Below are 108,430 nucleotides of genomic sequence, written 5' to 3' on the forward strand. Positions count from 1 at the left end.
ATGACCCGCGCCGCCCGGACGCAGATCAACGACCAGTTCGAACTCTTCCTCCCCTATATCGCGGACATGCCGCTGCGCGACCAGCGCGAGATGATGGAGCGCCCCTTCTTCAGCCTAGCCAAGACCAAGCGCGTCAAGCCGATCGACTACACCTCTCCCGACGGCAAGGCCTGGGTCCATGTCTCGGCCAATCCCGATTATGGCATGGCCACCATCTGGGACGCCGACATCCTCATCTATTGCGCCTCTGTCCTGGCCGACATGGCCCGCCGCGGCCTCAACGACGTCCCGCGCAAGTTGCACCTCATGCCCTATGACCTGCTGCGCGCCATCCACCGCCCGACCACCGGCCGCGCCTATGAACTGCTCGGCCAGTCGCTCGACCGGCTCGTCTCCACCACGATCAAGACCAATATCCGCGCCGAAAACCGCCGCGAAGCGACCTTCAGTTGGCTGGACGGCTGGACCCAGTTGGTCGACGAACGCACCGAACGCTCCCGCGGCATGACCATCGAACTCAGCAACTGGTTCTATGAAGGCGTGCTGATGCAGGGCGGCGTGCTCAGCATCGACCGCGCTTATTTCGACCTCACCGGCGGCCGCGAACGCTGGCTCTACAAGGTGGCGCGCAAACATGCCGGCGGGGCAGGGGAGGGGGGTTTCGCCATCTCCATGCCCACCCTGTTCGAAAAATCAGGGGCCGAGGGCGCCTATCGCCGCTTCAAGTTCGAGATCGCCAGGATCGCCGAACGCGATCCGCTGCCCGGCTATACGGTCGAGCTGGAACAGCCCGAAGGCAAGCGCGAACCCTCGCTCCGCATGCGCCGCCGTCCCCAATCCGATCCGCTTCCCCCGACGACGACTTCACGGCGGACGGCCGCGACGCCGCAGTCGGCCGCCGCCGCTACCCACAACAACGGCGCAGTCCGCCACCCTCCGGCCGATGCCGACATGCTGGTCGACGCGGGCGGCATGATCCGCAGAACCCTGGCCGGCATGTCCGCCAAAGCCAGCGCCGGCGAGATCACCGACGCGACCATGGCGACCCTGCGCGCCGAATATCCCGGCTGGGACTATCAGACGCTCCATCAGGAATTCCGCGACTGGCTCGACGCCGATCCCGCACGTACGCCCGTCAACTATCAAAAGGCGTTCATCGGCTTCGTCCGCCGCTTCCATGAGAAGAACCGGCACCGTCTCTAGGGTGTATCGACATTCAGCCCTGGCGGCCTGCAAATAGAGGTTTTCCGTGCTTCCGGTGCTCACCTACTTTGAGTAGGCTGCGCGCCGGGTCACGGAAAACCACCATTTTCGGCTCGCCATCTTCTGAATGTCGATACACCCTAGAGCGCGGTCCGCTTAGATTGCGATTGCAGCGGATCGCGCTCCGATTTCTCTTGTCTCCGCATTTTCCGATGCCGGACGAGAAAAATGTCTCATATCCGCCGCTCGATGTCAGACCCACCGTCCCTCTGCCTTGCCCCATGGCTAGAGCGTTCCCGAAGTGTCGGGTGGTACGGATATGGCGGACCCCGCTGTCGCGCACGACAGTTCAATGCACCCGATCCGCCGCCGAATTTGAACGTCCTTCCCGACACCCCCGCCCAATATGATTCAATCCGCCAAGCGCCCCCCACCGCAAATGGCGAGCCTCGACATTCCGGGAACGGTCTTCGCCTCTTCAGGAACGCTTCCCCGACATTTCGGGAACGCCAGCGTCGACATTACAGGAACGGACAATCGACCTTATGGGAACGCGGCGCAAAGGCCGACTCGTGCGATTCCGGCGATTCGGGCCGAAACTCTCAGCCGCTAACTCTTTAACTTTCCTAGAAACCTTATAACAGCAGCACGATGTTTTCTGGAAAATGAAGCAGGATGGACAAAGGCTCCATTTCCTAATGCCCTCCCGTCAGCCTCTCCACCTGCGCAACCAGCTTCGTCGCGCCCTGGTGCGAAATGCCCAGCAAACGGGCGACCGCCATCTTGCCAAGTCCGGGATAGGCCAGTTCCAGCCGCATGAGCAGCGGGGCCTTGCTTCGTCGCGTCACTCGCAATTCCTTCGGCAACCGTGCCAGCTTCGCCTCCAGCCGGTCCAGTTCGATCAATCCCTGCCCTGCCTGCCGGGCGATCATGGCCGCAATCGCTTTCGCCAATGAACCAGCATCGTCCGGCATGAAGCGCGGCAGCCCCACCAGCGAGGGCAAGCGGCGCAGGCTGAGACCCGCCGCCAGCAGCGCGCCTGGAAGATGGCAGGCGAGCACCCAGCCCATATCGAACCGCCGCGGATCGATGCGCCATTGCCGCCCGTCCGCCGTCGTCACCAGATGACCCTCGGTAACGGGCGCGTCGAGACTCCCTCTGGCATCTATCAGCCGCTGCGCGATCCCCAGCAAGGTGCCGGCAGGGTAGGGGGCCTCCAGCAGCATCTGGGCCATCCGCCATGACGGGCCGAAGCGGACCAGATCCTCGGGCGCCCACAGCCCAGCCTCCTTCCTGTCATCGAGCAGCGTGCGGGAGATATTGAGGGTCGCCCGCGCGATCGGATCCCGATCGTCGCTTGCCGACAGGGCAAAATGGAAGAGGGCGGCGACGGAGAGCGGATCGTTGAGACCCTCGCTATGGCGCGGCGGCGGCGTCCGCCCGCAAATCCAGTTCTGAAGCTCCGCGACCGACACCGGCACCCCGGCAAAGCCCGACAGCATGGAGGCGCCCTTCAGCCTTGCCCTGGCCAGCCAGATGTCGGCCGCCGGGCTGTTGCAGAGCCGCCCGTCCAGCCGCCCCAGGACAAGCAGGGCATGATCCGGCGAGGCTGAAAAATCGTGCATTTCCCGGTCATAGCGCAAGATGGACTACAACCAAATAATATGGTTGGTTGTACATGCTGGGATGGCGGTGGATAGATGGCGCCTGCCCGTTTTGAGGCGACCCTTTAGGCCATAGCTATATGCCATAGCAAGGCGATGCCCGCCAGCATCATTCGACATCCTCTCGCGCGATGGGAGGAAATGCGTTGCGCGACGACCGCGCTTATTTTGCAGGTGGCGTTGGCCTGCCGAGGCAAGAGGGAGTCCTTTACCACCTGGCAAAAGGGAACAGAACAGGAAATGCGCCTATTTCGCCCTCGGAGGCTCGTCAGGCGCCGCAGGGGAGTCCAGTATAGGTTGGCCCGTCAGCGGGGCGAATTTCTTTCCTGTGAGCTTCCCAGCCTGCCTGTATTTTGGGCAATGGCCGCTGGCGTAGCTGTGAACGCTAGATCGAGCGCCAGGGAAGATGAAGCCTGGCAATGGGAAAAAGCGCCAAGCGGCGGATAACTGCGAGACAGGATGGCATTGGCCTCAAGGCTGGGCATCACCGTCGAAGATCGGGTTGATATATTGAAGCCTAGGCAGCGTGGACAAATTCAAGACTTGCCGGACTGAGTGATTTGGGTGGGGAGGGGCCATTCCCCTATTCGTCACCTCTCCCCCTATTCGTCACCCCGGACTTGATCCGGGGTCCCGCTGCCTTGGGCTGGGCGCGGTGTAGAGGCAAAAGCGGGACCCCGGATCAAGTCCGGGGTGACGGTGGGGGTAATGACCGCTCATGGCCATTTCACGACATTTTCGAATTTGTCCATGCTGCCTGGTCATGAAGCGGATCAGATTAAATTCTAAAAGCCGTAAATCTTCATCCATAAATGGTCCCGAAGATAGGCTAGCGAGCAGCGAAAAATCCGTCAGAGACGTATAACAAAGCCCGTCACCCATCAGCACGCTGGGACGATGTCCTGAATGAGCCATTTATTTTCAATTGACGGTGAAGGTTCTCGGAAAAACCGAAACATGCCGCTGCAAGTTCTCGAGAAGGCGATGGGTCAATCCCGACAAAGAAAATAGATTAGCTGAACAGTCCTGCTACCCTCCGGGATTGCCTTGTTCCCGCCATCATTTTTTCGGCAACCGGCTTCTTTCGGCACAATCCGAAAGATGAACCTGACCCGATTGTCGGGCCATGGCCGAATATCTGTCCAATTGACATCAAGGAAAACGCCCGACCAACATTTGCGCTGGCCGGAGCGTGATCTTGATCGGCAACCGGACTGCCCGGCCCGGAAATGCGGCGTCAAAAGGCGGACGTGCTTTCATGATGAATGAAAGCACGTCCGCCAATCTGACGATCAGGCCTTTTCAGCTGCCGTCGCCTTGCTGGATTTGGCGGCAGGCTTTTTCTTGGGAGCGGGCTTGGCGGGCGCCTTGGCAGCCGGGGCGGGCTTGTTGCCTGCCGCCGCCTTTTCGGCGGGCTTGGCGGCAGGAGCGGCGTCTTTCTTCGGCGCGGGTGCAGACGGCGTTGCTATGGAGAGGCGCTTGCGCGATGCGGCAGGCTTTGCGGCAGGCGCCTTTGCGGCGGGCGCTTTGGCGACCGCCGGCTTGGCCTCCACGGGCTTTGCCGCGGGCGCCTTCGCTTCCGCGGGCTTGGCTGCCGGGGTCTTGGTTGCCTCAGTCTTGGGAGCGGGCGTCTTCGCCACGGCCGGCTTGGCAGGCGCCGCCTTTGCGGGCGCTGCCTTGGGAGCAGCGGCGGGCTTTGCAGCCGCCGGCGCGGCGACAGCCGGAGCAGGAGCCGCTTCGGCCGGCTTCTTGACGCTCACCGGCTTTTTGCCCAGGCCGAGCTTCGTGGCGACTGCACGCCGCGCTTCCGAATAGTTGGGCGCGACCAGCGGATAGGATTTCGGCAGCCCATAGCGTTCGCGATATTCATTGGGGGTCAGGCCATGGCTGGCAAGGTGGCGCTTCAGCGTCTTGTACGGCCTGCCGTCGATCATGCTGAGAATATGCTCCGGCGAAGACAGGCTTTTGCGAACCGACACCGCCGGCGTGTAAGTCGGCGCCGCCGCATCTTCGGGCTTTGCGGCAAGATCATCAGTCAAGGCCAGGCGGGTGGTCCGAATGAGATCGGCAAGACCTTCGCTCGCGACATTATTGTTGGAGACAAAGGCACTCACCAGCTGAACAGTGAGCGTCGTGATGTCAGGCTGGTTGTTTTCAGACATTGGCCCCGCTTCCCATCTTCGATTAATAGAGAGGGCCTTTTGAGCGGTTTTGCGTGAAATGTAAATCCGAAACAACTTGACAGCCCAGTCGCATGCTGTCGAACAGGAACAAACGAGCGCATTTTGTTTCGGGATGGCACAGCTTTATCGTGCGCTTCCGAGCCATGTAGCAGACCATCTTCGTCCATGGTCCGTCAGTTACATTGCGCAAGCATCACGCTCCATACAGCAAAGCCGGAATATTGATCTATATTCGTGCCGTGCCTACCAGTGTTCGGCCAGCGCAAGGCAATATTTGTCCGCCGCGAAACATGTTTCCGGTGGACCAAAAAAAAGGCCGGTCTTTCGACCGGCCCAATGAGTTAGGAGAGGATGCCTGAAAGGCACTCGCCAATTGGCGCGGCGGGCGTGCAATGGCAAATGCGAAACGCGGCGATGTGATTGCGTTTCACGCAATCCATCCGGTCGGTTTCATCCGGCAGCACAGCGGGAAGAACGGAAAAGGGCTTCCCGTCATCCCGGCAGAACACTCCATGACGATCGGTCTAAACCGCGCAAAGATCGCGGACCTGCATCAGATGGGGAGGGGGAGGGCAGGCATCGATCCTGCCAATATGGCGCACCCCGCCCGTTCGGCTGGGGCGCGCCATTCGATCAAGGGAGGGGTGCCGTCCCGTTCATCCGGGCCGATCCTTCCGATCATGTGTCGGCGGAGATTGGGACGGCGGCCAGGTGCGGCCGCCGGGGCCATTTTCAGCCGTTCAACTGGTCCTTCACGGCCTTGGCCGGGGTGAAGGTCAGCTTCTTCGAAGCGGCGATCTGGATCACGGCGCCGGTCGAGGGGTTGCGGCCTTCGCGAGCGGGCTGGTCCTTGACCTTGAACTTGCCAAATCCGTTCAGCGACACTTCCTCGCCCTTCGCGGCGGCGCCGGCGATGGCGGAAAAGACGCCGTCGACATATTTGCGCGCATCGGCCTTGGTCAGGCCATGATCGGCGGCCAATGCTTCGGCGAGTTCAGTATTGTTCATGGTGATCTCCCTTTCGTGGACGGATGGTCTTAACCTGTCTCTTCGCGCTCAACCAGCCCCTTTGCGATCGGCGAACAGCGAAAATCGGCAGCAAAATCGCGTTATTGGCGCTTTGCGATGCCGAAATCATGCCCGACCGGGAGCTTTGGGGGCATTTCCGCTCCGCCGCGACTCTGATCTCCCCGGCGCGAGGAGGCGTTCGGGCCGGGGCAAGGGCAGGGCGGGCGTCCGTTCCGCCAAAATGGTCGCAATTGCCGAGCGCAAGGCGATGCCGGCCTGGGCGGATCGGCCAAGGCGGGGCTTCGGCACTGCGCGGATATTTTACAAAGGCTTGCAGATATAACCGATCCGGTCCCGGTTGCAGATGAAGGTCGGGTCGTTTTCGCCCATCCTTCTGCGCAGCGGCCCATTGGCGGCCGGGATGGCGTGGGGGCAGGTGGCGGCGGATCATGGCGGGGATGGGGTGGCGCAGGGGCGCGGCATGGGCGGTTGCAACGGGTCTGGGGCTGATGCTGGCGGTCCCGGCGGCCGCGCAGGACGCAGCGCCCGGCCAGCAGAGCGCAGCCCCGATCATCGATCGCGACCGTACCGACCGGCTCGAGCCGCAGATCGCGTCGCCGCCCGTCGCCGCGCCGCGCCCTGCGCCGTCGGTCCAGGTCGCGCCTGCGGCCTCCTCCGCAGGCCAGACCCTGCTGACGCGGCTGCGCTATAGCGGAACGACGGTGCCCGCCGCCCTCCTCGATGCTGCCGTGTCTCCCTATATCGGACATCCGCTGACGGGCGAGACGCTCCAGGCCATCGCCAATGCGATCAGCGCGACCTATGCGCGGAGCGACATCGCCTTCTATTCCGTCTCCATCCCGCCCCAGGTGCCGAGCGGCGGCGTGCTGACCATCCGTCTGGTCGAGGGGCGGGTGACGGATTATCGCCTTGCGGGCATGTCGCCCAGCATGCCCGCCGGGCTGATCGCCGCGCATATGCGCCGGCTGATGCGGGACGCGCCGCTGCGCAAGAGCAGCCTGGAACGGACATTGGCGTTGTTGCGAGACATTCCGGGACAGACGGTCGATGCCCGTCTGCGGCAGTCGGGCGCGCCGGGCGACCTGCTGATCGACCTCATCGTCAAGCGCAAGCAGGTGCAGATCGGCCTGACGATCGACAATAGCGGGGTCAGCAATGTCGTGCAGGGCGTGCAGGCGCAGATGTCGGTCACGGTCAACGGCCTCGTCCGCGAAGGCGACAGCACGCGCATCGCCGGCTACCTGCCCTTCAATCCCGACCGCTATCAATATTATTCGCTCAGCCACGCCACCCCCATCGGCAGCAACGGCCTGACCCTGGCCGCGCAGGCCGCCCATGTCGAGACCCGTTCGCGCGACAGCAGGACGACGGGTGAGGCGACATTGGCCGGCCTGACGCTCAGCTATCCCGTGCTACGGTCGACAAAGTCCCAGCTGTCGGTCACGGCGTCCCTCGACGGCATCGACAGCGACAATTATTTCCTCGACATCCGTTTCGGCGATTATCGGTCGCGGGCGCTGCGCCTGGGCGCTTCCTGGTCCCGCGCCGACGCCCGGGACGGCTATGCGATTTCCACGGTCGTCAGCCAGGGGATCGACGCCCTGGGCGCCAGGCCCTTTGCCGGCTTTTCCGAAACCGGCTTCACCAAGGTCAATGTCCAGGCCGTCGCGGTGAAGGCGATCAGCGGCAAGCTCAGCCTCAGGACGTCGATCAAGGGCCAATATTCGAAGGACGATCTTCCGGTGACGGAGCGCTTTCCGCTGGGCGGCCGGGGCGCCGGCATGGCCTTCCGCACCGGAACGTTGACGGCGGAACAGGCCGTTGCCGGCAGCGCGGAACTTTCGTGGTCGCTGCCGGCCCGATCGCCCTTGCTGAAGGCGAGCGCGCTGTTCGTCGCGCTTGACGGGGCGCTGGCGCATGGCACGGCGCGGCCCGCCTACCGCCTTGCGGCGCGGAACTACAGCCTTGCATCGGCCGGGGGCGGAGTGCGGCTGGGCCTTGGCCCCAAATGGCGGGTCAGCGCTGAGGTGGCCGTGCCGGTCAAGCGGCCCGACCCGGGCCATAGCCGAAAGGCGCGATTCTTCTTCGGGGTAGGGCGGGCATTTTGATCCGTCCTTTTGCGGATACGCAAAAACAAAGAAGCGGGAAGCAAGACAATGAACAATGTGTGGGAGGTATGGCCCGCGGCCCTGACTGGGGCGGAATGCGACGCCATCGTCAAGCGCGCGGCGCTTTATCAGCCGGAAAGCGCGACCGTCGGCTTCGCGCAGGCAGTGCGCAGCGATCATGCCTATCGATCGTCCACCATAAGCTGGCTGGATGTCCATCGCGACAAGGACATTGTCGACCGGCTGATGCAGTTCGTCCATTCTTCCAACCGCACCAATTTCGGGATCGACATCGCCGGCCCCTTTGAGTTGCAATATACCGAATATCACGGCCGCGCGCAGGGCAAATATGACTGGCATCAGGATGTGTGGCTGGAATCCTCCCGTCCCTTCGATCGCAAGCTGTCGGTCGTGGTGCAACTGTCCGACCCGGATGAATATGAGGGCGGCGCCTTCGAATTTTTCGGCCTTCAGCAACCGGGCGTGAATTTCGCGTCGCGGGGCAGCATGCTGATCTTCCCCTCCTTCCTCCAGCATCGCGTACTGCCGGTGACCAAGGGCCTCCGCCGCAGCCTGGTGAGCTGGATCGAAGGGCCCAGATGGCGGTGAGCCGCACCTGACGGCACGATCCTCCATCCTCACCCTTGGCCAGGAACCGCGCCGATGGGGCGCGGGCAGGATGGATGCGTGCCGATCGCAGCGGCGACCGATGCCTTCGGTCGCGAAAATGAGCCATATCGGAAGAAATCCCGCCAAGGGCGACTTGCGCGGCCCTGACCCGGCTTTGCGGACAAGCAAGTGTCGGGAAGCCAGGTAAAAGCCGGTTGTTGCGGGGATTGCCTTATCTCTTGCGCGGCTTTGCGCGGGCCGCGACATGCTTTTGCGTGTCGAATTGTGACGAAGATGGGTGAAGTAAACCGTTCTGACCAGACTGGTTTCTTCTTGACGCGGCGATAAGCACTGCCCGGCTTAACGTGCTCCCGTTGCGATCTGCTCGCAGGAAAACAGGGAGTCTTGCAATGCCACTTCATGGATCGGTCCGGTCGGGACGGCGCTATCTGCTGTGCGCCACGGCGATACCTCTTCTTTTGCTCAGCGCCTGCGCCGACGGCGTGGGTTTCGACATAGGGGCAGGGGGCGGCCAGTCTCCTTCCGGTCCCAGCGGCCCGGCAGGTCCGACAAGCCCCACTGGCCCGACCAGCCCGACCGGACCGTCCGGTCCCACTGGCCCAAGCGGCCCCACGGGTCCGGGCGGCCCGGCCGGTCCCACCGGACCCGCTGGCCCGACAGGCCCCGGCGGACCCACCGGCCCGGGCGGTCCGACTGGTCCCACCGGCCCGACCGGCCCCACCAGCAGCGGATCGATCATCGGGGCGTCCATCGGCAATCAGCCGCTGGTCGGACCCACGGGGCCCGGATCGCTGATCGACGTCAACGTCCTGCCGGGCGACACCCCGGCGACCGGCAGCGTGGCCACCGTCGATCTGCTGACGGGCGACGGCACCGTCGCGCAGGTCGCCCTGCCGACCACGCCCCAGGGCGTGCAGCAGGGGCTGGCGCCGGTGGGCACGCTCGCCGGCAGCCTGCTCGGCGCACCGGCGGGGGAAGCGGTGACGCAGCTCACCGACGGTCTCTCCCCCACGGTGGCGGCCGTCACCTCGACGGTCGGCCAGCTCACCACGCCGCTGCTCGACACGGTCAACGGCGCGCTCTCGCCCGTCACCGGTCCGCTGGTGGGCGACAATGGCGTCCTCGCGCCCGTGACGGGGCTGGTCGAAAATGCGGTGGGCGGCCTGACCGGCGCTCTGGGCGGCGTCGGCGGCGATCCTTCCGCCGCACTGGGCGGACCGCTTGTCGGCGCGAATGTCGGCGGCAATGTCCTGACCGGCGCCTCCACGCCCGGCACGCTTGTCGGGGTCAACCTGCTGCCGTCGGACGGCGGCGCGGCTGCCGGACAATTGGCGACGGTCGATGTCCTGACGCAGGGCAATCTGGTCGACATCGCCGTGCCGACGACCGCGGCCGAGGTAGAGGCCGGATTGCAGCCGGTCGGCAACCTGGCCGGGGGTCTCCTTGGCCCGCAGGCCGAAGCGACCGTCACTCAGGTCACCAGCGCCGTCGCCCCCGTGGTCGCGGCCGCCACCAGCACGGTCGACAGCGTCGCCGCGCCCCTGCTCGACACCGTCAACAGCCTGGCCCCGACGCTGCCCGGAGGAGAAAGCGGTTCCCCGCTCGCGCCCGTGACCGGCCTGGCCGGTGGCCTGCTGGGAGCAGGGGAGGGGACCGGCGGCAATGCCCTGGCCCCGGTCACCGGCCTGCTGAACGGCGCGCTGGCCCCGGCGACCGGATCGGGTTCCGCCACGGCGCCCGTGACCGGCCTGCTCGGCGGGCTGCTCGGGGGCGGCAACTGACGCGGCGGCGCGGCCCGCCATGGTCCTCATGCATGGCGGACCGCACGCCGACGATGCTCTCCCCCTATAGCCCCCGGGGGAAGGGCGGGGGCGAGGAGGCAGTGGGCGCACTGCCTCCTCAAACCGATTCCGAACGCAGGCCGGCACGCTTTGCGTTCACGCAAAAATCTTCGCCAAAGGGGAATATCATCTTGCCGAACCGCCTTTTCTTCATCCGCCGCCTGATCGATGGCGCTGCGGCCCTGCTGCTGCTCAATGCCCAGCCCGCCATGGCCGGTCCCTACGCGCCCTATGCCGTAACCCCGGGCGAAACCGCGGTGGGAACGATGCTGGACGCCGCGACGGGCGCACCCGGCGGCGACCGCGCGGCCATGCTCGCATCGATCGACGCCCTGCCGACGGCCGCGGCGCGTGCCGATGCGCTGGGCCAGCTCTCGCCGCGCAGCTATTCCCTGCTGCCCCGCCTGTCGATCCAGTCGATGGACGCCGCCGACCGGGAAATCCGCTCCTGGCTGGCCGAACGGCGCAGCATCGCCATCGATGCGCCGGCCGATGTTCCGGCCAGCGGCGACCGCACCATCACCGTGATGCTGAGCGGAGGGATAAAGCAGGCGAGCTATAAGGCGCGCGTCGACCGCCCCGAAGCGGAATCCGACAGCCGGTCGCTGCGCTTCGCCGTCGATGTGAAGCCCGTGCCCGGCCTCATCGTCGGCGCGACCCTGGGCATCGACGGCATCGACGCCCGGCTCGACCCGGCGCGGCGCCCCCGCATCAGCCAGTTCAACAGCCAGATCGGTTCCTATGCCAGCTATAGCGACGGCCGCTTCTATGTCGACGCGACGGCGGCCTATACGCTCTCCGAATATAAGCTGCGGCGCCAAATCGGCTGGGCGGGCTTTACCGGGCGGCTGGTGGCGCCCGTGGACGGCGACGGCTGGGCCGCATCCGGCGAGGCGGGCGCGATGCTGCGCGCAGGCCCGGTCCGGATACAGCCCTTCGCCGGCCTGCACCATCGCTATGCCGATGTCAGCGGCTTCGTCGAAAATGGCGGACCCGCCGCGCTGGAGGTCGCCGCCTTCCGCACCAGATCGCTTCGCGGCGCGCTGGGCGCGCGCATCTCCGCCAATGCGACGCAAGGCGGCTGGACCCTCCGCCCCTCGGTCGAGGCGCAATGGCAGCGCGAACTGCGCAGCCGCCCCGACAGCCGAATGGAGGCCCGCTTCGCCACCCGCGACTTGCCCATCTTCACGCTGCGCCCCACCCGGCTGGCGCGTGACGCGGGCCTGGTGAATGCCGGGATCAGCGCGACCTGGAACAACCGCACCACCTTCCGCCTGGGCTATGCGGGCGAGTTCGGTTCCGACCGCCATGTCCACGCGGCGGCGCTGACGGTCGGACGGCGTTTCTAGGCAAAAGGGATTGCTCCGAAACGAACCGGATTCCGCGCCACAATCGTGCATATCCCGCTATTGCGTGGGCCTGCTCACGCAAAGGAAGTGATCCATGGCCCGCTTCATCCGCGACATATTGGCGACCCTTTCCCACGAACCCGCCGGCAGGGGCCCGGCCGATCAGCAGGCGCTCAGCCGCCTCGACCAGCGGCTCGCGCCTTTCGCGGACAAGGGGCCGGGATCGCGCGGCACGATTTCGATCCAGCCGGACGAATGTTCGGTCTGGGACGGCAATCCGCGCGACCAGCCGGGACTGACGGCGGACGGCTGCCGGTCGCTGATCGATTCCATCGCCAGCGAAGGCGGCAACCGCATCCCCGTCCTCGTGCGCCTCAATCCGCCGGGTTCGGACCGGCCCTACCAGCTTCTGGTCGGCAGCCGCCGCCGTTTCGCGGTGGACTGGCTCAACCATAATGGGCGGCCGGAAATGCGGCTGGCGGCCCTGGTCGTCGACCTGTCGGACGAGGAAGCCTTCCGCCTTGCCGACATCGAAAATCGCGAGCGGGCGGACATCAGCGAACTGGACCGGGCGCGCAGCTATCAGCATGCGGTCGAACGCTTCTACGGCGGGGTGCAATCGCGCATGGCCGAAGCGCTCACCCTTTCCAACAGCCAGCTAAGCCGCCTGCTCGCCTTGGCGCAATTGCCGGAGGAGGTGGTGAACGCCTTCGCCACTCCCGATGAATTGCGCGTGCGCTATTCCGAAATCCTGACCCCGCTGCTGCGCCGTCCGGACCAGCGGGCGCGCATGATTGTCGAAGCGCAGTCCATCGGGGAACAGCAACAGGCGCTCGCGCGGGATGGCGGCCGCATGCTTTCCCCCGCGACGGTGCTGGCCCGGCTGCGCGATGCCGCCACGCCGCAGCCTTTGGAGGAAGCGCGCGACATGGCGATCGTCGCGGGCGGCGCGCGCATCGGCCGCCCCCGACCCGGTCGAAGCGGCGGTCTGACCATCGACCTCAGCATATCGGAGGATGCCGATCTGGACGAACTGCTGGCGCGGCTGCGCGAAACCATCGTCGCGGCCCGCGCCGCGCCGGTCATGCAATAGGACCGCGATCGTTTCCGGAGCCTCAACAGGCGACTTTGCGTATACGCAAAAAGCCCGCGACCATTGATGCCGGCGCGTCTATGAAGGCCCGGCGGCCTCCTTCCGGCCGTAAGTGGCGGCCAGATAGGCGGCGATCCGCTCGGCATCGGCAGGCTCGATCGGCGCGCCATAGACCTTGATCATCTTGCCGACGCTATCCTGCCAGAATTGCGCCCCCTTGCCGCGTGGCTGGGTGGTGACATAATCCAGCGAATGGCAGGCGGAACAGGTCGCCGCCGTCAGTTCCGCGCCGTCGCCGGGCGGCAGGACAATGGGTCGTTCGTCGGGCAGGCGATAGCCCGCGGCAGCCGCACCGCTCGCGGCGAGAAGGGCGATGGGCAGCAGCGCTTTCACAGGGCGACGACCTCCACGGCTTCGACGACATTGCGCATATAGCCGGCGGGCTGCCAGAGCGGATCGAACGGCTGGACCTCTCCCGACCGGCCCGTCGCGCGGACGAGGATGCGATGGCGGCCGGGCGCCAGGCTCTGCGCCGACCGCCATGACCGGAAGCTGTAGCGGCCCAGATCCTTGCCCAGTTCGGCCTGCCGCCAGCTTGCGCCCCCGTCGGCGGAGATGTCGACCCGCGCGATTCCCGATCCGCCGTCGAACGCGATGCCGGACAGCGCCACCGGCTTGCCCGCGGCCACCTGCGCCCCGGACATATGGCTGGTGAGGAAGGACCGGATGTTGAGCCGGCCGATGGGCCGCGTCCTGTCCGGCTTGCCGCCGGGCGCGACGCAGGCGCAATCATTGTCGGGAATGCGATAGGCGGTCTTCATCCAATAGCCGTCATAGGCCGCGTCGACGACGTTGATCTCATGCAGATGCTTGATCCAATAGGTGCCGTAATGGCCGGGCACGACCAGACGCAACGGATAGCCGTTGAGAAAGGGCAGGTCCGCCCCGTTCATCGCCCAGGCGACCATCACCTCGCCGTCGCGGGCATGGTCGACGTCCAGCGCCTTGACGAAGTCGGGAATGCCGTCGGCCTGGGGATTGTCGAGTCCGTTGAACGTGACCTGCCGCGCCCCGGCGCGCACCCCCGCGCGGTCCAGCAGCGCGCGAAGCGGAACGCCGCGCCAGCGGGCATTGCCCATCGCGCCGTTGCCCAGCTGCCCGCCCCCGACACGCGGCTCGAAAAAGCCGCGCCCATTGCCGGAACATTGGTTGACCGCGACGATCTCCTGCACGGGAAAGTCGCGCTTCAGTTCCGCGAGCGAAAGGGAGAGCGGCCGCTCGACATGACCGCCCAGCGCCAGCCGGAACCGCCGCGCATCGATGTCGAGCGGCAGATCCGAAAGATGATAGCGCACGAAGAAGGCATCGTTGGGCGTGATCGGCCCGTCGAACAGGGCCAGCGGCGTTTCAAGCTGCGGCGGGCGCGTGGTGAGACCGATGAGCGCCCGCTTCTGAGGATAGCGGACCAGGGGCCGCTCGCCATTGTCGAAGGGCAGGGCGGCGTAGCCGCCACGGGTCCGCGCCCAGCCGGATACCGGCAACAGCGCCCCCGCCATGGCGGCGATAAGGCCGCGCCGATCCACCCCATTCATGGTCCGTCCGTCCGCCATGGCTGTCCTGCCTGCATCTTTCTGCACTCTGATGATCGGAATGGATGCGGCCGGTTGTCCGGTGCGCAGTCTGGCTGCCCCGGCCATCCCGGTGGGAATGCCGATCCGCTGTGGGTAGGACGTGGCGGCTGGCCAGTCAATCCGGCAGGTGCGGCGCTGCCCCGGCGGAAACCAAATCGGCGATGAGGAGAGCCGGCCTAGCTGAAAAAACGACCTTGAATGGATGCTTTCCCGCCCTTAATTTGGCGCGTGGCGGTCACCGCCGGAAGGAAGAGAGGATTGGAAGAAAGGAGGCAAGCCCATGTCCCTCTCCCATTTTCAAGGCCCCTTCGAAGTGGCCCATCATCCCCAGTTGGAACCTGAGGTGAAGCGCGCCATCCTTGCATCCTGGGCTTCGGACGCCAATGCCGTGGAGGGCAATCCCGCCGTCAGGCGCCCGCCCCGCCACAAGCGGCCGATCCCCATCGACGAGATACTGGACGCGCTGCGCAAAGTGGATCGGAACCCCGGCTAAATTTGACCTGTTCCTGCCCGCGCAGGAACAGGCTGCGCTTCGATGACGTTCCGTCGCGGGAAACACTTTGCCTCGGCGCGAGGCAGCATCGCCCCTCCACCCGGAGAAAATCCGTTCAGGCGGTCATTTCGTCCAGCCGGTTGATGAGCCGCAGGAAGGCCACTTCGCTTTCGTCATGCGGCGTGCCGTCCGCATCGAAAATATCGTGGAACCATTTTTCCTTCAGCCCCTCCAGATTGGGGTTTTCCCATTTGTCCCACGGCAGGTGGGTTTGCGTCTTCCCCTTCACCAGGCCCCAGCAGAAGGTGCCGACCTGCTCCTCCTTCGCGATGGGCAGGATCGCCTGGAAGGTGCTGCCCGCCGGGCGCGCCATATATTCGGTGCAGAGCAGCGGACGGCCCATGGTCTTCAGCCATTTGACGCGCTGCGCGAAATCTTCCGCAATGCCGTAATTGTGGAAGGAGATGACGTCGGAATGCGACGTCTGCGCCTGCTGGATCGGACTGAGCAGGTCGGGCGCCGACCAGTCGCCCAGCCAGATGCCGCTGGTCAGCGGCTGCATCGGCTGCATGGCCCGCGCCCAGCCGAACGCCTCGACCAGCAGCGGCACGACCAGATCGGCCTTCGCCTTGAGCGCCGCCGGGTCGCAGAGCGCGACCTCCGGCCCATTGTCAGGCTCGTTCCAGATGTCCCAGGCCAGCACGCGTCGGTCCTGTCCGAAGCGGCCGACCACGCCCCGCACATAATCCTCCAGCCGCGCATGCTCGTCCGGATTCCGGAGCACGGCGACGCCTGGAGACTGGACCCAGCCGCTATTGTGAACCCCCTCGCGCGGCTGGGGCTGTGGCCCCAGCGCCGGTTCGGGATGCCAGCAGGAATCGAACAGCACCAGCATGGTGCGGATGCCATGACGGTCCGCCACCGCCAGGAAGGCGTCGATGCGCGCCAGGAAGGCCGCCGCGTCGTCCAGCCACAGCAGGTCGTGCAGATAGACCCTGACGCTGTTCATCCCCACCGAGGCCGCCAGTTCCAGCTCGCGGTCGATGGTGGCAAGGTCGAAGCTGCCCGCCTGCCACATTTCCAATTGATTGATGGCGTTGGAGGGTGTGAAATTGCACCCGACCAGCCATGGTTGCCGCGCGAACCAGCGATGCGCCGCTTCCGGCGTCCAACGATTGCCCATATGCCCGCTCAAGACCCGCTTCTATTGCCGCCCTGAAGGCGGCCATTAACATCGCTCAGCTATAGGGCAAGAAGATTAATATGATCTGAGTAAGAGGAAATTTCGATCTTTTGAGAAGATGTTATAGCACTTCTTCATTACACTTACGTTATAGTACGCCAATCCGCCCTTTGGTTATGAAGTCGAAATAAATACCACGGCGAAACGAGCATAATCGCCAAGCCGGATATGGTCTTATGCCGCCTGCCGGATCATCTCCCCTGGCAGATGCGCCGCGAAATGATCGATGGCCATGGCAAGCGAATGCAGCGGCGCCCCCCGGCGACTGGCCAGCGCGGCATTGGCGGGCCGCTCCGCCGTCCAGCCCAGCGTCCGGTGGGGAACGCCCCGGATGCGCGAGGGGTCGCAGCCGCAGCTCATCGCGATCCGGCGCGCGAAATCGGCCCAGGACAGCGCCTCGCCATTGGTCAGGTGCCATGGCCCGGCCTCGCCGTCGATCAGCAGGTCCAGCGACGTCGCGACCAGATGCGGCACATAGGTGGGCGTCACGATCAGGTCCTCCGCCGCCAATATGGTCTCTCCGCGCCTCAGCGACCGCACCACGGCGACCGCGAAATTATGATCGTCATGGGGCGAGAAGAAGGCGGCGGTGCGGATGATCAGGTGGCGACCGGACGGGTGAGGGGCGCCCAGCGCGGCGATCCCTTCTTCCATCTCCGCCTTGCTGAGGCCATAGCAGTTGCGCGGCGCGACCGGATCGTCCTCGACATAGGGCGCGCCCTTCTTCCCGTCGAAGACGAGATCGCTGGAGAAGGAAAGCGACGCGACGCCGCGATCCCCGCACGCCTTCGCCAGCGCCACGGCTCCCCGCGCATTGGCGGTCAGGCAGGCGTCCCGCGCCGTTTCCGCCTCGTCCACCCGGACCCAGCCGGCGGCGTTGACGACCGCCCAGGGCGCAATGCGGTCGAGCGCGGCGGCGACCGTCTCCGGCGCCGTCAGGTCCAGTTCCGCCCGCGATGTCAGGATGAAGGGAATGTTCCGCAGCGCGCAGGCCCGCGCCATCGCCCGGCCCAACGTTCCCGTCGCGCCGCATATCAGCAGCGGGCGGACCGAAGAGAGATGGTCCGAACAAGGACTGGCCGCAGAGTTATGCGAACGCCCGGCCAGATGCGCCTTCATCGATGCGGGGCGGGCCACGCCCGGATGGACGATCCGCACGGCGCGCTGCCACCAGCCCGCGCCATCCGCCAGCATCGGGCGCTCACCCCCGCGGGCCAGCGCCCGCGCCAGCGGCAGCAGCGCCGTGGCGCGCGGCGTTCCGTTGCTGACGTCCCACAGGCCCGGCTCATAATGGCCCGGCTGCGTCAGCAGGCTGTTCCACCCCGAACTGCCCAGCAACGACCAGAGGGTGACGGCCTCGACCGGGATCGCTTCGGCGCATAGCCGACCGGCAATGTCCCAGGCCTGGGCGATCCAGCGCAACTGCTCCTCCCGCGTGCAGCCATTATGGACCTCGGTGACGGCCAGCGACCGCCCATAGCGGGTCCATGCCTCGCGCAGGGCGCCCTCCAGCCCCTGGGGCGGCGGCTCCAGCACGCGGATGGCCTCCACATCGGCATAGAGCTGCGTGTCGCTGCCGCCATGGCTATGCGCGGGATAGCGGTGGAGCCGGTGGTCGAGGAAGCGGTCGCTCGTCAGATAATGGTTGATGCCGATGATGTCCGGCGGACAGGGATCGTCGGCGATGGCGCGCAGCCTGTCCTGAAAGCCGAAGCCCGAAAGGCGCTCCCACAGCGGATGCTCGCGCGTCATCATGCCGCAGAGCAGATCCCAGCTCGCCCAGCGGCGCAGATTGTCGAACCCCGCCTGTTCGCGAAGGGATGCGGTGGCGTAGCTGCGGCCCAGATCGTCGGTCTGGATCAGCCGCGCGGCAGGATTGACCCGCCGGATCGCCCGCATCGACAGGCGAACGGCGTCGATCTGGTTCAGCAGCGCCAGCCAGAAGGACGGTTCGGACCGATGATGCGGATACCAATGGCCGTACAGGGCGGAAAAGCGGGCGGTGGTCAGCGGCTCGTTGACCGGCGTCCAGTCGGCGATCCATGGATAGCGCTCCGCCGCCGCCCCCGCATGACGCGCCAGCCCGGCTGCGAAACCCTCTTCCAGCAGGCCGCTATAGGCCGGGCCGCTGCCATGATGGACCAGCCCGGCGATGACGCGGATGTCAAGGTCGCGCAGCCGCCCCAGCCGTTCGTCGGTCCATTGCCAGTCGCGCTCGTCCGGATGGCGCGGGCTGACCCTCTCCCACAGGACGGGATAGCGGATCGCCCGGATGCCCAGCATCGCCAGCCGGTCCAGGTCTTCCGCCCGGTCCTGATGCCCGGTCGCCCGGACCTGGTCCTGGTAACGGTCGTGGACGCGGTTCACGGTGCATTCCAGACCACCCCATAGCTGCGGCTGCATGGTCATTCCGGTCCTCCGTTGCAATGGCGGGCGCGATGATCGGTCGATTATTTGGCTCGTTGAACTTCGATCAAGTGAAAAGCGGAGAATTGCGACATCCCAGCAACCTGGATCAATAGAGGACAAGGAACGGACCGTTCGCCGTCGTGGTTTGATCAATGTTCACACCGCAGAAAGGTTGCGTAATATGGTCCAGACCCAGTCTTCCCCTTGGCATGAATCTGGATCAATTCCGTCGAACGGCGCGCATACCATTCTCTGCTTCAGTCATTTGCGGTGGAAATTCGTCTTTCAGCGTCCCCAGCATCTGATGAGTCGCTTCGCCGCCCAATCCCGCGTCCTCTTCTGGGAAGAACCCTGCCTTGTCGAAGGCCTGCCGGAGCCGGACCTGCATATCGACGTCTGCGCCACCAGCGGCGTCATCGTCATCACGCCGCAACTGCCGGCCGACGGCGCGCGGGAAGAGGATGGCGAGAATTCGAAGCACCTGCTCGACCTGTTCCTGACGGGCGAATCCGGTCCGTTCGTGCGCTGGTACTACACCCCCATGATGCTGCCCTTTTCGGAACATGTCATGGCTGACTGCATCGTCTACGACTGCATGGACGAGCTGGCCAATTTCAAGGGCGCGCCGCCCGAACTGCTGCCGCTGGAACAGCGCCTGCTGTCCCAGGCCGACCTGGTGTTCACGGGCGGCTACAGCCTTTATGAGGCGAAGAAGGACCGGCATGGCCATGTCTATCCCTTTCCCTCCAGCGTCGATGCCGCGCATTTCGCCCAGGCCCGCTCTGCCCCGATCCGGCGTCCGGATGACGCCCGCCCGCGCCTGGGCTTCTACGGCGTCGTCGACGAGAGGATGGATGTCGAACTGCTGGCGGTGCTGGCCGATGCGCGCCCCGGCTGGGATCTGGAGATCGTCGGCCCGGTCGTGAAGATCGGAGAGGCGGACCTGCCGCGCCGGCCCAATCTCCATTTCCTGGGCGGCCGTTCCTATGACGACCTGCCCGGCTGCGTCGCGGACTGGGACGTGGCCCTGATGCCGTTCGCCATCAACGACGCGACGCGCTTCATCAGCCCGACGAAGACGCCCGAATATCTGGCGGCCGGAAAGCCGGTCGTGTCGACGCCCATCGCCGACGTCATCCGCCATTACGGACAGATCGAGGCGGTGCGGATCGCGGAGCGCGGCGAAGCCTTCATCCGCGCCTGCGATGCGGCGCTGGCCCTTTCCCGCTCCGGCGGCGACTGGCTGGCGGAGGCGGACAAGGTGCTGGCCGGCATGTCCTGGGACAAGAGTTTCCAGCAGATGAGCCGCCTTATCAGGGAAACGATCTCGCGCGGCGCTCATGCCCATCCCATCGTGTCGCCCACCAGTTGGAAAAGCGGCCCGTCGCGGCATTATGACGCGATGGTCGTCGGGGCGGGCTTCGCGGGCGCCGTCATGGCCGAAAGGCTGGCCGCCGACGGCGGCAGGAAGGTGCTGCTGGTCGACCGCCGCCCGCATGTCGGCGGCAATGCCTATGACGAGCTGGACGATGCCGGAGTCCTCATCCACCGCTATGGCCCGCACATCTTCCACACCAATTCGCAGGAAATATTCGACTATCTCTCCCGCTTCACCCGATGGCGGCCCTATGAACATCGCGTGCTGGCGGCGGTGGACGACCTGCTGGTGCCGATGCCGATCAACCGGACCACGCTCAACATGCTCTATGGCCTGGACCTGGCGACGGAGGAGGAGGCCGCCGCCTTCCTCGCTGCGCAGGCGGAGCCGGTGTCGGTCGTCCGCACTTCCGAAGATGTGGTGATCTCGGCAGTGGGACGGGAACTCTATGAAAAGTTCTTCCAGGGCTATACGCGCAAGCAATGGGGTCTCGATCCGTCGGAACTGGACAAGGCGGTGACCTCGCGCGTGCCGACGCGCACCAGCAAAGACGATCGCTATTTCACCGACAGGTTCCAGGCGATGCCGCTCGAAGGCTATACGCGCATGTTCGAGCGGATGCTGGATCATCCCAATATCGACATATTGCTGGGGGTCGACTATTGCGAGGCGCGCGACGCCTATCCACACGATCATCTGGTGTTCACCGGCCCGATCGACGAATATTTCGGCTATCGCTATGGCAAGCTGCCTTACCGCTCGCTTAGGTTCCGGCATGTCAGCCTGGATGTCGACCGATACCAGCCCGTGGCGGTCGTGAACTATCCGTCCCCCGACGTGCCGCACACCCGGATCACCGAATATAAGTACCTGACCGGGCAGCAGGTGCCGGGGACCAGCATCACCTATGAATTCCCGGCGGCGGAGGGCGACCCCTATTATCCGATCCCCCGCCCGGAAAACCAGCAACTCTTCAAACGCTATGAAGCGCTGGCGATGGCGCAGACCGACGTCACCTTCGTCGGGCGGCTCGCCACCTACCGCTATTATAATATGGACCAGGTGGTGGGACAGGCGCTGGCGACCTATCGCCGGATGACGAAGGCCCCCGCCATCCGCACCGTGCCCGCCCACCTCGCGGCCGCCGCGCAGCCCCGCCCCTCGGCGGGGTGACTCACCAAGCGGGAAAGGATCGACATTGAAGCGGCCGATCCGATGTAGTCGGATCGGCCGCTTCAGGCCTTTGTTTTACCACCTTTTCCGAGTCAGCCGATGATCCTGTCGGCTTGGAAACCTAAAGCCCGCTGTCGTAACGCGCCATCTCCTCCTGATAGCGCGTGGTCATCCGTTCCTGATCCGCCGGCGGGATTTCCTCCTTCAGGTGAAGGAAGCGGTCATTTTCCTCTTCATAGACATGATGGGCGACCGCGCCCTTGATATGCTCCAGCTTTTCGCCCCAATCGTCGCCCAGCGGATCGAGCGCTTCCAGCAGGGCGAGCTGGACCTTGGCGGCCTGCTGCTCCTCATAGGCCATCGCCATATGCGTCTTGTGGTCGTGCGAAAGCTGCGGGTAGATGACCGCTTCCTCCGCGCTGGAATGGGCCGTCAGCAGCGCGGCGAGCTTTCGCTGGGCGCGCGTGCGGCTGGACGCGTCCATCGCCGCCTCCGCTTCGCTGAAGGCCATTTCGATCTGCTGGTGATGCTGGAGGATCTGGTCGAGCCAGTCTCCCGCCCCGGCCGCCGCCCGCGCCTTCTCTCTTGCGCGGGCGCGGTCCTCTTCCGATTCCGGCGGCGTGACGGCTGCGACGAACCTGTCGATGACGGACATGGGATTCTCCTCTGCTCATGGGCGTGACTCCCATGCAAGCGCGGCACCGCGCTTCCGGTTCCTGAACGGCGGACCAAAGCGGAAGGCCGCTAACACAGGTTTAAGGGGCGTCCCCTTCAATAGCTCCCGTTCGTGACGACGATGCTGGCGCTCACCGTGGGGGAGGGCATGGGTATGAAGGCCGCATAACGCATCATCGGACTGCCGCTCATGTCATAGCTGACCCGCACCCGGAACGTCCCGGTCGCATCAGGCCCCGCCGTGACGACCGGCCCGCCGCCCGCCGCGAGCAGGGTGCCATAGCCGCCGATCACCGCCTGCGCCCGGCCCTGCGCCAGCGCCGTGCGTTCCGTGGTGGAAAGCCCCGCCACGGCGGCGCGAGCGCCCTCGACCGCGGCATGGCGCACGCCCATCAGCGCGGCGAAGTAGAAGGAATAGAGCACGACCGCGAAGACCAGCATCAGCAGCGCAGGCGCCAGCAGCGCGAATTCCAGCGCCGCCAGCCCCCGCTCGCATGTCCGCAGCCGCCGCGCCGGCATCGCGATCAGCCCGGATTGACGCTGTTGAACATCGTCGTGAAGGCGGTGCCGAGCTGCGTGCGGAAATTGGCGCCGACCGCGACGATGGCGGCGACCACCACCGCGCCCAGCACGGCATATTCCACCGCCGTCAGGCCTTTTTCATCCCGCGCCAGTTTCGCGATCAGCGAACCTAAAAACTTGTTCATCCTTGTCCTCCAATCCCCTCTGCAAAAGACCAACGGCGCACGATGAGGGGGGACCGCGCGCCGCCGTGAAAACTCACACCAGCACCGGCACCCCGCAGCGCGCGCCCGTCGCCCAGAGCGTCGCATGGCCAAGCTGGACGCCCAGCGCGGCGAGCAGGTCGGTGACCAGCGGATCGATGGTAGTGCCGACCAGCCCGGCGACCGGATTGACCACCGCGCTCGACAATTGCGACCGGGCGAGCGCCCTGGTCGCATCGCAGACGATCGGCAGGCATGATCCCAGCAACGTCACCTGCAACCCGTCCTGTCCGCCCAGGCTGCCCACCAGCGATGTCAGCAGCGGCCCGACCTGCGCCCCATTGCCAATGCTGGCGGGCGTGCCGGGCGATCCGGGACGGCCTATGCTGCCCTGCCCGCCGGGGCCGAAGACGAGGGCGCCGCTCGCGCCCATGACCGGCTGCGCCACCGCGCGGCTGTCCACCGTGACGACGCCCAGCACATTGACGATCCGGACCGAACGCACGTCGGCGGCGGACAAGGGCGGCATCGGCCGCGTCATGGCGCCGGCAGGCAAGGCGCCGATATAGGCGTTGACGAGGCCGCTGCCGGCCTGCACCGTCACCCGCGTGTCGCGCGCCTGTTCGGCCGTGTCGGGGCAATCGATGGCGCTGACCTGCCCCTGCGCCGCCGCAATGTCGATCGTGACCGGCAGGTTGACGACGATCAGCGGAACGCCCAGCAGGCTGACGTTCCTGATCCCGACGTCCAGTTGCAGCCGCAAGGCCGACGTGGAAACGCTGGTCTCCCCCGCCGGACCGAAGGAGAAGCGGGGCCGGTCCATCGGCCCGGTCGCCATCGCGGCCAGCAGGACGCTGCTGCCCGGCGCCACGGCGCCGATCGCGTCCGACAGGTCGACCGCGCCATTGCCCGCCTGCACGGCGTAGGAAAAGAGCTGATAGGCATTGATCCCGGCGCGCAGGGCCGGTTTCTCGTCCGCCCCGCCGACCGGCATGTTCTTCCACACGCCAAGGCCGAACAGGCCGTTGAGCGGCACGGCATAACCATTGCCGACCTGCCCGGCGAGCAGGCTCAGGGTCGCGGCGGTCGCGCTGTCGTCGGCCGCGCTGGCGGCGGCGGCGAGCAAGTCCCGAAGCCCCACGGTGCGGGCGGTGAGCGCGCCATAGGTGCCGCTCTCCCCGACCCGCTGCGCCAGCGCATCGAAGAACAGGCCCGCATCAACATTGCTCGCCATCAGCGCCTCGACATCGGCGGCGGAGAGGCGCAGCTCGATGCCCAGCAGTGCGCCCAGCAGGTCGTTGACGCTGTTCACCAGCGCATTTGTGACGGTCAGCACGCCGGAACTGATGCCGATCCCCGCCTCGTCGATACGGGCCGCCGTGGCGCTGGCCGACAGGTCGGGCAGGGGATTGGCCGGACCCAGCACGCGCATCAGGAACTGGCGCGCCGGCTTCCCGGTGCGGATGCGCACGGCATTGACCTGCCCATTGCCGGGACAAAGCGCCATGCTGGCGTCGAAGCGCTGCGCCGCGCCCAACCCCGCATCGGCGCAATAGCGGCCCAGTTCGACCGATCGGAGAATAGACGGATCATATCCGTTGCGGCTCAGGCTGTCCCGCGCCCGCGCCGCCGCCTGCGCCGGATTCTGCGCGGCGGCCAGCGCGGCCGCATCGGTCGCCGCCTGCAGATTGCGCAGGCTCACATAATAAAGCCCCCCGTCCAGCGCGAACCCCGCCGCGCCGATCAACACCGCCCCCAATGCCGCGATCATCGGCGCGACGGCGGCGGATCGGTCGCCAGCCAGCCGCCGAAGCCATGCCCGACGAAACGCGATGCGCCGCGCCCGGATCATCGCGCCCTGTCCACCGCCCGCTCGACCCGCCGGCCGATGGACTCCAGATAGCGCTGTCGAATGACCGCAGCCTCCTCCGCCGACAGTTCGGCATTCTCGCGCACCGGGGCCTTCAACTGCGCCTCCACCACCCGCCGCGCTTCGCCCACCGGCACCGGCACCGGCGCGGGCGCAGCCGCCATCAGCAACAGCACCACCATCTCAGCCTCCCTTGCCGATCCGCGCCGCTTCCGCCGCCAGCTTCTGCCGCAGCGCCCCGTCTCCCGCCCGGCGCAACCCGGCCTCCGCCTCGTCGCGCCGCCCGCCCATGATCAGCGCCAGCAGCAGGTTGTTGCGCACCACCGCCAGTTGGGGCGCCAGATCGCTAGCCCCGCGCAACGCCTCTATCGCCGCGCCGACCCGCCCGGCCCGCAACAGCGCATAGCCCAGCGCATTGCGCGGCAGCGGATCGGCCGGACTCGCCCGGCTCGCCCGCTCGTAACAGGCTGCCGCCTCGTCCCATCGCCCCCGCGCCGCCAGCAGATGCCCGCGCACCGCGCTGACCCCGCCGCTCGCCGTTTCGGGCGGCAGGGCCACCGCTTCCGCAGCGTCGATCTGCTTGAGGTCGATCAGGCTGTTGACCCGCAACAGCCGCGCCTCGGCATCGCCGGGATAGCGCCGTTCGAAATCGTCGAGATAGGCCAGCGCCGCCCGTGGCCGCCCATCGGCCCGCGCCTGGTGGATGAGTTGCAGATACAGCCCGCGCGTACCGGGCGCTTCCTCCGCTTGCCCCGGCGTTGCCGCCATCAGCATCGCCGCCAGCATCAACCGCCTCATTGCGACACCCCCCGCAAAGTATCGAAGATCGCCACCACCGGCGGCCCGCCCAGCACCACGAACAGGGCGGGCATGAAGAACAGGATCATCAGCACAACCATGCGCACGGTGATGCCGCCCATCGCCTCCCGCGCATTGGCGATGCGGCGCTGGGTGAACTCCCGCACGAATTCGCGCAGGGCAGGGGCCAACTCGACCCCCTGGAACAGCGCCTGGCGGAACAGCGCCGCCAGTTCCTTCGCCCCGTTCACCGCCACCCGCGCCGCCCAGCGGTCCAGCGCCTGCTCATAACGCATGCCCCGGTCGAGATCGGCGACCAGCATCGCGATCAGCCGCGCATGATGCGGCACCGCAATGGCCTCGTCCCGCGCAATCGAGCGGAAGCACTGGTCGAGCGAGATGCCGCTTTCCAGCATCATCAGCATCAGGTCCAGCAGGAAGGGAAATTCCGCCATGATCGCCCGCGCCCGCCGCGCTGCCAGCAGATGGATCGCCTGCTTCGCCCCGACATAGGTCAGGCCCGTGACGATGACGACCAACAAGGGCTGGGCAAGGAATCCGCCCCAGCCGATCCGCGAAACCAGCATCGCCGCCAGCCCCGCGCCGACCGTCGCCGCCATGCGCGCCCGGACGAACCTGTCTGCCGCCCGCGCATCCTGGAACCCCGCCAGCATCAGCTTGTCGGCAATTTCCGACCGATCCCGCCCCCGCGCCCCGAAGGCTGCGGGCAGGCGGAAGCCCGGCCGATCCCCGGCCATGCCCAGCCGCGCCTCCAGCCGCCGGTCGGCCAGCAGCATCCGCATGCCCATCGCGGCGCAGGCGACGCTCAGCGCTGCGCAAAGGAGGAACAGCGCCCCCATCAGAAGGCGAGCCTCATCACCCGCCGCATCACCAGCATGCCCATGCCCTGCAAGACCAGCGCGATCGCCGCCAGCCGATGCCCGCGCGGATCGCGCAGGAAGAAGTCGATATAATCCGGGTTCATCGCCACCAGCACGGCCATCGCCACCAGCGGCATGACGATCAGCACCCGGCCGCTGATCTTCGCTTCGGAAATGGCGGCCTTCAGCTCGCGCTTGATGCGGATGCGCTCGCGCAGGATGTTGGCCAGGTTCAGCAGCACCGCCGAAATCGACCCGCCATAGCGCATGTTCGTGCGGATCGCGGCGGCCAGCATCGATATTTCAGGAACGCGCAGCCGCTCCGCCAGCACCTGCATCGCATCGGCCACCGGCGCGCCCAGTTCCAGCCGCCTTGCGACCGGCGCGATATAGCTCCGCACCACGGCGGGCGCGTCGGCCAGCGCCCGGTCCAGCGCCTGCGCCAGCGAATTGCCGACCGCCTGCATCTGCCGCACCGCGTCGATATAATAGGGCAGCGCCTCGATCAGCGCCTCCACGCGCCGCTGCGCCCGCCGCCGCACCCAGCCGATCAGCGCCATCGGCACGCCCGCCGCCACTGCCAGCGCCGCCACCGGCCCCGCCGCCAGCAGGGCGAACAGCGCGATCAGCAGCAGCCCGCCGCCGACCATGCCCAGCGCCCGCGCCGTCACGTCGATCTGCGCCTGGGCCAGCAGCGGCGCCATCCTGTCCGGCGCCGCCAGCACCGCCGGGCGCGGCATGGCCGCGGTCAGGGCCAGTCCCAGCCGCCGGTCGATCACCGCCCGCTCCCGCGCCTGATCGGCCAGCAACTGCCAGCCGATCACCGCCACGATCATCAGCGACAGCATCATGAAGGCCGCCCCGCTCAGCACGGCCGATTGCCCCGATAATCGCGCAGCCGCCCCGCGAAAAAGGGCCGCGGCGACAACGTCCGAAACTCGCCAAGCCCCGACAGCGCAGGCTGCTCCTGAAAGGCGAACAGTTCGTTCAGCGAATAGGCCTCGCCCTCCAGCCCCGTCACCTCGCTGACCGACATCACCCGCCGGCTGCCGTTGGACAGCCGCTGCAACTGCACCACCACATGCACGCTGTTGGCGATGAAGCGCCGGATCGCCCGCACGTCGCTCTGCACCCCGGCAAAGCCCAGCAGCATCTCCAGCCGGGCAAAGGCATCCCTCGGACTATTGCCGTGCAGCGTCGCCATCGACCCGTCATGCCCGGTCGACATGGCCTGCAACATCTCCACGGCCTCGACGCCGCGCACCTCGCCCAAAATGATCCGGTCCGGCCGCATCCGCAGCGCGTTGCGCACCAGTTCGCGGCTGCTCACCTCGCGGCTGCCGTCCACCGTCGGCGGCCGCGTCTCCAGCCGCACGACATGGCTCTGCCGCAACTGCAGTTCGGCGGCGTCCTCGATGGTGATCAGCCGCTCGCGATCCCCGATGAAGGTCGACAGCATGTTGAGCAGGGTCGTCTTGCCCGCGCCCGTCCCGCCGCAGATCAGGATGTTGAGCCGCGACCGCACCGCCGCGCTCAGATAAGCCGCCATGTCCGCGCTCATCACATGGCCGGCGACGCAGTCCTCGATGGTCATGCTCTGCAACCGGAATTTGCGGATCGACAGCGTCGGCCCATCCAGAGCCACCGGCGGAATGACGATATTCACCCGCGACCCGTCCGCCAGCCGCGCATCGACATAGGGGCTGGCCTCATCCACGCGCCGTCCGATAGGCCCCACGATCCGCTGGATGATGTTCATGAGGTGCGCGTCGTCGCGAAAGCGCGTCTCGACCTTCTCCAGCAACCCGCCCCGCTCGGCATAGACATGCCCCGGCCCGTTGACGATGATGTCGTCCACTCCCGGATCGCGCAGCAGCGGCGCCAGCGGCCCCATGCCCGCCACCTCATCCTCGACATCCTCGATCAGCAGCAGCCGCTCCGCGCTGTTCAGCGCCATCTGCCCGCGACGGCTGCGGCTGGAGATGACCTGCTCTATCTCCTCGCGCAGCGCCCTTGGCCCCAGCGTCTCCGCCGTCTCGCCCCGCGCCTCCAGCTGCTCGATCAACTGGGCGCAGGTCTGCGCCTTGGCGAGCTGATAGATGTCGCTCATCCGCTGCGCGGCGGGCTGGGCGACGGGCGCGATCCGCACCTCCCGCGCCGGAATGAAGCCCTCTTCGCCGGTCAGCAGGCTCATGACGCACGCTGGACGACGCGCAGCATCGCCCCCCGCAGCCGGTCGATCCCGCCGGGCTTCGGCGCGATCCCGCAAACCCGCCGGATCGCGGCCATATAGGCCCCGCCATCCGCCTCCATCGCCATCGGCCGCCCGGCGTTCAGCGCATTGCGCATCCGCGCCCGGTCGATGGGCAGCGCCAGCGCCGCGCCGACGCCCAGCGCATCCGCCATCCGCCGCCCATCCAGCAGCACGCCGGGCAGATGATCCCACACCAGCAGCCGCATCGCCTCTATCCGCTCGCGCTCCGTCCCGATCCTGTCCAGCAAGCGGCGGCACGCCTCGATCTCGCGAATGGACTGGCCGCAGAGCAATTCCATCCGATCCGCCTCCGCCATCACCTCGCGCAGCAGCCCGCCATGGCGCAGGCTTCCCGCATTCAGCACCACATGCCCGCAACAGCCCCGCAGCAGCCGGATCAGCGCCGCCAGGTCGACTGGCGTCAGTCCCGCCGGCTCGGCCCCGGTCCCGCCGTCGAAAGTCAGCAGCATCACATCGCTCGGTTCATGCCGCGCCACCGTGCTGGCCAGCAGGCTGGCGTCCAGCCGGTCCATGTCGCCGATAGCGGAGGCCAGCCCATAATCGACGACCAGGTCCAGATAGCTCGCGGCCGCGCTCGTCGGCAGGGTGCAGTCGATCAGCAGCGTCGATCCCCGCGCCGCCGTGGCGACGGCCATGTCGGTCGCCACCATCGCGCAGGCATCGCGGTCCGCGCCCAGCAGCAGCGTCAGCCGTCCCCGGCTGCCCCGGTCCGCCACCGCCTCGTTCAACAGCCGCGCCAATATGGGGGCGATCTCCCCGCGCTGCCCGTCGCGCGGAACGACGTCATGCACGCCGGCGCGAATGGCGCGCAGCAACGGCCCGGCCTCCATCTCGTCGGTCGCCAGCAGGACGGGCCGGCCGCCCGCGCCCGCCACCACGGCGCCGATCGCGACCGACAGGGCGCGCTCGGGCGGAATGGCGGCGCGGTCGATGACGATCAGCGCCGGCTCGTCCAGCGCCTCACGCTCCACCGATTGCGCCAGTTCCACCGTGGCGCCGCCGCCCGTCGCTTCCTCGATGCGCTGCGCCAGCACCCGGTCGACCGACAGCAGAAGAATCTTCGCCATGCTCACCGCCGCACCACGCCGAAGGGCGCGCTGGACTGGTCCAGCCCGTCCGTGCCCAAAATCATGTCGCCTATGCCGGGGTCGATCCCCGCCGTCGCCGCGCCGGGCAAGGGCGGCACCTCCTCCGGTTTCATCGGCCCCACCAGCCGGGGCGTCGCGACGATGATCAGCTCCTGCTTCTCCTTCTGGTTCTGCTGCCGCTTGAAGAAGGCGCCCAGCACCGGAATATCGCCGAAAAGGGGCGTCTTCTCCTTCGTCACCGTCTGGCTGGAATAGCTCAGCCCCGCGATGACGAAGCTCTGCCCGCTGCCGAGTTCGACGGTCGTCTCCGCCGACCGCCGCCGCAGCCCCGGCACGACATAGCCCTGCAACTGCACGCCGTTATTATAGTCGAGTTCGCTGACCTCCGGCGCGATCTTCAGCACGATATGCTCCTTCGACAACACGAAGGGCGTCACCGATAACCGCACGCCGAATTCCTTATACTGGATGGACAGAGTATTGCCCGACCCCGAAACCTGCGGCACCGGCACCGGAAACTCGCCTCCCGCCAGGAAACTCGCCTGCTCGCCGGACCGCACCAGCAGGGTCGGCTGCGCCAATAGCTGCGACAGCCCGTTGGAGGACAGCGCGCTCAACACCGCCCCGATCCCCCGATTGGGCGCGGAAAGGAACAGGTTGAAGGCGTTTTGGATCGGCGCGCTCGCCTCCAGCGACAGTCCATCGGGATTGAAGGACGCGCTCCCCAGGCTGCTGGGCGAAACGATGGCCCCCTGAATATCGCCGCTGAGCTTGGAGAAGTTGAAGCCCAGCGCCTTGAGCGTCGTCGCGGAGACCGCCGCGAACTGCACGTCCACCGCCACCACCTGCTCGCCCGCCCTGACGATGGGCGCGCTCGCCGCCGCATCGGGCGCGACGCTGATCGGCTCCCGCGCCATCAGCCCGCCATCGCCGCCATAGACGCTGACGGTCGCCGCGCCTTCGCCAATCGCCGTCAGCCGCAGCGACCGGGCAGAAGGCGCGGCGATGGACAACACGCCCTCCCGGTCCACCTCGACCCGCCCGATGGCGCGGGGATAGGAAAGGGTGCGCTGCTCCTTCACCTGCAACGCCGTTTGCGCCACGGCGCCAAGGGGCAGGCCCATCGCGATCAGCCCCAATCCAAGACGCGCCCGCTGCCAACAGCCCGAAATCCTCACTTCGCGCTACTCCCCGAATAGATGGTTTCGCGCCGGCTCCCCACGACCAGTTCGATGGCATGGGGCGCAGGACGCGCCGTCGCGCGGGACGCGGGAGCCGTCGCCCCGGGCATCGGCGCGGGCGCCGCCACCGGCTCGACCCCCGCCGAAGCCGCCACGGCCACCGCGACCTGCGCGCTGTCCGCCGGATTGCGCAGCGACAAAGTCAGCGCCCCGATATTCTTCGCCAGCGACAGGATCGACACCTGCTCCGGCGTCAACGCCAGCGTCACTGTCCGCGCCGGCGGGGGAGGGGAGGAGAGCGCGCCTTCCACGCCGCCATTGGCTCCCGACGCCTGCTGCGTTCCCACCACCACCTCGCCCACGGCCAGCACCTGCACCATCTGGAGCAGGGCCTGCGCCCGGCTGCGTCCCGACCCGCGCGCCCCGCTGATCGCGTCGGCGCCGGGATAGACGACCTGCACGTCGACCCGGTCGCCCGGCCGGATCAGGCCGGCGACGGCGATCTCCGCCGTGGTGTCGATGCTGATTGCGCGCATCCCCATCGGCACGCGAATGGCAAGCTTGCTCTCCATCCCCACCGCATCGCGGGCGATCAACGCATGCAGGCCTATGTCCCGCGTCGCGACCTTGCCCACCACCTCGGCGGATGTCGCCGCATAGGGATAGCGCGTCGGATCGCCCGGCGCGTTGCGGATCATGGCGGCCGTGATCGTCTCCCCCGTGCGGATCGCGCGGGCCGCCCGCACCAGCAGGACAGGCGCGGCCACCCTGACGGGCGCGGCCTCGCCCTGCACCGTCGCGGCGGAAGCGTTGCGCAATTCGCGGACGCCCAGCGCCAGAAAAGCCGAAGCGGCGGTCAGCCCGACGGCGATCGTCAGCTTGGCTTTCGAACCCAGACGCATTGCTTTCCCCCAACGGCGCTTTGCGTGAACGCAAAAGCGCTTCAACCGGGGAAATTCATAACCTTGGCGCTGTTGTCAGGGCATGAAAGAAGCAACCGTTACGGTGCAAAGCGCTTGCACTGGCAAATGGTGGCTTTGCGCAGGAACGCCAGATGTTTTCACCGATTTCGCTCACGCAAAAGCCGCTGGAAGCGACGATGATTGATCCAAATCGGCGACAATTACCGCGGCCTCCCTCCCCACGCTGCGCGCGAGGAGGTCCGGCGTCCTTTCATGACCGTTCCCCGCCGGGCCTTGCGACCTCAGGCGTCGACCGAAATCACCCCGCGCCTGATCTGATCCAACTCGATGCTCTCGAACAAGGCCTGGAAATTCCCGTTCCCGAAGCCCTCATTGCCCTTGCGCTGGATGATCTCGAAGAAGATCGGCCCAAACATGGTCTCGGTGAAGATTTGCAGCAGGATTCCCTCGCCATTCTCCACCGATCCGTCGATCAATATCCGGTTCCGGCGCAATCTCTCCAAATCTTCTCCATGCCCAGGCACCCGCTTGTCGACCAGTTCATAATAGGTCTCGATGGTGTCCTGCAACCGCACGCCCCGCGCCCGCAACTTCTCCACCGTCTCGTAGATATTGTCGGTGGTCAGCGCCAGATGCTGGATGCCCTCGCCATGATATTGGCGGATGAACTCCTCGATCTGGCTCTTGTCGTCCTGGCTTTCGTTCAGGGGGATGCGGATCGCCCTGTCGGGCGCGATCATCGCCTGGCTGAACAGCCCGGTCGCCTGCCCCTTGATGTCGAAATATTTTTGCTCCTCGAACCCGAACAGCGTCCGATAGAACTGGCTCCACACGCGCATCTGCCCGCGCCGGACATTATGAGTCAGATGGTCGAGCAGGTCCAAGCCGACATTGTTCTCCGCCGCCGCCTCCCGCCAGCCGGGAAACTCCGCCCAATCGGCATAAAGGTCTTCGCCGTCCTTGATGAAATAGAGATAGGAACCGCCGATCCCCTGGATGACGGTATCGTCCTCGTCCGTCGGCCTGGCGCCGTGCTCCAGCGCCCATTGCATCGCCGCCTCCGGATCGGCCACGCGAAAGGCCATGGCGCTCGCCGACGGGCCATGCTCGCCCCGGAAGGCCGCCACCCGCCCGGCATCGTCGCGGTTCAGCATCAGGTTGATGCGCCCCTGCTTGTAGCGGGTGATGTTCTTGGTCGGATGCCGGTGGCTGGCCACGAAGCCCAGTTGTTCGAACTGCCGCCCCATGGCTTCGGGATCCGGCGATGTGAATTCGACGAATTCGAAACCGTTTAGGCCCAGCGGATTGATGATGTCGGCCATGAAGCCAATCCTCTCGATTATGGTTGGGGTTACCGCGTCAGCATGGCATTTTGGCGCGGGCGTGATCCTGGCTGCCGCGATGATAGACGCGATCCTGCGCCAGCACCACATCGGGCGCCACGTCGCTCTCCGTCTCCAATTCGCGATAGATCGGCCCGAAGTCCACATCGGACGTTTTGCGCAGAAGATCCTCGAAACTGTCGATGACGAAATAGCTCTGCTGATAATCGTCGATGCGATATTGGGTCCGCATCAACCGCTTCAGATCGAAACCGATCCGGTTGGGCGAAGCATCCTCCAGCGCGAACACCGACTCGCCGAAGGACGAAACGATCCCCGCCCCGTAAAGCCGCAAGTCGTCGCCATGCCGCATCAGCCCGAACTCCACCGTATACCAGTAAAGCCGCGCCAGATGATCGATCGACCCCAGCCCGTCGGCGCGCAGTCCGCCCTCGCCATAGGCCTGCATATAATCGGCAAAGGCCGGATGGGTCAGCAAAGGCACATGCCCGAACACGTCGTGAAACACGTCCGGCTCCTGCAGATAATCGATCTGTTCGGGCCTGCGGATGAACCGCCCCGCCACGAACCGCCGATTGGCGAGATGTGCGAAGAAAACCCGGTCCGGCACCAGTCCCGGCACCGCCACCACCTGCCAGCCCGTGCGCTTCATCAACCGTTCGGACAATTCGGCGAAGTCGGGAATCCCCGGCCGCGCCATCCGCAATATGTCCAGCCCCTCCAGGAATTCCGGCACCACCCGCCCTGGCAGCATCGCGGCCTGCCGTTCGAACAGCCGGTCCCACATGGCATGCTCGCCGGGCGTATAGGCAGACCAGTCCTGCGGAACCGTCCAGTCCGCAGCCGCGCCCTCGGGAGGTGTCATGTCCGCCTGTGCCATGTTCAGCCTTATCCCATGTTTGGACGGAAAAAGGGTTTCATTCTGACGCCCTCCATGGCCACCAATGAAATGGGGTCGTCACATATCGGCGGAATATGAAATCTCATTTCTGCGCCTTGAACGCCCAGCGCATCGTCCCCGCCAGCGCGAAAGCCGCCGCCCGGACCAGCGGCCGCGCCACGACGGGCATGGAAAAGCCATGCATCCGCCGCGCCCATCCGGGCAGCAGCGCCACCGCCGCCTGCATCGTCATCGCTTGGGCGGGCATCAGCCCCAGCGAGGGCGCGGGCTGCCGCAGCACGATCCGCGCCACCTCCCGCGTCCGCTCCGTCACGGCCAGCTCGCTGCGAAATCGCGCCATCAGCGCCATCGCCTCGGCCCGGCTCTCCGGCACCGGATCGGCCCCCAAAGCCCGCGCCACCAGCGCCGCTTCGGCAAAATAGCGGTCCTGCTCCGCCACCGGCATGAACGGCTCGCCATAGGCCATCCACGCGTCGAGAAAGCTCACCGCCTCGCAGACATGCACCCAGGCGAGCAGCCAGGGATCGCCCGCCGCATAGGCCGTCCCGTCCGCCAGCGTCCCGCGCACATGGTCATGCACCTGCCGCACCCGCGCGATCGCCGCCTCCGCCTCGGCCCGTTCGGCATAGGTGGTGACGGCGATGAACCGCGCCGTCCGCCGCAGCCGCCCCAGCATATCGTCCCGAAACCGGCTGTGGTCCCAGATTCCCGCCAAGGCCGCCGGATGCAGCATCTGGAGCAGCAATGCGCCGACCCCGCCGATCATCATGCTGGTGACGTCGCCATGCACGCGCCGGATCACCGACCCCGGCGGATAGAGCGCCCGGTCCGAAGCGACGACCGGCGCTTCTCCTCGGGCGCTGTCATGAAACACGCCCCGCACCTGGCGCACCAGCAACCGCCGCATCAGATGCGAAGGCCGTTCCACCGACACAAATCCTTCCCAAGCCTTTGGCGCAGGAAGGATCTGTCCTACCCGGCCGCCATCTGCGTCATGGACGCATAGTCCGTCTTCCCGGTTCCCAGCAGCGGCAGAGCATCCAGCACCCGGATTTCCCTGGGCAAGGCCAGTTCCGCCACGCCATTGGCCTTGCCCCAGGCCTGCAACGCCGCCGCCTTCGCATCCCGCGCGGTCGTGAACAGCACCAGTTGCTCCCCCTTGCGCGCGTCGGGCCGCGTCACCACGGCATGGTCCGCATCCGGCCAGACCGCGGAGGCATAGCCCTCCACCGCCGGCAGGGAGATCATCTCGCCCCCGATCTTCGCAAAGCGCTTCGCCCGCCCCCGGATCGTCACGAAGCCCTGATCGTCGATGGTCACGATGTCGCCGGTATCGTGCCCGCCCCCTTCCGGCGGTTGCAGCACGCCCGGCGCATCGGCCTTCATATAGCCGGCCATGATGTTCGGCCCCCGGATCGAAAGCCGCCCGCCTTCCTCGATCCCCGGCACATCGTCCAGCCGCGCCTCTATCCCCGGCAGCAGCCGTCCGACCGATCCGGCGCGGAAATGCATCGGGGTGTTGACCGCGATCACCGGCCCCGCTTCCGTCGCGCCATAGCCCTCCAGGATGCGCAGCCCGAATTTCTCGGCATAGATCTTCCGGGTCTCGTCCCGCACCCGCTCCGCGCCCGCGAAGATGTAGCGCAGCGAATAAAAGTCATAGCCATGCGCCATCCGCGCATAGCCCGACAGGAAGGTGTCGGTCCCGAACAGGATCGTCGCATTGGCGTCATAGGCGAGCGCCGGCACGATCCGGTAATGCAGCGGGCTGGGATAGAGCAGCGTCTTCACCCCGTGGAAGATCGGCAGCAAAGTGCCCCCGGTCAGGCCGAAACTATGGAACACCGGCAGGGCGTTCAGCACCACATCGGCCGAATTGAAGTCGATGCGCGCCGCCAATTGCCGGCAGTTGGACAGAAGGTTGCGATGCGTCAGCACCACGCCCTTGGGCAGCCCCTCCGACCCGCTGGTGAACAGGATCACCGCCGCATCGTCCGGCGAAACCTTGAGCCGCCGGTGCGCGCGCCCGGCAAAGCGGCTGGCGATCAGCCCGCGCAGCTTGGCGCCGGGGCCGATGCCCGCCGCCACATCCTCCAGCCAGAGGAAGGCGATGCCCTCCGCCTCCAGCCCCGCGACGACATCGCCGAGCTTGCCCTGCTCGACAAAGGCCCGCGCCGTCACCACCGTCCGGATTTCGGCCGCCATGCAGGCCGCCTTCAGGTTCGCCAGACCCGCCGTGAAGTTCAGCATCGCCGGCACCCGCCCGCCTGCCTGGAGCGCGAAGAAGGCCACCGCCACCCCGGCGACATTGGGCAGCAGCACGCCGACCGCCTCCCCCTGCCGGGTCGAACGCGCCAGCACGCGTCCCAGCACCAGCGATCCCGTCACCAGCCGCCCATAGGTCAGCGGTTCGCGCTTCACATCCTCGACGACGGCCGATCCGCGCCCATGGACATGGCTCGCCTCCAGCAGCGCTTCGAACAATGTCCTGTCCGTGTCGGAGGTCGCGAACATCATCTGGCTCATCTCGTCATAGAGCCGCCGCCCGGCGATAGCGCGCCGCGCCCGCGCCGTCATCTCCCCCTCGATGGCGAAGCGGCGGGGCGGCAGCACGGTGAGCGTGATCCGGGGAAAGCGCCGCAGCCGGACCTTCCCCCTGAGGCGGGAAAAGGGCGTGAACTGCGCGCCGTCGATCCGCACCGGAATGATCGGCGCGTCGGCCTTGTCCGCGACCATGCCGGGGCCGTCAAACACCTTCATCAAGGCGCCGGTGACGGTGATCCGGCCTTCGGGAAAGATCACCAGCGTCCGCCCTTCGCGCACCGCCTTCACCATCGCCTTGGCGGACAGCGGATTGGTCGGGTCGACCGGAAAGGCGTCGAACAGCGGCAGGAAGGGCTTGACCCACCAGGCCCTGGCAATGCGCGTATGCACCGCGAAGGTGGGCTTGCCCGGCAGGAAGGCCGCCAGCAGCAGGCCATCCAGGAACGACACATGGTTGACCACGACGACCGCCGGTTCGCCCGCGCCGGGCATATTTTCAGCGCCGATGACCTCCACCCGGTAGCAGAGCCGCAGCATCCCGCGCACGATGGCCTTGATCACCGTCTCCGGCAGCAGCCAGCAACTGATCAGCGCCACCGCCAGCGTCGCAAAGCCCATCGCCCCGATCACGCCGGGCACGCTCTCGCCGCGCGCCAGCATCGCCGTCACCACGGCGACGACCGCCACCGTGACCGCCGCATTGACGATGTTGTTGGCCGCAATGGTGCGCGACCGCTCCTGCCGCGGGCTGTGCGTCTGGAGGATCGCATAGAGCGGCACGATGAACATGCCGCCTGAAAAGGCGATGCCGAACAGGTCGACCATGATCCGCCAGCTCCCCGGCGACCCGACGAATTCCGCTATGCCCGCGCCCGAATGCATGGGCGCATAGGAGCCGGTCGACAGCCACAGGTCGATCATGAACCCGGCCAGCGCCAGCGCGGATACCGGCACGAAGCGGGCGGACACCTGCCCGCCCAGCAGCCGGTTGACCAGCATCGACCCCAGCGCCACGCTGACCGAGAAGATCAGCAGGAAGAAGGTCGCGACCTCCTGCTTCGCCTTCAGCACCCCGCTCACCAGCGGCGCGAACTCCGCCAGCAATACCGCGCCCACGGCGAAGAACCAGCTTATCCCCAGGATCGACAGCCACACGCCGCGCCCATGCCGCGCCGCCTTCAATATATGCCAGGTGCTCCTGAAGATGTTGGGTTCGATGCGCAGCCCCGGCACCACCGTCGGCGCGGACGGCACCGCCAGGCTGGCCAGGAAGCCCAGGATCGCCAGGCCCACCGCCACCAGCCCGGCTTCCCATGGCGGGATCACCCCGGCCAGCAACTGACCGCTCAATATGGCGAGGAAGGTGCCTGCCTCGATCAGGCCGGTGCCGCCCATGATCTCATCGGTGCGCAGATGCTGCGGCAGGATGGAAAATTTGACCGGCCCGAAGATGGTCGAATGCAGCCCCATCAGGAACAGGCAGGACAGCAGCAGCGGCACCGATTCCAGCCAGAATCCGGTGACGGCCAGGGTCATGATGACGATTTCCGCCGCCTTCACCGCCCGCACCAGCTTCGCCTTGTCCCAGGCGTCGGCCAGTTGCCCGGCCAGCGCGGAAAACAGGAAATAGGGCAGGATGAACAGGCCCGTGGCGACGGTCGCCAGCATCTCCGCCTTGTCGGGCTCGGCCCGATAGAGGCCGAAATTGGCGAGGAACAGCAGCGCGAACTTCAACAGATTGTCGTTGAACGCGCCCAGGAACTGCACCACGAACAAAGGCGCGAAACGGCGTTTACCCAGCAAAGACAGATCAGGTGCGGACATTTTCTTACCCCCGTCCTTCACGCATTATGCAGCAATAGTCGCGGAGTTGTTAATCGGCTCCCGCAACAGGCGATTATAGAGCCATCCGATGCCGATCAGGCTAAAGCCCAGGGCCAGGAAGGATGCGATCCGCAGCAGCCCGGTCAGCCCCGACGCATCCAACAGGAACACCTTGGCCACGGCGAGCAGCATCAGCAGCAGCGAAGCGATGCGCCAGTCTCTGGCGTTTTCGGCCTGCGCCTGCCCGCGGATGCCCCAGAGCAGGAAGCCGATGGCGAGCGCCAATGCGAGCACGGAACGGAGAATATCCTCCACCTGGCCCACTCCGCGCACGGTCAGCAGCGATCCGACGAAAAGCTGCCGCAGCATCGCCACGCCGAACAGCGCGATGATCGCCATGCGCACGCCATCGGCGATGCGCCGCGACCAGCCGTCCGCCACCTTCAGCGCCACGAAGGCAAGGGCCAGCACCACCGGCAGCAGATTGACGAAGGGCCAGCTCCCCACCGCCTGCGGGAACCAGAGCGGATTGTGCAGCACCACCGAATAAACCAGCAAATGCCCCAATCCCGCCGCGACGAGGCATGTCCCGACCACGCGCGCCCAATTCTCCCCGGCTTTCCGCGACGGGTGGAAATGAGCCGGCGCGATCCGGCCCCGCAACGCAACGAAACCCAGGCCCATCAGCACAGCTTCCCAAAGCGTGCGCTCCGCCAGGGCAAGGCGCGTCACCTCCGCCAGGCTGCCCAAAGCGAAAAGCTGCTTGAATGCGACATGCGCCGCCACCCCGCCAAGCACCGCCGCGACACAGCAGCCGATCCGTCGCCCGACCGCATCCACGGCCGCCCCGCCCCGCCACAAGGCAAGGCCCAGCGCCATCGCCGGCAAGGCGATCCGCCGCGCCACCTCGCTTATTCCGGGCAAGTCCCGCACCAACACGGGTTCACCCACCAGCGACAGCAACACCCGGCCCAGCCAGATCCCCAGGGGCCAGGCCGCCCAAAGCACCACCAGCGCCAAGGCCACGCCCAGGGCAGGCGCCATTCGCCCGACCGCCAGCTTCCGCGCTCCTTCCGCCAGCATGGCCAGCCCCAGCGCGGCGCCCACCGGCACCCAGGGCGCCGGCACTGCCTGCGCCACGGCCCCATAGGCGAGCAGCACAGCCACGCCCTGCGCGACCATCCGTCCCTCGGCGAAGCGCGCCCGCCAGGCGAACAGCGCCGCCATTGCCGCGCCCGCCGTCCAGCGCATCACGCCCTGCCAGCCCGGCCCATCCGCCGCATCTCCCCACAGCCGGGCGACATCGTCCGATCCGGCCAGAACCACCAGCGCGCCGAAGGCAAAGCCCCAGCCGCTCCATTCAACCCGACGGTCCTCCGCCAGCGCCGCCAGCTTCAGCAGCCCGGTCGCAACCGCGGCAATCACCATGGCCAGAGTCCACTCCGGCAGCCCCAGCCCGCCGGCCACCACCAGCAGCAGCGCCGCGGCGCTCGCCAGCGTCACGAAGCGCGCATCCTCCCGCCGCGTGCCGCATCGCCAGCCCATCGCCATGGCCGCGCCGGGCAATCCCGCGGCCGCCAGCGCCAGCAGGGCGAATTCCCCGTCCAGCCCGACCCGCCAGCACTGCCCCAGCGCCACGGCAAAGCCGCCCAGCGCCAGCCCCGCGATCTGCCCCGCCTCGACCAATCCGCCGCGCCAGACCCGCAGCAGGGCCGCGCCGCCATAAATCGCCGCCATGCCCAGCATCACCAGGGCGAAGCGACCCATTTCCGGCTGCGGCCACACCGCCGCCAGCAGCAGCGCGACACCGGCGCCGATCGCCGCCAGCGGCCGCAAGGCCGCCTCCCGCCCCAGCCACACCAGCATAAGCGACAGCAGCCCGAACAATCCCCATTGCAGCAGGCCGAAGCCGCCGGTCGCCACCAGCGCCGCCATCTGGCCCGCCGCCACCACGGCCGCGCCCATGCGCAGCAGCGCGGCCCGCGTTCCGGAAAAGGCCAGGACCGGCAACGCCATACCCAGCATCAGCACCAGCAACCCGACCGACAGCGACGATGCCCAATCCAGCGCGCCCATGGCCAGCATGACGACGCCCCAGCCGGCCCCGCCGACCAGCGCGCTCACCCCCAGCCACATCCAGCGCTGGGCACGCGACAGCACGCAAAGCCCACCGACCGCCAGGGCGAGATAACAGCTCAGCAGGGGCACATTGGGCTGCCCCGCCTCGACCAGGGCGGGCGCCGCCAGGCCGCCGACCAGCCCCAGCAGCGCACTCGGCGCGCCAAAGCGCAACGACAGCGCCATGGCCAGCCCGGTCACGCCCGCAAGCCCCGCAAAGGCGATGCCCGGCCCGACCAGCCCGTAGAGCATATGCGCCGCCAGGATCGCGGCATAGAGCGTCGCCAGCCCCGCGCCCGCCAGCGCCTGCCGCACCCGCGCATCGCGGACCCGATCCTCCAGCCGCAACGCCGCCTCCGCCCCGCCGATCAGCGCCCCGCCGAACAGCAGCCCCAGAACAACCCGCACCAGCGGCGAGAGCAGCCCCGCATCGATCGAATATTTGACCAGCAGCACGCCCGCGACCGCCAGCGTCACGCCGCCCGCCCAGATCGGCAGGCGTCGGCCGAACAGTTCCTCGAAGCTGAAGGAGGGGCGTGCAGGGCGCGCGACTTCGATGGCGATGCCTTTCGCCTCTTCCCCGCCCTTCCCGCCCTCTTTGAATTGACGGTCAACGATGACCGCGCTCGCGGGCGGCGGAGGCGCGGCGTCCATGACGACCCGCCGCTCCACGACGCTTGCGGGCGCCGCCGGCCTCGCCCGCGCATCGTCATCCCCGTCTTCTGGGACGGGGCGGTCGGGGAGGGAGGGCGTATTTCCAACACCCCCTTCCAGCTGCGCCAACCTTTGCTCGGCCGCCTTCAACCGCCCGCGCATGTCGAACAGCATCACCCCGAAAACCAGCAGAACCAGCGTCACAAGCATGAGTCGAACCCCTGCACCCAGCAATGCCCCATCGGCTACCGCAAAATTACACACTGTTCAATAAAATAATTAGACAGCGTTCAATTGATCTTCTATTCGCCTCTCCATGGGCAGACGATCCGACCATAGCCGCGAGGAGCTGGAGGCGCTCATCCTGGAGGAGGGCCACCGCCACATGGCCGAGTCCGGTTTCGCCAAATTCTCCTCGCGAGAGGTGGCCAAGCGCATCGGCTATTCGGTGGGCACGCTCTATAATGTCTTCGGCAGCTACGACCGGCTGGTCGCCGCCATCAACACGCGCACCTTCGACCTGTGGGCCGCCTTTCTGGAACGGCGCCTCGCCAGCCGGCCGCGCGACAGGATCGCCGCGCTGGTGGAGGGCTATTTCCGCTTCGCTTCGGAAAACACGAACATCTGGATGGCGATCTACGACCATCGCCTGCCGTCCGGCGTGCCCTTGCCGGAGGAATATGCCCGGCAGCGCGCCGGTCTCACCGATGTCGTCGTGCGCGAAGTCGCTGCCGTGCTGCCGCCGGAATCCCAGGATGTCGCTCCACGCCTCGCCCGCTCGCTGGTGGCGACGGTCCATGGCCATTGCACCTTCGCGCTCAACGGCAGCTTCGCCCTTTTGGGCGAGACGGACCCCCTCGAAATGGCCACGGCGCGGGTCAAGGAAAGCTTGAGGGCGGCAGGGGCGGAGCTTTAACATAGGCGGCAGGCACGGCGGGCGGCAAGCTGGAGACAAAAGGGGGACATATCATGGCAAACTGGTTCGATAGCCTGGAACGCGACCTGCAATCGCCGCTTGCCGTGCGGCGCCTCGGCAGCGGCTGGTTCTCGGGCTTCTTCGCGCTGCTGCTCAGCACCACCGGGCTTTGTCTGGTGATGGCGCTGCGCTGGCCCGACTGGTTCGCGACGCCCGAACTGGCCGCGCTGCACGCCTGGGGCGGGCTGCGTCCTCTGGTCCATGCGCTGTTGATCGGCGGCTATGCCCTGGCGTTGCTCAGCCTGCTTTTGCGCACACGCAAAGCCATCGGCGCCACCGCGCTCATCGTCGCGCTGCTCGCCACCCTGTTGGGCGGAGCGGAAGTCCAACCGCGTGAGACCCATGACTGGGGCGTGTTCTTCGGCGTCGATTTCTTCGCCGTCAACATGGTCGCCACCGGCCTGATGTTCGCGCCGATCGAGCGCCTGTTCCCCCACAGGGCGCAGCAACGGCTGTTCCGACAGGAATGGCGGGAAGACCTGTTCTATTATCTGATCAGTTCGATGATGGTGCAGCTCATCACCTTCCTCGCGCTGGCGCCGTCCAGCTTCATCAACGCCAACACCGCCGGCCTGGCGGGCGTCCGCGCCATGATCGCCGGCCAGCCCTGGCTGCTCCAGTTCCTGGAAGTGGTGCTGCTGACCGACTTCGTCCAATATTGGTTCCACCGCGCCTTCCACCGCGTCCCCTTCCTCTGGGGCTTCCACGCCGTGCACCATTCGGCCCGGTCGATGGACTGGCTCGCCGGCGCGCGCATGCATTTCTTCGAGATCATCGCCCTGCGCGGCGTGACGTCCCTGCCGCTGCTCACCTTCGGCTTCTCGCCATCGGTGATGCAGGCCTATATCGGCTTCGTCTATATCTACTCCTCGCTGCTCCACGCCAATCTGCGCGGCGATTTCAACCATCTCGGCCGCATCGTCGCGACGCCGCGCTTCCACCACTGGCATCATGCGATAGAGGAGGTCGCGGTCGACAAGAATTTCGCGATCCACTTCCCTTTTCTCGACCGCCTGTTCGGCACACATCATCTGCCCGACGGCGCATGGCCGACCGGCTATGGCGTGCCCGAACAGGTGCCCCAGGGCTATCGCGCGCAATTTCTCTACCCCTTCCGCCGAAAGCGCGACGCAGCCTTGTGAATCTGCTATGGTCTTCCGGCTGTCAGGGGAGTCGGACCATGGTCTACTGGATGCTCAAGGGCCGCGAATTCGCCAACTGCAACTGTGAATATGGCTGCAACTGCCAGTTCGGCGGCCTGCCCGACAAGGGGCATTGCCAGGCCGCCTTCGGCTTCGCCATCGATGAGGGGCGTCACGGCGACACCGACCTGTCGGGCCTCAACATCGCAGCCGTCTTCCGCTGGCCCGGCCCGATCCACGAAGGGCAGGGGGAATGCGCCGCCTTCGTCGACGAACGGGCGACGGAAGCGCAGCGCAACGCCCTGCTGACGATCATGACCGGCGGCGACACCGCCCCGATGGCGACGGTCTTCGCCGTCTTCGCCTCCACCATCACCACCATGCACGAACCCAGTTTCGTCCCCGTCGACTTCGAGGTCGACGTGGAAGGACGCAAGGGCCGCCTGCGCATAGCGGGGCATCTGGAAATGGACGGCGAACCCATCCGCAGCCCGGTGGACGGATCGGAAATCCGCGCCCGGATCGACCTGCCCGACGGCTTCGAATATGAAGTGGCGGAGATCGGCTCCGGCACCAGCCGCTCGATCGCGCCGATGCGGCTCGACCATGCGGCGAGCTATGGCCAGTTCGCCTATCTCCACCTCGACAGCCACGGCGTCGTCAGGGGCTGACGATGCCGATATGGGGCGTGGTGCTTGCCCGGCACCGCTTGATTTCGCTTGTCGCGCTCGCGGTGCTGATCCTGCTGGCCTGGGGCTGGCTGCTTTCGGGCGCGGGCATGGGGATGGCCCTCACCGCCTCCCTGTTTCCGGCCGGCCTGGCGGAAGACCCGATGGCGGCGATGATGATGCCCGGCGACATGCCATGGGCGCGGAGATCGGCTCCGGCACCAGCCGCTCGATCGCGCCGATGCGGCTCGACCATGCGGCGAGCTATGGCCAGTTCGCCTATCTCCACCTCGACAGCCACGGCGTCGTCAGGGGCTGACGATGCCGATATGGGGCGTGGTGCTTGCCCGGCACCGCTTGATTTCGCTTGTCGCGCTCGCGGTGCTGATCCTGCTGGCCTGGGGCTGGCTGCTTTCGGCGCGGGCATGGGGATGCCTCACCGCCTCCCTGTTTCCGGCCGGCCTGGCGGAAGACCCGATGGCGGCGATGATGATGCCCGGCGACATGCCATGGGCGATGGCGCGGTTCGTCATGACTTTCGCCATGTGGTGGGTGATGATGGTCGCGATGATGCTTCCCTCCGCGGCGCCGATGGTCCTGCTCTACGCTCGCGCCGCGCCCGCCTCCACGCGCCCGGCGACGGAGAGCTTCACCCTGGGCTATCTGCTGGTCTGGGGTTTCTTTTCCCTCATCGCCACCCTGGCGCAATGGCGCCTGGCCGCAATGGCGATGCTGTCCCCCATGGCGATGGCGACGTCCAGCCGCCCGCTGGCCGCCGCCCTGCTGATCGCGGCGGAACCTATCAGATCAGTCCGTGGAAGGATGCCTGCCTGCGCCAATGCCGCAATCCCGCGCAGTTCCTCAGCCGCCATTATCGGCCGGGCTGGGCCGGTGCGCTGCGCATGGGCGCTCTCCATGGCGCCTGGTGCGTCGGCTGTTGCTGGATGCTGATGGCGCTGCTGTTCGTGGCGGGATCATGAACCTCGCCTGGATCGCGTTGCTGACGCTGCTGGTGGGTCTGGAAAAACTGCTGCCATGGGGCCGCGTCGTCTCCGTGGCGGCGGGTATAGGCTGCATCCTGTCGGCGTGGGCGATATTGATGGGGTGACGGTTTTTCGCAGCCAGGGGTAGTTCCGCGCCTTCCGCTCTCGTTGAAGCGCTCCGTGCGCCTCATGGCCAGGTCTGGCCACGCCATCCCCACACACCCTAGGCCTTGTCCTTCTCCACGCCCGCGTGGAAGGCGATCCTGAGCGCTTCGGCTAGGCTTTTCACCTCCAGCTTCTGCATCAGGTTGGCGCGGTGGATTTCGACCGTGCGCGGGCTGATCGCCAGGTCGTAGGCGATGGTCTTGTTCGGCAACCCTTCGACCAGCCCGTGCAGCACCTCGCGCTCCCGCTCGGTCAGGATGTTGAGCCGCGCCCGCGCATCCTCCGCCCGCGCATTCGCGCCGCGATCCGCCACCGCCACCCGCCGCGCCGCCTCGACGCAGCCCAGCAGCGCCGCCTTTTCGAACGGCTTCTCGATAAAGTCGCTCGCCCCCGCCTTCATCGCCGTCACCGCCATGTCGATGTCGCCATGGCCGGTCATGATCACCACCGGCAGCATGACGCCCCCGCCCGCAGCTTCCCGCTGCACCGCCAGCCCGTCCATGTCCGGCATCCGCCGTCCAGCAGCACGCAGCCCGGCTCCAGACCGGCGGCCTCTTTCAAAAGGGCAAACCGCCCTCAACAGTTCACCATGAACCGCTGGTCTTCAGCATGAAGGACAGCGGACCGCCGGATCGCCTCGTCATCGTCCACGACATAGATGGGAAATGGCTCGCTCATGCTTAGTCCACCGCGTCCAATGTGAAGTGAAAGGCCGTGCCGCCCCATTGGGAGGGCCCGCCCAGATACGCCCGCCATGCCCCTCCACGATGGTCTGGCTGATCGACAGGCCGACGCCCATGCCGGACGCCTTGGTGGTGGTGAAGGGGTGAACAGCGTGCGCGACATCTCCGGCGCCAGCCCCGGCCCGCTGTCCGCGACGATCACCTCCACCCGGCATTTTCCCCCGGAACGGCGGACAGGCGCAGGATGCGCGCCGGGCTGTCGGCCATCGCCTCCACGGCGTTTTGGTCAGGTTGATGATGACCTGCTGCAACTGCACCCGGTTGACCAGCACCTTGTCGACGCGGGGGTCGACGCTGATGTCCATGTCCAGCCCCCGGCTGTCCACGCCGATGAAGGCCAGCGCCGCCCCCTCCGCCAGCAATCCACGCAGCGGCTCGGGCTGGCGCATCGTCTCGCCGCGCTGATGAATTCGCGCAGCGACCGGATGATCTCGCCTGCGCGCAGGGCCTGGTTCGCGCTTTCCGCATCGCTCGCGCAGCAGTTCCGGTCCACCGCCCCCGGCGTCCAGCATGTCGCGCCCGGCCTCCAGATAGTTGGCGATGGCGGTCAGCGGCTGGTTCAGTTCATGCGCCAGCGCCGATGCCAGCGTCCCCATCGCCGTCACCCGCGACGCATGGCCAGTTCGGCCTGAAGGTCGGCCACCCGCCGCTCGGCCTGCTGGCTTTCGGTCAGGTCGCGGATGAAGCCGGTGAACAGCCGCCGCCCTTCATCCTGCACCTCCCCACCGACAGTTCGATGGGGAATGTCGACCCGTCCCGCCGCCGCGCGCTGGTCAGGCGGCCGATGCCGATGATCCGCTTTTCCCCGGTCGTCAGATAATGGTGGATATAGCCGTCATGCCTCTCCCGGTCGGGGGAGGGCATCAGCATGGAGATATTCTCGCCCAGCACGTCGCTTTCGGCATATTGGAACATGCGCTGCGCGGCCGCGCTGAACGACACGATCGTGCCGCGCATGTCGATGACGATCAGCGGTCCGGGACGGTCGCCAGGATGGAGCCGAGCAATGCCTGTTCCAGGCTGTGCTCGCGCTGCGTCAGGCCATCGGTTTCATCGTCCGCTACCGCCATGCCGACACCATGCCGTGGCTTCAATGCGCCAGCAAGAGCGGAACATGCGCCTCGCGCAGCATGGCGCGCGTGACGCCGCCGAATATCATTTCGCGCAACCGGCTATGGCCAAAGGCGCCCATCGCCATCCAGTCCGGCTCCAGCACGCCGATGGCGGCCTTCAGCGACGCATCGATGGTGCGCCCGTCTGCGGCCATGTGTGCAACTGGCACTTGATGCCATGGCGGGCCAGATATTCCGGCGCGTCGGTCGCGGGGAAGGGATATTTGCCCGCTTCCTCGACTGTCACGACATGCACCTCCTCCGCCAGCTTCAGCAGCGGCACGGACAGGCGCAGCGCGGCGGATGCTTCCTGCGAACCTTCCCAGGCCACCATCGCGCGGCCCGTGACCGGAAAGGACTTCGCTTCCTGCGGCACGGCGATCACCGGAACCCGCCCGGCCAGCGCCAGGTCGGCGGCCAGGTGCAGCGGATCTGCGAATTCCCGGCGCGGCCCGGGCGGCAGGGTGACGATCATGCCGTCGGTCAGCGCCGCCGCGGACAGCAGGCCATGGACGACATCGCCTTCCACATGGCGCCAGTCCCAGCTCACATCCTCGCGGCGCAGCCGATCCTCCACGCGCATCCGGGCCTTTTCATCGATGTCGTAGAGTTCCGCCATCATCGCCGGGGCCATGGACGCGCCGCCGTACATGTCGGCCGCCACGAAATCCGGCATGGCCGTCACCTGCACGCAATGGATGTGCGCGCCCGATGCGCGGGCAAGATCGCAGGCCGCCTGCAAGCGGCTTTCCGCGCCACGATCTTCATGAATGTGCAGCAGGACCGATTTCATCGTCTGTCTCCCGGCAAGCGTCTCTTTCCCTTTTGGCTAGGACTCCCCGGCGCGGTCGCCATCAGGAATAATCCTTATATCCTTTTCGGCGCGGAATCCGATTGCATGGAATATGAGTTGGACGACCATACGCCTCGAACTTGCCCGGACGCCCGCCTTTCCCAACGGATCGGCGGCGCGAAGCTATGTGCTGCGCCTGCCGCTGGGCAGCGGCGGCCTGATCGACGAAAGGGAATATCGCATCCATCCCGAACTGGCGACGGCGCGCCGTTTCTGGCCGAACGAGCCGGACCGGCACGGCACGTTGCTGCACACCGGGAATGGTTGGGCCTTGTCCTATGAGCAGGGTGAGGCGGATGACGAGAAGATCTACCGGCTGGACGCCCACGCCATCCAGCCCGGCGCCTATCTGACGCTGACCGACCCGGACGGGGAATGCCTGCCCTTCGTGGTGAAGGGATGAGTCCGGCCTGATCGCGGCGGCCGCACTTCGCCCCGCAGTCGCTGCCGCGCGCCTGGCCGGGAGTCGATCTTCGGGAACAAGCGGGTTCGGCCCGATCCCAGGGCGTTGATGGCGCTGATCGAGTGACGGCGTCGGCAGAGCCGCCCGCGAAATGCAAATCTATACTGCTAATGACTTGCAACATCCTCTTATTTGGCTAGCGGGAGTGCAGCCTCATGGGGGAATGAATGCACATCCGACCGTCTTTCCTGCTCGTCACCACCATGCTCGCGCTGTCGAGCCGGCCTGCCCTGGCCCAGTCCGAACCCGCGGCCGATGCCGAGGGCGCAGGCCCGATCATCGTGACGGCGGCGCGCACGATCTTGCCCGCCAACGCCCTGCCGATGACCATCGACGTAATCGATCGGGAAACGCTCAACCAACAGGTCGCGATCGGCGGCTCCATCGTCGATGCGGTGTCGGCGCTGACCCCGTCCTTCTCGCCACGCGCCAGAAGCTGTCCGGCGCGGGAGAGACGCTGCGCGGCCGTTCGCCCCTCTATGCGATCAACGGCATCCCGCAAACCGCGCCGCTGCGCGACGGATCGCGGGACGGCTTCACCATCGACCCCTTCTTCATCGACCGGGTCGAACTGATCTACGGTTCCAACGCGTTGCAGGGGATCGGCGGTGCCGGCGGCATCGTCAACCAGGTGACGGTGGCGCCGCCCCAGAGCGACGGCCTGTCGGGCCGGATGTTGGTGCAGGGCAATGCCGACACCGGCTTTCACGGCGACGGCGTCGGCGGCAAGGTCGCGGGGCTGCTCGCCTGGCGCGCCGGGCGCTGGGACGCGACGGTGGGCGCGGCCTATGAAAAGCGCGGCGCATTCTACGACGGCCATGGCAATCGCGTCGGCACCGACCTGACCCAGGGCGAGACGCAGGACAGCCGAAGCTGGTCGCTGTTCGGCCGCTTCGGCTATGCGCTCAGCGACAGCGCCCGGCTGGACCTGACCATGAGCCGCTTCCATTTGAAGGGGGAGGGCGACTACGTCACGCTGGACGGCAATCCCGCCATCGACCTCCCGACGACCTCCGTGCGCGGCACTCCGCCGGGCGTCCCCGCCACCAACCGCACCGAAAGCGCGGCGCTGACGCTCACCGACGGCGACCTGTGGGGCGGCAACTTCATCGCGCAGCTTTTCTTCAACCGCTCGCGGGACACCTATGGCGGGGAGGTTGCGCCCATCGCCACCTTCCAGGATGCGGCCATCGCGCCGGTCAACACGCTGTTCGACCAGTCGCAGAACCGCAGCCGCAAATATGGCGGCAAGATCAGCTACGAACGCGCCATGCCGGGTTTCGAGGCGCTGACCGCCGTTCTGGGTTTCGATGCGCTTTACGATCTGACCGAACAGCGCCTGATCGCCACCGGCCGGACCTGGGTGCCGCCGACCGATTATCGCAGCCTGGCGCCCTTCGCCCAGCTCAACCTGGCGCTGTTCGACAAGAAGCTGCGCCTGGCGGGCGGCATCCGATATGAGGATGTGCGCATCCATATCGACGACTATCACACGTTGGCCTCCTATCGCGGCGGCTTCGACGTGGCGGGCGGGACGCCGACCTTTCACGACACCTTGTTCAATGGCGGCGCCATATTGGAGCCGTGGGACGGCATCCGCGCCTATGCCAGCTATGCCGAGGGCTACACCGTCCCCGACGTCGGACGCATCGCGCGCGCCATCGACCGGGCCGGGGTCGATATCGACAATTATGTGAACATCAGCCCTATCGTGTCGAACAATCGCGAGATCGGCGTTGAAGTGAAGCGCGGGCCCGTGGATGCCAGCGCGGCTTATTTCTGGTCGACCAGCAAGAATGGGTCGCTGCTGGTGGCGCAGTCGGTCGGCGCGCCGTTCGAGGTGCAACGCCAGCGGGTGGAGATACAGGGCCTGGAACTGAACCTGTCGGTCAGGACGCCGCTGCCGGGGCTGACCCTGTCCACCGGCTACGCCCATCTGATCGGACGTACCGACGGATCGGACAATGGCGTCGACAAGGTGGATCGCGACCTGGACGGCGCGAACATTTCGCCCGACCGCCTGAATGTCGCCGCCAGCTATGTGCATGGGCCGCTGTCGGCGCGCATCCAGACGCAATTCTTCCTCTCGCGCCAGTTCGAACGCGAACCGGGCAAATATCCCATGCTATACAGGTTCGACGGCTATGAGGTGACCGATGTGTCGCTCCGCTATCAGACGCGGTTCGGGGCGTTGACGCTGGCGGCGCAAAATATCTTCGACAGATTCACCATCGATTATTACACGCAAACCGTCCGGCCCACCGACAAGGCCCATTATTTCGCAGGGCGCGGGCGCAATTTCACCCTGTCCTGGGATTATCGGTTCTAGTGAAGCTGATCAACGCCCTTCACCGCTGGACCGGCGGACTGATCGGGCTGCTGCTCGCCCTTCTGGGCCTCAGCGGCGCGCTGCTGGTGCACAAGAATGCCTGGACGCTGGCGCCCCATGCCAGCGACCCGCGGGTGGAGGATGTGCGCCAACTGGCGCAGGTGACGCAGCGCATCATGGCCGATCCGGCGGCGCGGCCCCAATCGATCACCTATGCGTCCGACGATTTCGGGCTGCTTAAACTGCTGTTCGACGATGGCGGCGGCGCCTATGCCGATCAGCGCGGCGGCGTGGTGATGCGGTGGAACAGCCAGTGGGAGCGGCCTGAACTCTGGCTGTTCGACTTCCACCATCACCTCTTCTCCGGCGAGACGGGTGATTGGGCTATCGGCATCGCCGCGCTTTGCGGGCTGTTCTTCGTGTTCACCGGCCTCATCCTCTGGTGGCGCACGCGGCGGACCTTCGAATGGCGGCTATGGCCGGCGCGGATGAGCCGCCCGGCGATCGTGCGGCATCATCGCGATCTGGGCGTCGTCGTCGCGCCGCTGCTGCTGCTGTCGCTCGCGACGGGGGCCGTGCTGGTGTTCCGGCCGATGGCGGCGCTGCTGTTCGGGCCGGGCGCGCCCGCGCAGATCGACAAGGCCTTGGCCGCTCCGCCGCCCCGCGACGCCAGACTTGCCGACCGACTGGACTGGGCGGGCATGATCGTGACGGCCAAGGCCCGCTTTCCCGACGCGGAACTGCGCAGCCTCAGCCTGCCGCGCAAGAATAGCGGCCTGATCACCATCCGCATGCGCCGGCCGCAGGAATGGCTGCCCAATGGTCGCACCACCCTCTGGTTCGCGGCCGACAGCGGCGCGCTGGTCGCGGCGCGCGACGCCGCCACGCTGCCGACGGTGGTGAAGGGGTATAATCTGCTCTATCCCCTCCATGCGGCGAAGGTCGGCGGCCTGGCGTTCAGGCTGGTCATGACCCTGGCGGGGCTGGCGATGACGCTGCTCGGCACGCTCGCGGTCTGGACCTTCTGGTTCAGGCGTCCGGCAAGGGCGGCGCGCCCGCGTCAGATCGCGATCAGGGCATAGGGCCGGTCGAACCGTTCCGACAGCACGAACCGGGCGCAATTATAGACCGGAACGCCGCCGGGCGTCTTTCCTTCGAACGCGCCGCGATGGGCGTGGCCGTGCACGGCGAAGCGGACATTGTCGAACCTGTCGATGGCTTCGGCCAACCGGGAGGAACCCAGGAATGGGAAGATCTCCGGCGGCTCTCCCTGCACGGTATCGACCACCGGCGCATAGTGGAGCACGGCCACGGTCCGCTCCGTCCGCAGCGAACGCAGCGCGTTTTCCAGCTTGCGCGCCTCGTTGATCGATTCCTCGACGAAGCCCTTGATCGCGCTTTCCCCGAAGGCGCCCAGTTCCCCCCGGCCGAATCCGCCGACAAAGCCCTTCACCCCGGCGAAGCCCACGCCCCTTATCTCCACCGCCTGATCGTCCAGCACGGTGACGCCGGCGCCGTGCAGGATCTGCGCCACGATTTCGGGCTGGCCGCATTCATGGTCGTGATTGCCCAGCACCGCGACGGTCGGGATGGTGCAGCTTCGCAGGTCTTCGGCCAGGACTTCGGCCTCCCGCGTCTTGCCGAAATTGGTGAGGTCGCCGCACAGGGCCAATATGTCTGCCCGGGCGGAAATCTCCTCGAACATGGCGCGGTAGCGATGCTCGGACGAATCCGTGACGTGCAGGTCGCCGACGGCGGCCAGGACCAGGCTGTCCCTCGGCCGCGCCTCACTGGTTGCGGTCATGGCTCTCCTCCAGCCCCTTGCCCACCACGTCGGCAAAGCCCCAGTCGGTGATGTCGACCAGATAGTCGCGCGGCGAAAGCAGCCGGCCCCGGCACACGCGCAGATTGGGGACGGGCAGTTCGGCGCGGGTCTGCAACCGGCCCAGCAATTCCTCGAACAGCCAGAGCGGAATGCAATGCCGCTCGGTCGGATAGATGAAGCGGAAATTCAGCAGGTGGATGAGCAGCACTTCCCAATGCAGTTCCATCGCGTCCAGCAGCCGTTGCCAGTCGATGCGCTCATGCTGCCGCAGGATGATGTGCGCGACGTCCGCGCCGTCATAGCGGTATCGATCCTGGATGAAGACCTTGGACAGGATGAATTCGGTCGGCGGGGTGATCCGCACCGTCGTGCCATAGACTTCCGCATGGGATATGTCGCGGAACCATTCCTCGGTCACGGGCAGGCTGGCCGAGGAGATGTTGTATATGACGTCGAAGAAATTGCCGTCGCGCCAGACCTTGCCGATCCAGCGTTCGTCCTCGAATTCGACCCGATGTCCCAGCGCCTTGAAATAGGCCAGGATGCGGGGCGCATCGCCCGGCTTGCAGAAGACGTCCAGATCCTTGGTCGGCCGCGTTATGCCGGTATGGCATCCCAGCGCATAGGTGCCCGACAGCATGAAGGGGATGCCGGACTGGACCAGATGCGCAAGGCTTTCGGCATAGAATTCCGCCGCGTCCGGTGGAGGATCGAAGGTGGCGGGTTCGCGGTTCATCCCCAGGGGAACGGACAAGCCGGCGCTTCCGTTCCCCCTTCCGTTTCCGCGGGCTTATTTCATCGTCGGGATGACGAAGCTCTGGTCGATCACCGCGCCGCCGTCGGGCCAGCGCTGCGTGATCTTCTTGGTGCGGGTGTAGAAGCGCACGCCGTCCATGCCATATTGGTCGAGATCGCCGAAGCCCGACCGCTTCCAGCCGCCGAAGCTGTGATAGGCGACCGGCACCGGGATCGGCACGTTGATGCCGACCATGCCGACCTCGACATCGGCGGCGAACTTGCGGGCATAATCGCCGTTGCGGGTGAAGATGGCGACGCCGTTGCCATATTGATGCTTCGAGGGATAGCTCAGCGCCTCCTCGAAGCTCTGGGCGCGCAGGATCTGGAGCACGGGGCCGAAAATCTCGTCCTGATAGCTTTTCATTTCCGGCGTCACCCGGTCGATCAGCGTCGGGGCGAGGTAGAAGCCCTCCTCATAGCCCTGGAGCGAGAAGCCGCGACCGTCGACCACGATTTCCGCGCCTTCGTCGGCGGCCATCTGGATATAGCTTTCCACCCGCGCCTTGTGGACGCCGGTGACCAGCGGACCATATTGCGCGTCCGGATCGGTCGGGATGCCGGGGCGCAGCGTCTCGATGGCGTCCAGCAGCTTGGCGCGGAAGGCGTCGGCGGTCGCTTCGCCCACCGGCACGACGACCGGCAGCGCCATGCAGCGTTCGCCCGCAGAGCCATAGGCCGCGCCGACGATGTCGGCCACCGCCTGGTCCATGTCGGCGTCGGGCAGGATGATGCCGTGATTCTTCGCGCCGCCCATCGCCTGGACGCGCTTGCCGTTCTGGGCGCCGCGGGCATAGACGTAATTGGCGATGTCGGACGATCCGACGAAGCTGACCGCCTTGATGGCCGGATGGTCGAGGATGGCGTCGACCATTTCCTTGTCGCCGTGGACGACGTTCAGGATGCCCGCCGGAATGCCCGCCTGGATCGCCAGTTCAGCCAGGCGCACCGGGACGGAGGGATCGCGTTCCGAGGGTTTCAGGATGAAGGCGTTGCCGCAGGCGATGGCCATGGCGCTCATCCAGAGGGGGATCATCGCGGGGAAGTTGAAGGGGGTGATGCCCGCAGCGATGCCCAGCGGCTGGCGCATCGAATAGACGTCGATGCCGGGGCCTGCGCCCTGGGTATATTCGCCCTTCAGCAGATGGGGGATGCCGCAGGCGAATTCGACGACTTCCAGGCCGCGCTGGATGTCGCCCTTCGCGTCGGCCAGCACCTTGCCATGTTCGGAGGAGAGCAGCAGGGCCAGTTCGTCCATATTCTGTTCGATCAGTTCCTTGAAGCGGAACATGACGCGGGCGCGGCGCTGGGGGTTGGTCGCGGCCCATTCGGGCTGGGCGGAAAGGGCGGAGTCGACCGCCTTCTGAAGATGGGCGGCGGTGGCGAGTTCCACCTGGGCCTGGACCGCGCCGGTGGCGGGGTTGAGGATGTCGGACAGGCGGGCGCCGGGTTGGGGGGCGGATTGTCCATGAATGAAATGGTGAACTGAACGCATTTTTCCGGTTCCTCTCCTGCCGGTGGGATGGGGTGGATATAGACGGGCCGGCTTTGCAGATATACATGTATGTCGACACATTGGTTGTGCGGATTTGCCTATGCTGAACTCGGACGAACTGCGGCTGTTCCTGGCGGTGATGCGGGAGGGCAATATGCTGGCCGCGGCCCGGCGCGTTGGGGTGGATCATAGCACGGTCGCCCGCCGCCTGACCAATATGGAGGCGACATTGGGCGCGCGGCTGTTCGACCGCAGCCCGCGCGGGGTGACGCCGACGCCCGCCGCCTTCGCTCTGGTGTCCCATGCCGAGCGGATCGAGAGCGAATTGCTGGCCGCGCTGAGCAGCGTCGCCGGGCGCGACCGGGAGGTGGAGGGGACGGTGCGGCTCGCCACGCCGGAAGCCTTCGCCAGCCATCTGATCGCGCCCCGGGTGGCGGCGTTGCGGGAGCGGCATCCGCGCCTGACGCTGGAACTGGCGTCCGAAAGCAAGGCGGCCAGCCTGTCGCGGCGGGAGGCGGAGATCGCCGTGATGCTGAAACCGCCGCCCAAGGGGCGGTTCGTGACCCGCAAGCTGGCCGATTATCGGCTGGGCCTCTATGCGTCCAAGGCCTATCTGGAGCGGGAGGGGCGGCCCTCCCTGCGCGCCGACCTCAGCCGTCATGTCTTCGTTTCCTATATCGAGGAACTGGCCGGGTTCGCCGAGATGATCGCGCTGGACCAGTTGCTGCCCGGCGCGGCCATCGTCTTTCGCGCCAGTTCCAGCGCGGCGCAGCATGCGGCGGTGGCGGCGGGGATGGGGCTGGGCGTGCTGCATGTCTTCGCGGCGGCGGAGGATGAGCGGCTGGTGCAGATCTTCCCGGAGTCGATGGAAGTGTGGCGCAGCTATTGGCTGGTCATGCATGCGGATTTGCAGAGATTGCCGCGTGTGCGGGCGGCGGCGGATTTTCTGGATGAGGTGATGCGGGGGGTTCGGGAGCGGTTGTAGGTTGACGGGAGGGGGCTTTAGCGCCCTTTGGGCGCTCCCCTCCACCACCGCCTTTGGCGGCGGTCCCCCTCCCCATCTTTGATGGGGAGGATTGGGTTGCAGGAACCGGGCTTTGGTTCTGTGGGTTTGCCTTGCAGGACAATGGTGGAGAGGGAAGCAATCGTGGCGACATTGGTCGAAGACAGGACGGCGCTCGCCTTTCGGGAGTTTTTCCGGAATCCGCTGGCGGTCGGGTCCGCCTTTCCGGCGTCGCATTTTCTGGTCGACGCCATGCTGGGGCCGGTCGACTGGAGCCGGATGGAGCGGGTGATCGAATATGGGCCGGGCACCGGCATCTTCACCCGCGCCCTGCTGGACCGGCTGCCGGGGCATGCGCGGTTGCTGGCCATCGACACCAGCCAGGCCTTTATCGGTCATCTGCGCGGGGAGATGCGGGACAGGCGGCTGGTCGCGGTGACGGGGTCCGCCGACGGCGTGCTGGAGATCATGGCGGCGCAGGGGTGGTACAGGGCGGATTGCATCCTGTCCGGACTGCCCTTTTCGACGCTGGCGCCGGAGCGGGCGGAGCGGCTGATGGAGGCGAGCGCCTGCGCGTTGCGGCCGGAGGGGAAGTTCCTGGCCTATCAGATGCGCAGGGCGGTGAGGCCGTTGCTGGAGCGGCGTTTCGAAGAGGTCAGGGCGGGGTTCGAGTGGCGGAACTTGCCGCCTTGTCATCTTTATTGGGCTTCGGGGCCTGGGTGATTGGGGGCATTCCTCCCCATCGGGAGATGGGAAGGGGCGAAACCTGCGCAATTCCCCTCCACCACCGCCTTCGGCGGCGGTCCCCCTCCCCATCTGCGATGGGGAGGAATTTCAGGTTAGGTCCGCTATCAGGTGCAGCACTTTGTCGGCGTGGTCTTTGCGGCAGATGAGCAGGTCGGGGAGGTAGACGTCGCGCTGGTTGTAGATCAGCGGGGCGCCGTCGATGCGGGAGCAGTGGAGGCCGTGGGCCTGGGCCACGGCGACCGGGGCCAGGCTGTCCCATTCATATTGGCCGCCGCTGTGCAGGTAGATGTCGGCCTGGCCCAATATCACCGCCATCGCCTTGGCCCCCGCCGATCCCATCGGCATCAGTTCGGCGTCGAGGCGTTCGGCCACCGCGACCGCCTCCTTGGCGGGGCGGGTGCGGGATATGACCATGCGCAGCTTTTCCGGCGCGGGCGGGACGGGGACCGGGCGGTCCGAGCGCAGCAAGGTGCCTCCATTCAGGCCGGGCAGCGCGACCGCGCCCGCCGCCGGGACGCCGTCTATGGCGAGGCCGACATGCACGGCCCAGTCGGCCCGCGCCTCGCCATATTCGCGGGTGCCGTCGACCGGGTCGACGATCCAGACCCGGCCTTTGGTCAGGCGCGCCTCATCGTCCTTCTCCTCCTCCGACAGCAGGCCGTCTTCGGGCCGCGTTTCCCGCAGGGCGCGGCAGAGGAACTGGTTGGCGGTCTGGTCGCCCGCCTTGCCCAGCGCGGCGGGGCCGAACAGGCCGCTTTCCCGCACATTGACCAATATGCGTCCGGCCACCTCGGCCAGATGCGCGGCCAGTTCGGCGTCGGTCATGGTTTTGGCCGGTCCGCTCATGGAATGATCCGGGCGACGATGGCCTCTGCCGCCTGTTCGGCGGTCATGGCGGTGGTGTCGATGCGGATTTCCGGGTCTTCGGGCGCTTCATAGGGGCTGTCGATGCCGGTGAAATTCTTGAGTTCGCCGGAACGCGCCTTCTTGTAGAGGCCCTTGACGTCGCGGGCCTCCGCATCGGCGAGGGGGGTGTCGATATGCACTTCGATGAACTCGCCGGGCTGCATCATCTGGCGCACCATCTCCCGCTCGGCGCGGAAGGGGGAGATGAAGGCGGTGATGACGATCAGGCCCGCGTCGGTCATCAGCTTCGCCACCTCGCCCACGCGGCGGATATTTTCCACCCGGTCGGCGTCGGTGAAGCCCAGATCCTTGTTGAGGCCGTGGCGCACATTGTCGCCGTCCAGCAGGAAAGTGTGGCGGTTCATCCGCGCCAGCTTCTTTTCCACCAGATTGGCGATGGTCGACTTGCCCGCGCCCGACAGCCCGGTGAACCACAGCACGGCGGGCTTCTGGTTCTTCAAGGCCGCGTGGAAGTCGCGGCTGACGTCGGTCGCCTGCCAATGGACATTCTGCGCCCGGCGCAGGCTGAAATGCAGCATGCCCGCCGCGACCGTGGCGTTGCTGATCTTGTCGATCAGGATGAAGCCGCCCAGCGCGCGGTTCTGCGCATAGGGTTCGAACACGATCTGGCGGTCGGTCGACAGGTTGGCGACGCCGATGGCGTTCAGTTCCAGCGTCTTCGCCGCCAGATGCTCCATCGTGTTGACGTTGACCTGATATTTGGGCTGCTGCACCGTGGCGGTGACGGTCTGCGTGCCGATCTTCAGCCAATAGGGGCGGCCGGGCAGCATGTCCTCATCCGCCATCCAGACGATGGTCGCCTCGAACTGGTCGGCGGACTGGGGCGGATTGTCCGACGCGGCGATCACGTCGCCGCGCGAGCAGTCGACCTCGTCCGCGAAGCAGAGGGTGATCGACTGGCCCGCGACGGCCTGTTCCAGATCGCCGTCAAGCATGACTATGCGGCTGACCGTGCTGGTCTTGCCCGACGGCAGGACGCGGATCGGGTCGCCGACGCGGACCGTGCCGGTCGCGATCTGGCCGGAAAAGCCGCGAAAGTCGAGATTGGGGCGGTTGACCCACTGCACCGCCATGCGGAAGGGCTTTTCCCGGTCGGAGACCTGGTCGACCTCCACCGTCTCCAGATGCTCCATCAGCGCCGGCCCCTTGTACCAGGGGGTGTTGGCGCTGAGGCCGGTGATATTGTCGCCCCTGAACCCCGAAATCGGGATCGGGGTGAAGGCCTTTATGCCGATGCCGTTGGCGAATTCGGCATAATCCTTGACGATGCCGTCATAGACCGCCTGGTCATAGTCGACCAGGTCCATCTTGTTCACCGCCAGCACGATGTTGCGGATGCCGATCAGGTGGGCGAGATAGCTGTGGCGGCGGGTCTGGGTCAGCACGCCCTTGCGCGCGTCGATCAGGATGACGGCAAGGTCGGCGGTCGACGCGCCCGTCACCATGTTGCGCGTATATTGTTCGTGGCCGGGCGTGTCGGCGACGATGAACTTGCGCTTTTCCGTCGCGAAGAAGCGATAGGCGACGTCGATGGTGATGCCCTGTTCGCGTTCCGCGGCGAGGCCGTCGACGAGGAGGGCAAAGTCGATTTCCTGACCCTGGGTGCCGACGCGCCTGCTGTCGGCTTCGAGGGCGGCAAGCTGATCCTCGAAGATCATCTTGCTGTCGTAGAGCAGGCGGCCGATCAGCGTCGACTTGCCGTCGTCCACCGACCCGCAGGTGATGAAGCGCAGCATCGTCTTGTGCTGGTGCACCTCCAGATAGCGGTCAATGTCCTCCGCGATCAGGGCGTCGGTCTTGTAGATGGGGTCGTCGGTCTTGGTGAGCGTATCGGTCATGTCGCTACCTCGTCATCCCAGCGAAGGCTGGGATCTCGTTGATCTGGGTCGAAGGGTTCGGTCTGCGAGAGGGTCTGCCATGGGGCCTGAGATCCCAGCCTTCGCTGGGATGACGGCTGTGGGCGACGGCGCGTCAGAAATAGCCCTCCTGCTTCTTCTTCTCCATCCCCGCGCCGCCGGCATCCTTGTCGATGGCGCGGCCCTGGCGTTCCGACGTGGTGGTGAGCAGGGTTTCCTGGATGACCTCCGGCAGCGTCTTGGCCGCGCTTTCCACCGCGCCGGTCAGCGGGTAGCAGCCCAAGGTGCGGAAGCGGATGGAGCGCATCACCGGCTCCTCGCCCGGTTTCAGCGGGAAGCGTTCGTCGTCGACCATCAGCAGCATGCCGTCGCGCTCCACCGTCGGGCGTTCCTCCGCGAAATAGAGGGGGACGATGGGGACGTCGTTCAGGTGGATATATTGCCAGATGTCCAGTTCGGTCCAGTTGCTGATCGGGAAGACGCGGATGCTCTCCCCCTTGTTCTTGCGGGCATTGTAGAGGTTCCACAGTTCCGGGCGCTGGTTCTTGGGATCCCAGCCGTGGCTGGCGGTGCGGAAGGAGAAGATGCGCTCCTTCGCCCGGCTCTTTTCCTCGTCGCGGCGGGCGCCGCCGAAGGCCGCGTCGAAGCCGTAGAGGTTGAGCGCCTGCTTCAGCCCCTCCGTCTTCCACATGTCGGTGTGCAGCGGGCCGTGGTCGAACGGGTTGATGCCGCGTTCCTGCGCTTCGGGATTCCGGTAGACCAGCAGTTCCATGCCCGACTCCCGCGCCATGCGGTCGCGCAGGTCGTACATCGCCCGGAATTTCCAGGTGGTGTCGACATGCAGCAGCGGGAAGGGCGGGGGCGAGGGGTAGAAGGCCTTGCGCGCCAGATGCAGCATCACCGCCGAATCCTTGCCCACGCTGTAGAGCATGACGGGCTTTTCGGCCTCCGCCACGACTTCCCGCAGGATGTGGATGCTCTCCGCCTCCAGACGTTCCAGATGGGTCAGCCTTTTCGAATCGATCATCGTTCACCGCCTTGTTTCGTGGCGGCCTGATGGCAGAAGGCGGCGGGGGCTGGACCTCCCATATGGGAGGATATACATATTAGTCATGCGACTGGACGACGGCGGATTATTGGCGGCTCTCCATGAGGGTATGTTCGAGCAACCCCTTTGGCACGGGTTCCTGGAAAAGCTGCGGGCGCGGACCGGGGCGGCCTATGCCGGGCTGGCGTTCCGGCCCATCGATGAGGAAAGGATCGTGGAACTGCATGCCGGGCCGGCGGGGCCGCTGCATCCGGACCGGCTGTTCAACGAGAAGCAGGGGCGAGATCCGCCGCCCTACCGGCGGATGCGGGAGGCGCGGGTCTATACGCTGGACGAGCTGATCGAGCCGAAGGATGCGGCGCTGCAATCCTATCGCCGGGAATGGCTGGACCCGTTGCGCATCACCGCCTTCCGGTCGGTGCGCGTCGCGGAGGCGAGCGGCATGGACGCCTGGCTGAGTTGCGCGGGCGGGCGGGAGGTGGGACCGGCGGTCGGCGCGCTGCTGACCGCGCTGGTGCCGCATCTGCGCATCGCGCTGCGCAGCTTCGTCGCGTTCGAGCGGGAGAAATTCCGGTCGTCGGTGACTTCGGAGGCGTTCGGGCGGCTCAATTCGGGCTGGCTGACGCTGGATGCGCGGTGCCGCATCGTCGACATGACGGCGCATCTGGAGCCGCTCTTCCAGCGGTCGAGCGTGTTGCGGCGGGGGCGGTACGACCGGCTGATGCCCGCTTCCCCGGCGGTGGACCGGGAACTGACCGCGCTGGTCAAGCGCTTCGCCGAGGATGCGGAGGCGCGGCCCAAGGCGATCAACCTCAGCCGCGATCCGATGATCGACATGCTGGTGCGGCCGATCCAGGACCGATCCCCCTCGGTCCAGTCGCCGCCCGTCGCCATCGCCTATATCAGCGGCGACCGATGGTCGCAGGCGGACAGGTGCGGGCAGTTGGTCGACCTGTTCGGCCTGCTGCCCAGCGAGGCGCGGCTGGCATGGGCCATCGCGCAGGGCATGTCCATCGGGGAGGCGGCGGACGATCTGGGGCTGACGGTGGAGACGGCGCGGAATTATTCGAAGAAGATCTACGCCAAGACCGGGGCGCGGGGGCAGGCGGAACTGGTGCGGAATATTCTGACGAGCGTGCTGGCTTTGGCTTGATGAGGTTTGGCTATGGCCATGGAACGATATGTGCTCCTGCCTTCGCAGGAGCACGTAGGTTCTTTACCGGCAGGTTTCGCTGCGGATCTTCTTCCGGTCGCAGGGGATGAAATGGCAGGGGGCGTTCTTGTCGTCCGGGGCGGGCTTGCGTTGCCAGGGGGGCGTCCAGCCGGGAGGGACGGAGCCGCAATACCAGGGGCTTTGGGCGGCGGCTGCCGGTGGCTGGACGGCGGTCAGCGGGATGATGGCGAGCAATGCCAGCGCGCTAGACCGCATGGCTGAAGCGCCTTTCCGCCGGTTCCATATAGGCGTCGAAGCAGGCGGCGATGCTGCGGGAATAGGGCAGGGCGTCCCGCGTCAGGGCGACGCGGCCTTCGCTCAGGCGGACGAGGCCTAGGCGTTCGAAGCGGCTGAGGTCGGGTAGGGGGTGCGCCGTGCCGACATGCGCCTCTCCCTGGCAGAGCAGGGCTTCGATGATGCGGCTGCGGCGGCGATCCTCCGGCGTGCGGAGCGTGCCGCGGGCGGCGGTCAATCGCCCGGCGTCGGCCAGGGCGCGCCAGGGGCCTGCCTGTTTCTCATTCTGGACGATGAGGTCGGGGAACTGGCTGATCGCGCTGGCGCCAAGGCCCAGCAATATGTCCGCCGGATCGTCGGTGAAGCCCTGGAAATTGCGGCGCAGGCGGCCTTCGCGGGCGGCGCGGGCCATGGCGTCTTCGGGCAGGGCGAAATGGTCGAAGCCGATGGCTTCATAGCCCGCGCCGGTCAGCGTTTCATGACCCTGCGCCGCCATGGCGAAGCGGGCGGCGAGATCGGGCAAATCGCCGGCGTCGATGCGGCGCTGGCGGGGCAGCAGGCGCGGCATATGGGCATAGCCGAACAGGGCGATGCGGGCGGGGTGCATGGCGATGGTCGCCTCCAGCGTGGCGGCGAGGTCGTCCTGCGTCTGGCCGGGCAGGCCGTACATCAGGTCGAAGCCGGTCGCGATCCCGGCGGCGCGCAACTGGCCGACGGCGCGCTCCACCATGTCGAGCGGCTGGATGCGGCCGATCCGCGCTTGGACATGGGGGGTGAAGGTCTGGACGCCCAGGTTCACGCGGTCGACGCCCATCGCGGCCATGGTCGAAATCCATTGGCCGTCGAGGCGGCGGGGATCGAGTTCGACCGACAATTCGGCATGATGCGCCTCGAAGCAGAGCAGCAATTGCTGGAGCAGGCGGACGAAATCGACCAGCGGCAGGCTGTTGGGACTGCCGCCGCCAAAGGCGATGCGCCGCACCCGGCCGCGTCCGTTCAGCCGGGCGGCGAGGGTCGCGATTTCCCGCTCCAGCGATTCGACATAGGCGGCGAGACGCTGGACCCGGTTGGCCGCGCCAGTGTTGCAGCCGCAATACCAGCATATGTCGTGACAATAGGGAAAGTGGACGTAGAGGGAGAGGGCGCCGTCCCTTTTCACCCCTTTCACCCCGGCCACCGCATCCAGCCGGGCCGCCAGCTCCGCCGCGCCGACATCGCCGCCGAACTGCGCGGCGGTGGGATAGCTGGTGTAGCGCGGCACGGGCCGGTCGAGCAGGTCGGGATGATAGGTCCACATGGTCCTGGACTCAGGCCGGTCTTGCCGGTTCGGAAGAAATCGCGACGGACATGCTGGCTTGCTCCGGCCAAAATCTGACTATGCTGGAGCCGTCGCCGGCCCTCATCGCCGAACTGTGTAGGACAGTGAGCGCGCACGCATCTTGATTTATCTCAATCGGGTTCGAATTTCGTCGACCCCGCTGGGCGTGAGTTCTAGGCTGTATCGACATTCAGAAGATGGCGAGCCGAAAATGGTGATTTTCCGTGACCCGGCGCGCAGCCTACTCAAAGTAGGTGAGCACCGGAAGCACGGAAAAACGTCATTTGCAGGCCGTCAGGGCTGAATGTCGATACAGCCTAACGGGAAGGGGGCGGGCGGCCGGAAGATCGTTCGGACCGGACAGTCCTTCCCATCCCTTCGGCAGGACAACTACCTTCTTCCCCCGCATTCCGTCCAAGCATGCTTGCCGCGATGTGGATTCGCGTCATCCGCATGGGGAATTTCCGTTTTCATTGCCGGATTTACGGTGAATGACCGCAATTCATATATCGAATGTCATAGTATTTTTCCGGAAGATGGCAGGAGAAGGCGGGTTTTTGGCTGGCGCGCCCCTGATTTGGATGGGTTCCGCCGGTTCCAATCCACTATCCGAATGACTGCCATTCAGCCAAAGACCTCGAATCGCCGGGCCGACGTGATACGGAATTTGAATGAAGGTCATTCGGCGGAACAATAAGTTGATGAACATGCGGGTCTTTCGACCCGATGACGGCGGTAAACCGCTGAACGGGGCGGCTCTCCCTGGAGGTCGCCCCATCCCTTGCTGCGCCTGATCCGGAAGAATCCCGGCCTCGCGTCTAGAGGCCGGGCACGTTTTAATGTTGGAGAGAGTCAAGAGTGATGAACAAGTTAAATATCTTCAGTGCCGGAATTTGCCTCATCGGCCTGGGGATCGCATTTCCCGCCTACGCCACGGACGGATATTATCTCACCGGCGCCAATGCGCGGGCCACGGGCATGGGCGGCGTCGGCATCGCTCTGCCCCAGGGACCGGAAGCGGCGACGATCAACCCGGCCGGCGCGACCTTCGTCGACAATGGTTTCGAGATCGGCGCCCAGCTTTTCATCCTGAACACCCGCACCACGGACCTGTTCTTCCCCGGCAATGACGTGAAAGGCCATCAATATCAGCCGATTCCCGACTTCGGCGTCAACTATCACCTGAACGACAAGGTGACGATCGCCGTCACTTCTTTCGGCGGAGGATTGGGCCAGAGCTACAACAAGCCCTTCGTGCCGGGCATGGGCTTTTCGAAGGAACGCGCCAATTTCATCCAGGCGGGCATCGCGCCGACCATCGCGTTTAAACTGCGTGACAATCTTTCCATCGGCGTGGGCCTAGGCGTGGTCAACGAGTTCTTCCGGGCCAGGGGCGTCATCGTGCCGACGCCCCAGGGACCGGCGCAATTGCCGAACCATGGCTGGAGCCATGCCTTCGGCGTCGGCGGCAGGTTCGGCATCCTGTGGAAGCCGGTTCCCGCCGTGGGCCTGGGCGCGACCTATTTCACCAAGGTGCACATGTCCAACCTCAAGGGCTATGAGGACGACCTGCTCGCCGGCCTGGGCGGGAGCATAGACACGCCCGAGCAGTTCGGCGCCGGCGTCTCGGTCAAGCCGAACGATCGCCTGACGCTGGGCTTCGACGTGATCCGGACCAACTGGAGCGGCGTCAAGGCCTTCAGCGAGCAGGCGGGCTTCGGCTGGCGCGATCACACCACCTTCAAGCTCGGCGTGGCCTATGGCCTGATGCCGGGGCTGACGGTTCGCGCAGGCACCAGCCTTGCCAAGCGGCATTTCGGCAGCGAATTCGTCCTGGCGAACGTCAATACTCCGGGCACGTCGTCCAAATCGCTGACCTTCGGCTTCACCAAGCGGCTGGGCGAGAAGGACGAGCTTACGTTCAGCGCGGACTATGAATTGAACGGCAAGGTGGTCGGGACGGGCCACAGCGCGGGGACGGTGATCCGTTCGCGCTATGGGTTCACCGGCCTCAGCTTCTCCCACCGTTTCTGACGTCCTGATCGGACCATGCGCGCCGGCGGCGGGACCATATCCCGCCGCCGGCGCTGCCTTTTCGGGCCGGGCGGCAAGGCCGCCGATCCCTGTCCGACGCAGCCGGTCCTGCAACATGACGGCAACGGGCTCTGTTGCAAAGATTGGCGGCAGTCAGAGGTAGGCTGTCGCTCTGCGCCGATCAGGCGGCTGCTGCGAAATGGTGGTTGAGCATGCCCATGGCCTCCGTCAGCGCCGAGGGCCCAATGCCAAAAGCTCTCTCCACAAGGCGCACCTCGCCCCTGATGCCGGGCTGCAGGCACCAGGGGCGAGCCTGTCCTTTGCGCAGGGCTCGCATGACTTCGAATCCCTTGATCGTGGCATAGGCCGTGGGGATCGATTTGAAACCGCGCACCGGCTTGATCAGTATCTTGAGCTTTCCGTGATCGGCCTCGATCACGTTATTGAGATACTTCACCTGCCGGTGGGCCGTCTCCCGGTCCAGCTTTCCTTCGCGCTTCAATTCGGTGATCGCTGCACCATAGCTCGGCGCTTTGTCGGTATTGAGCGTGGCAGGCTTTTCCCAGTGCTTCAGGCCTCGCAGGGCCTTGCCCAGGAACCGCTTCGCTGCCTTGGCGCTGCGGGTCGGCGACAGGTAGAAATCGATCGTGTCGCCCCGCTTGTCGACTGCCCGGTACAGGTAGGTCCACTTGCCCCGCACCTTGACGTAGGTTTCATCCAGGCGCCAGCTCGGATCAAAGCCACGCCGCCAGAACCAGCGCAGCCGCTTCTCCATCTCCGGGGCGTAGCACTGGACCCAGCGATAGATCGTCGTATGGTCGACCGAAATGCCGCGTTCCGCCAGCATTTCCTCAAGGTCGCGATAGCTGATCGGATAGCGACAATACCAGCGCACCGCCCACAGGATCACATCACCCTGGAAATGGCGCCACTTGAAATCCGTCATCGTTCCGTCCGTCCAATCTCCGCCAAGCATGCTCAAGCTTCACGATTTTTGCAACAGAGCCTCGAACCGCGCATAATGCGCGTCCAGAATGGCGGCATTGCCCTCGATCCGCAGAGCGGGAGAGAGTTGCAGAAACATCTCGCCTTCGACGCCCTGGATCCGGGCGCGGCCGGCATTGGTCAGCGCCAGTCCGTTGCCCAGCACCTGCGACACCTGCAGCCGGTCATAATCGGTATGGAACGCGGCCAGGTTCAAGCGCAACCGCTTGTCGAACGTCAACGCCTTGACGCCGACCTCATAGCTGGTCGCCTTTTCCGGACTGGCGGTCAGGCCACTGAGGGAAGAGGCGATGTCGACATTATATGCCGCGCTCTTGAAACCCCTGGAAACGCGCGCATAGACATTGGCGTTGGACACGACCTCGTAGGAGAGGCTGGCGCTCGGCGACAGATCATTGTCCGTCGAATGCCCGTCGAAGGTCAATGCAGGAAAGCCCAGCAGCGGGAATATGCCCGAAACGTCATTCTGCACGAAATGGGCGCGCTTCTTCTCTCGCGTGTAGCGCAGGCCCGCCGACAGGGAGAGGCGGTCGCTCAATTGATAATCGAGCCGCCCGAACAACGCGCCGCTCCGGGTCTTCACCCGGCCGCGCGTGGTCAGCGTGGGTTCGCCCGGAATGCCCGTGTCCGCCCCCAATCCAAGCCCGCGGTCGGTGCGCACCATCTGATCGAAATAATAGGCGCCCGCCAGATAGCGCAGCTTCCCCATTCCGCCGGCCAGCCGCAATTCCTGGCTGAAGAAATGCGAATCGTCGCTGAAATTGTCAGCGGCAACGAAATCTACCTGCTCCTGATCATCGTCCAGCGACGCATCGTAAGACGAATCCCGATAGGCCGTGATGGAGGTCAGCGAGACCGCATCGGACGTCCACTCGCTGGTCAGCGAAATCCCCTGGCTGTCGCGGTGCAGCCGGTTGGGTCGATTGTTGTTGACATGCAGCGGCTGTCTGGAGGGGAAATCCGCAGGATAACCCGCCAACGCATCCGCCTGGAAAAAGGCCGGAACGCCCCTGTCGCGCAGGCCGTCCCAGCGCGCGATGAACGACAGTTGGTCGGTCGGCGCGAACTTGGCCGACAGGCGCCAGGTCAGCAGGTCGGTCGATCCCGCATCCTCGCCGCCGGACAGGTGCCGGTAAAAGCCGTCCTGCCGGGCATAGGCGACGGCTCCGCGCACGGAAAGCCGGTCGTTGAGGCGCGTGCCCAGCACCGCCTCGCCCCGGCGATAATCATAATTGCCGGCATCCAACCGAACCGACAGGCCGGGATCGGCGTCGGGCTGCCTGGTCTGGACATTGATCACGCCGGCAATGGTGTTCTTGCCATATTCGGTTCCCTGCGGACCGCGCGCGATCTCCACCCGATCGATGTCCAGCAGGTGCTGGACGAAATTTTCCGGCCGGCCGACATACACCCCGTCGACATAGATGCCCACGCCGGTTTCCAGCCCGATATTGCGGACGAGCGTGGAAATGCCGCGAATGGATATCTGACCCTGCAACTGGCCGGCGATGCCGCCGCTGATGTCGACATTGGGCGCGATCCGGGTCAGATCGGTGATGCTCTGCAGGCCGGCCGCGACAATCGTGTCGCCGGAAACGCTGGTGACGGCTACCGGCGCCTTCAGCAGCGGTTCCGACACCTTGCGGGCCGTCACCATGATGTCGGCCTGAGGCTCGACCTGCGCCCGCGCCACGCCGGAAGACGCCATTCCAAACAGCGCCGAAGCCAGCAGCATCCGCTTCCAACGCCGTTTACAACCCCTGTGATACATGACCCGTGATTTCCGTTATATTTTTGGATATCCCTCCCTTTACTCGCGCTTGGTAAACTGCTGGTTAAACGCGTTCTGCGTACTTCTCCGGATCGGACGAGGCCCCGGCGGCGTTCAATAGGATGTCAGTTCGACCTCCATGTTCCGGAAACCATTGACGAAATTGGCGTGAACGCGGCGCACTTCGCCCGCCACGTTCACCTGCAGACGCCGCTTCATCAGTTCCTCCAGAAGGATGCGAAGCTGCAATTCCGCCAGGCGGGCGCCGACGCAGCGATGAATCCCGTGCCCGAACGAAAGATGGCGTCTGGCATTGGCGCGCGACAGGTCCAGGCGGTCGGCATCGGGAAAGACGGCTTCGTCGCGATTGGCCGAGATATACCACAGGGCCAGCTTGTCGCCCGCCGCGATCCTCTGCCCCGCAAGCTCGCAATCCGCCGTGGCCGTGCGGCGCATGTGGGCGATCGGCGTGTGCCAGCGGATGATTTCCTGGACGGCATTGGACAACAGGCTCTCATCCGCGATCAGCTTCGCCCGCTCGTCGGGGAATTGGTCGAGCGCGAAGATGGCGGCCGACATGCTGGTGCGGGTGGTGTCGTTGCCGCCGACGATCAGCAGGGCGAGATTGCCGATGAATTCCATCGGCCCCATTTCCGACATGCTGTCGCTGCGGATCATCATCGCCAGCAGGTCGTTGCCGTCCGGGCTGACCCGCCGCTGTTCCCACAGCAGATGGAAATAGGTCGCCATTTCGGTCAGCATTTCCCGTCGGACCTGGAACAGTTCGGGAATGCGCGCCGCCTCCATATGCCCGGCCCAATCGGACCAGAAGGTCAGAAGACGCCGGTCCTCCCATGGGAAGCCCAGGATCGTCGCCAGCATGCTGGTGGCCAGTTCGATCGACACCTTCTCCACCCAATCGAAACGGCTGCCCACGGGCAGACTGTCCAGCACCGCCGCCGTATGCCCGCGCAGCTTCACCGCGAGTTCGGCGATATGCGCGGGGGTGAAGGCCGGCGCCACGGTCTTGCGCTGAACGCTGTGTTCGGGTTCATCCATGGCGATGAACATGGGAAGCTGGAATTCCTCCCCCGGTTCGGGGTCGGCAATGGTGATGCCGCCATATTTCCAGGAAGAGGAGAAGAGGTCGGGCTTTCCTTCCACCTCGGTGATCAGCGCGTGGGAACAGACGTTCCAGTAATCGCCATTGGCCGTCCCCTCCACCCGGTTCAGCGGCGCGGACTGACGCATCTGGCGGAACAGCGGTTCCCAGCTCGCCTGCGAATAGAGTTCCGGGCGGCTCGTATCGCCAGGGATGACGGGCGCGCGCTCCCCCTCTCCATGCATGGCCAGCCATTCATCGACCGCATTGTCCGCGGAAGGTTCGGTTCGGTAGGTCGGCAGCATGTTGTCCTCGTCATGGATGTTCCGTCGGCAGCCGACCTTTTGCCTTTCCCTCTTCATGTCAAGCGCCAGTTGCCCGACGGCGCGCCCTGGGCTCGTTCCGCCGCAAAGAGGAAGCAGGCGGCAGGGAGGCAGGCTTAACCCGCTTTTAAGACCTGACGCGGCATGACGGCAGGCATATGCCGCGTGAGGAACCATGAGCGAATATATCCCCAGCACCCAGCTTCGCGCCGGAAGTTCGACCACCGCGGCCGACTTCATCGCGGGGATCGACGACACGCTCGGCATCGACAGCCTCGTGACGCGCTTCAGCCAGGCGCTGGGCCTCCAGGCGGCGAGCCATGCCTGCTACGCTGTCGGCGATGGGGAACGGCGCTTCCTGTTCGGCGAGACCGGCTGGTGCGGCCCGGTCGCGCGGCCGGAAGTGCTGCCGCAGATCTGCTTTCCGATCACCGGCTGGGACGAACGGTCCTATGAGGTGGAGATCCGCCTGATCAGCATGCTCGAAAGCCCGGAGGAACGCGCAAACCTGCACGCCATGGCGACGCTCTACCTCTGCCGGGGCATCGCCCTGCTCGATGCGCGGGACGATCTGACCGCCTCTTCCCTGACGGAGACCGAGCAGTTCTGCCTCGACCAGCGGCAGGCCGGATTGTGCGACCTCGACATTGCCGAGGCGCTCGACCGATCCGTCCAGGCGGTGAAGGTGCATGTCCAGCGCGCCCGGCGGAAGCAGGCCGCCTGAGCGCCCTGCATCGAGGGTTCCCTTACGGCGCGCACGGCCTTTCGCGCTGCAACTTTCCGATGACCTGCCCCGTATAATATGTTACAGGCGCTGCCGCTGCATGCGGGGGGCGAACGGATTTGATTCATCTGATTTCGAAGAACAATTCCGCACTTTACCAGGACGAGATCAGAGATTTGCACCAAGTCCGCGCGGAGGTGTTCGTCAACCAGCTCGGCTGGGATCTCAGGGTCAAGGACGGGTTGGAACATGACGAATATGATGATGCGCGCGCGAGCAACATCATCGGCTTTTCGACCGAGAACCGGGTCGTCATGGGGCTGCGTTTCCGCCCCACGGACGACTGTTCGATGCTGCTCGACCATTTTTCGCATGTCCTGCCGGCCGGCATCCGCCCCATCGACGACGGGCGCACCTGGGAACTGAGCCGGGGATTCTGCATTGAGCGGGGCATGCGCCGCCACAATCTGCGACGGAAGGCCGCGTGCATGATCGCGCCGCTGGAACTGGCCTATGAGGCGGGGATCGACCGCTGCGTGGGCTTCACCGACGTCCGCATGCTCAGCTTCTGCTACGGCGTCGGCTGGAAACTGACCCTGCTCGGCTCCGCCATGGACTATGGCCAGGGGGAGGCCGTCGCCTATGAGGTGGAGGTGTCGCAGGCCGCGCTGGACGAGATGCGCCAGATGTGGGGCCTGCCCAGGCCTTCGCACGTCACCGTCGACCGGCTTCTTCCAGGGGAGGAGAATGCGCACGTCGCCGCGGCCCGGCTGGCGCGGGAGCATCCGGAACTGCAAAAGATCGCCGCCCAGCCGGAGATCGGTTCCGCCACGCACCCGTCCGCCACCACAGGGGCGGACGTCTATTATGGCAGATTCGGGACAACTCGTTCGGCTTCAGGGGGACATTGATGAATTCCGACCTTATTCGACAGGCATCGGCAGGGGAAATCGAAAGCTGGATCATTGCCCGCATCGCGGAAATCGTGAACGTGGCGCCCGCCGCCGTCTCGCCCGATGCGCCGTTCGACAGTTTCGGGATCGATTCGGCCAAGGCGATCTCGCTGATGGTGGAGCTGGAGAATTGGCTCAACCTGCCCGACGAACTGCCGCTGGAACTGCTGTTCGAGGCGGAGGCGATCCGCGACGCGGCGGCGGGCATCGCCGCGGCGGTCAGCGACATGGCGGCGCAGCAGGGCGGCGTCCAGCCATGATCCAGGACGAACAGATCGAATTTGGCGGCTCGGCCGCCGCCATCCGCCACCATTATGATGTCGGCAACGACTTCTATTCGGCATGGCTCGACCCCAGCATGACCTATTCCAGCGCGATGTGGGACGGCCTGCCCAAGGACGCCCCGCTGGAGGAGGCGCAGCAGCGCAAGCTCGACTATCATGCGGAATCGGTCGGCGCGGGCGAAGGCATGCGGATATTGGACGTCGGCTGCGGCTGGGGCGGCATGATGCGCAACCTGCGGCGAACGCATGGCGTCGCCGAATGCGTCGGCCTGACGCTGAGCGAGGAACAGCTCGCCTATATCCGGCAACTGGGCGATCCCGGCATCGGCGCCGTCCTCTCCAACTGGCACGACTATCGTCCCGACAGGCCGTTCGACGCGATCATCTCCGTCGGCGCATTCGAACATTTCGCCCATCCGCAGCAAAGCGTGGAGGAACGCCGCGGCGTCTATCGCGAATTCTTCCAGGCCTGCCGCGACTGGATGGCGGGCAAGGGCCGCCTGTCGCTCCAGACCATCGCCTATGGCAGGATGTCGCCGGAGGACGCCAATCCCTTCATCGCGAACGAGATCTTCCCGGCGGCGGAACTGCCGACGCTGGAGGACATCGTGGTCGCGTCCAAGGGCCTGTTCCGCATCGAGCGGCTGCGCGACGACGGGCTGGACTATGCGCGCACCTGCGAGATGTGGAGCAACCGGCTGCGCGGCGCGGTGCGCGGCGGAGTGGTCGATCCGGCGATCCATCCGGTCGAGAAATATTCCCGCTATCTGCGCATGTCGGCCGCCGGTTTCCGCATGCGGAAGATCGGCCTGCTTCGGATAGCCTTCGCGACGGAATGACCAGGGCATTTTCCGGTTGACCGTCGAGGGTCAATGACGGGAAAATCGCGGCATCAAAAAGACAGGGCGTTTTCCGCTCCATGTGAAAACGCTCTAAAAGCATCGGGTTCGCAGAAAAAAGATGCAGATGGACTTCAGCCGGTCGATCGTCGACATCGTCCTCGACCATGGAAACAGCGATCCGGATCGCCCGGCGCTGATATTCGACCAGGGCGACGGCCCGCAGAGCAGCCTGACCTATGCGGAGGCGGCGGCGCGGGTCAGGCAGCTTGCCGGCGCGCTGGAGGCGCGGGGGTTGGCGGCACGGGGATTGGCGGCCGAGGGGCAGGCCGGTCCAAGGGTCGCCCTCCTCTTCTCGGCGGGCACCGACTTCGCGCTCGCGCTGCTCGCCTGCCTCGCGGTCGGCGGCGTCGCCATTCCGCTCGCCCCGGTCGGTCGGCGCAAGGCGCGGCTTCAGAACATCCTGAACATGCTGGGCGACATCCGGCCCGACTGCATCCTGCTGGACGACGGCATGGCGGGCCTGTTCGGGCAGGAACTGTCCGCCGCCCTGTCCGCCGGCCCGGTGCGCTATCTGGAATTTGCCGCGCTCGCGGCGGAATCGCACGCCTTCTCGCCGCTGGCGCTCGCGCCCGAGCGGCTCGCCGTGCTCCAGTTCACCTCCGGCACCACCTCGAACCCGAAGGGGGTGATGATCAGCCATGGCAACATCATCGCCAATGAGACGATGATCCGCGCCGCCTTCGGCCACGACCGCGATTCCCATTTCGTCGGCTGGGTGCCGCATTATCACGACCAGGGGCTGTTCGGTAACATCCTGCAACCCCTGTTCCTGGGCTCGACCTGCGTGATCACTTCGCCCGCCGCGTTCATCAACAGGCCGATGTCCTGGCTGCAACTCATCTCCCGCCATCGCGCGCATACCAGCGGCGGCCCCAATTTCGGCTACGACCTCTGCGTCGACTACGCCACGCGGCGGGGCATGCCGGACGAGCTGGACCTGTCGGGCTGGCGCGTGGCGTTCAACGGGGCGGAGCGGGTGCGGCCCGCCACGCTCGACCGCTTTGCCGAATGCTTCGCCGATGCGGGCTTCGACAGGCGCGCCTTCCTGCCCTGCTATGGCCTGGCCGAATCCACCCTCGTGACCATCGCGGTTCCGCCGCGGAGCGACCCCATCGTCAAAAGCTATGACAGCCGCGCCCTGGCCGCCGGACGGGCGGAGGAAAGCGCCGGCGGCGACGCCGTGCTGGACCTCGCCTGCTGCGGCCCGGCCATGGCGGGGGGAGAGGCGCGGATCGTCGATCCCGAAACCGGCGATCCGCTGCCCGACGGCGCGGTGGGCGAAATCTGGCTGCGCGGCCCGCACATCACCGCCGGCTATGTCGACAATCCCGCCGCGACGCAGGCGAGCTTCGGCCGGCTGGACGAAGGCGGCCCGTTCCTGCGGACCGGCGACCTCGGCTTTTCCACGGCGGACGGATTTTACATCGTCAGCCGCCTCAAGGACGTGATCATCGTGCGCGGCCGCAACCATGCGCCCAGCGATGTCGAGCAGATCTGGTCGGAACTGTCCGGAACGGTCGGCCAGGCCAGCGCCGCCGCCGTGGAGATCGAGGTGGGCGACACGCAGCATATCGTCCTGATCGCGGAGATGAAGCGGGACGAGGCCCGGTCCCTGTCCGAAGAGAAGCTCCAGGACATCGCCGCCCGGCTGCGCGCCCTGGCCATGGAACGGCTGGAACTGGCGATCACCGATCTGGCGATGGTGCCCGCCAGCGCCATCCCCCGGACGACCAGCGGCAAGGTGCAACGCAAGCAGGCGGGCAGGATGCTGATGGACGGGGAACTCACCGTCCTGGGCATGGCGGGGCCGCTCGCCCAGGCGTTCGGGCCGTCCGGGCAGGGGATGTCCGCCGCCCGCTAGGCTGTATCGACATTCAGAAGATGGCGAGCCGAAGATGGCCGCCAGGGCTGAATGCCGATACAGCCTGAAGGTCCATGCGCGAAAAAGCGGACTCATTCCTTGAAGCCCCGGCCCGGCAGGCGTAAATTGCGCTGGACCGGGCGGCCACGGCCCGCAGCGAAGAGGATGAGCCGATGACTGGCATGTCGCCGAGCCGCCGGAGCGGCTCATGGATCGCCGCCATCCCCCTGATGCTGGCCGCCGCCGGTCCCGCCGCCCTCGCCCAATCGACGATCCTTCCCGAAGGCATGGCGATCCAACTGGAGACGCGCCAGGACATCTCCTCCAAGTCCGCCCGCGTCGGCGACAGGATCGAACTGGCGGTGGCCAGGCCCGTGACCATCGGCGGCGTGACGCTCATCCCCGCCGGCAGCCCCGCGGTGGGGGAGGTCAGCCGGGTCAGGGACAATGGCCTGCTCGGCCGTTCCGGCAAGCTCGACATCAAGGTCAGCACCGTCAGGACGGGGGGAATGGACGTGCCGGTGCGCGGCCAGCGCAATTCCCAGGGCAAGTCCGGCACCCTGGGCGCGGTCGGCGCGGGCATCGTCTTCCTGCCGCTGGCGGTCATCGTGCGCGGAAAGGACGTCAAGCTGCCCGCCGGCACGCTGTTCGAGGTCTATGTCGACAGGGAGGTTTCCCTGGGGCCTGCCGCCCCGCCCGAACCCGCCGTCGCCGCCCCGCCCGAAGGCCGGGAAGCGCCCGGCGGCATCAGGACGGTCGATCCCAACCAGGCGCTCGGTTCCTGAGGCGAAGGCTCGCCGCTCATGAGGATGGAGACATCGTCCCCCCATCTCACCACGTTCTCCTGCGCAGGCACGCGAATGAGACGCGTGGCTGGTGAGAGCCCAGTCCCGCCCTTGCATGACCGCGCAACTTCAAAAACTGGATCCCCGCCTGCGCAGAAGCAAGCGACCCCCTCCCCGGAAACAGCGTCCGGATCAGGCCGCCTGCGCCCGCGCCGCGGCTATGCAGGCCTGCAAATGATTTTGCCGGAACGGCTTTGACAGGCGCGTGATGTCGGGCGCGATCAGGTCCACCCCCTCATAGCCCGATATGATCAGCAGCGCGATCTGCGGATGATCGGCCCTCAGGCGCAGCGCCAGTTCCACCCCCGTCATGCCCGGCATGATATGGTCGGTGATCAATATGTCGGGCCGATCGCCCGATTCGATCATGCCGAGCGCGCGTTCCGCCCGGTCGGTGTCGACCACCTCATAGCCCATTTCGACCAGCATTTCCCGCGTGCTGTTCCGGACGAGGTCGTTGTCGTCCACCAGCAACACCCTGCCCGAACGCGCCTTCGCCCCTTCCTCGACGACGGGGGGATCGGGCCTCTCGGCGGGCGCCCGCTCGACCGGCAGCCACAGCCGCACGCTGGTGCCCTGCCCCACGACGCTGTCGATCTCCACCGTGCCGCCAAGCTGCGCGGCAAGGCCGTGGACCATGGAAAGGCCCAGCCCCGTGCCATGGCCGGACGGCTTGGTCGTGAAGAAGGGTTCCATCGCCGCCGCCCTGACCGCCGGGGTCATGCCGGCGCCCGTGTCGCTGACGGTCAGGCAGACATAGCGGCCCGGCGCCAGCACGGAGGGAAGGCGGCTCTGCCGCGCCTCCGCCCGGATGCTGAGCGCGCCGCCGTCGGGCATGGCGTCGCGGCCGTTGACGGCCAGGTTGAGCAGCGCCACCTCCAACTGATGGGCATCGGCCCGCACCGGGGGCAGCAGCGGCTGGAGGTCGACCGACAGCGCGATCCGCGGCCCCAGCGTGCTGGCCAGCAAGGCGCCCATTCCGCCCAGCAGGTCCGGCAGGTCCACCGCCTTTGCGGTCAGCGGCTGCCGGCGGGCGAAGGTCAGGAGCCGCTGCACCAGCGTCTGGGCGCTCTCCGCCGCCTGCATCGCGATGGTCGCATGCCGCTCGATCGATTCCGGCGTCCGCTTGCCCGACAGGATCAGGTCCAGCCCGCCGACGATCGGCATCAGCAGATTGTTGAAATCATGGGCGACATGGCCGGTCAACTGGCCCAGCATGTCCAGCTTCTGGACCTGGCGCAGGCTGTCCTGCGACCGTTCCAGTTCCGCGGTCCGTTCCCGGACGCGGCGTTCGAGCTGTTCGTTCAGCGCTTCGAGCGACGCGAACAACCGCCCGTTTTCCAGCGCGGTGGACGCGGCGCGGGCCAGCGCCTCCAGCAGCGCGATCTCGTTGTCGGTGGGCTGCGCGAATTCGGACCAATAGGCGCCCAGCGCGGCAATGGGTTCGACGCCGCCGATCGGCACCATCACCATCGACCGCACGAATGTGGTGCGATAGGCCTCCACCGGCACGCGTTCATCGTCGAACACGTCGGGGATCACCGCCGTGCGATTATTCTCCATCGCCCAGCCGGACACGCAGCTCGATGCGGGAAAGCGCTGCCCCGCCCAGAGCGGCTCCATCGAATCTTCCGCGATATAATGGCACTGGTCCTCGTCGCGCAGGACGACCGCGATGCCGTCCGCCCCCACGGCCCGCCGCGCAAAGGCCCGCAGGACATGGGTGATCGCCTCCAGGGACCGGGCGCCGGCTAGCGCTTCCATGGCTTCGGTGGCTATGCTCCACCGGGCCGCCAGCGCCTTCTGCTCGGCGCCCCGTTCGCTTGCCAGTTTCCTGTCCATAGACAACCTTCTGCATCGGAACCGCGCAGCTTTCTATCATTGGACCGGGTCTATCACAAAGCGATTATGATCAACGGCTTAGGCTGTATCGACATTCAGCCCTGGCGGCCTGCCTTTCCGCGAGCGGCCACAAACCGTCTCTGAACCCGCCGCGCAAGGGGAGGACGGGCCTCCTCTCCCGCCATATCCTGCTTCCTTTATCCAGCCCTGCCCCTTATCAGTTCCTCGACGATGGCCGGCTCGGCCAGGGTCGATATGTCCCCCAGCGCCTGTGCCGACACCTCGCCCTCCGCGATCTTGCGCAGGATGCGGCGCATGATCTTGCCGGAGCGGGTCTTGGGCAGGCCCGGCGCGAACTGGATGACGTCGGGCGTCGCGATCGGCCCGATTTCGCCGCGCACCCATTTGACCAGCGCCTGGCGTAGTTCGTCGCTCGCTTCCTCGCCGCTGTTCAGCGTCACATAGGCGTAGATGCCCTGCCCCTTGATGTCGTGCGGGAAGCCGACCACCGCCGCCTCGGCCACCGCCTCGTGCAGAACCAGCGCGCTTTCGACCTCCGCCGTGCCCATGCGGTGGCCCGACACGTTGATGACGTCGTCGACGCGGCCGGTGATCCAATAGTCCCCGTCCGCGTCGCGCCGGCAGCCGTCGCCGGTGAAGTACAACCCCGGATAGGTCGTGAAATAGGTCTGGAAGAAGCGCTCATGATCGCCCCACACCGTCCGCGCCTGCCCCGGCCAGCTTCTCGCGATGCAGAGATTGCCCTCGCCTTCGCCCTCCACGGCGAGGCCGTTGCCGTCGACCAGCAACGGCTCCACCCCGAAAAAGGGCTTGGTCGCCGCGCCCGGCTTCAGGTCCGTCGCGCCCGGCAGCGGCGTGATCATGTGCCCGCCCGTCTCCGTCTGCCACCAGGTGTCGACGATCGGGCAGCGCCCCTCGCCCACCACCTCATGATACCAGCGCCAGGCTTCGGGATTGATCGGCTCCCCCACCGTGCCCATCAGCCGCAGCGAGGCGCGGCTGGTGCGGGTGACATGATCGTCCCCCTCCTTCATCAGCGAACGCAGCGCCGTCGGCGCGGTGTAGAGCGTCGTCACCCGATGCCGGTCGACCACTTCCCAGATGCGGCTGGGCGTCGGCCAGTTCGGCACCCCCTCGAACATCAGCGTGGTGCCGCCATTGGCCAGCGGCCCATAGACGATATAGCTGTGGCCCGTCACCCAGCCGACATCGGCGGAGGACCAGAAGACCTCGCCCGGCCGATGGTCGAAGGCAAGGTCGAAGGTCATCGCCGCCCAGAGCAGATAGCCGCCGGTCGAATGCAGCACGCCCTTGGGCTTGCCCGTCGATCCGGAGGTGTAGAGCAGGAACAGCGGGTCTTCGGCATTCATCGCCTCCGCCGGGCAGTCGGCGGAGACCTCAGCGGCCAGTTCGTCATAATAGGCGTCCCGCGCAGGGTCCATCGCGACGTCCCCGCCCGTCGCCCGGACGACGATCACGCGCTTCAGGACCGGCGCCAGCGCCGCCGCCGCATCGACATTGCGCTTCAGCGGCACGGTCCTGCCGCCGCGCCGCCCCTCATCGGCGGTGATGACGATGCGGCTGTCGCAATCGGTGATCCGTCCCGCCAGCGCCTCAGGCGAAAAGCCGCCGAACACCACCGAATGGATCGCCCCGAGGCGGGCGCAGGCGAGCATGGCGAAGGCGGCTTCGGGGATCATCGGCAGGTAGAGCGTCACCCGGTCCCCGCGCCCCACGCCAGCGCGCTTCAGCACATTGGCGAAGCGGCACACCTCTTCATGCAACTGCCGATAGGTGAAGCGCCGCGCCGGTTCCTCCGGGTCGTCCGGTTCCCAGACGATCGCCGCCTGGTCCCCGCGCTCGGCCAGATGCCGGTCGATGCAATTGGCCGACGCGTTCAGCATGCCGTCGCTGAACCAGCTTATGCCGAAATCCCCTTCGGCAAAGCTGCTCTCGTCGGCGCGCGTGGGTTCGCGCAGCCAGTCGAGCCGCTTCGCCTGCTCCAGCCAATAGGCGTCGGCGTCATCCAGCGATCGGCGATAGCCCGCGGCATAGGCGGCGGCATCGACCTTCGCCTCCGCCGACCAGGCCGGCGGCACGGGATAGACATGGGGGGCCGTGGTCAGCATCGGCGGATCTCACTTCACCTTGGCGAGCGCGGCGGTCATCCGCTTGGCGGCAAAGGGCGGCAGCTTCACCGCCCTGGCGGCGGCGAGGTCCGCCGGGGCGACCTTGCCCACCTGCACCAGCGCGACCATGCCCATTGAATAATGCGGCATGCACTTGATGCCGTAGAGGCCGGGCTTGGTGACGGTCAGCACCGCCTCCTTGTTCATCGCGCCCTTCATCGGGGTCGCGCCGGCCGGCAGCATGGTCGCCATGGTTTCGGCATTATGGCTGGGATGGGTCGGCTGGAAACGGATGGTGTCGCCCACCGCCGCCTTCACGAAGGACGGCTCGAACACCATGGCGCCCTCCGCGCCCTGGTTCTTCATGTGGACGATGATCTCCCTGGCCTGCGCCGAAAGCGGCGCCAGCGTCAGGAGCGCGGCGGCGGCAAGGCCGCCCAGGGTGATGCGAATCTCGGTCAAGGCTCTCTCCCATGCAAACATGCTTGGGCGAGAGATGACGCAGCGCGGCGGACGCCCGCAATGGGCCATTGGTCCTAGGATGCGTGGGCAAATGCAGGACTCGCCCGACTGGGTGATTTGGTGGGTTCGCCGTCATCCCCCCTCCCGCAAGCGGGAGGGGGTTAGGGGGTGGGCTAGCGCGACATAAAGGGCTATTCCCATCGGCTAAGCCGGAAGCTCCCCCGGATCAAGTCCGGGGTCGCGCCCACCCCTGGCCCCTCCCGCCTGCGGCAGGGGAATGTCTAGGATCGACCATTCCCGGCATTTCGAATTCGTCCGCACGCCCCCTAAGGCGCCACGCCCCCCTCCGGCATCACCTGGACCAGCGGCCGCCCCAGGTCGCGCCAGCCGTCCGTCCCCTCCGCCAGCCACCAGACATTGCGATGCCCCAAGGCGCGCAGCCGCCGCGCCGCGTTCCAGCTCATCCAGCAATCGGATCGGCAGAAGACGACCAGCATCCGATCCCGCCGTCCGCGGGTCAGCCGGTGCACGGCGCCTGCGAACCAGGCCGCGATCCCCGGCGCAAGCACGCCCCGCCCCGCTTCGGGGAACCAGCGCGCGCCCGGAATGCTCTCATGCGGCGCCGCCAGCCGCCAGCGCCCGTCGCCCTCCCGATGCCCGCCCTCGGCCGGCAGGACGTCCAGGAACAGCGCATCCCGGCCCGGCCGCAGGGCCGCCGCGGCGGACGGCGCGATCCGCCCGACCCCGTCGGGCGGACGGGAAACGGGCGCGCGATAGGCGGCGATCCGATAGCCGTCAGGCCCGAACAATGGCTCCGCCGCCACGGGCGCCGCGCAAAGCAGCAAGGCTCCGGCCCAGATCGTCCTTCTCATTCCGCCTCCCTCCCCATCCGACCCAAGGGCCAATGGTAGCGCATCGCGCCCGGCTGTAGACCTGCACCAAGGGAGAAGGACGTGAAAAGGCGAAGCTGCGCAGCCATGACCCTGGCCCTGCTCGCGCTGGCGGCGCGGGCGGGCGCATCCGTGCCCGCCGACCCGCTGGGTTCGCCGATGTGGGAAGCCCATGCGAAGCTGCTGTTCGGCGACGATCCGGTCCGCTTCGATCCGCGGGTGAAGGTCGGCTTCCCTGAGATCGCGGAGAACCAGCGCAGCTTCCCCGTCGCCATCGACGCCCGCGCCATCGCCGGCGTCCGGCGCATCGTCCTGCTGGCGGACCTCAATCCCATTCCCATCGCCATCGACTATCGCCCGACGGACGGCGAAGCCTATCTCGCCACCCGCATCAAGCTGGACCAGCGCACCCCGGTGCGCGGCGCGGTGCAGTTGGCGAGCGGCGAATGGCTGGTGTCGGGCGGCTGGATCGACGCGGCGGGCGGCGGCTGCTCGACGCCCCCGGTCAGCCGCGTCAAGGGCGACTGGGCGCAGCATCTGGGGGAAATCAGGGGCGAGGCCTGGCCCGTCGCGGGGCCGGTTCCCGCCAGCCGCCTGCGCCTCAATTTCCGCCACCCGATGGACACCGGACTGGTCGACGCCATTCCCACCTATCATCTGGAGCGACTGACCGTCAGCGACGCCGCCGGTCGCGAACTGGGCCGGATGGAAATCTGGGCCTCGGTCGCGGAAGATCCGGCCATCACCCTGATTCCCCACGCGGCGGCGGGCGACGTGCTGGCCGTCGATGCCCGCGACACCAATGGACGCGATTATCGCGCGACGCTGTCCGTCGCGCGCCAGTCGCCCCTGCCGCGATGATGCTGACCCGGCGCAGGCTGATCGCGGGGAGCATGGCGCTGGCCGTCACGCCCGCGCAGGCGCGGGGCAGCTATGCGATTGCCCCCATCGCGGTCGCGGACGGCATCTGGATGATCCACGGCGCGGACGCGCCCATGGGGCCGGCCAATGGCGGCGCCATCGCCAATATCGCCGTCATCGCCACGCCCGCTGGAACAGTGCTGTGCGACTGCGGCCCATCGCTCGCCTATGGACAGGCGCTGCGCAAGGTGGCGGAGGGACTGACCGGCCAGCCGGTGATCCGCGTCTATGTCACCCATCTGCATCCCGATCACGGCATGGGCATTGCAGCCTTCGATCCCCGGATCGTCGCGGCCCTGCCCGGCACGATAGAGGCTCTGGCCCGCGAGGGGCGCGGCTATTCCGACGCCATGTACCGGCTGCTGAACGACTGGATGCGCGGCACCGAACTGGTCCTGCCGGGCCGGCCGATCACCGCCGGACGGGAGGAGTTCGGCGGGCGCGGGCTGCGGCTGCTGGCGCTTTCGGGCCATAGCGGCGCGGACCTGGCGCTGCTGGACGAACGCAGCGGCCTGCTGATCGGCGGCGACCTCGTCTTCCACGACCGCGCCCCCAGCACCCCGACCGCCGACCTCCCCGGCTGGCGCGCCAGTCTCGACCGGCTGGCGCGGGAACCGCATGGCGGCCTGGTCCCCGGTCACGGCCCGTTCGATCCGGGCGGCCGGGCCGCCATCGCCCAGACCCGCGACTGGATCGACTGGCTGGAGGATGCGCTGACGCAGGCGGTGCAATCGGGCCTCGACATGGTGGAGGCGGGCGAACTGCCGATCCCGCCGCGCTTCGCGACCATGGCGGCGGCGCGTTATGAACTGCAGCGCAGCGTCTCGCACCTCTATCCGGGGCTGGAGGCGCGGCTTCTGCCCCGCATCGACCGCCCCGACTAGCACCATTTGCAGGCCGTCAGGGCTGAATGTCGATCCCTCCTAGAACCGCGCCTTCACCCCCGCATACCAGCGGCGCGGCGCGCCCGGTCCATAGGCGCGGGGATCGGACGCGTCCGGCGCCTGCGCCATCTCCACCTCCCCGACGTCGGTGAACGTGCCGAAGGTCGCATATCTGCGGTCCAGCGCGTTGCGCAACTCCCCGAACAGCGTCACCCCCGGCACGATGTCGATCCCGGCGCGCAGGTTGACCAGCGCATAGCCCTTCAGCCGCGGCTGGTCATTGCCCTCGTCGCCCACCAGATATTGCCCCGTCCGCGCTATCAGGTCGCCGCCGACCGACCAGCCGCGCCCGGCATAGTCCAGCGACAGCGTCGCGCTGTGGCGCGGAATGCCGGGCAGCCGGTCCCCCGGCTGGACAAGGATCACGCCGTCCTCGTCCGCCGCCGGATTGGCGGGGCTGGAAAGCGCCAGATCGTGCCGGTAGGTCGCATCGGTGAAGGCATAGCTGAACGCCCCGGAAAGGCCGCCGCGCATCGCCTTCAGGGTGAATTCCACGCCCTGCCGCCGGGTCGCGCCGATATTGCGGAACCAGGCGCGCCCCCGGATGTCGGACGCGACAAACTGAATGTCGTCGCGGTTGCGCGTGCGATAGGCGGACAACAGCCATTCCAGCCGGAACCCGCCCCATCGGCCCTGCCCGCCCGCGCCCGCTTCCCAGCTTTTGGCGACGACCTGCTTCAACGGCGGATCGGCGATGAAGAAATTGGCGAGGCTGCACGGCGCATTTTCGTCGGCGCAGGACAGTTCGGCGGGCGTCGGGGCGCGATTGCTCTGCGCATAGCCGACCCGCAGGTTCAGCCCCTGCGACAGCCGATAGTCGAACTCCAGGCCGGGGTTCAGCCGCCTGAACCGATGATCGCCGTTCAGCGCCGTGCCGATCCGGTCGCGCATCGCGATGGAGACATGATTGTAGCGCAGCCCGATCTCCGCCGACAGCCGGTCGGTCAGCGGCAGCCGGTCCTGCGCGAACAGCCCCCAATAGCTGGCATGGGCGACCAGGCCCACCGGCCCGATCGCGCCGTCCGCCTGGACGATGGCCAGCCCCAGCCCCTCCACGCCGCGATCCTCCGTCAGCGCGCCCAGTTCGGTCGCCGCGCCGAAAAGGCTGCGGCTCGTGTCATGGCTCAAGCCGACGGCAAGGTGATTGCGCCCGCCCATTAACGGCCGCTCGTCGATGATCTGGACCAGCGCGCCCATCGCCCGGCTGTCGAGCCGCCCCCGGTTCAGCACGCCATAGCCCTCGCCGCCCAACACATCGGCGATCGCGCGGCCGTCGGCATCGGTCAGCAACGCCTCGTCCGCCCCCTCGACGGTCTCCAGGCAGAGCAGCCCGTCCTCGCACCCCTCTATGTCGGCGGCGTCGCCGTTCACCGTGCGCAGCTTCAACTGCTGGGCATAGAGCGTGCCCTCGATCCGCGTCCCCTCCCCCAGCGCGACCCAGGGATGCAGGCTGACCCGGCCATAGCGCGCCCTGGCATTGTCCGGCCAGGTGAAGACCGCGCGCCGGTCCGCCGCCAGCAGTTCGACCGGCGCGACGCCATTGCCGGTCAGGTCCGTGTCGGCGCCGATCCACTTCAGATGCAGCCCGCCCGTCGCCGTGTCGAAACCCAGATCGGCATAGCCATTGTAGAGCGTGGAGGGCGAATGGTCGCGCCAGCCATCCTCATGGCCGTACTGGAACGCGCCGAAGGCGCTGAAATCACCCTTCCGGAAGCCGCTCGCCACGCTCGCCTCCCGCGAACCGAAGCGGCCGCCGGTCAGGCTTGCCTCCAACCCCGGATCACTGGTCCCGGTCTTGGTGTCGATCACCATCGCCCCGCCCAGCGCGTTCAGGCCATAGACGGCGCTGCTGTCGAACAGGGTGACGCTGCGGATCGCCGCCTCCGGCAACAGGTCGAAGGCGACCGTGTCGCCAAAGGGCTGGTTGAAGCGCGCCCCGTCGAGATAGACCGCCAGCCCCTGCGCCTGCCCCTGAAGCGGCGAGGCGGTGAAGCCGCGATAGACCAGATTGGGCTGCCACGGATTGCCCTGCGCGTCCTGCAGGGTGACGCCGGCGATGGACCGGGTGAGCGCGCCCAGCAGGTCGGGCGTCCCCGCGCGGCCGATGTCCGCGCCGGTCAGGCGCAGCGCATCGTCCGCGTCGATCGCGCCGCCGGGCGCGGTGACGACGATCGGCTGCCGCTCCGCCTCGACGGCGTCGGCATTGTCCGCCCATGCGCTCTGGACGGATGCCTGCCCCGCCAGAATCGCCAACGCCGTGCCGGCCAGCCACATGCCCTTCCTCATCCCTGCGCCTCTTCTTCTTTGTTCCTCGACGGCCAGGCCATTGTCCAGCCATGAAAAAAAATGGGGCCGCACCCCTGTTAGGATGCGGCCCCGCCCCGTGACATTGTTCCTTCGGTCGGGATCAGAAGAACAGGATGGCCCCCGCCGCAATGGCGTCGGAACTCGCCTGGTTGCCGTTATGCGCTTCCGACTTGGTGTGGACATATTCGCCGAGCAGCGTGACCCAGCTCGTCAGGCCATAGCGGACCTGCCCGACCCAACTGGAATTCTTGTCCACCAGCGTCGGGTTCGCCAGCGCGTCGGCGGCATTGGCGTAGTCGAGATTGCTCTCGCCATAGCTGCCCCCGACAGAGAATTTCCCGAAGCTCGCCAACCCCTGCAGATAGAATCCATGGCTGTCGCGCTTGTTGCCCAGGCCATCGGTGTCGAACAGGTTGAGCGCCGTCGTGCCGAGGCCCGACGCGTCATAATAGGTGCCGACCAGCGTCAGCGGACCCACCGTCACCTTCGCGCCCGCGTCCCAGCCCCAGCCGGTATAGTCCGGCCCGGCGATCACGTCATGCTTCTGCCGGATGCCCGCCGCCCACAGGCGGGTGGCCACGCCGCCCAGCTTGCCGTCATAGACCAGCTTGCCCTGGAAGCCCGGCTCCTTGTTCGACTCCGCCGGTCCGGTCAGCGACGACAGCGGCTCGAAAATGCCGATGCTGGCCGTGAAGCCGCTGAAGCTGGGCGTGGTATAGGTGATCTGCGGCTGGAAATCGGTGTAGATATAGCCGACGCCGATCCGCCCCAGCGTGGTGTTGGACGGCGCGACATTGCCTGCCGGCGTGCCCGACGACAGCAGGGTGATGTCGTTCAATATCTGCTCGGAGGCGAACAGGCCGATGTCGCGGCCGATCTTCACCTCGCCGAAACCGGGCCGGCCGAAGGTCAGGTAGGTCTGGCGGAAATCGATGCCCGCCGTCTGCAGCCCGCGCGGATTGCCGGGGCTGTTCGCGCCGCCGCCCGCCGCATAGTTGACCGAATTGATGCCGGGATACATGCCGAAATGCGCGCCCACATCCCATCCGCCCTGGTTGGTCATCACCTCCACCTTCAGGAATCCGGGCAGCAGGCCGTTGCGGATGGCGGAACTGTTGCCGCCCACCGTCGCCACGCCGCCGACCACGCTGTTGGTGGCGCTGGGCGCCTCGCCATCGTCATGGACGTAGAAGCCGTTGACCGATCCGGAGAATTTGAGCGTGATGTCGCCCATTTCGAAGCCGACGCCGCTGTCGGTCATGCGGACGGTCCGCCCGCCGCCCGACGCGTCCGGCGTCACCGGCGGCGCGGCCGGCGCGGCGGCCGCCTCCGCGCTCTCATTCTTCAGCAGTTCCTGATATTCCTCGTCGGAGAGGATACCCTTTTCATGCAGCCGCTTCAGCAGGTCGGCGGTGGTCCCGGCCATGGCCGGCGTGGCAGTCGCGCAAAGCAGCCCCATGGCCGCGCTCGCGAGGAGCAGCGTCCTTTTCATAACATCCTCCCTCTTTGTGCCGGTCAATGCCCCCGGCAGAAGAGAGAGTGAAACGCTTGGGCCGCAGCGGAAATTGGACTTAGGGCCTCCTCCCTTGGAAGGAGGAGGGGGAGCGTCGGCCCGACCCATGATCGACCGGACGGCACGGACCGCTCTGGGTAGGGAGCGGCCATTCCCCCTATTCGTCACCGCTCCCCCTATTCGTCACCCCGGACTTGATCCGGGGTCCCGCTGCCTTTTCCAGGCGGGCACTCAGAAAGAAAGCGGGACCCCGGGTCAAGCCCGGGGTGACGGAAAACTGATGACCGCAACTGGCCAGCCAGTTCCAGACCCTTCCGAATCTATCCCCGCATCCCGGCGCCGTCGCCTCTCACCGAACCGCCACGATCCCCCACGGCGCCGCGCCCACCGGGATCGTTCCCGTGACCTCGCCCTTGGCCAGATCGATCACGCTCACATTGTCCGAAAGGCCATTGGCCGCATAGGCCCGCGCCCCGTCGCCGCTGACGGCGACATGCCATACCCGCCTGCCCACCGGCACATAGGCGCGCACCTTGCGGCTCGCCACGTCCACCAGCGCGACATGGTCCGCGCGCCCCAGCGCCACCACCGCCGTCCTGCCGTCGGGCGTGAAGCGGATGCCGCAGGGCAATATGCGATGGTCCGCCACGCCCGGAATGGCGAAATGCAGCGTCTCCACCACCTTGCGGGAGGCCGCGTCGACGATCTGCACCGTCCCGCCCACCTCCGCCGCGACCCACAGCTGCGCGCCGTCGCCGGTGAACTCCACATGCCGCGGGCGCAGGTCCACGGGCGTCGCGTCGACCATCTCCCGCTTCGCCACGTCCACCCAGTTGACGACATTCTCCTCCTCCGAAGTCACCGCCACCCACCGGCCGTCGGGACTTTGCGCCACGCCTTCAGGCTCGCCGCCGACGCCGACCTGAAAGGCGACGGTCCGGTTCGCAAGGTCGATGGCGGTCAGCGCGGCATCGTCCTCATTGGCGACGAACAGCGTCCCGCCATCGCGCGAGAGGAAGAACTGCTCCGGATCCTCGCCGGACGGCAGTTCCGCCACGACCTTTCCCGTGGCGCGCTCGATCACCTGCACGGCATGGTCGGTCGACGCGCAGAGATAGATATATTTCCCGTCCTTCGACACGGTGATCCCGCGAGGACGGCCGCCCACGGCCCAGGTCGCCACCACCTTCGCGCTGGCCGCATCGATCACGCTGACGCTGTTGCCCCGCTCGTTGGAGACATAGAGCGTCTCCGCCTGCGCGCTCGCCGCCTGGGCGATCGCGGGAGCCAGCATCAACCCCGCCAGAAAGATGCGCTTCACAATCCTCTCCCAACCCGCAGCCTGTTCCTGCGCATGATTATAGCGCGCGCCCCTCGACCGGGATTGTACCAACGGCCAATAGGGCGTCAAAGCCCGCTGCCCTACACTCGCCCCAATCATATCGGGTGAGGATTTCGAGCATGAATCTGGGACGCATCTCGCTGCTGGGCGCCATGGCCATATTGGGCGCGACCACGGCAACCGGCCTGATGGCGCACGGCAATGTGACGCCGCAGGCGGTCGACACCTCCGCCCTGCCGGACATCGGCGAGGAATGGCTGGCGAAGAACCCCTATAGCGGCAATGCCAAGGCCATAGAGATCGGCCAGTCCGCCTATGGCCAGAATTGCGCCCGCTGCCACGGGCTGGACGCGGAAAGCGGCGGCATCGCGCCCGACCTGCGCTATCTGGAACAGGGCGAATCGGGCGACCAGTGGTTCGTGGAGCGCTTCCGCCACGGCTCCAGCCATGACGGAAAGGTCTATATGCCGCCCTTCGGCGACGTGCTGGGCCAGAAGGCCGGCTGGGCGATCCGCGCCTGGCTAGAAACCAAGTTCCAGGGCTGAGGGCATGATCGACCGGCGAAGCCTGCTGGGCGGCGCGGGCGCGGCACTGGCGCTGGGGCTGCTGCCGGGGACGACCCAGGCGGCCCCGCTGGGCAAGGTCAGGGAACTGGGCGTGCTGCGGGTGGTGGTCTACAAGGACAACCGCCCCTGGTCCTGGGAGGAAGGCGGCAAGCTCGCCGGGCTGGACGTCGACCTGGCCGGCGCCATCGCCCGGAAGCTGGGCGTGCGCGCCGACGTCGCACAGCTTGTCGCGGACGAAAGCGTGGACGACGACCTGCGCCATGGCGTGTGGAAGGGCGGCCTGCTGGGCTTCGCGCCGGGCGACCTGATGCTGCACGTCCCCTTCGACCGGACCTTCGCCGCCCGCAACGACCAGGTGGCGATCGTCGCCCCCTATTATCGCGAGAGCTTCCGCTTTGCCGGCATGCGCAACGCCATCGACCTGGAGGCGCCGCCCACCGGATGGCGCGGGCACAGGCTGGCGGCCGAACTCGACTCCATTCCCGACTTCTACCTGATCGGCTCCTTCGGCGGCATATTGGCGAAGGACGTGGCGCATTATCCCAGCGGCGCCGAAGCCGTCGCGGCCGTGGCGGCGGGCAAGGCGGACGCCGTGCTCGCCAGCCGCGCCCAGATCGAGGAAGGGCTGCACCGGGGCGGGTCGCTGACGGTGCGCAAGGGGCCTTTGCCCGCCTTCACCTCGCCCGGCTGGGACATCGGCATGGCGGTCAGGGAAAACAGCCGCACATTGGGCGATGCGGTGGAGGAGATCGTCTCCGCCATGGCCGCAAGCGGCGAGATGAAGGCGCTGTTCGCAACCTATGGCGTCGAGTGGACCCCTGCCCTCGCGGCCGGATGACCATTCCCCCTCCCGCCGGGGAGGGAGGGACGCGCCCGACCCAAGGTCCAATTGCTGCGCAGCATGGGTGCAATAATCTTCAAAGGGTGGGGGCGCCAATCACGCCCTTTCAACAGAGGGAGGATGGAATGAAAGGACGTTTGACGCGAGCCCTGTCCGGCGCCGCGATCCTGGGCCTGGCGGTCGCCGCCGCGCCGTTGCTGGCCGAAGGGCCGACCGATGCGGACCTGATGAACGACGCGGCGACGCCCGGCGACGTCCTGACATACGGCATGGGCCCCAAGGCGCAGCGCTTCAGCCCGTTGAAGGCGATCAACGCCTCCAACGTCGCGAAGCTGGTTCCCGCCTTCTCCTCCTCGCTCGGCGGGGAAAAGCAGCGCGGGCAGGAAGCGCAGCCCATCGTCTATGACGGCACCATCTACGTCACCGGCAGCTATTCGCGCCTGTTCGCCTTCGACGCCCGCACCGGGGAGGAAAAGTGGCAATATGACGCCCGCCTGCCCGAAGGGATCATGCCCTGCTGCGACGTGGTGAACCGCGGCGCGGCCATCCATGGCGACAAGATCATCTTCGCCACGCTGGACGCGCACATGGTCGCGCTCAATCGCCACACCGGCAAGGTCATCTGGAACAAGCAGATCGCGGATTACCAGGCCGGCTATTCGGCCACCGCCGCGCCGATGGTGGTGAAGGGCAAGGTGATCTACGGCAATTCGGGCGGCGAATTCGGCATCGTCGGCGCGGTGGAAGCGCGCGACGTCAACACCGGCGAGCTGGTCTGGCGCCGCCCGACGATCGAGGGGCACATGGGCACCCTCAACGGCAAGGACAACGGCCTCACCGGCAAGACCAACGCAAGCTGGACCGGCGACCTGTGGAAGACCGGCGGCGGCGCGACCTGGCTGGGCGGCACCTATGACCCGGAAACCGACCTGCTGTTCTTCGGCACCGGCAACCCCGCGCCCTGGAACAGCCATTTGCGCAAGGGCGACAATCTCTACACCAGTTCGACCCTCGCCATCGATCCCGACACCGGCGTCATCAAATGGCATTACCAGACGACCCCGCATGACGGCTGGGACTTCGACGGCGTCAACGAATTCATCCCCTTCGACGCCACCGTCAACGGCAAGCCGATGAAGCTGGGCGCGAAGGCCGACCGCAACGGCTATTTCTTCGTGCTGGACCGCACCAACGGCAAGTTCATCAGCGCCAGCAAGTTCGTCATGCAGACGACCTGGGCCAACGGCTTCGACAAGAACGGCCGGCCCAATTACAACGACGCCAACCGCCCCGGCGCGCCGGGCGAGACGGCCAAGGGATCGTCCGTCTTCGCCAGCCCCAGCTTCCTGGGCGGAAAGAACTGGATGCCCATGGCCTACAGCCAGGACACCGGCCTTTTCTACATTCCGTCCAACGACTGGGGCATGGACATCTGGAACGAGCCGATCGCCTACAAGAAGGGGGCGGCCTATCTGGGCGCGGGCTTCACCATCAAGCCCATTGCGGAGGATCATATCGGCGCGCTGCGCGCCATGGACCCGAAGACCGGCAAGATCGTCTGGGAATATAAGAACAAGGCGCCGCTCTGGGGCGGCGTGCTCTCGACGGCGGGCAACCTGGTCTTCACCGGCACGCCGGAGGGGTATCTCAAGGCCTTCGACGCGAAGACCGGCCAGGAATTGTGGAAGTTCCAGACCGGCTCCGGCGTGGTGGGCAGCCCCGTCACCTGGGAACAGGATGGCGAGCAATATGTGGCGGTGATGTCCGGCTGGGGCGGCGCGGTGCCGCTGTGGGGCGGCGAAGTCGCCAAGAGCTTCAAGGACATCAACCAGGGCGGCGCGCTCTGGGTGTTCAAGCTGCCCGGATAAGAGGACAAGAACGATGATCGTCATGGGACGCGGCAACCACATGCACTCCATCCCGGCAATTCCGCCCGGCGCGATGCGGCTTGCCACGGCCCATGACTTGTCCGATGATCCGGGTCGAGGGGTGGGGCGGTATATGGGTGGCGAGGCAATCATGGAGCGGGTGCTGATCGTCGACGATCATCCCCTCGTGCGCGACGGGCTGCGCAGCGTGATCGCGATCAGCTTCGACAATATCGAGATATTCGAGGCGGCGACGCTCGACGAGGCCGTCTCGCTGCTGGAGAAGCAGGATAATTTCGACCTCATCCTCCTCGACCTCAACATTCCCGACGTCCGCCGCCTCGATGGCCTCAAACTGCTGCGGGATCGTTTCCCGATCCTGCCCGTGGTGATGGTGTCGGGCGCCTTCGACCGCGCCATCGTGCAGGAGGCTCTTGCCGCCGGCGCCGCGGGCTTCATTCCCAAGTCGCTGAAGCGCAGCGCCATCGTCGATGCGCTCCATCGCGTGGTGTCGGGCGAAATCTACCTGCCCGAAGCCATGGGCGAGAGCGTCGCCCCGACGGCGGAGGAGGATGAGATCGCCCGCCGCATCGACAGCCTGACGCCGCAGCAGAAGACGGTGCTGGCGCATCTGGTGCGCGGGCGGCTGAACAAGCAGATCGCGCATGATCTGGGCGTGTCGATGACCACCATCAAGGCGCATGTCTCCGCCATCCTCCAGAAGCTGGGCGTGCTCAGCCGCACCCAGGCGGTGATCAAGGCCAATCAGGTGCATTTCCGCGCCGATTGAGCCTCTCCTTCGCAGCGCGGCCCGGCGATCGATGGACTCGCTTGGAATTTGCTGCATGACAGGTAAGGAATCTTGCGGCTCCCTCGTTGGTGAAGGCACCTGCTGCTGATGGAGGCTGCATGAGCACATCGTCATCTGTCACGGTCCGGAACGCGACGGCCGGGGACGCGGCCGCCATCGCCGCCATCTACGCGCACCACGTCCTGCACGGCACGGCCAGCTACGAACTCGTGCCGCCGACCGTCGCGGAGACCGTGGCCAAGATCGGGCGCGTGACCGGCCGGGGCTGGCCCTTCCTGGTGGCGTGCGACGGCGCGGAGGTGGTCGGCTATTGCTATGCGACGCAGTTCCGCGACCGGCCCGCTTATGCCCATGCCTGCGAAAACAGCATCTACGTCGCGCACGACCGGCGCGGCGGCGGCATCGGCCGGGCGCTGCTGGAAGCGCTGCTGGACGCGGCGGAGGCCTTCGGCTTCCGCCAGATGGTGGCGGTGATCGGCGGCGGCGAACCCGCCTCGGTCGCGCTCCACGCCGCCTGCGGCTTCCGGCAGGCGGGCCGGCTCACCGGCATGGGCTGGAAGGCGGGCCGCTGGCTCGACACCGTCTACATGCAGATCGCGCTGGGCGGCGGCAATGCCACCGCGCCCGACGCCGGCCGGCCCTGACCGCAGCCGGCAATGGGCAGCAGGGGCGATTGGCTATCGGCCGCAAATCTGCTATTCCTGACCCACTGACGGCATGGCCAGACCCGCCGCCCGCCCTTGTGCCGGCAACCCCTTCCGGCACCGCGCACGACGCCCGCCTGACCATGCCTTCGGGCACAGGGCGATGGAGGATGTCATGGCGATTTCCCAGAGATTGCGCGGCTATATGGACCGTTGCGGCACGCGCTTCGACGAATGGCCGCACGAACATTCCAGCGAAATGGCGCGGGCGGCCCAGGCGGCGCATGTCCCTGGCCGTCAGGTGGCGAAGGCCGTGCTGGTGCAGGCGGGCGACGAATATATGCTGGCCGTCCTTCCCTCCTCCAAGCATGTGAGCTTCAACTTCCTGCAGCAATGGCTGGCCCGCGACGTCTCGCTGGCGGAGGAACATACGACAGCCGCGCTGTTCCCCGACTGCGAACTGGGCGCGATCCCGCCGGTGGGCGCGGCCTATGGGCTGAAGACGATCATCGACGACGACATGCTGATGGATCAGGATGTCTGGTTCGAGGGCGGCGACCACCACACGCTGGTGCACATGAATGCGGAGAATTGGCGGCGGCTGCAAAAGGGCGCCGGCCATTTCGCGTTCAGCATCTAGGCGATGATATTCCCCTTCCGCAGGCGCGAGCGCAGCGAGCTTGCGTCCTCCGGGCGGAGAGCGAACGCCGCCGGCGCGGTCCCCTCTCATGCAATAAATTCAACACTGTCATCGGAAAAATAACATGGCCTTCGCAGTTCCCCCCTGGCGGGGCATGGCCTAGAATCCCGGTCCCCGGAGAAGCTGAAAGGAATCGTGCAATGGACGCAAAGACGAGCAATGATCCGCTGTCCTGTCCCGTGAAGGAACCCGCCGCGCTGCGATCCCTGCTGGGGCGCACCAATCGCGACTGGTGGCCGAACCAGCTTTCGCTCGACATCCTTCAGCAGAACGGCCTGTCGGGCAATCCGCTGGGCGACGATTTCGATTATGCGGCGGCATTCAAGACGCTGGATTATCAGGCGGTGAAGCGCGATCTGACCGCGCTGATGACCGACAGCCAGCCCTGGTGGCCGGCGGATTACGGTCATTACGGCCCCTTCTTCATCCGCATGGCCTGGCATTCGGCGGGCACCTATCGCACCGGCGACGGGCGCGGCGGCGCTTCCTCCGGATCGCAGCGTTTCGCGCCGCTCAACAGCTGGCCGGACAATGCCAATCTCGACAAGGCGCGCCGCCTGCTCTGGCCGATCAAGCAGAAATATGGCCAGAAGCTGAGCTGGGCGGACCTGATGATCCTGGCGGGCAATGTCGCCATCGAGTCGATGGGCGGCCCGGTCTTTGGCTTCGGCGGCGGCCGCGCCGACGTGTTCGAGCCGGAAAAGGACGTCTATTGGGGCACGGAGGAATTCTGGGTCGGCCAGGAGGGCAATGAAACCCGCATCCAGCCCGAAAAGAACATGGTCCTCGAAAGCCCGCTGGCCGCGATCCAGATGGGCCTGATCTACGTCAATCCGGAGGGGCCGGGCGGCAATCCCGATCCGCTGCAATCGGCGCGGGACATTCGCGAGACCTTCCTGCGCATGGGCATGAACGATGAGGAGACGGTCGCGCTCACCGCGGGCGGCCACACATTCGGCAAGGCGCATGGCGCGGGCGACGCGTCGAAGGTCGGCAAGGAACCCGAAGGCGCCGACATCGCGCAGCAGGGCCTGGGCTGGCAGAGCGGCTATGAAAGCGGCGTGGGCGACCACACCATCACCAGCGGCATCGAAGGCCCTTGGACGCCGACGCCCCGCACCTGGGACCACAGCTTCTTCCACATGCTGCTCGACTATGAATATGAGCTGGTGCGAAGCCCGGCGGGCGCCAAGCAGTGGCAGCCCGTCAACCAGAAGCCGGAGGACATGGCCCCCGGCGCGCACAGCCCCGACAGGCGCGTGCCGACGATGATGACCACCGCCGACATGGCGTTCAAGATGGACCCGGAATATCGCAAGATCTCCGAACGATTCCGCAACGATCCCGCCGCGTTCGAGGATGCCTTCGCCCGCGCCTGGTTCAAGCTGTGCCACCGCGACATGGGGCCGAAGGCGCGCTATCTGGGGCCTGAGGTTCCGGCCGAAGACCTGATCTGGCAGGATCCGATTCCGGCGGTAGACCATCCCCTGGTCGACGCGGCGGACGTCGCTTCGCTCAAGCAGAAGATATTGGCGTCGGGCCTCAGCGTCGCGGAACTGGTGACGACCGCCTGGGCCTCCGCCTCCACCTATCGCGGGTCGGACCATCGCGGCGGCGCCAATGGCGGGCGCATCCGGCTCGCTCCGCAAAAGGACTGGGACGTCAACCAGCCGGAGCAGCTTGGCCGCGTCCTGTCGGCATTGGAGAAGATCAAGGCCGAATTCGACAGCGCGGGCGCGAAGAAGATCTCGCTCGCCGACCTCATCGTGCTGGCCGGATCGGCGGCCATCGAAAAGGCGGCCAAGGATGGCGGGCGCAACATAGAGGCGCCCTTCACCCCCGGCCGCGCCGACGCCTCGCAGGAACAGACGGACGTGCAGAATTTCGAGGTGCTGGAGCCGAAGGTCGACGGTTTCCGCAACTATCTGCCCGTGCCGTTCAGCGTGCCGGTCGAGGAACTGCTGATCGACCGCGCCCAGTTGCTTACCCTCAGCGCCCCCGAAATGACGGTGCTGGTCGGCGGCCTGCGCGTATTGGGCGCCAATCATGGCGGGTCGAGCCATGGCGTGTTCACCGACCGCCCCGGAACGCTCAGCAACGACTTCTTCGTCAACCTGCTCGACATGGGCACGGCGTGGAAGGAGGTGGAGGGTCAGAAGGACATCTTCACCGGCACCTGCCGCAGGTCCAATGAACAGAAATGGACCGGCACGCGCGTAGACCTGGTGTTCGGGTCGAACGCGCAACTGCGCGCCCTGTCGGAGGTCTATGCCTCCGCCGACGCGGGCGACAAGTTCGTGAACGACTTTGTCGCCGCCTGGACCAAGGTGATGAACGCCGACCGCTTCGACCTGGCGGCCTGAAGATGGCAAGGCCGCTCCTCCGGGGAGCGGCCTTTCCCTGTCACGTATCGCCGCCTGAACTACGTCTTTCCGCTCAATTGAGCTTGCCCGGCTTTCATGCGACATTGGCTCCCGCACCGATGCGGAGACTCGCCGTGCACGATTATCTGAAGGACGCCGCCGATGCTGCCAAGCTGACGGACGAGCAGCTCCTCGCCATCCTCCGCAGGATCGGCGATCCCAAGCATCCGACCGGGTTCGAACAGGCGGTGCTGGACGAAATGGAAAGGCGGCATCTGCGCCCTTCCTGATCCCCTCCCCCGCCTATTTCAGCATCGTCCGCAGCAACGCCCGCAACTGCGCGGGCTTGACCGGCTTGCCCAGCAGCGCAATGCCCCAGCCGTCCATCCGCGCCTTCAACGCCTCGCCCCGGTCGGCGGAGATCATCACGGAGGGCACCGCCCGCCCGAAATGGCCATGCAGCCGTTCGATCACCGCATCCCCCGTCTCGCCGTCGTCCAGATGATAGTCGACCAGTATGACGTCGGGCGCCTCGCCATCGGCGAAGGCCGCCACCGCCTCCTCGAATCCCGCGGCGGTCGCCACCGCGCAGCCCCAGCCGCCCAGCAATGTCGACATGCCGGTCTGGATCGCGCGTTCATTGTCGACCACCAGCACCTTCAGCCCGCGCATCGAACGGTCGCTGCGCGGCGCGCTGCCGCCCTCCCCTTCCTCCACCACCGCTTCGCCCCGCGGCACGCGGATGGAGAAGGTCGCGCCCTGCCCCGGCGCGGATTCCAGCGTCACTTCGTGGCGCAGCATGTCGCTCGCCCGGCGGACGATGGCCAGGCCCAGCCCCTTGCCGCCCGCCCCCCTGCCCCCCCGCGTGTCGAGACGGCGAAACTCCTCGAAGATCAGTTGCTGCTTGTCGGGCGGGATGCCGGGGCCGCTGTCCGCGACGCTCAGCCTGATCCCCTCCCCTTCCGCCACGCAGGCGACGCGCACCGACCCGCGCTGGGTGTAGCGCAGCGCGTTGGACAGGAAATTCTGCAATATCCGCCGCAGCAACCGGATGTCGGACCGCACCCAGACCGGAGCCGTCTCCACCGTCAGCGCCAGCCCCGCCGATCGCGCCATCGGCGCGAATTCCGTCCTCAGCGTGTCGAGCAGCCGGTCGATGCGGAAATCGCTGATCTCCGGCTGGATCGCCCCCGCGTCCAGCCGGCTGATCTCCAGCAGCGCCTCCAGCAGGTCCTCCACCGAATCCAGCGCGGTAGAGGTCTGGTTGACCAGCGCCCGAGTCGGCAGCGCCAGCCGCCGGTCGCCCAGCGCCGCGACGAACAGCCGCGCCGCGTTCAACGGCTGCAACAGATCGTGGCTGGCGGCGGCGAGGAAGCTGGTCTTGGACAGGTTCGCCTTTTCCGCCGCCGTCTTGGCGTCCATCAACTGCGCCTCGATCTCCCGCCGCTCGGCCACTTCGGCCTCCAGTTCCGACGTGCGTTCCGCCACCCGCCGCTCCAGCGTTTCCGCCGTTTCGCGCAGCGCCGCCTGCGCGCGCAGCATGTCGGTGACGTCGGTGAAGCCGATCACTTGCCCGCCGCGCTCCATGGCGTTGCTGCGGATCTCGAAACTGCGCCCCCCGGCATGGACCAGCTCGCTGCGATGGCGCGCCCCGCCCCGATCCAGGCAGCCTCTGTCGTCCATGCCCAGCCTGCCCCGGCACCAGTCCAGCAGCGCGGCATGGGTTCCCCCCTCCTGCGCCCAGTCCTCCGGCAGTTCCAGCAGCCGTTGCAGCGCCTCGTTCCACGCCGCCAGCCGCCCTTCCGCATCGAACAGGCAGACGCCTTCGGACAGGTTGTCCAGCGTCGCCTGCAACACGATGTTGCGCTCGGCCAGTTCCCGCGCCCGGTCTCGCGCATCCTCCGCCTTCGCCTCGGTGATGTCGGTATAGATGCCGACGATGCCGCCCTCGCTGGTGCGCAGTTCGTTGATCTGCACCCATCGCCCGTCGGACAGCGCCTGCACATGCCCGCCCTCCGCCACGCTGTGGCGGGCGAGGCGGTCCGACACCCATCGGTCCTGCCCCACCGGGCGATGGTGGGCGGCCGCCAGCCTGGCGATCTCGTCGAAGCTCATGCCCTCGCGGATATGGTCCGCGATCTCCGGCCAGAAACCCAGATAGGCCTCGTTATAGAGGACCAGCCGGTCCTCCGCGTCGAACAGCACGAAGCCTTCGTTGATCGAATCGATCGCGTCGCGCAGCCGCATCCGCGCCGCGTCGGCGCGGCCATGGGCAGAGGCGAGGTCGGCATTGGCCTCCGCCAGCTTCGCCAGCGCATCCTCCAACTGCGCGGTCCGCTCCCGCACCATGGCTTCCAGCGAGATGGCGGTCTCGAACATCGAAAAGGCGTTGCCCGCCATGTCGCTCGACCGTTCGACCCGGTCGATCAGCGCCGCGTTGATCTTGCGCAGCTTGCGGTTCTCCTCCCGCAACGCCTCAATCTCGGCGGAAGAGGGAAGCGCGTCCTTCATCGCCCGATGGCAAGCCCGCTGAAGGTCTGGTTGACGTGCAGCGCATGATATTGCTCGCCATAGGTGTTGAAGCCGATCACCCGATGCCGCCCGTACAGTTCCGACACGGCGCGCGTGATCTGCCGCTGCTCGGCATCGATGCGGTTCAATACGCAATCGAAGGCGATGATCCGGTCCACCGGCCCCACCTCCGCCGCGATGTCCGCGAACAGCGCGTCCATCCGCGCAATCCGGTCCACCGGCTCGCCCACGGTCATCACGATCCCCTCGTCGATGGCGCAGTAGAAGGTGAGGCTGCCGTCCGGGTTCGCGCTCTGGATCGACCGCACATGATAATCGCCCCCCGCCCGCACCATCAGCGGATGCGCGGCATAGAAGGCGACGCCCAGCGCCTCGCCCGCATGGCCCGCCAGCCGCAGATATTCCTGCGCGGCGGGCTCCGCATTGATCTCGGTCACGATGCGGTCGTTCGGGATGGCGCCGGTCACCACCATCTTCGCCTCGCTGGGCCGGTAATGCTGCGCCTTGAACACATGCAGCGGGCGCGGCGTGGACAGGATCGCCACCACCGCCGCATGGGCATGGAAGCGCCCGCCATGGAAGACCGCCGTCTCGCGAAAGGCCATGCCGTCGCCCGACGATCCGCCGATCAGCGCGATGTCGCCCAGCCCGTCCTGGATCGTCATGGTCAGCAATTCCTCCCGGTGCGACAGCCCGTCGACCAGGAACAGCGCGACATGATTGACCTTATCGCCCAGATGGCGGCTTTCCCGCTCCGCCCGCGCCGCCAGCCCGCGCACCGCCTGCCGCGCCGCGGCGGGATCGAAATTCTCTATGTCGTCGAAGCAGAGCGAGGTCATGTGGAAGGCCGAGGCGGGAAAGCCGACGACGCTCAAGCTGTCCTCGTCATAGCCGTTTTCGGTCAGCTCGCCTGAACTGGTGCAGCCGATCGCCACCACCCCCTCCGTCCTGGGGTTGACCGCCCGCGCCAGCGCCTCCCGGTCGAAACGGTGCGAACAGAACAGCAGCATCCCGGCCAGCGGCTCCTCCCCCAACTGCCCGGCCACTTCGGCCATGGCCTTGGCCGGATCGCCCGCATGGCTGGACGCAAAGGCGATCTGCGACGCCAGCATGGTCATGTTCCTCTCCCCGCATTTTCTCCCTGTTCTGTGTATGCGGTTTCACGCTCCGCGCAAAGGCTCTCCCGCCGCCTCCAGCGCCGCATTCTCCTCATCGGTGAAGACGCGGGATCGGACGATGAAGCGCATCCCCTCCGGGCTTTCCAGCGACATGCCCGCGCCCCGGCCCGGCACGACGTCGACGGTGACCTGGGTATGCCGCCAATAGTCGAACTGCGCCGCGCCGATCCACACCGGCACATCGCCTGCGATATGACCCAGGAGCACATCCTGCCCCCCGACCCTGAACTCGCCGCGCGGGAAGCACATCGGCGCGGACCCGTCGCAACAGCCGCCGGACTGGTGGAACATCAGCGGCCCATGCCGCATGGTGAGGCGGGCAATCAACGCTTCGGCCTCCGGCGTGGCGAGGATGCGAGATGGAAGGTTCATAGGGTTCACTCCTACCCCTCTCCCTTGAGGGAGAGGGCTGCGCAGACTTGGCAGCTTGCTGCCTAGTCGGAGCTGGGTGAGGGGGATAGCGCAGGTTCCACCCCCTCATCCAACTCCGCCTGGCTTCGCTCCGCTCAGCAAGGCTCCATATCCTTCTCCCTCAAGCGAGAAGGAAAACAGAAAAAGGCGGACGCCCGGGAGAGGCGCCCGCCCGAACCGAAGGCGTGAAGGGGGAACGACCCGCCTCCGGCATGACGACCGCCTCAGAAGAAGCCCAGCGCCTTGGTCGAATAGCTGACCAGCAGGTTCTTCGTCTGCTGATAATGGTCCAGCATCATCTTGTGCGTCTCGCGCCCGATGCCCGACTGCTTGTATCCGCCAAAGGCCGCATGGGCCGGATAGGCGTGGTAGCAATTGGTCCAGACGCGCCCGGCCTGGATGGCGCGGCCCATGCGATAGGCGGTGTTGCCGTTGCGGCTCCACACCCCCGCGCCCAGGCCATAGAGCGTGTCGTTGGCGATGTGCAGCGCCTCCGCCTCGTCCTTGAAGGTCGTGACCGACAGCACGGGGCCGAAAATCTCCTCCTGGAAGATGCGCATTTTGTTATGCCCTTCCAGCACGGTCGGCGTCACATAATAGCCCTGCTCCAGCTCGCCGCCCAGATGCGCCCGCGTGCCGCCGGTCAGCACCTTCGCGCCCTCGCCCTTGCCGATGTCGATGTAGCTGAGAATCTTCTCCAGCTGGTCGTTCGACGCCTGCGCCCCGATCATCGTCGCGGGATCGAGCGGGCTGCCCTGCACGATCTTCTGGACGCGGGCGACGGCGCGCTCGATGAACTTCTCGTAAATGCTCTCCTGCACCAGCGCCCGGCTGGGGCAGGTGCAGACCTCGCCCTGATTGAGCGCGAACATCGCAAAGCCTTCCAGGCACTTGTCGAAATAATCGTCGTCCGCGTCCATCACGTCGGCGAAGAAGATGTTGGGCGACTTGCCCCCCAGCTCCAGCGTCACCGGAATGAGGTTCTCCGACGCATATTGCATGATGAGGCGCCCGGTGGTGGTTTCCCCGGTGAAGGCGATCTTGGAAATCCGCTTGTTGGTGGCCAGCGGCTTGCCCGCCTCCACGCCAAAGCCGTTGACGACGTTCAGCACGCCTTCGGGGATCAGGTCGCCGACCAGGTCCATCAGCACCATGATCGACATCGGCGTCTGCTCGGCGGGCTTGAGCACCACGCAATTGCCCGCCGCCAGCGCCGGGGCCAGCTTCCACGCCGCCATCAGGATCGGGAAGTTCCAGGGGATGATCTGCCCCACCACGCCCAGCGGCTCATGGAAATGATAGGCGACCGTGTCATGGTCGATCTCCGCGATGGACCCTTCCTGCGACCGGACGCAGGCCGCGAAATAGCGGAAATGGTCGATGGCGAGCGGAATGTCGGCGGCGGTCGTCTCGCGGATCGGCTTGCCGTTGTCGATGGTCTCCGCCATGGCGAGCAGGTCCAGATTGTCCTCCATCCGCTGGGCGATGCGGTTGAGGATATTGGCCCGCTCGGTCGCGGAACGATGGCCCCAGCCTTCCTTCGCCCTGTGCGCGGCGTCCAGCGCCAGCTCGATGTCCTCGGCGGTCGATCGCGCCACCTTGCACACGCTCTGCCCCGTCACGGGCGACAGATTGTCGAAATATTCGCCCCGGACCGGCGCCACCCACTGGCCGCCGATGAAATTCTCGTATTTCTCGCGGATCAGCGTTTTTCCCGCGAACCGCGCCATTGCCTGCTGTAACATCATCCTCTCCCGGACTCGTCTGAAGGTTGAGGGACAGGATGAACCTTTCGGACGAAGGAACAATTAGACCTTGGGTCGGCCGATCCGCCCAGGGCATCGGCGCCCCCCCCTTGAAAAGCGGCGCGGCGATCCCGATCAATGGCATGATCATCATCATGTCATGGCCCGGTCCGGCGGCGCGGACGACAGCAGAAGGAAAGCCAGAATGACCACGGAAATCATCCTCGCCCATCCCGTGCGCACCCCGATCGGCAGTTATAACGGCGCGTTGAAGGACGTGCCCGCCGCCGAACTGGGCGCCGTCGCCATCCGCGAAACCGTGCGCCGCGCCGGCCTCCCGGCGGAGGTCGTGGGGGCCGTCACCATGGGCAATGTGATCCAGGCGGGCAACGGCATGAACCCGGCGCGCCAGGCGGCGATCCATGCCGGGCTGCCCGTCTCGGTCCCGGCCCTCACCGTCAACCGGGTCTGCGGATCGGGCGCGCAGGCCATCGTGAGCGCCGCGCAGGAGGTGCAGCTTGGCCTGCACGACGTCGCCGTCGCCGGCGGCATGGAGAATATGGACCGCGCCCCCTATCTGATGACCGGCGGCCGCTGGGGCTATCGCATGGGGGACGCGGCGATCATCGATTCCATGCTGCGCGACGGATTGAACGACGCCTTTTCCGGCCGGCATTCGGGCTGGCATACGGAGGATCTGGTCACCCGATCCCAGATCTCGCGGGATGCGCAGGACCGCTGGGCCGAACGGTCGCAGAGCCGCTTCGCGCAGGCGCAGGCGGATGGGCGCTTCGACGCGGAGATCGCCCCCGTCACCGTGCAGGGCCGCAAGGGCGAGACCAGCTTCGCCCGCGACGAGGCGCCCCGCGCCGACACGACGCTGGAGGGCCTCGCCCGGCTGAAGCCCGCCTTCCGCCCGGACGGCACGATCACCGCCGGCAATGCCCCCGGCCTCAACAGCGGCGCGTCCGCCATGCTGGTCGCCAGCCGCGCCTGGGCGGAGGCGAACGGGGTCGAACCGGCCGCGCGGATCGTCGCCCATGCGGTCGCGGCGATGGAGCCGGGCCTGTTCGGCCTGGCGCCCGTCCCCGCCGTGGTCAAGGCGGTCGAACGGGCGGGCTGGACGCTGCCGGACGTGGAGCGGTTCGAGATCAACGAGGCGTTCGCCGCCGTGCCGCTGGCGATCATCCAGGAACTTGGCCTGCCGGAGGACATCGTCAATGTGGAGGGCGGCGCCATCGCCCATGGCCACGCCATCGGCGCCACCGGCGCGGTGCTGACCACGCGGCTGCTGCATTCGATGAAGCGCGACGGCGTTCGCCGGGGCATCGTCACGCTGTGCATCGGCGGCGGACAGGGCATAGCGCTCGCGCTGGAAACGCTGTAATGGCCGCGCGGCTGCAGGGGCGGGGCATGAGCGGCCTCGACATGATCAGCGCGGTGGCGCGGGGCGACCTGCCCTATCCTCCCATGGCCGAGACGATACCGTTCCGGCTTCTTCCGCCGGAGATCGGCCGCATCGAACTGATGGCGACGCCGGAGGAGCGCTTCCTCAATCCCGGCGGCATCGTCCATGGCGGCTGGGTGATGACGGTTCTCGATTCCGCCATGGGCCTGGCGGCCGTGACCATGCTGGAGGAAGGCGGCTTCGCCCCGACCCACGAAACCAGCGTCAAGTTCCTGAAGCCGATCCACGCCGACATCGGCCCCCTGCGGGTGATCGGCACCGTGATCTCGCGGGGCCGCTCCCTCATCGCCATGGAGGGGCGGATCATCGGTCCGGGCGAGCGCATCTTCGCGCACGGCACGTCCACCTGCGTCGTGCCGCGCTGAACGCGGGGCGGCGCGGGCGGGCGGCGGCGCCTTCCGGTTCAGGCGGCGGCTTCGGCCCTTTCGGCCGGCTTCGCCCCGGCCCGGCTCGCGGAGCGGCTGCGCAGGGGGATGCGGGTGTCCACGTCCGCGACGCCAAGCCGCTCCTTCACGGATTTCCGCGCCTTCTGGAGGATCTTCTCCGCCGCCTTGGGATCGGTCGTCATCCGCGCCATGACCAGCGCGCCCAGCGCTTCGGAGAAGGCCGCGTTCGCCGCTTCCGCCGGATCGCCGATCCCCGCCCGCTCCAGCAGCCGGGTCAGTCCGTCGACCAGCCCGCGCATGCCCCTGCTCAGCCGCCCCCGGCCATCCTCGGACAGATGCCCCAGTTCGCTGCTGAGCGAAGGGATGGGGCAGCCCGTCTCGGGATGGCCGCGATGGGCCATGGACAGGTAGCCGTCGAAGAATTTGGCGATCGCCGCGCGCGGGTCGCCGACATCCAGCAGGCCCAAAAACTCCTCATAGCGTTCATGGAACATATGCTCGACCGCATGGGCGACCAGATCGTCCTTGGACGCGAAATGGGCATAGAAGCCGCCGACCGTCAGCCCGGCCGCCGACATCACATTGGCGACCGCGACCCTGTCGATGCCCTGGCAACGGATCGCGCGCGAAGCCTCCTTCAGGATGCGCTCCCGCGTGCGCGCCTTATGTTCGCTGGGGTATCTCATGCATCGTTCCACAACTGACCGGATCGCAACCGCCTGCGGCAGGAACGGCACGGCACTGCCGGGGGGCTGCTTGCGACCAAGATAATATTATGCCCGTCAGGTTCAAGCATTTTGATCCGGAAGGGCGCGCCGATCCGGCCCCGATCCCGCCACGCGGGGGCGGCGGAACCCGGTCGGCGGGGGCCGCCATGCCGCCGCCCTTTTCACGGGCGTGAAAATCCATTATATTCAATGCTGTAGCGAACGAATCCGCACCAACCATCTTGTGAACCCGCAACGGCGCCGGGGCAATCCGCCGTGCGGGAAGGAGGTTCAACACAGGCGGCACAGGGCCGCTCAACAACGGGGTCGTACCATGCGCATTTTCTCTTTCCGCCCGCTTGCGGGCGCGTTGTTCGCGTGCGTGCTCATTTTCTGCATGAGCGAATGGGGCCTGTCCCTCACCGCCGACACGGAAAAGATCTCCGCGCCCGCGGCGGAAGACCGGCCGGGCATCGCCCCCATCCTCGCCAGGGGCTTTTTCGGCCGGACGGGCGGCCCGTCGCCGCGGATCGACTTCTCCCGCCCCTCGCCCAGCCCCTGGACCACGGCGCTCGGCAGCAGCAATCCCGCCGCCCTCTTTCCCGCCGCCCCGGCCGCCGCGCCGACCGGCGGACCGGCCTGGGGCGGGGCCGGGAAGATGGCGACGGCCAGCACCATGGCATCCCTTTCCGCCGCCGCCCTTTCCGCCAACGGGCAGGCCACCGACTTCGCCAATTTCGACTTCGCCGGCGGCACCCGCTATCCCGAACTGGCGACGGCCTCGGTCGGCCCGGCCTTCTACCGCCCCGGATCGACCGTCGCCTATGTGCCGATCTCGCTCGACCGGCCGACGCCCAACACCGTCATCGCCCGCGTCATGACGGAGGATGGCCCCGGCCTGGTCCGCGGCGTCGCGGGCGTCAATTATCAGAGCATCTACAAATCGGTGATCTTCCGCCCCGGCGACCCGCTGACCAAGACGGTCTCCGTCCCGATCCTGCTCGGCGTGCCGCAGGCCGACTTCATCGTCCGCTTCGTCGAAGCCCCCTGGGGCGGCAGGATGGGCACCGACCGCGCCTTCGTCCAATGCGATTTCCAGCAGGAACCGACGGCGGAACAGGTGGCGGGCCGCGAACCGCGCATCTTCCAGCCCACGGGGACGCTCCAGTGGAAGATGAGCCGGGAGACGCTCAAATGGTCCGACGCCGGCCATGACAAGGCCTGGTCGACCAAGCTGCCCAACGGCCGTTCGCAACCGGGCAATCAGGAAACCGGCATCTATCTCGACGGCTGGGTCTATCGCGACTATGGCATAGAGGCGCCGCTCCGCTACACCGACGAGGGGCTGGTCATGCACACGCAGAAGCTGAGGCAGCCCATAGCCTGGGACGGCGTCCCCTATGATTATGGCGCGGTCGTGCTCAGCGGCCACAACACCCGCCCGGTCCAGATCGGCTACGGCCAATATGAATTCACCGCCAAAATGCCCAACCGGCGCGGTTCCTGGCCCGCCTTCTGGCTGATCTCCACCGCCGGATGGCCGCCGGAAATCGACATTTACGAAGGCTTCGGCTTCGAAAGCTGGTGGGATTTCGACCGCTACACCGCCAACACGCTGCACGGCGGCGCCAACATCACCCGCACCTTCCAGCAGGGCGTGTTCATGAACACGGACGAGATCTACGGCATCGGCGGCTTCACGACGGGCTTCCACAGCTTCGCCGTCGACATCCAGCCCGACTATATCACCTGGTTCATCGACGGGAAGGAAACCTATCAGGCGGTCAACCCCTTCGCCGGCTTCCGCTGGTACCCGATCATGAACGTCGCGGTGAAGACCACCGGCGACTATGCGGACGGCACCGGCGACATGATCGTCAAGGATGTGCGCATCTATTCCGACGGCGGCCAATAAGCCGCCCCATCCCATTCCTCCCCATGCTTGCATGGGGAGGGGGACCATGCGAAGCATGGTGGAGGGGAAAATGCGCAGGTCATGCCCCTTTCCCCTCCACCACCGCTTTCAGCGGCGGTCCCCCTCCCCCATCTCCCAATGGGGAGGATGAGGAAGCCCCGTCGATCATCCCGGCAATATGGTCGCGGACAGCCGCCGCTTACCCGGCAAAACGACTTTCGGGCGAAGCATCCTGCGCCCTCCGCATCCCAACTCCCCTTCATTTGCCAATTTGAACAATTTATGCCAATACTGTCCCAAACATGCTTCAACTTTGCGCATGAGGGCTGGAATGAACGCAGTGGTTACCCAGATCGGCGATCTGGCGGAAGCCGGCGAAAAGATGGTCGAACGCCTGCGGCGCAAGGCTTTCCTGCCGGATAGCCGCAAGGAACTCAACATCCGCTTCGGCATAGCGGAGGCCGCGCAACTGCTTGGCTGCTCCACGAATCGCATTCGCATGGCGGAGGAGGACGGGCGTCTTCCCCCTGCCCCGCCGACCGAAAATGGCCGCCGCCCCGGCTACAAGGTCGAGGAACTGCTGAACATGCGGCAGGTGCTGGGCGCCTCGCCCGAACGCGCCCCGCTGGACGTGCCCGCCATCATCGCGGTGCAGAATTTCAAGGGCGGCGTCGGCAAGTCGACCGTCACCACCCATCTCGCCCATTATTTCGCGGTGCAGGGCTATCGCGTCCTCGTCGTCGACTGCGACAGCCAGGCGACGACCACCACGCTGTTCGGCTTCAACCCGCATTTCAACATCCAGCGGGAAGAGACGCTCTACCCCTATCTTTCGATCGACCCGACCCAGGTCGACCTGCTCTACGCGGTCAAGCATACCGCCTGGCCCAATGTCGACCTCATCCCGTCCAATCTCGAACTGTTCGACGTGGAATATGAGCTGGCGGCGGCGGGCAGCGACGGCGGCTCCGTCCTCGCGGCGCGCTTCCGCAAGCTGAAACAGGGCCTCATGGACCTTGCCCGCCATTATGACGTGGTGCTGCTCGATCCGCCCCCGGCGCTGGGCACGATCAGCCTCGCGGTGATGCAGGCGGCCAATGCGCTGCTGGTGCCGCTGGCCGCGACCACGCCCGACTTCTGCTCGACCGTCCAGTTCCTTTCGATGATGGACCAGGTGATCGGCCAGTTGCAGCAGGCGGGGATAGAGGTGGACTATCAGTTCGTCCGCCTGCTCTGCTCCAAATTCGACAGCAACGACCCCAGCCATTCGATGGTCCGCGCCATCATGGAGCAGAGCTTCGGCCCCGCCCTCCTCCCCATCCCGATCCTCGACAGCGCGGAGATCAGCCATGCCGCGCTGCGCATGATGACCGTCTATGAACTGGAAAAGCCGATCGGCACGCCGCGCACCCACAAGCGCTGCCGCGCCAATCTGGACGAGGCCATGGGCCAGATCGAGGCGCTGGTGCGCCAGGGCTGGGGCCGCGTCGCCCCGGCGCGGGAAGAGGACATCGTCAATGCGGCATGAATGGCCCTATCCGCATGTTCCCTATATGTTCCCGTTGTCCGAAGTGATCGAGGGGGAATGTCATGGCGCGTAAGCAATCCGACTATCTGGCCGCCCTGCTCTCCGACGAGCCGGAAGCGGCGGCGCCCCCGGCCGTGGAGCGGGAAGAGGCCCGCGCGCCGGCGCCGTCCCCCTCCCCTGCCCCCGCCCCGCCCCGGCAGGACCGGGCGCGCGGCACCACCCTGCTCGGCCGCGAATCCGCCCTCGCCCGCCTCGCTTCGGGCGAGGTGCGGCAGGTCACGCAATTGCTGCTCGATCCGGCCAGGGTCCGCATCTGGACCGGCAATGCCCGCCATTACGCCCATCTCAATGAGGAAAATTGCCGCGAACTGATCGACTCGATCATCGCGGAGGGCGGGCAGAAGGTTCCCGCCGTGGTCCGCCGCATAGAGGGCGACCCGGACCATGATTATGAGGTCATTGCGGGCACCCGCCGTCACTGGTCGATCAGCTGGCTGCGCGCCAACAGCTATTCCGACATGATGTTCGTGGCGCAGGTCGCCCAGCTCGACGACGAGGCCGCCTTCCGCCTCGCCGACCTCGAAAACCGGGCGCGCAAGGACGTGTCGGACCTGGAACGGGCGCGCAACTATGCCGATGCGCTCAAGGCCCATTATGGCAGCCACCTGACGCGCATGGCCGAACGGCTGAAACTCTCCAAGGGCTGGCTCAGCAAGATGATCAAGGTCGCGGGCATCGAGGACGCGGTGATCGACGCCTTCGCCTCGCCCGCCGACGTGCAGTTGAAGCCCGCTTATGCGCTGGCCCAGTCGCTCGACGACCCGAAGGGCGCGCCCGCCATCCGGGCCGAGGCGAACCGCCTCGCCTCCGAACAGCGCGCCCTGCGGACGGCGGGGGCCGCGCCCATAGCGGCGGCGGACGTGCTGAAACGCCTGCTCGACGCCCCCCGCGCTGCCCGGTCCGCCCCCAGGGAGGAACCCTTCACCTGGACCACCCGCTATGGCCGCCCTGCGCTCACGGTGCAGTCGGTCAACCGCCAGGGCATCACCATCCGCCTCCACGCAGGGTCGGGCGCCGACATGGAAACCCTCGCCACGGCGCTGCGCGACACGCTTGAACATCTCGAACGGCAGGGCATGGGGCTGCAACGCTGATGACAGGGAGGGGGCACAGCATGGGAAAGGAACGGCCGGCCCCGACCGCGCCATTCCCCCTGCCCCGCGTTTCCCCGGGGAAACGACACCCCTCCCCCCGCGCCGATGCACGAAAAGCATCCCTCCCGTTTCCCCGGGGAAACACCCGCACCCCCTCGCCCCTGCACCCCCCACCAGGCCCCATCCCGGCCCATCCCGCCCGCCGATTCCAAACCCTCGCTCACTCGCCGAGACGTTCATGGAATAGCCCCCACGACGCCCCGCTCTCCTCCGCCGCAACACGTCCCAGGCTGCCGCTCATCTCCAGGATCCACCC

The 108,430-nt window shown here is 66.7% G+C and carries 91 protein-coding genes and 3 pseudogenes; 41 read left to right on the forward strand and 53 right to left on the reverse strand.

Annotated features, from left to right (window positions below; translation table 11 throughout):
- The gene (locus SIDU_RS18310) at window positions 1–1,203 is read left to right on the forward strand and encodes a replication initiator protein A (RefSeq protein ID WP_007684498.1); all 1,203 of its coding nucleotides are present in this window, start codon (window positions 1–3) and stop codon (window positions 1,201–1,203) included.
- A gap of 695 nt (window positions 1,204–1,898) precedes the next feature.
- Here the strand turns inward: SIDU_RS18310 and SIDU_RS18315 are convergent.
- The 3 genes from SIDU_RS18315 to SIDU_RS18330 all read right to left on the reverse strand — a co-directional run bounded on the left by SIDU_RS18315 (window position 1,899) and on the right by SIDU_RS18330 (window position 6,058).
- On the reverse strand, window positions 1,899–2,828 hold the full coding sequence (locus SIDU_RS18315; RefSeq protein WP_025772815.1) for a hypothetical protein: 930 nt from the start codon (window positions 2,826–2,828) through the stop codon (window positions 1,899–1,901).
- 1,331 nt (window positions 2,829–4,159) lie between these two features.
- The gene (locus SIDU_RS18325) at window positions 4,160–5,029 is read right to left on the reverse strand and encodes a Ros/MucR family transcriptional regulator (protein WP_037510531.1); all 870 of its coding nucleotides are present in this window, start codon (window positions 5,027–5,029) and stop codon (window positions 4,160–4,162) included.
- Window positions 5,030–5,782: 753 nt separating this feature from the next.
- Window positions 5,783–6,058, reverse strand: coding sequence for an HU family DNA-binding protein (locus tag SIDU_RS18330; protein WP_007684484.1), 276 nt, complete (start codon window positions 6,056–6,058; stop codon window positions 5,783–5,785).
- Between the two features lie 449 nt (window positions 6,059–6,507).
- On the opposite strand from SIDU_RS18330, the gene SIDU_RS18340 reads away from it, so the two are divergent.
- The 5 genes from SIDU_RS18340 (at window position 6,508) to SIDU_RS18365 (ending at window position 13,100) form a co-directional block, all read left to right on the forward strand.
- A complete protein-coding gene (locus tag SIDU_RS18340; protein ID WP_233431915.1) occupies window positions 6,508–8,187 on the forward strand; it encodes a ShlB/FhaC/HecB family hemolysin secretion/activation protein in 1,680 nt (559 codons plus the stop codon).
- A 48-nt stretch (window positions 8,188–8,235) separates the two neighbouring features.
- The gene (locus SIDU_RS18345) at window positions 8,236–8,796 is read left to right on the forward strand and encodes a 2OG-Fe(II) oxygenase (protein ID WP_007684482.1); all 561 of its coding nucleotides are present in this window, start codon (window positions 8,236–8,238) and stop codon (window positions 8,794–8,796) included.
- 410 nt (window positions 8,797–9,206) lie between these two features.
- Complete coding sequence (locus SIDU_RS18355; protein WP_007684479.1) at window positions 9,207–10,598, forward strand: hypothetical protein; 1,392 nt, start codon at window positions 9,207–9,209, stop codon at window positions 10,596–10,598.
- 191 nt (window positions 10,599–10,789) lie between these two features.
- Window positions 10,790–12,007: an autotransporter outer membrane beta-barrel domain-containing protein gene (locus SIDU_RS18360; RefSeq protein ID WP_007684477.1), complete on the forward strand. Its 1,218-nt coding sequence runs from the start codon at window positions 10,790–10,792 to the stop codon at window positions 12,005–12,007.
- 94 nt (window positions 12,008–12,101) lie between these two features.
- Window positions 12,102–13,100 carry a ParB/RepB/Spo0J family partition protein gene (locus SIDU_RS18365; protein ID WP_007684476.1) on the forward strand — a complete coding sequence of 333 codons (999 nt, stop codon included), beginning with the start codon at window positions 12,102–12,104 and terminating at the stop codon, window positions 13,098–13,100.
- A 78-nt stretch (window positions 13,101–13,178) separates the two neighbouring features.
- On the opposite strand, the gene sorB is transcribed toward SIDU_RS18365, so the two are convergent.
- Both sorB and sorA read right to left on the reverse strand, forming a co-directional pair.
- The gene (sorB, locus tag SIDU_RS18370; protein WP_007684475.1) at window positions 13,179–13,493 is read right to left on the reverse strand and encodes a SorB family sulfite dehydrogenase c-type cytochrome subunit; all 315 of its coding nucleotides are present in this window, start codon (window positions 13,491–13,493) and stop codon (window positions 13,179–13,181) included.
- Window positions 13,490–14,710, reverse strand: a complete 1,221-nt coding sequence (gene sorA, locus SIDU_RS18375; protein ID WP_007684474.1) for a SorA family sulfite dehydrogenase catalytic subunit — start codon at window positions 14,708–14,710, stop codon at window positions 13,490–13,492. The genes sorB and sorA overlap by 4 nt, the downstream gene beginning before the upstream one ends.
- Window positions 14,711–15,011: 301 nt before the next feature.
- On the opposite strand from sorA, the gene SIDU_RS18380 reads away from it, so the two are divergent.
- Window positions 15,012–15,224 carry a hypothetical protein gene (locus tag SIDU_RS18380; protein ID WP_007684473.1) on the forward strand — a complete coding sequence of 71 codons (213 nt, stop codon included), beginning with the start codon at window positions 15,012–15,014 and terminating at the stop codon, window positions 15,222–15,224.
- 115 nt (window positions 15,225–15,339) lie between these two features.
- On the opposite strand, the gene SIDU_RS18385 is transcribed toward SIDU_RS18380, so the two are convergent.
- Together SIDU_RS18385 and SIDU_RS18390 are read right to left on the reverse strand one after the other, a co-directional pair.
- On the reverse strand, window positions 15,340–16,407 hold the full coding sequence (locus tag SIDU_RS18385; RefSeq protein WP_007684472.1) for a cellulase family glycosylhydrolase: 1,068 nt from the start codon (window positions 16,405–16,407) through the stop codon (window positions 15,340–15,342).
- Window positions 16,408–16,641: 234 nt separating this feature from the next.
- Window positions 16,642–18,876, reverse strand: a complete 2,235-nt coding sequence (locus tag SIDU_RS18390) for a sugar nucleotide-binding protein (RefSeq protein WP_007684471.1) — start codon at window positions 18,874–18,876, stop codon at window positions 16,642–16,644.
- Between the two features lie 304 nt (window positions 18,877–19,180).
- Here SIDU_RS18390 and glf point away from each other — a divergent pair, with 304 nt between their 5' ends.
- A complete protein-coding gene (gene glf / locus SIDU_RS18395; RefSeq protein ID WP_007684470.1) occupies window positions 19,181–21,427 on the forward strand; it encodes a UDP-galactopyranose mutase in 2,247 nt (748 codons plus the stop codon).
- 121 nt (window positions 21,428–21,548) lie between these two features.
- On the opposite strand, the gene SIDU_RS18400 is transcribed toward glf, so the two are convergent.
- The 17 genes from SIDU_RS18400 to SIDU_RS18480 all read right to left on the reverse strand — a co-directional run bounded on the left by SIDU_RS18400 (window position 21,549) and on the right by SIDU_RS18480 (window position 41,437).
- Window positions 21,549–22,082 carry a hemerythrin domain-containing protein gene (locus tag SIDU_RS18400; protein WP_007684469.1) on the reverse strand — a complete coding sequence of 178 codons (534 nt, stop codon included), beginning with the start codon at window positions 22,080–22,082 and terminating at the stop codon, window positions 21,549–21,551.
- A gap of 116 nt (window positions 22,083–22,198) precedes the next feature.
- Window positions 22,199–22,621, reverse strand: a complete 423-nt coding sequence (locus SIDU_RS18405; RefSeq protein WP_007684468.1) for a TadE/TadG family type IV pilus assembly protein — start codon at window positions 22,619–22,621, stop codon at window positions 22,199–22,201.
- A 5-nt stretch (window positions 22,622–22,626) separates the two neighbouring features.
- Window positions 22,627–22,809: a Flp family type IVb pilin gene (locus SIDU_RS18410; protein WP_007684467.1), complete on the reverse strand. Its 183-nt coding sequence runs from the start codon at window positions 22,807–22,809 to the stop codon at window positions 22,627–22,629.
- 73 nt (window positions 22,810–22,882) lie between these two features.
- Window positions 22,883–24,679, reverse strand: a complete 1,797-nt coding sequence (locus SIDU_RS18415; protein WP_007684466.1) for a TadG family pilus assembly protein — start codon at window positions 24,677–24,679, stop codon at window positions 22,883–22,885.
- Window positions 24,676–24,879, reverse strand: coding sequence for a hypothetical protein (locus SIDU_RS18420; protein ID WP_007684465.1), 204 nt, complete (start codon window positions 24,877–24,879; stop codon window positions 24,676–24,678). Before SIDU_RS18420 ends, SIDU_RS18415 begins: the two co-directional genes overlap by 4 nt.
- A gap of 1 nt (window position 24,880) precedes the next feature.
- Window positions 24,881–25,483 (reverse strand): tetratricopeptide repeat protein, encoded by a 603-nt coding sequence (locus SIDU_RS18425; protein ID WP_007684464.1) that lies wholly within the window; start codon window positions 25,481–25,483, stop codon window positions 24,881–24,883.
- A gap of 8 nt (window positions 25,484–25,491) precedes the next feature.
- Window positions 25,492–26,355 carry a type II secretion system F family protein gene (locus SIDU_RS18430; RefSeq protein ID WP_007684463.1) on the reverse strand — a complete coding sequence of 288 codons (864 nt, stop codon included), beginning with the start codon at window positions 26,353–26,355 and terminating at the stop codon, window positions 25,492–25,494.
- Window positions 26,355–27,248, reverse strand: a complete 894-nt coding sequence (locus tag SIDU_RS18435; RefSeq protein ID WP_073507211.1) for a type II secretion system F family protein — start codon at window positions 27,246–27,248, stop codon at window positions 26,355–26,357. Before SIDU_RS18435 ends, SIDU_RS18430 begins: the two co-directional genes overlap by 1 nt.
- On the reverse strand, window positions 27,242–28,570 hold the full coding sequence (locus SIDU_RS18440; protein WP_007684462.1) for a CpaF family protein: 1,329 nt from the start codon (window positions 28,568–28,570) through the stop codon (window positions 27,242–27,244). The genes SIDU_RS18435 and SIDU_RS18440 overlap by 7 nt, the downstream gene beginning before the upstream one ends.
- Entirely contained in the window at window positions 28,567–29,718 is a 1,152-nt protein-coding gene (locus SIDU_RS18445) for an AAA family ATPase (RefSeq protein WP_007684461.1), read from the reverse strand. Before SIDU_RS18445 ends, SIDU_RS18440 begins: the two co-directional genes overlap by 4 nt.
- Before the next feature lie 2 nt (window positions 29,719–29,720).
- Entirely contained in the window at window positions 29,721–30,863 is a 1,143-nt protein-coding gene (locus tag SIDU_RS18450) for a type II and III secretion system protein family protein (protein ID WP_233431917.1), read from the reverse strand.
- Window positions 30,864–30,913: 50 nt separating this feature from the next.
- Window positions 30,914–31,822, reverse strand: a complete 909-nt coding sequence (gene cpaB, locus SIDU_RS18455; RefSeq protein WP_007684458.1) for a Flp pilus assembly protein CpaB — start codon at window positions 31,820–31,822, stop codon at window positions 30,914–30,916.
- Window positions 31,823–32,124: 302 nt separating this feature from the next.
- Window positions 32,125–33,165 carry a 4-hydroxyphenylpyruvate dioxygenase gene (gene hppD, locus SIDU_RS18460; RefSeq protein ID WP_007684455.1) on the reverse strand — a complete coding sequence of 347 codons (1,041 nt, stop codon included), beginning with the start codon at window positions 33,163–33,165 and terminating at the stop codon, window positions 32,125–32,127.
- A 37-nt stretch (window positions 33,166–33,202) separates the two neighbouring features.
- Window positions 33,203–34,066, reverse strand: a complete 864-nt coding sequence (gene phhA, locus SIDU_RS18465; protein WP_007684454.1) for a phenylalanine 4-monooxygenase — start codon at window positions 34,064–34,066, stop codon at window positions 33,203–33,205.
- 103 nt (window positions 34,067–34,169) lie between these two features.
- Window positions 34,170–35,015 carry an oxygenase MpaB family protein gene (locus SIDU_RS18470; RefSeq protein WP_007684453.1) on the reverse strand — a complete coding sequence of 282 codons (846 nt, stop codon included), beginning with the start codon at window positions 35,013–35,015 and terminating at the stop codon, window positions 34,170–34,172.
- Between the two features lie 44 nt (window positions 35,016–35,059).
- Complete coding sequence (locus SIDU_RS18475) at window positions 35,060–38,455, reverse strand: acyl-[ACP]--phospholipid O-acyltransferase (RefSeq protein ID WP_037510623.1); 3,396 nt, start codon at window positions 38,453–38,455, stop codon at window positions 35,060–35,062.
- A 24-nt stretch (window positions 38,456–38,479) separates the two neighbouring features.
- Window positions 38,480–41,437, reverse strand: a complete 2,958-nt coding sequence (locus tag SIDU_RS18480) for a DUF2339 domain-containing protein (RefSeq protein ID WP_007684451.1) — start codon at window positions 41,435–41,437, stop codon at window positions 38,480–38,482.
- A gap of 106 nt (window positions 41,438–41,543) precedes the next feature.
- Here SIDU_RS18480 and SIDU_RS18485 point away from each other — a divergent pair, with 106 nt between their 5' ends.
- From SIDU_RS18485 to SIDU_RS18495, 3 genes are read left to right on the forward strand one after another with little or no spacing between them, the layout of a single operon-like run.
- Window positions 41,544–42,143: a TetR/AcrR family transcriptional regulator gene (locus SIDU_RS18485; RefSeq protein ID WP_007684450.1), complete on the forward strand. Its 600-nt coding sequence runs from the start codon at window positions 41,544–41,546 to the stop codon at window positions 42,141–42,143.
- A gap of 53 nt (window positions 42,144–42,196) precedes the next feature.
- On the forward strand, window positions 42,197–43,345 hold the full coding sequence (locus tag SIDU_RS18490) for a sterol desaturase family protein (RefSeq protein WP_007684449.1): 1,149 nt from the start codon (window positions 42,197–42,199) through the stop codon (window positions 43,343–43,345).
- Between the two features lie 38 nt (window positions 43,346–43,383).
- Window positions 43,384–44,016, forward strand: coding sequence for a DUF1326 domain-containing protein (locus SIDU_RS18495; RefSeq protein WP_007684448.1), 633 nt, complete (start codon window positions 43,384–43,386; stop codon window positions 44,014–44,016).
- Here SIDU_RS18495 and SIDU_RS20260 read toward each other — a convergent pair.
- Window positions 44,006–44,140, reverse strand: coding sequence for a hypothetical protein (locus tag SIDU_RS20260; RefSeq protein ID WP_257787157.1), 135 nt, complete (start codon window positions 44,138–44,140; stop codon window positions 44,006–44,008). The two genes, SIDU_RS18495 and SIDU_RS20260, sit on opposite strands and share 11 nt — an antisense overlap.
- A 69-nt stretch (window positions 44,141–44,209) precedes the next feature.
- Between SIDU_RS20260 and SIDU_RS20265 the strand changes: the two genes are divergently transcribed.
- Both SIDU_RS20265 and SIDU_RS18505 read left to right on the forward strand, forming a co-directional pair.
- On the forward strand, window positions 44,210–44,332 hold the full coding sequence (locus SIDU_RS20265) for a hypothetical protein (protein ID WP_257787158.1): 123 nt from the start codon (window positions 44,210–44,212) through the stop codon (window positions 44,330–44,332).
- Between the two features lie 2 nt (window positions 44,333–44,334).
- Window positions 44,335–45,121, forward strand: a pseudogene (locus SIDU_RS18505) (DUF2182 domain-containing protein).
- A 98-nt stretch (window positions 45,122–45,219) separates the two neighbouring features.
- Here SIDU_RS18505 and SIDU_RS18510 read toward each other — a convergent pair.
- The 5 genes and pseudogenes from SIDU_RS18510 to SIDU_RS18520 all read right to left on the reverse strand — a co-directional run bounded on the left by SIDU_RS18510 (window position 45,220) and on the right by SIDU_RS18520 (window position 47,809).
- Window positions 45,220–45,839: pseudogene (locus tag SIDU_RS18510) on the reverse strand (response regulator transcription factor).
- The gene (locus SIDU_RS20145) at window positions 45,802–46,509 is read right to left on the reverse strand and encodes a sensor histidine kinase (protein ID WP_335682234.1); all 708 of its coding nucleotides are present in this window, start codon (window positions 46,507–46,509) and stop codon (window positions 45,802–45,804) included. Before SIDU_RS20145 ends, SIDU_RS18510 begins: the two are co-directional and overlap by 38 nt.
- Before the next feature lie 64 nt (window positions 46,510–46,573).
- The gene (locus SIDU_RS20150) at window positions 46,574–46,861 is read right to left on the reverse strand and encodes a PAS domain S-box protein (RefSeq protein WP_233431919.1); all 288 of its coding nucleotides are present in this window, start codon (window positions 46,859–46,861) and stop codon (window positions 46,574–46,576) included.
- Between the two features lie 133 nt (window positions 46,862–46,994).
- On the reverse strand, window positions 46,995–47,171 hold the full coding sequence (locus SIDU_RS20375) for a universal stress protein (protein WP_233431920.1): 177 nt from the start codon (window positions 47,169–47,171) through the stop codon (window positions 46,995–46,997).
- A complete protein-coding gene (locus SIDU_RS18520; protein ID WP_233431921.1) occupies window positions 47,135–47,809 on the reverse strand; it encodes a universal stress protein in 675 nt (224 codons plus the stop codon). Before SIDU_RS18520 ends, SIDU_RS20375 begins: the two co-directional genes overlap by 37 nt.
- 112 nt (window positions 47,810–47,921) lie before the next feature.
- On the opposite strand from SIDU_RS18520, the gene SIDU_RS18525 reads away from it, so the two are divergent.
- From SIDU_RS18525 to SIDU_RS18535, 3 genes and pseudogenes are all read left to right on the forward strand, one after another.
- A complete protein-coding gene (locus tag SIDU_RS18525; RefSeq protein ID WP_073507213.1) occupies window positions 47,922–48,272 on the forward strand; it encodes a hypothetical protein in 351 nt (116 codons plus the stop codon).
- 227 nt (window positions 48,273–48,499) lie between these two features.
- Window positions 48,500–50,661, forward strand: a pseudogene (locus SIDU_RS18530) (TonB-dependent receptor).
- Window positions 50,661–51,743 (forward strand): PepSY-associated TM helix domain-containing protein, encoded by a 1,083-nt coding sequence (locus SIDU_RS18535; protein ID WP_007684437.1) that lies wholly within the window; start codon window positions 50,661–50,663, stop codon window positions 51,741–51,743. Before SIDU_RS18530 ends, SIDU_RS18535 begins: the two are co-directional and overlap by 1 nt.
- Here the strand turns inward: SIDU_RS18535 and SIDU_RS18540 are convergent.
- From SIDU_RS18540 to SIDU_RS18550, 3 genes are read right to left on the reverse strand one after another with little or no spacing between them, the layout of a single operon-like run.
- Window positions 51,722–52,465: a metallophosphoesterase family protein gene (locus tag SIDU_RS18540; RefSeq protein ID WP_007684436.1), complete on the reverse strand. Its 744-nt coding sequence runs from the start codon at window positions 52,463–52,465 to the stop codon at window positions 51,722–51,724. The two genes, SIDU_RS18535 and SIDU_RS18540, sit on opposite strands and share 22 nt — an antisense overlap.
- Entirely contained in the window at window positions 52,449–53,222 is a 774-nt protein-coding gene (locus SIDU_RS18545; RefSeq protein WP_013053646.1) for a nucleotidyltransferase family protein, read from the reverse strand. Before SIDU_RS18545 ends, SIDU_RS18540 begins: the two co-directional genes overlap by 17 nt.
- 54 nt (window positions 53,223–53,276) lie before the next feature.
- On the reverse strand, window positions 53,277–54,776 hold the full coding sequence (locus SIDU_RS18550; RefSeq protein WP_007684434.1) for a CoA-acylating methylmalonate-semialdehyde dehydrogenase: 1,500 nt from the start codon (window positions 54,774–54,776) through the stop codon (window positions 53,277–53,279).
- Between the two features lie 100 nt (window positions 54,777–54,876).
- On the opposite strand from SIDU_RS18550, the gene SIDU_RS18555 reads away from it, so the two are divergent.
- Both SIDU_RS18555 and SIDU_RS18560 read left to right on the forward strand, forming a co-directional pair.
- Window positions 54,877–55,761 carry a LysR family transcriptional regulator gene (locus SIDU_RS18555; RefSeq protein WP_007684431.1) on the forward strand — a complete coding sequence of 295 codons (885 nt, stop codon included), beginning with the start codon at window positions 54,877–54,879 and terminating at the stop codon, window positions 55,759–55,761.
- Between the two features lie 141 nt (window positions 55,762–55,902).
- Window positions 55,903–56,502 (forward strand): class I SAM-dependent methyltransferase, encoded by a 600-nt coding sequence (locus tag SIDU_RS18560; protein WP_007684423.1) that lies wholly within the window; start codon window positions 55,903–55,905, stop codon window positions 56,500–56,502.
- Window positions 56,503–56,613: 111 nt separating this feature from the next.
- Here the strand turns inward: SIDU_RS18560 and SIDU_RS18565 are convergent, their stop codons facing one another.
- The 3 genes from SIDU_RS18565 to cysD all read right to left on the reverse strand — a co-directional run bounded on the left by SIDU_RS18565 (window position 56,614) and on the right by cysD (window position 60,336).
- Window positions 56,614–57,372 (reverse strand): 3'(2'),5'-bisphosphate nucleotidase CysQ, encoded by a 759-nt coding sequence (locus SIDU_RS18565; protein ID WP_007684422.1) that lies wholly within the window; start codon window positions 57,370–57,372, stop codon window positions 56,614–56,616.
- Complete coding sequence (cysN, locus tag SIDU_RS18570; RefSeq protein WP_007684421.1) at window positions 57,369–59,291, reverse strand: sulfate adenylyltransferase subunit CysN; 1,923 nt, start codon at window positions 59,289–59,291, stop codon at window positions 57,369–57,371. Before cysN ends, SIDU_RS18565 begins: the two co-directional genes overlap by 4 nt.
- A gap of 133 nt (window positions 59,292–59,424) precedes the next feature.
- Window positions 59,425–60,336, reverse strand: a complete 912-nt coding sequence (gene cysD, locus SIDU_RS18575) for a sulfate adenylyltransferase subunit CysD (RefSeq protein WP_007684420.1) — start codon at window positions 60,334–60,336, stop codon at window positions 59,425–59,427.
- 85 nt (window positions 60,337–60,421) lie between these two features.
- Between cysD and SIDU_RS18580 the strand changes: the two genes are divergently transcribed.
- Entirely contained in the window at window positions 60,422–61,510 is a 1,089-nt protein-coding gene (locus SIDU_RS18580; RefSeq protein ID WP_025771483.1) for a helix-turn-helix transcriptional regulator, read from the forward strand.
- A 63-nt stretch (window positions 61,511–61,573) separates the two neighbouring features.
- Here SIDU_RS18580 and SIDU_RS18585 read toward each other — a convergent pair whose 3' ends face one another.
- Complete coding sequence (locus SIDU_RS18585) at window positions 61,574–61,786, reverse strand: hypothetical protein (protein ID WP_007684418.1); 213 nt, start codon at window positions 61,784–61,786, stop codon at window positions 61,574–61,576.
- Window positions 61,776–63,101 carry a radical SAM protein gene (locus SIDU_RS18590; protein ID WP_007684416.1) on the reverse strand — a complete coding sequence of 442 codons (1,326 nt, stop codon included), beginning with the start codon at window positions 63,099–63,101 and terminating at the stop codon, window positions 61,776–61,778. Before SIDU_RS18590 ends, SIDU_RS18585 begins: the two co-directional genes overlap by 11 nt.
- Before the next feature lie 882 nt (window positions 63,102–63,983).
- Here SIDU_RS18590 and SIDU_RS18595 point away from each other — a divergent pair.
- A complete protein-coding gene (locus SIDU_RS18595; RefSeq protein ID WP_007682473.1) occupies window positions 63,984–65,156 on the forward strand; it encodes an OmpP1/FadL family transporter in 1,173 nt (390 codons plus the stop codon).
- Window positions 65,157–65,337: 181 nt separating this feature from the next.
- Here the strand turns inward: SIDU_RS18595 and SIDU_RS18605 are convergent, their stop codons facing one another.
- From SIDU_RS18605 to SIDU_RS18615, 3 genes are all read right to left on the reverse strand, one after another.
- Complete coding sequence (locus SIDU_RS18605) at window positions 65,338–66,102, reverse strand: IS6-like element IS6100 family transposase (protein ID WP_001389365.1); 765 nt, start codon at window positions 66,100–66,102, stop codon at window positions 65,338–65,340.
- A 39-nt stretch (window positions 66,103–66,141) separates the two neighbouring features.
- Entirely contained in the window at window positions 66,142–67,869 is a 1,728-nt protein-coding gene (locus SIDU_RS18610) for a TonB-dependent receptor (protein WP_233431913.1), read from the reverse strand.
- A gap of 177 nt (window positions 67,870–68,046) precedes the next feature.
- Window positions 68,047–69,396: a cytochrome P450 gene (locus tag SIDU_RS18615; RefSeq protein ID WP_007684550.1), complete on the reverse strand. Its 1,350-nt coding sequence runs from the start codon at window positions 69,394–69,396 to the stop codon at window positions 68,047–68,049.
- Window positions 69,397–69,532: 136 nt separating this feature from the next.
- Here SIDU_RS18615 and SIDU_RS18620 point away from each other — a divergent pair, with 136 nt between their 5' ends.
- The 6 genes from SIDU_RS18620 (at window position 69,533) to SIDU_RS18645 (ending at window position 74,866) form a co-directional block, all read left to right on the forward strand.
- Window positions 69,533–70,081 carry a helix-turn-helix transcriptional regulator gene (locus SIDU_RS18620; RefSeq protein ID WP_007684549.1) on the forward strand — a complete coding sequence of 183 codons (549 nt, stop codon included), beginning with the start codon at window positions 69,533–69,535 and terminating at the stop codon, window positions 70,079–70,081.
- A 119-nt stretch (window positions 70,082–70,200) separates the two neighbouring features.
- Complete coding sequence (locus SIDU_RS18625; protein WP_007684548.1) at window positions 70,201–70,992, forward strand: acyl-homoserine-lactone synthase; 792 nt, start codon at window positions 70,201–70,203, stop codon at window positions 70,990–70,992.
- Window positions 70,992–71,294: an acyl carrier protein gene (locus SIDU_RS18630; protein ID WP_007684547.1), complete on the forward strand. Its 303-nt coding sequence runs from the start codon at window positions 70,992–70,994 to the stop codon at window positions 71,292–71,294. Before SIDU_RS18625 ends, SIDU_RS18630 begins: the two co-directional genes overlap by 1 nt.
- Window positions 71,291–72,157 carry an SAM-dependent methyltransferase gene (locus SIDU_RS18635; protein ID WP_007684545.1) on the forward strand — a complete coding sequence of 289 codons (867 nt, stop codon included), beginning with the start codon at window positions 71,291–71,293 and terminating at the stop codon, window positions 72,155–72,157. The genes SIDU_RS18630 and SIDU_RS18635 overlap by 4 nt, the downstream gene beginning before the upstream one ends.
- 121 nt (window positions 72,158–72,278) lie before the next feature.
- The gene (locus SIDU_RS18640) at window positions 72,279–74,081 is read left to right on the forward strand and encodes a fatty acyl-AMP ligase (protein WP_007684544.1); all 1,803 of its coding nucleotides are present in this window, start codon (window positions 72,279–72,281) and stop codon (window positions 74,079–74,081) included.
- A gap of 173 nt (window positions 74,082–74,254) precedes the next feature.
- Entirely contained in the window at window positions 74,255–74,866 is a 612-nt protein-coding gene (locus SIDU_RS18645; protein ID WP_007684543.1) for a hypothetical protein, read from the forward strand.
- Window positions 74,867–75,058: 192 nt separating this feature from the next.
- On the opposite strand, the gene SIDU_RS18650 is transcribed toward SIDU_RS18645, so the two are convergent.
- The 4 genes from SIDU_RS18650 to SIDU_RS18665 all read right to left on the reverse strand — a co-directional run bounded on the left by SIDU_RS18650 (window position 75,059) and on the right by SIDU_RS18665 (window position 80,252).
- The gene (locus SIDU_RS18650) at window positions 75,059–76,768 is read right to left on the reverse strand and encodes an ATP-binding protein (protein ID WP_007684542.1); all 1,710 of its coding nucleotides are present in this window, start codon (window positions 76,766–76,768) and stop codon (window positions 75,059–75,061) included.
- Between the two features lie 197 nt (window positions 76,769–76,965).
- A complete protein-coding gene (acs, locus tag SIDU_RS18655) occupies window positions 76,966–78,918 on the reverse strand; it encodes an acetate--CoA ligase (protein WP_007684541.1) in 1,953 nt (650 codons plus the stop codon).
- A gap of 9 nt (window positions 78,919–78,927) precedes the next feature.
- On the reverse strand, window positions 78,928–79,401 hold the full coding sequence (locus SIDU_RS18660) for a pseudoazurin (protein ID WP_380764594.1): 474 nt from the start codon (window positions 79,399–79,401) through the stop codon (window positions 78,928–78,930).
- A 305-nt stretch (window positions 79,402–79,706) separates the two neighbouring features.
- Complete coding sequence (locus SIDU_RS18665) at window positions 79,707–80,252, reverse strand: rhodanese-like domain-containing protein (protein WP_025772812.1); 546 nt, start codon at window positions 80,250–80,252, stop codon at window positions 79,707–79,709.
- Between the two features lie 105 nt (window positions 80,253–80,357).
- On the opposite strand from SIDU_RS18665, the gene SIDU_RS18670 reads away from it, so the two are divergent.
- Together SIDU_RS18670 and SIDU_RS18675 are read left to right on the forward strand one after the other, a co-directional pair.
- Window positions 80,358–81,131, forward strand: a complete 774-nt coding sequence (locus tag SIDU_RS18670) for a quinoprotein dehydrogenase-associated SoxYZ-like carrier (RefSeq protein WP_007684536.1) — start codon at window positions 80,358–80,360, stop codon at window positions 81,129–81,131.
- Window positions 81,128–82,075: a quinoprotein relay system zinc metallohydrolase 1 gene (locus SIDU_RS18675; protein WP_073507214.1), complete on the forward strand. Its 948-nt coding sequence runs from the start codon at window positions 81,128–81,130 to the stop codon at window positions 82,073–82,075. The genes SIDU_RS18670 and SIDU_RS18675 overlap by 4 nt, the downstream gene beginning before the upstream one ends.
- Window positions 82,076–82,114: 39 nt before the next feature.
- Here the strand turns inward: SIDU_RS18675 and SIDU_RS18680 are convergent, their stop codons facing one another.
- The 3 genes from SIDU_RS18680 to SIDU_RS18690 form a co-directional block, all read right to left on the reverse strand.
- Window positions 82,115–84,421 carry a TonB-dependent receptor gene (locus tag SIDU_RS18680; protein WP_007684533.1) on the reverse strand — a complete coding sequence of 769 codons (2,307 nt, stop codon included), beginning with the start codon at window positions 84,419–84,421 and terminating at the stop codon, window positions 82,115–82,117.
- Between the two features lie 121 nt (window positions 84,422–84,542).
- Window positions 84,543–85,934: a porin gene (locus SIDU_RS18685; protein WP_020821247.1), complete on the reverse strand. Its 1,392-nt coding sequence runs from the start codon at window positions 85,932–85,934 to the stop codon at window positions 84,543–84,545.
- 370 nt (window positions 85,935–86,304) lie between these two features.
- Window positions 86,305–87,249, reverse strand: a complete 945-nt coding sequence (locus SIDU_RS18690; RefSeq protein WP_218847726.1) for a PQQ-dependent catabolism-associated beta-propeller protein — start codon at window positions 87,247–87,249, stop codon at window positions 86,305–86,307.
- Between the two features lie 167 nt (window positions 87,250–87,416).
- Here SIDU_RS18690 and pedF point away from each other — a divergent pair, with 167 nt between their 5' ends.
- The 8 genes from pedF to SIDU_RS19735 all read left to right on the forward strand — a co-directional run bounded on the left by pedF (window position 87,417) and on the right by SIDU_RS19735 (window position 95,380).
- A complete protein-coding gene (gene pedF / locus SIDU_RS18695) occupies window positions 87,417–87,842 on the forward strand; it encodes a cytochrome c-550 PedF (protein ID WP_007684526.1) in 426 nt (141 codons plus the stop codon).
- A gap of 4 nt (window positions 87,843–87,846) precedes the next feature.
- On the forward strand, window positions 87,847–88,701 hold the full coding sequence (locus SIDU_RS18700) for a substrate-binding periplasmic protein (RefSeq protein WP_037509225.1): 855 nt from the start codon (window positions 87,847–87,849) through the stop codon (window positions 88,699–88,701).
- 128 nt (window positions 88,702–88,829) lie between these two features.
- Window positions 88,830–90,572 (forward strand): methanol/ethanol family PQQ-dependent dehydrogenase, encoded by a 1,743-nt coding sequence (locus SIDU_RS18705; RefSeq protein ID WP_021222905.1) that lies wholly within the window; start codon window positions 88,830–88,832, stop codon window positions 90,570–90,572.
- A gap of 13 nt (window positions 90,573–90,585) precedes the next feature.
- Entirely contained in the window at window positions 90,586–91,362 is a 777-nt protein-coding gene (locus tag SIDU_RS18710; RefSeq protein ID WP_007684520.1) for a response regulator, read from the forward strand.
- A 119-nt stretch (window positions 91,363–91,481) separates the two neighbouring features.
- Entirely contained in the window at window positions 91,482–92,027 is a 546-nt protein-coding gene (locus SIDU_RS18715) for a GNAT family N-acetyltransferase (RefSeq protein WP_007684519.1), read from the forward strand.
- A gap of 175 nt (window positions 92,028–92,202) precedes the next feature.
- Window positions 92,203–92,667 carry an aminoacyl-tRNA deacylase gene (locus tag SIDU_RS18720; protein WP_007684517.1) on the forward strand — a complete coding sequence of 155 codons (465 nt, stop codon included), beginning with the start codon at window positions 92,203–92,205 and terminating at the stop codon, window positions 92,665–92,667.
- Window positions 92,668–92,867: 200 nt separating this feature from the next.
- On the forward strand, window positions 92,868–95,090 hold the full coding sequence (gene katG / locus SIDU_RS18725; RefSeq protein WP_007684515.1) for a catalase/peroxidase HPI: 2,223 nt from the start codon (window positions 92,868–92,870) through the stop codon (window positions 95,088–95,090).
- Window positions 95,091–95,224: 134 nt separating this feature from the next.
- Window positions 95,225–95,380: a hypothetical protein gene (locus SIDU_RS19735; RefSeq protein WP_007684514.1), complete on the forward strand. Its 156-nt coding sequence runs from the start codon at window positions 95,225–95,227 to the stop codon at window positions 95,378–95,380.
- 13 nt (window positions 95,381–95,393) lie between these two features.
- On the opposite strand, the gene SIDU_RS18730 is transcribed toward SIDU_RS19735, so the two are convergent.
- The 4 genes from SIDU_RS18730 to adh all read right to left on the reverse strand — a co-directional run bounded on the left by SIDU_RS18730 (window position 95,394) and on the right by adh (window position 100,956).
- Entirely contained in the window at window positions 95,394–97,601 is a 2,208-nt protein-coding gene (locus SIDU_RS18730) for a hybrid sensor histidine kinase/response regulator (protein WP_073507215.1), read from the reverse strand.
- On the reverse strand, window positions 97,598–98,740 hold the full coding sequence (locus SIDU_RS18735) for an FIST N-terminal domain-containing protein (RefSeq protein ID WP_007684512.1): 1,143 nt from the start codon (window positions 98,738–98,740) through the stop codon (window positions 97,598–97,600). The genes SIDU_RS18730 and SIDU_RS18735 overlap by 4 nt, the downstream gene beginning before the upstream one ends.
- Window positions 98,741–98,782: 42 nt before the next feature.
- Complete coding sequence (locus SIDU_RS18740; protein ID WP_007684511.1) at window positions 98,783–99,172, reverse strand: DUF779 domain-containing protein; 390 nt, start codon at window positions 99,170–99,172, stop codon at window positions 98,783–98,785.
- Window positions 99,173–99,435: 263 nt separating this feature from the next.
- Window positions 99,436–100,956, reverse strand: a complete 1,521-nt coding sequence (gene adh, locus SIDU_RS18745; RefSeq protein WP_025161142.1) for an aldehyde dehydrogenase — start codon at window positions 100,954–100,956, stop codon at window positions 99,436–99,438.
- A 205-nt stretch (window positions 100,957–101,161) separates the two neighbouring features.
- Here adh and SIDU_RS18750 point away from each other — a divergent pair, with 205 nt between their 5' ends.
- Window positions 101,162–102,343 carry a thiolase family protein gene (locus tag SIDU_RS18750; protein ID WP_007684507.1) on the forward strand — a complete coding sequence of 394 codons (1,182 nt, stop codon included), beginning with the start codon at window positions 101,162–101,164 and terminating at the stop codon, window positions 102,341–102,343.
- Window positions 102,343–102,789 (forward strand): PaaI family thioesterase, encoded by a 447-nt coding sequence (locus SIDU_RS18755; protein WP_007684506.1) that lies wholly within the window; start codon window positions 102,343–102,345, stop codon window positions 102,787–102,789. The genes SIDU_RS18750 and SIDU_RS18755 overlap by 1 nt, the downstream gene beginning before the upstream one ends.
- 38 nt (window positions 102,790–102,827) lie before the next feature.
- Here the strand turns inward: SIDU_RS18755 and SIDU_RS18760 are convergent, their stop codons facing one another.
- Window positions 102,828–103,496, reverse strand: coding sequence for a TetR/AcrR family transcriptional regulator (locus SIDU_RS18760; RefSeq protein ID WP_007684504.1), 669 nt, complete (start codon window positions 103,494–103,496; stop codon window positions 102,828–102,830).
- A 355-nt stretch (window positions 103,497–103,851) separates the two neighbouring features.
- Here SIDU_RS18760 and SIDU_RS18765 point away from each other — a divergent pair, with 355 nt between their 5' ends.
- The 3 genes from SIDU_RS18765 (at window position 103,852) to SIDU_RS18775 (ending at window position 108,114) form a co-directional block, all read left to right on the forward strand.
- A complete protein-coding gene (locus SIDU_RS18765; RefSeq protein WP_007684501.1) occupies window positions 103,852–105,432 on the forward strand; it encodes a glycoside hydrolase family 16 protein in 1,581 nt (526 codons plus the stop codon).
- Between the two features lie 331 nt (window positions 105,433–105,763).
- Window positions 105,764–106,960 carry an AAA family ATPase gene (locus tag SIDU_RS18770; protein ID WP_007684500.1) on the forward strand — a complete coding sequence of 399 codons (1,197 nt, stop codon included), beginning with the start codon at window positions 105,764–105,766 and terminating at the stop codon, window positions 106,958–106,960.
- Window positions 106,961–107,022: 62 nt separating this feature from the next.
- A complete protein-coding gene (locus SIDU_RS18775; RefSeq protein WP_007684499.1) occupies window positions 107,023–108,114 on the forward strand; it encodes a ParB/RepB/Spo0J family partition protein in 1,092 nt (363 codons plus the stop codon).
- The last annotated feature ends 316 nt before the right edge of the window (window positions 108,115–108,430 follow it).

The sequence above is a fragment of the Sphingobium indicum B90A genome, assembly GCF_000264945.2.
In the GTDB taxonomy this organism is placed as follows: domain Bacteria; phylum Pseudomonadota; class Alphaproteobacteria; order Sphingomonadales; family Sphingomonadaceae; genus Sphingobium; species Sphingobium indicum.

Coding starts and splice junctions, on each gene's coding strand:
- SIDU_RS18310 (WP_007684498.1), top strand. CDS start 1: ATGACCCGCGCCGCCCGGACGCAGATCAACGACCAGTTCGAACTCTTC.
- SIDU_RS18315 (WP_025772815.1), bottom strand. CDS start 2,828: ATGCACGATTTTTCAGCCTCGCCGGATCATGCCCTGCTTGTCCTGGGG.
- SIDU_RS18325 (WP_037510531.1), bottom strand. CDS start 5,029: ATGTCTGAAAACAACCAGCCTGACATCACGACGCTCACTGTTCAGCTG.
- SIDU_RS18330 (WP_007684484.1), bottom strand. CDS start 6,058: ATGAACAATACTGAACTCGCCGAAGCATTGGCCGCCGATCATGGCCTG.
- SIDU_RS18340 (WP_233431915.1), top strand. CDS start 6,508: ATGGCGGGGATGGGGTGGCGCAGGGGCGCGGCATGGGCGGTTGCAACG.
- SIDU_RS18345 (WP_007684482.1), top strand. CDS start 8,236: ATGAACAATGTGTGGGAGGTATGGCCCGCGGCCCTGACTGGGGCGGAA.
- SIDU_RS18355 (WP_007684479.1), top strand. CDS start 9,207: ATGCCACTTCATGGATCGGTCCGGTCGGGACGGCGCTATCTGCTGTGC.
- SIDU_RS18365 (WP_007684476.1), top strand. CDS start 12,102: ATGGCCCGCTTCATCCGCGACATATTGGCGACCCTTTCCCACGAACCC.
- sorA (WP_007684474.1), bottom strand. CDS start 14,710: ATGGCGGACGGACGGACCATGAATGGGGTGGATCGGCGCGGCCTTATC.
- SIDU_RS18380 (WP_007684473.1), top strand. CDS start 15,012: ATGTCCCTCTCCCATTTTCAAGGCCCCTTCGAAGTGGCCCATCATCCC.
- SIDU_RS18385 (WP_007684472.1), bottom strand. CDS start 16,407: ATGGGCAATCGTTGGACGCCGGAAGCGGCGCATCGCTGGTTCGCGCGG.
- SIDU_RS18390 (WP_007684471.1), bottom strand. CDS start 18,876: ATGACCATGCAGCCGCAGCTATGGGGTGGTCTGGAATGCACCGTGAAC.
- glf (WP_007684470.1), top strand. CDS start 19,181: ATGAGTCGCTTCGCCGCCCAATCCCGCGTCCTCTTCTGGGAAGAACCC.
- SIDU_RS18400 (WP_007684469.1), bottom strand. CDS start 22,082: ATGTCCGTCATCGACAGGTTCGTCGCAGCCGTCACGCCGCCGGAATCG.
- SIDU_RS18405 (WP_007684468.1), bottom strand. CDS start 22,621: ATGCCGGCGCGGCGGCTGCGGACATGCGAGCGGGGGCTGGCGGCGCTG.
- SIDU_RS18410 (WP_007684467.1), bottom strand. CDS start 22,809: ATGAACAAGTTTTTAGGTTCGCTGATCGCGAAACTGGCGCGGGATGAA.
- SIDU_RS18415 (WP_007684466.1), bottom strand. CDS start 24,679: ATGATCCGGGCGCGGCGCATCGCGTTTCGTCGGGCATGGCTTCGGCGG.
- SIDU_RS18420 (WP_007684465.1), bottom strand. CDS start 24,879: ATGGTGGTGCTGTTGCTGATGGCGGCTGCGCCCGCGCCGGTGCCGGTG.
- SIDU_RS18425 (WP_007684464.1), bottom strand. CDS start 25,483: ATGCTGGCGGCGATGCTGATGGCGGCAACGCCGGGGCAAGCGGAGGAA.
- SIDU_RS18430 (WP_007684463.1), bottom strand. CDS start 26,355: ATGGGGGCGCTGTTCCTCCTTTGCGCAGCGCTGAGCGTCGCCTGCGCC.
- SIDU_RS18440 (WP_007684462.1), bottom strand. CDS start 28,570: ATGAGCCTGCTGACCGGCGAAGAGGGCTTCATTCCGGCGCGGGAGGTG.
- SIDU_RS18445 (WP_007684461.1), bottom strand. CDS start 29,718: ATGGCGAAGATTCTTCTGCTGTCGGTCGACCGGGTGCTGGCGCAGCGC.
- SIDU_RS18450 (WP_233431917.1), bottom strand. CDS start 30,863: ATGGGCCTGCCCCTTGGCGCCGTGGCGCAAACGGCGTTGCAGGTGAAG.
- cpaB (WP_007684458.1), bottom strand. CDS start 31,822: ATGCGTCTGGGTTCGAAAGCCAAGCTGACGATCGCCGTCGGGCTGACC.
- hppD (WP_007684455.1), bottom strand. CDS start 33,165: ATGGCCGACATCATCAATCCGCTGGGCCTAAACGGTTTCGAATTCGTC.
- phhA (WP_007684454.1), bottom strand. CDS start 34,066: ATGGCACAGGCGGACATGACACCTCCCGAGGGCGCGGCTGCGGACTGG.
- SIDU_RS18475 (WP_037510623.1), bottom strand. CDS start 38,455: ATGTCCGCACCTGATCTGTCTTTGCTGGGTAAACGCCGTTTCGCGCCT.
- SIDU_RS18480 (WP_007684451.1), bottom strand. CDS start 41,437: ATGCTTGTGACGCTGGTTCTGCTGGTTTTCGGGGTGATGCTGTTCGAC.
- SIDU_RS18485 (WP_007684450.1), top strand. CDS start 41,544: ATGGGCAGACGATCCGACCATAGCCGCGAGGAGCTGGAGGCGCTCATC.
- SIDU_RS18490 (WP_007684449.1), top strand. CDS start 42,197: ATGGCAAACTGGTTCGATAGCCTGGAACGCGACCTGCAATCGCCGCTT.
- SIDU_RS18495 (WP_007684448.1), top strand. CDS start 43,384: ATGGTCTACTGGATGCTCAAGGGCCGCGAATTCGCCAACTGCAACTGT.
- SIDU_RS20265 (WP_257787158.1), top strand. CDS start 44,210: ATGGGCGCGGAGATCGGCTCCGGCACCAGCCGCTCGATCGCGCCGATG.
- SIDU_RS20150 (WP_233431919.1), bottom strand. CDS start 46,861: ATGCGCGGCACGATCGTGTCGTTCAGCGCGGCCGCGCAGCGCATGTTC.
- SIDU_RS20375 (WP_233431920.1), bottom strand. CDS start 47,171: ATGGCCGCAGACGGGCGCACCATCGATGCGTCGCTGAAGGCCGCCATC.
- SIDU_RS18520 (WP_233431921.1), bottom strand. CDS start 47,809: ATGAAATCGGTCCTGCTGCACATTCATGAAGATCGTGGCGCGGAAAGC.
- SIDU_RS18525 (WP_073507213.1), top strand. CDS start 47,922: ATGAGTTGGACGACCATACGCCTCGAACTTGCCCGGACGCCCGCCTTT.
- SIDU_RS18540 (WP_007684436.1), bottom strand. CDS start 52,465: ATGACCGCAACCAGTGAGGCGCGGCCGAGGGACAGCCTGGTCCTGGCC.
- SIDU_RS18545 (WP_013053646.1), bottom strand. CDS start 53,222: ATGAACCGCGAACCCGCCACCTTCGATCCTCCACCGGACGCGGCGGAA.
- SIDU_RS18550 (WP_007684434.1), bottom strand. CDS start 54,776: ATGCGTTCAGTTCACCATTTCATTCATGGACAATCCGCCCCCCAACCC.
- SIDU_RS18555 (WP_007684431.1), top strand. CDS start 54,877: ATGCTGAACTCGGACGAACTGCGGCTGTTCCTGGCGGTGATGCGGGAG.
- SIDU_RS18560 (WP_007684423.1), top strand. CDS start 55,903: ATGGTGGAGAGGGAAGCAATCGTGGCGACATTGGTCGAAGACAGGACG.
- SIDU_RS18565 (WP_007684422.1), bottom strand. CDS start 57,372: ATGAGCGGACCGGCCAAAACCATGACCGACGCCGAACTGGCCGCGCAT.
- cysN (WP_007684421.1), bottom strand. CDS start 59,291: ATGACCGATACGCTCACCAAGACCGACGACCCCATCTACAAGACCGAC.
- cysD (WP_007684420.1), bottom strand. CDS start 60,336: ATGATCGATTCGAAAAGGCTGACCCATCTGGAACGTCTGGAGGCGGAG.
- SIDU_RS18580 (WP_025771483.1), top strand. CDS start 60,422: ATGCGACTGGACGACGGCGGATTATTGGCGGCTCTCCATGAGGGTATG.
- SIDU_RS18585 (WP_007684418.1), bottom strand. CDS start 61,786: ATGCGGTCTAGCGCGCTGGCATTGCTCGCCATCATCCCGCTGACCGCC.
- SIDU_RS18590 (WP_007684416.1), bottom strand. CDS start 63,101: ATGTGGACCTATCATCCCGACCTGCTCGACCGGCCCGTGCCGCGCTAC.
- SIDU_RS18595 (WP_007682473.1), top strand. CDS start 63,984: ATGAACAAGTTAAATATCTTCAGTGCCGGAATTTGCCTCATCGGCCTG.
- SIDU_RS18605 (WP_001389365.1), bottom strand. CDS start 66,102: ATGACGGATTTCAAGTGGCGCCATTTCCAGGGTGATGTGATCCTGTGG.
- SIDU_RS18610 (WP_233431913.1), bottom strand. CDS start 67,869: ATGGCGTCTTCCGGCGTGGCGCGGGCGCAGGTCGAGCCTCAGGCCGAC.
- SIDU_RS18615 (WP_007684550.1), bottom strand. CDS start 69,396: ATGAAGAGGGAAAGGCAAAAGGTCGGCTGCCGACGGAACATCCATGAC.
- SIDU_RS18620 (WP_007684549.1), top strand. CDS start 69,533: ATGAGCGAATATATCCCCAGCACCCAGCTTCGCGCCGGAAGTTCGACC.
- SIDU_RS18630 (WP_007684547.1), top strand. CDS start 70,992: ATGAATTCCGACCTTATTCGACAGGCATCGGCAGGGGAAATCGAAAGC.
- SIDU_RS18635 (WP_007684545.1), top strand. CDS start 71,291: ATGATCCAGGACGAACAGATCGAATTTGGCGGCTCGGCCGCCGCCATC.
- SIDU_RS18640 (WP_007684544.1), top strand. CDS start 72,279: ATGCAGATGGACTTCAGCCGGTCGATCGTCGACATCGTCCTCGACCAT.
- SIDU_RS18645 (WP_007684543.1), top strand. CDS start 74,255: ATGACTGGCATGTCGCCGAGCCGCCGGAGCGGCTCATGGATCGCCGCC.
- SIDU_RS18650 (WP_007684542.1), bottom strand. CDS start 76,768: ATGGACAGGAAACTGGCAAGCGAACGGGGCGCCGAGCAGAAGGCGCTG.
- acs (WP_007684541.1), bottom strand. CDS start 78,918: ATGCTGACCACGGCCCCCCATGTCTATCCCGTGCCGCCGGCCTGGTCG.
- SIDU_RS18660 (WP_380764594.1), bottom strand. CDS start 79,401: ATGTTTGCATGGGAGAGAGCCTTGACCGAGATTCGCATCACCCTGGGC.
- SIDU_RS18665 (WP_025772812.1), bottom strand. CDS start 80,252: ATGAGAAGGACGATCTGGGCCGGAGCCTTGCTGCTTTGCGCGGCGCCC.
- SIDU_RS18670 (WP_007684536.1), top strand. CDS start 80,358: ATGACCCTGGCCCTGCTCGCGCTGGCGGCGCGGGCGGGCGCATCCGTG.
- SIDU_RS18675 (WP_073507214.1), top strand. CDS start 81,128: ATGATGCTGACCCGGCGCAGGCTGATCGCGGGGAGCATGGCGCTGGCC.
- SIDU_RS18680 (WP_007684533.1), bottom strand. CDS start 84,421: ATGAGGAAGGGCATGTGGCTGGCCGGCACGGCGTTGGCGATTCTGGCG.
- SIDU_RS18685 (WP_020821247.1), bottom strand. CDS start 85,934: ATGAAAAGGACGCTGCTCCTCGCGAGCGCGGCCATGGGGCTGCTTTGC.
- SIDU_RS18690 (WP_218847726.1), bottom strand. CDS start 87,249: ATGCTGGCTCCCGCGATCGCCCAGGCGGCGAGCGCGCAGGCGGAGACG.
- pedF (WP_007684526.1), top strand. CDS start 87,417: ATGAATCTGGGACGCATCTCGCTGCTGGGCGCCATGGCCATATTGGGC.
- SIDU_RS18700 (WP_037509225.1), top strand. CDS start 87,847: ATGATCGACCGGCGAAGCCTGCTGGGCGGCGCGGGCGCGGCACTGGCG.
- SIDU_RS18705 (WP_021222905.1), top strand. CDS start 88,830: ATGAAAGGACGTTTGACGCGAGCCCTGTCCGGCGCCGCGATCCTGGGC.
- SIDU_RS18710 (WP_007684520.1), top strand. CDS start 90,586: ATGATCGTCATGGGACGCGGCAACCACATGCACTCCATCCCGGCAATT.
- SIDU_RS18715 (WP_007684519.1), top strand. CDS start 91,482: ATGAGCACATCGTCATCTGTCACGGTCCGGAACGCGACGGCCGGGGAC.
- SIDU_RS18720 (WP_007684517.1), top strand. CDS start 92,203: ATGGCGATTTCCCAGAGATTGCGCGGCTATATGGACCGTTGCGGCACG.
- katG (WP_007684515.1), top strand. CDS start 92,868: ATGGACGCAAAGACGAGCAATGATCCGCTGTCCTGTCCCGTGAAGGAA.
- SIDU_RS18730 (WP_073507215.1), bottom strand. CDS start 97,601: ATGAAGGACGCGCTTCCCTCTTCCGCCGAGATTGAGGCGTTGCGGGAG.
- SIDU_RS18735 (WP_007684512.1), bottom strand. CDS start 98,740: ATGACCATGCTGGCGTCGCAGATCGCCTTTGCGTCCAGCCATGCGGGC.
- SIDU_RS18740 (WP_007684511.1), bottom strand. CDS start 99,172: ATGAACCTTCCATCTCGCATCCTCGCCACGCCGGAGGCCGAAGCGTTG.
- adh (WP_025161142.1), bottom strand. CDS start 100,956: ATGTTACAGCAGGCAATGGCGCGGTTCGCGGGAAAAACGCTGATCCGC.
- SIDU_RS18750 (WP_007684507.1), top strand. CDS start 101,162: ATGACCACGGAAATCATCCTCGCCCATCCCGTGCGCACCCCGATCGGC.
- SIDU_RS18755 (WP_007684506.1), top strand. CDS start 102,343: ATGGCCGCGCGGCTGCAGGGGCGGGGCATGAGCGGCCTCGACATGATC.
- SIDU_RS18760 (WP_007684504.1), bottom strand. CDS start 103,496: ATGAGATACCCCAGCGAACATAAGGCGCGCACGCGGGAGCGCATCCTG.
- SIDU_RS18765 (WP_007684501.1), top strand. CDS start 103,852: ATGCGCATTTTCTCTTTCCGCCCGCTTGCGGGCGCGTTGTTCGCGTGC.
- SIDU_RS18770 (WP_007684500.1), top strand. CDS start 105,764: ATGAACGCAGTGGTTACCCAGATCGGCGATCTGGCGGAAGCCGGCGAA.
- SIDU_RS18775 (WP_007684499.1), top strand. CDS start 107,023: ATGGCGCGTAAGCAATCCGACTATCTGGCCGCCCTGCTCTCCGACGAG.